This window comes from Streptococcus sanguinis (assembly GCF_019929145.1).
Lineage (GTDB): Bacteria > Bacillota > Bacilli > Lactobacillales > Streptococcaceae > Streptococcus > Streptococcus sanguinis_U.
In genome coordinates this window covers 576715-692057 of record NZ_JAHZOW010000001.1, presented here as the reverse complement: position 1 = coordinate 692057, position 115343 = coordinate 576715, and the positions used below count along the sequence as shown (strand labels likewise).

The following is a 115343-nucleotide window of genomic DNA, read 5'->3' as shown; positions in this document are numbered from 1 at the left end:
CGTTGGAAAGTCCAGCTTCATCAATACACTGCTTAATCGTAAGAATTTAGCGCGAACTTCAGGAAAACCTGGAAAAACTCAGCTGCTAAACTTTTTCAACATTGATGACAAGTTGCGTTTTGTTGATGTGCCAGGTTATGGCTATGCCCGTGTTTCCAAAAAAGAGCGTGAAAAATGGGGCCGGATGATTGAGGAGTATCTGACCAGTCGTGAAAATCTCAGAGCGGTTGTCAGCCTTGTTGATCTTCGTCATGATCCGAGCGCAGATGATGTGCAAATGTATGAATTTCTGAAATATTATGACATTCCAGTTATTCTAGTAGCGACCAAAGCTGATAAAATCCCTCGCGGAAAATGGAATAAGCACGAGTCAGCTATTAAGAAAAAACTGGACTTTGACAAAAATGATGATTTCATTCTTTTTTCCTCTGTCACCAAGGATGGCTTAGATGCCGCTTGGGATGCGATTTTGAGTAAGATTTAAACTTTAGTACTTGATCTTGAAAGTTAGATAATTGAAGTTTAAAATTATGATAAAAAAACAACTTACTTCTGAAAATATCGGAAGTAAGTTGTTTTTTTATCAACTATTTGACAATATAATCTATTATCTATGTTGCATAGAAAAAAGAAATCCTCTCAAGATTGAATGATAGATTTTATTTAAATTAATAATAAATATAAGTTTGTTGAGTTTTGATATTTCTAAATATCTTGCTTATAATTTTTTCGGATAAAAGGGAGATGGGTGCTATTTTTATAGAATGATACTATATTTTTTAGCAAAAAATATATAGTTGTGATAAAATAGTATAAAATACAACTTGGAGAATAGAAAATGAGCGGTACACTTTTGAGTAATAGTGAAATTTCAGCTACCCACAGTAGAGAAATTAAGGTTGTGGCAGCTGAGAAGGAAATCAAGACCAATAAAGATACAGTCAGTCGTTATAGTGGTAATTCTTTAGCTCATAATCACTTAGATAAAGAAGAACAGATGGTCAGCCAAATGTTGGAGTCTGTTAGTCAGTTTGCAGATTGTATTCAGGAAATAGGCATCAACTTTGATTTGATGGACTCAGATATTGCTTCTAAGATTGGATAAGTAAGGTAAAATAGGAGGAAATGCAATGGGTGTGAAAGTTGAAATTGGAACGATGAGTGTTCAGTCTACCTCAGCCAAGAGTGTTTTGGATGAACAGGTTAAGACTTGTCAGCTACTTATTGAACGCTTCAATCAATTTTGTGAAGACGATTCTTTAAAGGGTAAAGGCTATACTAGTGCCAAACAATATTCTCAGTCTGTCTATCTTCCTCTTTTGAATGGAATGCTTATTTATCTTGAAACACTTAGTCAAGCTATTTTTAGCTTGCATCCTAAGTATACTAGCGAGGTCGGTAATGAAAGTTTAGATCAAGATATTCTTGAAAAGCAGATTTCTGCCTATGAGATTATTAAACAGGTTCAGGAAGCTGTTCTTTCTCTTCCTGGTGCCAGTAAAATTATGTCAAGTCAAACCAGACAAAGTATTTCAGATAGCATTAATAATCTTTCTGATCAAATCTCAGTTATTCAGGAGAAATTAGATAAACTCTTAGCTTTTGATAGTAGCTCTAGTTCATTGTTTAATCAACTGTCAGATCTTAACCAAGCTATCAAAGAAGGTTTGGCTTCAATTCAGCTCAACAAGCAATTTCAAGGAGGTGTTTTTCTTCTTCCGACTAATATGAGTTGGAAGAAGAAATTAGAGGCTGATAGAAAAACATCTTCTTTAAAAACTCCTCAACAACACGATCATTATAAAGGGAAAAGTAATGGAATCTATGGTGGTAATCAAAGTTCTCCTTTAAAAACTTTTCAAAAAGGAAGCAAGGAAGAAAAAAAACAGCTAATTGCTATTATTCAAAAATATCATCCTGAACTTGATACTAACGATGAAATTGAGGATTTTCTTGCTAAACTGCAGGACGAAGGATGCGCTTATGTAGCAATGACTAATTCTATATTTAGTCGGTTTAAGGGTACTGAAGAAGAGTTTCAAAAAAAGTTTGGCTTTTCAATGTATATAGAGAAGGATGGTAAAAAAATTCCAAATTATGATGCAGCTATTGTTGATTTTTACGCTAGTAAGGATAATAAGGAAAGATTTTTATGGTTTGAATGGACTGATGATAGTAAAGATAAAAATACTGAAAAAGACTATGAAATGGAAAACCCTAATGGAGACTATAAAAATAGAGTTGGTTATGGTATGACTAATGAGGATGTTGAGAAAAGATTCGAAAGTTATATGGAAGAACATAATATTAAAGTGGACTTTATTTACGAGCAAGAAGTTGACTCGAATGCATTTTTTAAAGAAACTAAGCCGATAGCTCCAACTGTTGAGAATTATGATAAACTAAAAAAAGAAGGAGAAGTATACCTTTCAGCGAAAAGTGGATCTGTCTTTTATCCTGTAGATAATAAAGAAAATATTCAAGAGCTAGAAGGCGGCCATATAGTGACGATAACTGGAGTTACAAACGATGGTCGTTTTATTGTAAGTACATGGGGCGATCAATATACTATAGCTCCCGAAGATATCGAAGGTGGGTCAATTCAGGTAGTAAAGTATTATGAATAAAATTAAATTATTGTTTATTATTTCTTTTATATTAGCATTTATTTTAGGGGTGGTATTTATGTATATCCAAAATGATAATTATTCTCGACCGACAAATATTGACGTGTTTTATCGATTTATGCGAAAGACTGATATTAATCAGATTGATTTTGAAAAAGCTTATACTTTGGGTCTATCAGATAATAAGAAAGAAATTAATAAAGAGTATTTGAAGCAGCAAGACGCCTACCGTGAAATACTTTTCGATTATATCAACCGACAAATTGATTTTACTGAATTTGATAAGGAGATTTCAAATCTAGAAATTTCACAGTTTTTCCGCTTGGTTAAAAAGCCTTTAAAAGATATTAGTAATCGAGAGATGTACTATTCTAGTTTATCTCACTTAGACTCAAGTTATCTTTATATCCACAATGATATTCATATAGAAAGATTAAGTGAAGAAGAATTCCAAACTTTAGAAGATATAAAAAGTGGTAAAATTGTAGATGTAGTAGAGAAAGAAGAGTTTTTGAAAAAAACGCTTGTTAGAGTAATTTCATATTATGGGGAAGGAAAAGATAATTTTGCTGTCCAATATCGCGTACACGGAGGAGGGGCAATAAAATCTGATATACTTCATTCTTCCCTTCTTTTTTCTATTGAATATCGCAAACCTAAAAATGCAGGAACTTTAGATTATTATTCTGATGAGAATACTGCTAAGCGAGAATCTGAGCGTCAAAAATATGAAGACCTCGTTCCTAAATACGAACATATCTTTTCAGAAAAACTAGGCATTAAGGTTCAGATTGAGAATTCGCTCTATTCAAACATAAGACTCACATAATTATACTTTTTCTGTTTTTAATTGTTATCAATTTGTAATTTATCAGCACTATTATTCTGCTTTTTAGTATGTTACAATGGTATCATTAACATCTTATTCAGGAGAAGTGCTGTGAAAAAGAGAATTTCAAAAAAAGGTAAGAGAATCCTTTCAGCTTTATTCATCATGACGACGACGATTGCTGTTGGTTTCGTCTTGGCAAAGCATATTAATCCTGCTAGTGCCAATAATAGCGACCAGCAGCCTATGAATCAAACAGACTACTTCATCTCACAAATCGGTGAGCCAGCGCGTCAGTTGGGACAGGACAACGATCTTTATGCTTCTGTTATGATTGCACAGGCTATTTTGGAAAGTGGTTCAGGACAGTCTGGTCTGTCTGGTGAGCCTCATTATAACCTTTTCGGTATCAAAGGTCACTATGATGGCCAATCTGCTAATATGGAGACTTGGGAAGATGATGGAGCGGGAAATGCTTACACCATTAACGACAGTTTCCGTTCATATCCTAGCTATGTAGAGTCTCTGCAAGACTATGTTGCGGTTCTCAAACAGGGGCATTTTGCAGGCGCATGGAAGAGTAATGCGCCAACCTATCAGGAGGCAACAGCTGCCCTGACTGGTGTCTATGCGACAGATACTAGCTATAATACTAAATTGAATTATATTATTGAAAAATATGATTTGACTCGCTTTGATTCACCACTCTATGAGTCTGGTGCTGGCTATATCGTTTACAATCCTTATCGTCAGCAATACACTACTCAAGATATCTTGGATGTCGATACTGCCTGGGCAAATAGATTTTAACGAAAACTACAAAAAAGAGGGAGACCTCTTTTTTAGTATATAGGTTTTCTTTATGACCCAAATAAAAAATATATATGATTCCTTACTTTCCTTTATGATACAATAGGTAAATAGCAAAAAAATAAAGGAAGTATCATGGCTGAAAAAGATTCAAAACATGAACATTCTCAAAACCACAACTTTGAGAATGAAGGTGAATTTCAGCGTAAAATGACGAGCAGGCATCTCTTTATGCTGTCGCTTGGCGGTGTTATTGGGACAGGTCTTTTTATCAGTTCTGGTTATACGATTGCTCAGGCAGGACCTTTGGGGGCCGTCTTGTCTTATCTAATTGGTGCAGTGGTGGTTTATTTGGTTATGCTTTCTTTAGGAGAGCTTGCTGTTGCCATGCCAGTGACGGGTTCCTTCCATACTTATGCAACAAAGTTTATTAGTCCGGGAACAGGTTTTGCGGTTGCTTGGCTCTATTGGCTTTGTTGGACGGTGGCTTTAGGAACAGAATTCTTGGGTGCAGGTATGCTGATGCAACGATGGTTTCCTAGTGTTCCAGCTTGGTTTTTTGCGGCTTTTTTTGCAGCTGTAATTTTTGGGATGAACGCTCTTAGTGTTAGATTGTTTGCAGAAGCAGAATTCTACTTTTCAAGTATCAAGGTAATTACGATTATTGTCTTTATTATCTTGGGAATTGGTGCGATATTTGGTCTGATTCCTATGAGTCACCATCAAAACGCGCCTTTCTTCAGCAATTTGACAGCTCATGGAGCTTTTCCTAAAAGCTGGACAGCGCTTTTGTCTATTATGCTGGCAGTGAACTACGCCTTTTCAGGTACAGAACTCATTGGTATTGCAGCAGGAGAAACGGATAATCCGACAGAAGCGGTGCCTAAAGCTATTAAAACAACGATTGGTCGTTTGGTAATTTTCTTTGTTTTGACAATCATTGTTCTAGCTGCTCTGTTACCAGTCAAGGAAGCAGGAGTGACACAGGCTCCTTTCGTAACAGTATTTGATAAGATTGGTCTACCTTATGCAGCGGATATCATGAATTTTGTTATCTTAACAGCTATTCTATCAGCGGGAAATTCTGGGCTATATGCTTCCAGTCGTATGCTATGGTCTTTGGCAAATGAAGGAATGATTAGCCGAAAGGTTGTAAAAATTAATCGTCATGGCGTACCAATGAGAGCTCTCTTATTATCTATGTTAGGTGCTGCTTTATCACTTTTTGCAAGTTTTTACGCAGCAGACACAGTTTTCCTAGCTTTGGTTTCGATTGCTGGTTTTGCGGTGGTAGTTGTTTGGTTGTCTATTCCCATTGCTCAAATTCGTTTCCGCCAAGAATGGCTGAAAGAACACCAAGAAGAGGAACTAGCTTTCAAAACTCCCTTTAGTCCTTTCTTGCCTTACATTACGATAGTTCTTTTGGTTCTATCTGTCGTTGGGATTGCTTGGGATAAGTCCCAAAGAGCAGGACTTTATTTTGGTCTACCTTTTGTTGGTCTTTGCTATCTATATTATTTCCTTCGTCATCGTAGATTTTAGGAGTATTTCATGGGAAAATTTAAAGATTTGCTTGACAAGCAAGAAATTATTATTTTAGATGGAGCCTTAGGTACAGAGTTGGAAAGCCTGGGTTATGATGTATCTGGTAAGCTTTGGTCCGCTCAATACCTATTAGACCAGCCTCAGATTATTCAAGATATGCATGAAAGCTATGTAAGAGCTGGCAGTGACATCATTACTACATCCAGTTATCAGGCCAGTATTCCAGCATTTATAGAGGCAGGACTAACTTCTGAAAAGGGTTCTGATCTTTTAAAAGAGACAGTCTTCTTAGCACAAAAGGCAATCGAAAATGTCTGGACAGGATTATCTCCTGAAGAGCAGAAACAGAGACCTTGTCCTCTAGTTGCAGGCTCGGTAGGGCCTTATGCCGCCTATTTAGCTGATGGTTCGGAATATACGGGAAACTACCAGCTGAGTGAAGAAGAATATCGAGATTTTCACCGTCCGCGTATCCAAGCTTTACTAGAAGCTGGGAGTGACTTGCTGGCTATTGAAACGATTCCAAATGGAGCAGAAGCGGCAGCGCTCCTCCGACTTTTAGCTGAGGAATTTCCGCAGGCTGAGGCTTATTTGTCCTTTGTCGCTCAGTCGGAGAATGCCATATCAGATGGCACTAAGATTGAGGAATTAGGGAATTTGGCTCAAGAAAGCCCACAAGTCCTGGCAGTTGGTTTTAACTGTACAGCCCCGCATTTAATTGCTCTTTTATTAGATGCTCTTGGACAAGTGTGCAACAAACCTTTTCTGACCTATCCAAACTCTGGCGAAACTTATAATGGCTTGACCAAGACTTGGCATGACGATCCAGGGCATGAGCGGAGCTTGCTGGAAAATAGTAAACTTTGGCAAGAGCAAGGAGTGCAGCTTTTTGGTGGTTGCTGTCGAACACGGCCAGAAGATATTGCTCAGTTAGCAAAAGGATTTAAGGGTTGAAAATGGATTTTCAATCCTTTTTTAGAAAATTTAAAAAGGTTCTCGAAAACGCTATCAAAAGAAAGAACTTTGTGATATACTATACATAGTTTAAATTAATAGGAGAATTTTTTATGCCTGAATCGACATTTATCCCGAAAATTGAAGCAGCTTGCCGCAAGAAAGAAGCATTGTTTGATACAAGCAAGGCCAAGTACGCTGTTCGTTCCATCTTTGCTGGAGCTTTCCTAACCTTTAGTACTGGTGCTGGAGCTATTGCAGCAGATTTGACGAATAAGATCGTTCCAGGAACTGGGCGCTTTCTCTTTCCTTTCATCTTTGCTTGGGGATTGGCTTACATTGTCTTTCTAAATGCAGAATTGGTGACTTCCAACATGATGTTTCTGACTGCTGGTACCTTTTTGAAGAAGATTGACTGGAAAAAAGCCTTGATGATTTTGCTTTATTGTACCTTTTTCAATCTGATTGGCGCCTTGATTGCCGGCTGGCTCTTTGCTAACTCGGCTGCTTATGCAGGGCTTAGCAAAGATAGTTTCATTTCTGGTGTTGTGCAGATGAAGCTTGCTCGATCAAATGAGCTGATTCTTCTTGAGGGAGTCTTGGCAAATATCTTTGTTAATATTGCTATTCTTTCCTTCGTTTTGGTCAAGGATAGTACTGCAAAGCTCTTCTTAGTTATATCAGCCATTTATATGTTTGTATTCCTGACCAACGAACACTTGGCAGCCAACTTTGCTTCCTTCGCTATCGTGAAATTCAGCTCAGCAGCAGCGGAAGTACAAAATTTTGGTATTGGAAATATCCTGCGCCACTGGGGTGTAACCTTTATCGGTAATCTTATCGGTGGTGGTCTACTCATAGGTTTGCCATACGCTTGGTTTAATAAAAAGGAAGAAAATTACGTAGATTAAAATGCAGCCTTAGGGCTGTATTTTTTTGAAAAAATATTTGGATTTTACACTTCAAAGGTCTAATTAAAACAAAAATGTCAATTCCTTTCAGTTCTCTAATACTGGCTTTGACTAACTTTCTAGTCTCTTTTTTTATGTTCGTTGGCTATCAATCTCTAATATCTAAGCAAAAAAATTGACAGATATATCAAAGTTTGTTAAATTAATTTGGTATATTATGTCATCAAAAGGAGATGTTATGAATAAGATCACTATTCAGTCACCAGATGGAAGCAAAGTCAAAACCTTGTCACCATCTTACTCTATTACAACTTTTCTATTTAGTTTTTTTGTACCACTTTTTCGAAAAGACTGGAAATACTTTGGTATTATTTTAGGTTCTTTCTGCGCTTTGCTTGTTATTGCTGTGCTTTTCATTCCAGAAGATTTGTTAAAGCCAACTGGAATAGCCTTTAATTTCTTTTGGACTTTTTTCTATAATCGTTTTTGGATAAAAGATCGTGTTTTCAATGATGGATGGTTACCTGCCGATGAAGAAAGCAGAAGTCTGCTTAAGAAGACTTTTCCTAATATGCCATAAAACTACTGAAATAAATTTTTACTACGAAAAACAAAGTTACATACACAAGAGGGGGAATGCGATATAAAAGGCGATAAAGAATTGAGTTTAGGAGGAGCTGGGGGAAGTGGGGAAAGGATTAAGTTTTCGCCGCTAAAAGCTAGAATTTTGATGATGATTAGTCCAGTAATGAGTGCTATCTTCTTTGGTTTTTTTTCGTGCGGTTTTATTTATTATGCATTGGAGTTAGGTATTTCATTTTGGCTAGATTTGATTCGTGAAAATTTTATGTTGATCATTTTCTTTATTTGGTTCCATATGAGTTTAGTCGAATCTATCTATAGAATGATAAAAAATAATCTTCTGTTAAACAGCAATATTCAGGAATTGAGAGATTGTTACCCTGAGCTTGAGGAGGACTGGCAAAATCTTAATGATGCGGACTACTTTGACGAAGATTTGCAAGTTTTGGTTTATGGCAATCATCTCATTTGTTACAGGACATTTGATATTGCCTACCTACCAGAATGTTCTAAGATAGATGCATTTATGAAGGTGTATGTTTTTCGTGTTTCCAGTGGTCATGAGTTGAGACGAGTTCATTTTTCTGCATGGTATCTTGATGGCAGTGAATCTGAACTCCGTACAAATGAGTTGCGAAGTTTTGCCGGAATTAATCAGAAAGCTCGTAAAGATGCCTTATTTGATTATATAAGAGAGAACTTTGATTATATTGAACTCGAAACTTTCGACTTTCGACTAAGGGAAAGAAGTAGATATTAGTCAAGTAAGCGATTTGCAGAAAATAATGACTAAATTTAAAAAGATTGTATAAAAAGCTTGCAATCTTTTTTTTCTTTTGCTATAATTATCAATGGTTTGAAAAAACTGCCTAAGACAGTAGGGGAGCTCGACTCATAAAGATCCTACCGAGGACAAAACGTATCATGTAAAAAGAAGCGTATTGTACTTTCGTGTCTAGGTTTGGGCGCGTTTTTCTTTTGGAAAATTCCCAAGCAAAATAATTACGGAGGTGAAACACTAAATGAGTGAAGCTATTATTGCTAAAAAAGCGGAACTGGTTGACGCAGTTGCTGAGAAAATGAAAGCTGCTGCATCTATCGTCGTTGTTGACGCTCGTGGTTTGACTGTTGAGCAAGATACCGTTCTTCGTCGTGAGCTTCGTGGAAGCGAAGTTGAGTACAAAGTTATCAAAAACTCAATCTTGCGTCGTGCAGCTGAAAAAGCTGGACTTGAAGACTTGGCATCTGTTTTTGTTGGGCCATCTGCAGTTGCATTTTCTAACGAAGATGTTGTTGCTCCAGCGAAAATCTTGAACGACTTTGCTAAGAACGCTGATGCACTTGAAATCAAAGGTGGTGCAATTGAAGGCGCTGTCGCATCAAAAGAAGAGATTCTTGCACTTGCAACTCTTCCAAACCGCGAAGGACTTCTTTCTATGCTCCTTTCTGTACTTCAAGCGCCAGTTCGCAACGTTGCACTTGCTGTCAAAGCAGTTGCAGACAACAAAGAAGACGCAGCTTAATCTTAAGCTACGCAGCGTAGCCTAGCTACGAAAAAAATATTATAAATTTAAAAATTATTTGGAGGAAATAACAATGGCATTGAACATTGAAAACATTATTGCTGAAATTAAAGAAGCTTCAATCCTTGAATTGAACGACCTTGTAAAAGCTATCGAAGAAGAATTTGGTGTAACTGCAGCTGCTCCTGTAGCTGTAGCTGCTGCTGGTGCTGGTGAAGCTGCCGCTGCTAAAGATTCATTCGATATCGAATTGACTGCTGCTGGCGACAAGAAAGTCGGCGTTATCAAAGTTGTACGTGAAATCACTGGTCTTGGCCTGAAAGAAGCTAAAGAACTTGTTGATGGTGCACCAAACGTTATCAAAGAAGGTGTTGCTGCAGCAGAAGCTGAAGAACTTAAAGCTAAATTGGAAGAAGCTGGAGCTTCAGTTACTCTTAAATAATAGAGTTTCCAATCATAGAAATCAACCAAGTCGAAAGACTTGGTTTTTTGTATCCAAAAATCATTTTTATGTTAAAACGCTAACAAAAAATAGGATTGTATGATATAATTTAGACAGATTATTGCGATTTAGGAGATATTATGAATAAGATAAAAGTTATATGAGATTGTTGATTAGGAGATTTTTGTTAGGGGGATTCAGATGAATGGATGCAATGGCTTACTGTTGCTCATTCTCTGGTTAAAGGATAAAGGATTTGTTATTCTTTTTAGAATAATTTGAAAGGGATTTTAATGAAAAAGTTTTTGGGGGAGAAGCAAACTCGGTTTGCTTTTAGGAAATTAGCTGTCGGGCTTGTTTCGGCTGCTATTTCTAGTTTGTTTTTTGTGTCTATCGTTGGGGTTGACTCTGTTCAAGCGCAGGAAAAGTTGAATGTACACTATAAATACGTGACAGATACTGAAATAACTCCGCAAGAAAAGGAGTTGATTGTAAGTGGATTTCCTAAAATGCCTGAAGGCGATGGGGAGACCTACTATCTTGTCTACGGGTTGAACTCAAATACTGGAGCAAAAACCTTACCGAATACAGGCGACAACAATTCCAATACTATGATGACGGCTGGTCTGTTAACGACGATAGGATTGGTTGTTTTTGCTGTGTCAAAAAGAAAGGTTCAAAGCAAGTTCCTATTGACTGTTTTGGTGGGAGCTAGTGTCGGAGGAGGCTTGATACTATCTGTCGATGCGCTGGAAAATGGGATCTTGCTACAGTATAATGCTGAATATCAAGTGTCGGCTGGGGATAGTCTGCCGTCACCAAGTGAAATCTCGGGCTACACCTATGTTGGCTACATAAAAGATGAATCGATTCAGAAATTATTAGACAATAAGATTCTTGATTATCAGCAAAATGCTAATCTAGATAAAGAAGCTTTAAACCAAAATAAGAAGCTAGATTATTCTGTTTCTTTCGATAAGAATGGGCTGAAAAATCAAACTCTTGGAGTTAATACAATTGAGCCTCAAGATGAAGTCTTGTCTGGCCGAGTAGCTAAGCCGGAATTATTATACAAAGAAGATACCGTTGAAACTGAGATAGCATTTGGAGAACAAATACAAGAGAATCCGGATTTAGCTGAAGGTACTGTAAGAGTAAAACAAGAAGGCAAACCAGGCCGTAAAATTGAAGTCGTTCGAATTTTTACAGTAGATAATAAGGAAGTTTCAAGAGAGGTTCTTTCGACTAAAATAGAGGAAGCGATTCCTCAAATAGTGGAGAAAGGCGCTAAAAAGCTTGAAACGCCTAGCGAGAAACCAGTAGCTTCTAACTTGGTTCAACCTGAGCAAGTCGCACCATTACCAGAGTACACAGGCGTCCAATCCGGTGCAATCGTTGAGCCTGAGCAGGTCGCTTCCTTACCTGAGTATACGGGTACATTATCTGGAGCCATCGTTGAGCCTGAACAAATTGAACCGGAGATTGGAGGCATCCAATCCGGGGCAATAGTAGAACCTGCGCAAGTTACTCCATTACCTGAATACACTGGTGTTCAAGCAGGAGCAATAGTAGAACCCGAACAAGTGACACCATTACCAGAATACACAGGAACTCAATCCGGTGCAATAGTCGAATCTGAGCAAATGACGCCTTTACCTGAATACACAGGAACGCAATCCGGTGCAGTAGTAGCACCCGAGCAAGTTACGCCATTGCCTGAATATACAGGCATTCAAGCAGGAGCAATCGTTGAACCTGAACAAGTGGCTTCATTACCTGAATACACAGGAGTCCAAGCAGGAGCAATCGTTGAACCTGAACAAGTATCTTCATTACCTGAATACACAGGAACTCAAGCTGGTGCGGTAGTTGAGCCTGAGCAGGTAGAACCTCCGCAAGAATATACTGGAAACATCGATCCAGCAGCGTCAGAAGCGGAAAATCCTACTGAAAAAGTTCAAGAGCCGAAAGAGCCGAAGCAAGAACCAGAAAAGAATTTCGAGCTAAGAAATGTATCTGATGTAGAGCTGTATAGTCTAACTGATGGAAAATACAAGCAACAAGTTTCTCTGGATGCCATTCCAACCAATCAAGAGAATTATTTTGTGAAAGTGAAATCATCTAAATTTAAAGATGTCTTCTTGCCGATTTCTTCAATAGTCGATAGCACGAAAGATGGTCAGCCGGTTTATAAAATTACAGCAAGTGCTGAAAAATTAAAACAGGATATCAATAATAAGTACGAGGACAATTTTACTTTCTATCTAGCTAAAAAGGCTGAGAGAGAAGTCACAAACTTCACTTCCTTTAGTAACTTAGTTCAAGCTATAAATAATGATCTCGGTGGAACCTATTATTTAGGTGCTAGTTTGAATGCCAACGAGGTCGAACTAGAAAATGGAGCTAGCAGTTATATAAATGGCAGATTTACTGGTAAATTATTCGGCAGCAAAGACGGAAAAAATTATGCTATTTATAATTTAAAGAAGCCTTTATTTGATACTTTAAGCGCTGCTACTGTAGAAAATCTGGCTCTTAAAGATGTAAATATCTCAGGGAAAACTGATATTGGTGCCCTTGCAAATGAAGCGAATAATGCAACAAGGATTAACAATGTCCATGTAGAGGGTGTTCTGGCTGGCGAACGTGGCATTGGTGGCTTGGTGTGGAAGGCTGATAATTCTAAGATTACGAACAGTAGTTTCAAGGGAAGAATTGTCAACTCCTATGAAACGAGGGCGCCATACAATATCGGTGGATTAGTTGGTCAACTGACTGGCATCAACGCAGTAGTTGATAAGTCAAAAGCTACAATTACCATCTCATCCAATGCGGATAGTACAAACCAAACTGTCGGCGGCCTTGCAGGTCTTGTCGAGAAGAATGCGCTTATCAGCAATAGTTATGCCGAGGGCAACATTAATAATGTGAAACGCTTTGGAAGCGTTGCTGGTGTGGCTGGCTATTTGTGGGATAGAGACTCTAACGAAGAGAGACATGCTGGAAGATTGCATAACGTTCTTAGCGATGTCAACGTTATGAACGGGAATGCGATTAGTGGTTATCACTATCGAGGAATGAGAATAACTGACTCATATAGTAACAAAGATAACAGAGTCTACAAAGTGACTCTTGAAAAGGATGAGGTTGTCACAAAGGAATCGCTCGAAGAGAGAGGAACAATCCTCAATGCTTCTCAAATCGCAAGTAAGAAATCTGAAATTAACTCTCTTTCTGTACCGACAGTCGAAACCTTGCTAACTAGCACTAATAAAGAAAGTGATTTTTCTAAGGTTAAAGACTATCAAGCCAGTCGAGCTTTAGCATATAAGAATATCGAAAAATTACTGCCGTTTTATAATAAGGCAACCATTGTCAAATACGGTAATCTGGTAAAAGAAGATAGCGCTTTGTTTGAAAAAGAAATCTTATCTGCAGTCATGATGAAGGATAATGAAGTGATTACAGATATTGCTTCGCATAAAGAAACGGCTAATAAGCTCTTGATTCATTATAAAGATCATTCATCTGAAAAGCTAGATCTCACCTACCAATCTGAATTTAGTAAGTTAGCAGAATACCGTGTGGGCGATACAGGTCTCATCTATACGCCAAATCAACTCTTGCATAGTAATAGTTCGATCATCAATGAAGTTTTGCCTGATTTGAAAGCAGTCGATTATCAGTCAGAGTCTATCAGAAACACCCTAGGTATTTCTTCAGGCGTTTCACTGACGGAATTATACTTAGAAGAGCAGTTTGCAAAAACCAAGGAAAATCTAGCAAATACACTGGAAAAACTTTTGTCTGCAGATGCAGTCATTGCCAGCGAAAATCAAACGATTAATGGTTATGTCGTTGATAAAATCAAACGTAACAAGGAAGCCTTGCTTCTAGGTTTGACCTATTTAGAGCGCTGGTACAACTTTAACTATGGTGACGTGAATATCAAAGACTTAGTCATGTACCACATGGATTTCTTTGGTAAGGGCAACGTATCACCGCTAGACACGATCATTGAATTAGGTAAGTCTGGCTTTAACAATCTTCTGGCCAAGAACAACGTAGATGCTTATAGTATCAGCCTTGCAAACAATAATGCAACAAAAGATTTGTTCAGCACGCTTGCCAATTACCGAGAGGTATTTTTACCAAACAAAACAAATAATCAATGGTTTAAAGAGCAAACCAAGGCTTATATCGTTGAAGAAAAATCAGCTATTGATGAGGTGAGGGTCAAACAAGAGCAGGCTGGCAGCAAATACTCTATCGGGGTTTATGATCGAATTACCAGCGACACTTGGAAATACCGAAATATGGTCTTGCCATTGCTGACAATGCCTGAAAGATCAGTCTTTGTCATCTCGACTATATCCAGTCTTGGTTTTGGTGCCTATGACAGATATAGAAATAATGAGCACAGAGCAGGAGCAGAACTCAATAAGTTTGTTGAGGATAATGCTAAGGAAACCGCAAAACGTCAACGCGACCATTATGATTATTGGTATAGAATATTAGACGAGCAGGAGCGTGAAAAGCTCTATCGAAATATCTTGGTCTATGATGCCTATAAGTTTGGAGATGATACTACTGTTGGCAAGGCTACAGCGGAGGCACAATTTGACAGTTCAAATTCAGCTATGAAGTATTTCTTTGGGCCGGTTGGAAACAAGGTCGTACACAATAAGCACGGAGCTTATGCTACTGGGGACGGCGTTTACTACATGGGCTATCGGATGCTGGACAAGGACGGAGCAATTACCTATACCCATGAAATGACGCATGATTCTGATAATGAGATCTATTTAGGCGGATATGGAAGAAGAAGCGGACTTGGTCCAGAATTCTTTGCCAAGGGCTTGTTGCAAGCACCGGATCATCCAGATGATGCGACAATCACGGTCAACTCAATTCTCAAATATGACAAGAATGATGCGACTGAAAAATCTCGTTTGCAAGTCTTGGATCCAACTAAACGTTTCCAAAACGCGGATGATCTGAAAAACTATGTTCATAACATGTTTGATGTCATTTATATGTTGGAGTACCTAGAAGGGATGTCAATCGTGAACCGTCTGTCCGATGTGCAGAAAGTGAACGCGCTGAGAAAAGTTGAGAATAAATATGCCCGAGATGCTGATGGAAATGATGTTTACGCAACGAATGTGATAAAAAATATTACAATGGCGGATGCGCAAAAATTAAACTCATTCGACAGTCTCATTGAAAATGATATTCTTTCAGCGCGTGAGTACAAAAATGGTGATGTAGAAAGAAATGGCTACCATACGATTAAACTCTTCTCTCCGATTTATTCGGCTTTAAGCAGTGAAAAAGGAACGCCTGGTGATCTTATGGGACGGCGTATGGCTTATGAACTTCTGGCAGCCAAAGGCTTCAAAGATGGTATGGTCCCTTATATCTCTAATCAGTATGAAGATGATGCTAAGCAAAACGGGAAAATAATTAGTATCTATGGTAAAACCAGAGGTCTGGTAACAGATGACTTGGTTTTACGCAAGGTCTTCAACGGTCAATTTAATAGTTGGACTGAGTTTAAGAAGGCTATGTATGAAGAACGTAAAAACAAGTTCGACAGCCTGAACAAGGTCACATTTGATGATACAAGACAACCATGGACAAGTTATGCTACTAAGACTATAAGTACTGTAGAAGAGTTGCAAACCTTGATGGATGAAGCAGTTCTCAAAGATGCCAATGATAATTGGTATTCTTGGAGCGGCTATAAACCAGAATATAACAGTGCTGTCCACAAGCTTAAAAAAGCAGTCTTCAAAGCTTACCTCGATCAAACCAATGATTTCAGAAAATCAATCTTCGAAAACCAGAAGTGATTGGTTTGAGTATGTCAAATGGACTGCAAAGTTGCAAGTCTGACAAGTTGGGAGAAGAGATTTGATTTTTCTTAGAGTCCAGCTTTCTTACAGATAAAAAATGACGAACCTAGTGAAAACTAGGTTTGTTTTTCTATATAAGTCATGCAATTAAAACTGTAGGTAGTTTGCTTTCGGGTAATTTGCTGCTGACAGTCATTTATGAGGCTGGTAATAAGCAGAAAAAAGTCTGAGATGACCTTTACGCTCTTTCATATTTTTGATATAATATTTGTATTAAGGCGTGCATTTGCGCGCTCTTTTCTGTGTTTTAAAGGTACTGAGTACTTTAGAGTGAGTTATTTTTGAATAGATGGTGAAGGAGGAGTTATGTTATACATTTGGTCTTATTTGAAGAGATATCCTAAGTGGCTAGTCTTGGACTTTGTTGCGGCAATCTTTTTTGTGATTGTTAATCTGGGGTTGCCAACGGTGCTGGCTCGGATGATTGATGAGGGAATCAATCCTAAGCAGACAGACCGGCTCTTTTTCTGGGCTTGGGTGATGTTTGGCGTTATTATCTTAGGAGTTCTGGGACGAATCGTTCTGGCTTATGCGGCTGGGAAGGTAACGACGACCATGGTGCAGGACATGCGCAATGATCTCTATGCTAAGCTGCAAGAGTATTCTCATCATGAGTATGAGCAAATCGGTGTGTCTTCATTGGTCACGCGCTTGACTTCGGATGCTTTTGTGCTTATGCAGTTTGCAGAGCAAACCCTGAAAATGGGTGTCATTACTCCCATGATGATGCTGTCCAGTATTCTAATGATTTTTCTGACCAGCCCATCTCTAGCCTGGATTGTAGCTGTTTCAGTACCTTTCTTGGCTGTCGTGGTTATTTATGTGGCGGTTAAAACCAAGCCCTTGTCTGAAAAGCAGCAGAAGACCCTTGATAAAATTAATCAGTACGTGAGGGAAAATCTGACCGGTCTGCGTGTTATACGAGCTTTTGCAAGAGAGGAATTTCAAGAGAAGAGTTTTGCTGACGAAAATGAGGTCTATGCGCAAAACTCCAATAAGCTCTTTAAGCTGACTGGTCTGACAGAGCCACTCTTTGTGCAGATTATTATTGCGATGATTGTGGCCATTGTCTGGTTTGCCCTAGACCCTTTGCGGGACGGCAGTCTTGAAATCGGAAATCTCGTTGCCTTTATCGAATACAGCTTTCACGCCTTGCTGTCCTTCCTCTTCTTGGCTAATCTCTTTACTATGTATCCGCGGACTGCGGTATCGAGCCAGCGGCTTAAGGAAGTCATGGATATGCCCATCTCAATCAATCCTAACGAAGATGGTGTAACCGAGACAGAGACACAGGGTTATCTGGAGTTCGACAATGTAACCTTCGCTTATCCGGGTGAGACGGAGAGTCCTGTACTGCATAATATTTCCTTCAAGGCTAAGCCGGGTGAGACTATTGCCTTTATCGGTTCAACTGGTTCTGGTAAGTCTACACTGGTGCAGCTGATTCCGCGCTTTTACGACGTAACACTAGGTAAGATTTTAGTGGACGGTGTGGACGTCCGTGAATACAATCTGAAGGCACTGCGTCAGAAGATTGGCTTTATTCCGCAGAAGGCTCTGCTATTTACCGGAACCATCGCAGCGAACCTACGTTACGGAAAGGAAGAAGCTAGTCAGGAAGAGCTTAGTCAGGCGGCTGATGTTGCTCAAGCCAAGGACTTTATCGAGAGCCGGGAAGAGCGTTTTGAGACTCATCTGGCTGAGGGAGGCAGCAATCTATCCGGTGGACAGAAGCAGCGGCTCTCTATCGCCCGCGCGGTGGTCAAAAAGCCGGAAATTTATATCTTCGACGACTCTTTTTCTGCCCTGGATTATAAGACGGATGCGGTGCTGCGTCGTCGTCTCAAGGAAGTGACAGGTCAAGCAACGGTGCTGATTGTGGCCCAACGGGTGGGAACTATCATGGATGCTGACCAGATTATCGTCTTGGATCAGGGCGAAATCGTCGGACGCGGGAAGCATGAAGAGCTGATGGAAACTAATGATATCTATCGTGAAATTGCGGATTCGCAGCTGAAGAATCAAGCTTTGACAGAGGAATAGAAAGGAGACTGACATGAAAAACACATCAAGTTTTGCTCGTCTATGGAGCTACCTAAAAGTTTATAAATTTGCAGTCGCCTTTGCCATCTTCCTCAAAATCCTCAGCGTCGTTATGAGCGTCGTCGAGCCCTTTGTATTAGGCTTAGCCATTACAGAGTTGACAAATAATCTGCTGGATATGGCTAAAGGTGTGGCTGGCGCCCAGATTAATGTGTCCTATGTTGGCTGGGTCATGGTCTTGTATTTTGTGCGGGCGATTATTTATGAAATCGGTTCTTACTATTCTAATTACTTTATGACCAATGCAGTGCAGGCTACCATTCGTGACTTGCGCAATGAACTTAGCCATAAGATTAATCGCATCCCCGTTTCTTACTTTGACAAGCATCAATTTGGTGACTTGCTGGGGCGTTTTACCAGCGATGTCGAAGCTGTTTCAAATGCCTTGCAGCAGTCCTTTCTGCAGGTTATCAATGCAGTCTTCACTCTGATCTTGGTTATCGTCATGGTATTGGTGCTTAATCTGCAGTTGGGTATAATTGTGGTAATCTCGATTCCGATTACCTACCTTAGTGCCCGCTTTATCGTGAAGAAATCGCAACCTTACTTTAAACAGCAGGCAGATGTACTGGGGGCTATGAATGGCTTTGTTCAGGAAAATTTGACAGGCTTTAATATTTTGAAGCTCTATGTCAGAGAAGAAAGCTCGCAGGAGGATTTTCGACAAATTACGCAAAAACTGCAGAAAGTAGGTTTTAAAGCTAGCTTTATTTCTGGTTTGATGATGCCTGTTTTGAATGTTATTTCAGATCTGACCTACCTCTTGTTAGCTCTGCTGGGCGGTCTTCAGGTTATTGCAGGGCGCTTGACAGTCGGGAATATGCAGGCTTTTGTTCAATATGTCTGGCAGATTAACCAGCCTATTCAAAACCTGACTCAGCTGGCAGGTCAGCTTCAGAGTGCCAAGTCTTCTTTGGATCGAATTTTCCAAGTGCTGGACGAAGCGGACGAAGTCAATGATGAGACAGAAAAGCTGGATCAAGATCTGACAGGTCAGGTTAGCTTCAAGGATGTGGACTTCCAGTATGTAGCAGACAAGCCGCTCATTCGGAATTTCAATCTGGAGGTCAAACCTGGAGAAATGGTTGCCATTGTAGGTCCGACTGGTGCTGGTAAGACCACGCTGATTAATCTTCTTATGCGTTTCTACGATGTGACCAAAGGCGCGATTACAGTGGATGGGCATGATATACGACATCTGTCCCGTCAGGACTACCGTAAACAGTTCGGTATGGTGCTGCAGGATGCCTGGCTTTACGAAGGGACTATCAAGGAAAACCTTCGTTTTGGCAATCTGCAAGCCACTGATGAAGAAATTGTAGAGGCGGCCAAGGCAGCTAATGTGGACCATTTTATCCGGACCTTGCCAGGCGGCTACAACATGGAAATGAACCAAGAATCCAGCAATATCTCGCTGGGGCAGAAGCAGTTGCTTACGATTGCGAGGGCTCTTTTGGCCAATCCTAAGATTTTGATTTTGGATGAGGCGACCTCATCTGTCGATACACGACTGGAGCTCTTGATTCAGAAGGCTATGAAAACACTCATGCAGGGTCGGACCAGTTTTGTCATTGCTCACCGACTGTCGACCATTCAAGAAGCAGATAAGATTTTGGTACTCAAGGATGGTCAGATTATCGAGCAAGGCAATCACAAGAGTCTCTTGGCTGATAAAGGATTTTATTATGACCTCTATCAGAGCCAATTTTCTAAAAAAGCGGAAGAAGTTTGATAATGCTTGCTAATTTTTTTGACAACTGCTAGAATATTAAGCAAAGTGAGGTAGCGATGTCTTTAACTAGTCAAATTATTACAGCAGAATTTCCCGATTTGGATAAGGTAGAAGCTCTTAATCGAGAAGCCTTTCCTGAAGAAGAGAGGGTTCCTATTAATGAATTTCTCCGCTATACCAATGATGAACGGTCTCATTTCTTTGCCTTCTACAATGAGGAAGAATTTGTTGGTTTTGCTTTTGCAGTTTATAACGAAAAAATGTTCTATGTCAGCTTCTTTGCGATTATGCCGCACCTTCGCAGCCATGGCTATGGGGGAGAAATCATTCATAAACTGACAGAGTTTTATCAAAAAACTATGGTTCTAGAGGTGGAACGTGTCGATGAAGAATGTGACAATTTAGAGCAACGTCAAGCACGTATGGACTTCTATAAGCGTAATGGCTTTCGAACGACCAATGCCTTTCTGGAATATGAAGGGTTAAGCTTTGAAATCTTGTATTTGGGACATCATTTTGATGAGGAAGCTTATCGAGATATTTTCCATATGCTGCAAGAGAAGAACTTCTTTGAATTCGAAATTAAGTACAGAAGATTTAGCGATGTGTAAAGATTGCTAAATGTTTTATAGCCATTTTTAAAAGGTTGAGATAGGATGTCTCAACCTTTTTACTATGAAAAATCTCTTTTATTTTGTTTTGGATCTGGAAGGACAATATTGTATTTTTCTCGCATTCAGAAACAGTAGAGCATGTCTGTTTAAAGAAAGTAAACCATCAAAAAAGATAGAGATAGGTTGGTAAATTATACGATCTAAAACAAACTTATTTATATCACTTTAAAATAAGCCTTAAATCTGTGGATAAGTCAGGAATTTGCTAAAACCTATTGATATATGATTTGATTTAAATCATATTTTCTCTTTTGATTCGAATCAATATTATGAAAAAGTTAAAAATCTTGCGGAGGTGGCTATTTACGTATATAATGATAAAGCATGAAAAAATTTAAAGGAGATTCCCGTGATTAAAAAAGGTGCCTTGACAGGTTTGCTCTTATTTGGAATATTTTTTGGTGCTGGGAACTTGATTTTCCCACCTTCGCTTGGAACATTATCTGGTCAGCATTTTTGGCCGGCTATTGCAGGATTTGTCCTGTCAGGGGTTGGGCTTGCAGTTTTGACTTTGATTATTGGAACACTCAATCCTAAGGGCTATATCCACGAGATTTCTCAGAAGCTTGCGCCTTGGTTTGCTATTGTCTATCTTGTAGCCTTGTATCTGTCAATAGGGCCCTTCTTTGCTATCCCGCGGACAGCGACGGTAGCCTATGAAGTTGGTACCGCTCCTATGTTGTCTAAAAATATGACCGGTATCGGATTGATTGTTTTCACGACACTTTACTTTGCGGCTGCTTACCTGATTTCTTTGAATCCATCTAAGATTTTGGATCGGATTGGACGTATTCTGACGCCAGTCTTTGCAGTTTTGATCATCATCTTAGTCATTCTAGGAGCTTTGAAATACGGAACAACGACACCTCAGCAGGCTTCAGAAACTTATGTTGCGTCAGCTTTTGGGCAAGGGTTCTTGGAAGGTTATAATACTTTGGACGCCTTGGCTTCAGTGGCTTTCAGCGTCATTGCAGTAACAACTCTAAATCAGCTAGGCCTCAAGAATAAAAAGGAATATGTTTCAACCATCTGGGTTGTTGGTTTGATGGTAGCCTTGGGTTTTAGCGCCATGTATATCGGTTTGGCTTTTCTGGGTAATCATTTCCCAGTTCCAGCCGAGATTATTGCCAAAGGCAATTCTGGCGTTTATGTCCTTTCACAGGCGACACAGGTTATCTTTGGACCTACAGCACAGATTTTCCTTGCAGCTATGGTAACTGTGACTTGCTTTACGACAACAGCTGGACTTATTGTATCGACTGGGGAATTCTTCCATAAAACTTTTCCTAAGCTATCTTACAAAGTGTACGCAACAGTCTTTACTTTGATTGGTTTTGCGATTGCTAATCTTGGCCTCAATGCTATCATTCAATATTCCGGTCCGGTTCTGCAAATTCTCTATCCAATTACCATTGTTATCGTGCTGATTGTCATTGTCAATAAATTCTTGCCACTGTCCAAAGTCGGTATGCAATTGACTGTGGCAGCAGTGACTCTGATTTCCTTTGCTGGTGTTCTTGGGGAGCAATTCCATATTACAAAGGTAAGTGATATGGTAAATGCCCTTCCGTTTGCTCAGGCTTCTTTGCCTTGGTTAGTGCCAGCTCTAGTTGGAATCCTACTTTCTCTCTTTTTGCCCAACAAGCAGAAGAGTGAGCGTTTTGAGATGGAGAGCTAATAGATAACATCCGCCACAATGTGGTGGATGTTTTTGCCCAATCCAGAAATCTCAAGCAATATAACATCAAATTCAAGTTTTTTCAAATCTATCTCCCTATTTTTAGGGAGATTTTTATTTTATACTAGAGTCAGAAATTGATAGAGAGGTTTTTGAAATGGCAACAAGTTTTTTGTTCTTTATTTCTGTTTTTCTGGCGGGGATTCTATCTTTTTTCTCGCCCTGTATTTTACCACTTATGCCAGTCTATGTGGGGATTTTGCTGGATTCGGATCAGCCGAAAACGGTTCGGTTTATGGGAAAAGATATTTCCTGGTATGGTCTAGCTAAGACGCTCTGCTTTATAGCTGGCTTATCAACTGTATTCTTGGTTTTAGGCTACGGAGCTGGCGCTCTAGGTCAAGTCCTCTATGCCCCTTGGTTTCGCTACGTTCTGGGCGGGATTGTCATTCTACTGGGAATCCACCAGATGGGGATCATTAATATCCAGCAGCTGCAAAAGCAAAAGAGCATCCAACTTAAAAAGAATAGTAAAAGAAGTGATTTTCTTAACGCTTTTCTCTTGGGTATCACCTTTAGCTTTGGTTGGACGCCCTGTGTGGGACCTGTTCTGAGCTCTGTCTTAGCAATTGCAGCTTCTGGAGGTAACGGCGCTCTTCAGGGAGGCTTGCTTATGTTGGTTTATACACTTGGATTAGCGCTTCCATTTCTAGCAATGGCTTTAGCTTCCGGCTGGGTAGTACAGCGCTTTGCAAAACTCAAACCTTATATGGGAACGCTTAAGAAAATCGGCGGTGCACTCATCATTCTCATGGGAATTTTGCTAATGCTTGGAAATCTAAACGTTTTAGCATCATTATTTGGATAAAAATTATATAATTAAAGGAGACACATCATGAAAAAAATCACTACACTTACAATCGCTGCACTTAGTATCTTTGTCCTAGCTGCCTGCTCTAATCAAAAATCCGATTCTGATATGAAGAAAATGGATGACAGCAGCATGATGAAGAAGGATGATATGAAAAAAGACGACATGAAGAAAGAGGATATGAAAGACTCTAGCATGTCTGATGATAAAATGAAAAAGGATGATATGAAGGACTCTTCTATGATGTCCGACAGCAAGTCTGATATGAAAGATGATATGAAATCAAGCGATTCAAGCATGAAGGATGACATGAAAGATTCATCCGAAATGTCATCTGACAAATAAGAATTCCACCATAAGAAAGAAAGTCGTCAGTTTTGCCGGCTTTCTCCTTATTTTGAAAGGAAAGAAAACGATGAAGAAGTTATCGATATTGACTGTCAGTCTGCTTTGTGTCGGCTTTTTGGGAGCCTGTTCAAATCAGAAAATGAACTCGGAAGTTTCTAAAAGTGATAAAAGCAATATGCAAACAAAAGCGGATTCTGGGCAATCTACCAAGATGGCAAAAGACTTTAGCCTGCAAGGTGTGGACGGCAAGACCTACAAACTGTCTGATTTTAAAGGCAAGAAAGTATATTTAAAGTTTTGGGCTTCTTGGTGCTCTATCTGTCTATCCACACTTGGAGATACCAATGATTTGGCTAAGGAGCAGTCAGGAAAAGATTATGTTGTCCTGTCGGTGGTGTCTCCGACTTTTAATGGAGAAAAGTCTGCTGATGATTTCAAGGAATGGTACAAGTCTTTGGATTACAAAGACTTCCCGGTTCTCATGGATACTAAGGGAGAATTGCTGAAAGAATACGGGATTCGCTCTTATCCATCTGCACTTTTCGTAGGCAGCGACGGTTCTCTTGCCAAGACGCATATTGGCTACATGAGCAAGGAAGATATTGAGAAAACACTAAAAGAAATCAAGTAAAAAGGAGCAATAAACATGGAAGGAAAATGGAAGATTCTTCTGGTTCTGCTTGGCTTGTTTGTCTGCTTTGGACTGGTCTATGTGATTGCAGGGAATGGTAAGCAATCTTCTCCTGAGCAAATTAAGAAAGCCTCTATGAGCAAGACAGAAGCTGTATCCCAACAAAAGCAAGAAGATGTCAAGGAAGAAGATAAGCGGGAGATTTATCTGGCTGGCGGCTGTTTCTGGGGAGTGGAAGAGTACTTTTCTCGCGTGCCAGGTGTCATTGATGCTGAGTCCGGCTATGCAAATGGTAAGGGCGACACGACCAAGTATGAATTGGTCTCTCAAACTGGTCACGCAGAGACTGTTCACATTACTTACAATGCCAAGAAAATTTCGCTAAAAGAAATTCTGCTTCATTATTTCCGCATCATTGATCCAACTTCTAAAAATAAACAAGGTAATGATCAAGGTACCCAGTATCGGACAGGCGTCTACTATACGGACGAAGCTGATCTTGATACCATTAACCAAGTCTTTGATGAGGTTGCTAAGAAATATGATAAGCCTTTAGCTGTCGAAAAAGAACCTCTGAAAAACTTTATCAAAGCAGAAGATTACCATCAGGATTACCTAAAAAAGAATCCTAATGGATATTGCCATATCGATGTCAATCAAGCTGCTTACCCTGTTATTGAAGCTAGTCGCTATCCTAAGCCTAGCGATGAAGAGATTAAGGCTAAGCTTTCGCCAGAAGAATACGCAGTTACACAAAAGAATGACACAGAGCAGGCTTTTTCTAACCGCTATTGGGATAAGTTTGATGCTGGTATCTATGTGGATGTGGTGACAGGAGAGCCTCTCTTTTCATCAAAGGATAAGTTTGACTCAGGCTGCGGTTGGCCTAGTTTCACACGTCCTATCAGTCCAGATGTTGCGACTTACAAGGAAGACAAGAGTTTCAATATGACTCGAACGGAAGTTCGCAGTCGAGTTGGAAATTCCCATCTGGGCCATGTTTTCACTGACGGTCCTAAGGACAAGGGTGGCTTGCGCTATTGCATCAATAGTCTGTCAATCAAGTTCATTCCAAAAGCTGAAATGGAGGAGAAGGGCTACGGTTATCTTTTGGATTATGTTTAAGAGCATTTTGATTGAAAATTTGCTATAATAAATCCAGTATAAATAAGGAGTTGAATCTTGTGTATTCAATTATGATTGTAGAGGATGAGTATCTGGTAAGACAGGGGATTGCGTCCTTGGTAGACTATGAACAGTTTGGCATGCAAGTTATTGCCCAGGCTGAAAATGGAAGAGAAGCTTGGCAGAAATTTCAGGAAAATCCTGCTGACATCCTGCTAACCGATATCAATATGCCACAGATGAACGGCCTCGAACTGGCCAAGCTAGTCAGAGATCAGGTTCCTACTTGCCATATCGTTTTTCTGACTGGATATGATGATTTTGACTATGCTCGGACGGCCATTAAGCTAGGTGCAGATGACTATCTGCTAAAGCCATTTTCCAAGGATGATGTTGAGGAAATGTTGGCCAAGCTGCGGACCAAGCTCGATAAAGAACGTAAAAAAGCACAGATTCAAAACTTGGTCGATCAAGGGCAACGCTCTGAGTTGGAAGAGGCTATTCACGCGCGTCTAGCAGATTCAGAATTAAGTCTGAAAAGTTTGGCTTTCCAATTGGGGTTTAGTCCGTCCTATCTTAGCGTTCTTATCAAAAAAGAATTAGGTCAGCCCTTTCAGGATTATTTGATACAAGAGCGGATGAAAAAAGCCAAACTCTTACTCTTAACTACAGATTTGAAGATTTATGAAATAGCAGAGCAGGTAGGTTTTGAAGATATGAACTATTTTTCTCAGCGCTTCAAGCAGGTGGTCGGGCTGACACCTCGGCAGTTTAAAAAAGGAGAGGAGAAATGAAACGATATCCGCTTCTTATCCAGTTGATTGTCTATATTTTTCTGCTGGTTCTTTTCCTCTTGGGATTTGTTGGGAGTCTTTACTATCAGACTAGCTCGGGGACTATTCGGCAGCTGACAGAAAGTACAACACGTAATAGCATGGAGCAAAGCAGTCAGTTTATTGCTTCCTATTTGCAAAAATTAAAGCAAACCACCTCTACACTGAGTAAGGAAGAAACGATTCGTAAGTTTGCTCAGAATCAAGAAAGCAGCGAAACGTCAGTGCAAGCTTTGATGAAAACCATCATTGAGACTGATCCAGATTTGGTGTCGGCAGTATTGGTTACCAAGGATGGGCGCGTGGTCTCGACAGATTCTCAAATCAGTATGCAGACTTCCTCTGATATGATGAATGAAAAATGGTATCAGGAAGCTGTTCATACCAAAGCCATGCCTGTCTTGACCCCTGCTCGCAAGGAATCTCTATCATCAGAGAAGGAGAAGTGGGTTATTTCAGTCACTCAGGAAGTAGTGGATGAAGCAGGGCAGAATCTCGGTGTTTTACGTCTGGATATCGGCTATAAGAGTCTCAAAGCCTATCTGGATCGGCTTCAGCTAGGGAAGAAGGGTTTTAGCTTTATTGTCAACAGCCAGCATGAATTTGTCTATCATCCTAAGAAGAGTGTTTATTCCTCTAGTCAGGAAATGAAAGCTATGCAGCCCTATATCTCGGTCAAGGATGGTTATGCAGACCAGAAGCAGGCTTTTGTCTACCAGATTGATATCGCAGACAGCGACTGGACTTTAATTGGCGTCGCCTCATTAGAGCAATTACAGATGCTTCAGTCACAGATGCTTTATTCATTTGTGGGAATGGGCGTTTTAGCACTCCTGCTGTGCTTGACTGGTATTTGGTTTGTTCTGCGTTTGTGGATTAAGCCTCTTCAGAATCTGCAGGCTGTCATTCTGAAGATTGGGGCAGGTGACTCAAATCTGCGAGCGGAAGCTAAAGGTTCTCCAGAGTTGGTTGACTTGGCTCAGCAGTTCAATAAAATGCTGGACCAAATTGAGCAGCTGATGGAAGCTGTCAAGACTGAAGAACAAAATGTTCGTCGCTATGAGCTCCGAGCTCTCTCAGCTCAAATCAACCCCCATTTCCTTTATAATACCTTAGATACGATTGTCTGGATGGCTGAGTTTAATGACAGCAAGCGTGTTGTTGAGGTAACAAAGTCACTTGCTCAGTATTTCCGCTTGGCGCTCAATCAAGGACATGAACAGATTTCTCTCAAAGATGAGATTGACCACGTTCGTCAGTATCTTTTTATCCAGAAGCAGCGCTATGGCGACAAGCTCCAATATGAGATTGAAGAGGATGAATCTATAGCTGATTATAAATTGCCCAAGCTGGTACTTCAGCCTTTGGTTGAAAATGCCATCTACCACGGAATCAAGGAAATTGACCGACAAGGCATGATTCGGGTGACATCGGCAGCAGAAGATGGGCGGCTGATACTGTCTATCTCTGATAACGGCCGAGGCTTTGATGTCAACGCCTCTATGGATGCGACTCTCCTTCGATTAGGTGGGGTTGGTCTGAAAAATGTCGATCAACGCTTAAGATTGCAGTTCGGAGACGACTACCATATGGAAATCGATTCTGAACCAGATAAATTCACCAAGATTAGTTTTTATTTACCGCTAGTTACAGATGATTAAATTTATTAAGTTTTAAAATATTTAAGCCGGTAGAATTTTCTCCGGCTTTTTACTGTTTGAAAAAACTGTACTGGTTTTGCTTTTCATCAAGCGAAATTTTCTCTTTTCCTAGTCTCATGAATTTGCAAGAAAATTACCGTAGCGGATTTGTGAAAAATCTATAAGATTCATTTATAATGATAAATGAATGTATATTCTAGGTAAGGAGTTAGAGGAGAGTAAATGGAGTCGCCTTTATTTTTTGTTTCAGTTTTTTTAGCAGGTATTTTATCTTTCTTTTCCCCTTGTATTTTCCCATTATTGCCGGTTTATATTGGTATTTTGCTGGATGACAAGGAGGTCAAGACCCTGAAAGTATTCGGACGGGAGCTTGCTTGGCAAGGTATGGTTAGGACACTCTTTTTCATTGCAGGTATCTCAACAGTCTTCTTTTTGCTAGGCTTTGGAGCCGGATTTTTAGGAACGATTATTTACAGTCCGACCTTTCGTTATGTGATGGGTGGCCTCATCATTCTGCTGGGTCTGCATCAGATGGAGCTTATTAACATTCGCCAATTACAGATTCAAAAGAGTTTGACTTTCAAAAAGAACGGTCAGAAACATCATTTTTGGTCTGCTTTCTTACTAGGGATTACCTTTAGCTTTGGTTGGACTCCTTGCATTGGACCAATCCTCAGCTCAGTTTTAGCCTTAGCAGCTTCAGGTGGGAATGGTGCATTTCAGGGAGCAATTTTGACCTTGATTTACACCTTAGGAATGGCCCTACCTTTCCTAATCTTAGCTTTGGCGTCTAGCTTTGTTATGCAGTATTTTAATAAAATCAAGCCTTATATGGGCCTGATGAAGAAAATCGGCGGAGCCCTAATTATTCTGATGGGAATTCTGCTGATGCTAGGACAGCTCAACGCCCTGTCTGGACTTTTTGGATAAAAAGGAGAAAGAAATATGAAAAAAATCGTTACTTTATTAGCAACTGTTTCAGCAGTGGTCTTTTTGGCAGCCTGCTCGGAACAGGAAGAGAAGCCTATGACTATGCCCACAACCAGCAGTTCATCTAGTGAAACCACCCAGACAAGTACAATCGTCCAAGCAGCTGTCGGTCAAGAGGCACCTGACTTTACTCTGCAGTCTATGGATGGAAAAACAGTCAAACTTTCTGACTACAAAGGCAAGAAAGTTTATCTAAAATTCTGGGCTTCTTGGTGTGGACCTTGTAAGAAGAGTATGCCAGAATTGGTAGAATTGGCTGGTAAAACAGATCGTGATTTTGAAATCTTGACAGTTGTAGCACCAGGTCTCCAAGGAGAGAAGTCTGCTGAGGAATTCCCAAAATGGTTTCAAGAACAAGGTTATAAAGATGTACCGGTTCTATTTGACACTTCGGGAGAAATTTTCCAAGCCTATCAGATCCGCAGTATCCCGACTGAAATCCTCATTGACAGTCAAGGGAAAATCGGGAAAATCCAGTTTGGCGCTATCAGTAATGCTGATGCAGAAGCAGCTTTCAAGGAAATGAAATAAAGCGAAAAAAGAATGGACTTATCATCCATTCTTTTTAGTTTGAAAGGTAATTAAGCGCTAGCACCTGATGTCGCATCGGCTCCTCCGTCTCCATGACCTCCATCGCCTCCAGCATCAGAAGCACCAGAAGTAGCGTCTGCGTCTCCATGACCTCCGGCAGGAGCAAATTGTCCGCTGCCTCCAACCAAACGTTGACCAGTTTCTTTTAAGTACCAGTCAAGCCATGGTTGGAAATTAAAGACGATTTCATTGATTCCTGCGTATGATCCGTCAGGATAGTACATAGCTTGGTAGTTGTGGGTATTGATAACGCCTGCAGGTGAACCTGGGACGATTGTACGTACGTATTCTTGGTTTCCGTTGCGAAGTGTTCCGATAACCCACTCTACATTCTTCATCCGAGCTGGTGGAAGAGAGCCGTGAACAGTTGACATGCGGCTACCTGATTGAGGTGGCACACGTTTGGCAAACATGGTGTCTGGGTCTTGGTGGGCGTTGTTGTAGTAAAGGAATTGGTTGTTATCGTCAGCGTATGTCAATTCAAACGGCATAGCCTTCAAGAACATGTCAATCTGGTTAACTGTCAAGATACCATGGTCAAGTTTGACATAAGTATCGCCTGAAACAGCGCCAGTGATTTCAGCGACCTTTTCTACCCATTCTGGATCATCTGGATCAACTTCTGTAATTGTCGTAGCGATTGGTTTTCCGCAGTCTAAATCTTCAGGTTCAATTGGTTTTGGTTTTTTCAATTTTGAAACGACCTCTACATATTTGATAAAGTTATCTAAGCATGTTTCAAGGAAATTCACAGTTCCTTCGTTGGTGATATTGCCATCATTGTCAAAAGCTTCCTTGGCTTTGCCCAGCAAGAACTCGTTGCCTGGAAGGGTGTAAGCATTGACACCAGGAGCGTCTAGGATTTTACGCAGGTGAACTTGAGCACGAGAAGTTCCTTGATCGTAGTATGATGCACCGACAATCATGACAGGCTTGTTTTCGAAAGGATGAACCTCATAAGAGAGCCATTCTAAGACACTCTTCAAAGGAGCACTGATAGTATGATTGTGCTCAGGGGTTGCGATAATGACACCGTCTGCACGTGTGATTTTGTTATACAAATAACGCAATTGGAAGCTTTCATCCCATTTTTCATCTTGGTTAAACATTGGGACTTCATCGATTTCTAAGACTTCCAATTCAAATTTAATTTTGAATTGACGGCGGATGAATTCCAATAATTTTCGGTTGTATGACTGTTTGTAGTTTGATCCTACAATTCCAACAAATTTCATTCTTTCGGTCTCCTATCTTACAATTTTTCCCAGTTAAATTCTTCAGCATCTTTGCGAAGCAATTCTTGTGCGTTGCGCAATTTTTCAGTGATTTTGACAAAGATACGGAAGTCATCAAAGATAGCATCTAACTTTTTGACAACGTCAAGATCTACCAAGTCTCCGCTTTGGTCAAAAGCTTGAAGAGAATGCGAAAGCAAGAACTCATCTGGAAGAACAGTTGCCTTGATTTCTGGAGCGTTCAAAATTTGACGGAGCTGCAACTGGGCACGAGAGGAGCCAAGTGTACCATAAGAAGCACCAGTGATCATGACTGGCTTGTTCAGCAGTGGATAGATACCATAAGAAAGCCAAGCCAGAGCGTTCATGAGCACAGCTGGGATTGAATGGTCGTATTCAGGTGTGCCGATAAGTACTCCGTCTGCTGCATCGATTTTTTGGGCAATTTCTGATACCAACTCAGGCACGTTTCTGTCAGCAGGTTTATTAAACATTGGGATATCTTTAATCTCTACCAGCTCGATTTCAGCCTTATCAGCAAAGTGCTTAGACATATATTGAAGAAGTTGCCGGTTTGTAGAACGTTTAGAATTTGTTCCAACAATTGCAATAAGTTTTAACATAAAATTTCCTTTCTGAAATTAAGATACAGAGCCCTCATGTGTACATTTATTTTTCTTGAGGCAGGTAAAAACCAGAAGAAAGAGAGGGCGTTTTTAAATGGGCATTAGTTATAAAAGCTAGAGCGACAGAGTTACCGCATAGTGAGGTAGCAAATAATTAAGAAGCAGGAATTATCTGCTCTAAAAGTCCTGAGCTACAGAAGATCTGATCGTCTTGGGTGATAATCAATGCTTCGATCCCTGTCTGCTGTTCAATCTGGGACAGAATTGATGTCGGACTTTCACCAAATAGGCGAGTTGTCCAAATTTCGCCATCTACCGACTTGTCTGAAACAATGGTCAGACTAGCCAATTGATTTTCGATAGGATAACCTGTTTTGCGATCCAGAATGTGATGGTAGTTCTGCCCTTCAACTGTAAGGGTTCGCTCGTAGATTCCTGATGTGACCACTGACTGATTGGTGACCGCTAGTATAGCTGAGTGATTGCCGCGAGGCTGCTTGGGATTTTGGATACCAATTCGCCAGGCACGCTGGCTGACTGCATTATGCCCAATTGTCAGGACATTGCCACCAAGATTGATAAGAGCAGAGGTCACTCCCTGACTCAGCAAATAGTCTTTAATCTTATCAGCGATATAGCCTTTAGCCAAGGCACCTAAATCCAGCTTCATGCCTTTCTTAGTCAAAAAGACACTACAATCTTCTGGATTCAACTCAAGCAAGTTTGGGTCGGTCAGACTTAGAGCTTGCTGAATCTCCTCCCTACTTGGGAGACGGGCGTCTGAAAATCCTATCCGCCAGGTCTGGACGAGAGAGCCAATCGTGATATTTAAGTGGCTGCCTTCTGCTTGGCTGTGATATTTCCCCAGCTCAATCAGCTCAAAAAGCTCTGGATGAACTGAGATGCTTTCAATTCCTGCCAGATGATTGATACTCATAAGTTCAGAGTCTTCATCATTGGCACTGAAGCGATTTTTATAGAGATGAAGCAGTTGGACCGCCTCATCTAAGAGTATTTCCGCTCGCTCATGACAGAGAGATATGCAAATCGAACTCCCCATCAAATGAAGTGAGCAAGAAGCAAAGTCCACATTATCACAACCTTTCTAAAATTAACCTCTCTAACCTTATTATATCAAAAAGATACCGGTTTCACAATCTTAAAATTGTTATATTTTCAGAAAATTAACTTTTATAAAAAGCAGTATTTTCGAAGCGATTAGGCAGCAGTAGTACAGCTTTTTAGGCGGTATAAGAATTTTTGAAAATCTCGAGCAAACTTCTTGTAAACGCTCACAGGAGATGATATACTGTTCTAGTAAATTATAAATTAAGGTAGGACTATTCTTATGAGTAAAATCGTTGTAGTTGGTGCAAACCACGCAGGTACAGCGTGTATTAATACAATGTTGGACAATTATGGTGCAGAAAACGAAGTAGTTATTTTTGACCAAAACTCAAACATTTCATTCTTGGCATGCGGAATGGCCCTTTGGATTGGACAGCAAATCAGCAAGCCAGATGGACTTTTTTATGCAGATAAAGAAACTTTTGAAGCAAAAGGCGCAAAAGTTTATATGAATTCACCAGTTGAGTCAATTGATTATGATGCAAAAAAAGTTACAGCTATTGTAGACGGTAAAGAGCATGTAGAGTCTTATGACAAATTGATTTTGGCAACAGGTTCTCAGCCAATTCTGCCTCCGATTAAAGGTGCTGAGATGGATTCTAACAGTCGCGAATTTAAGTCAACCTTGGAAAATCTGCAGTTTGTTAAATTGTATCAAAATGCTGCAGATGTTATTGAAAAATTGCAAGACAAGAGCAAACATATCGAACGTGTGGCAGTAGTAGGTGCTGGCTACATTGGGGTTGAGTTGGCAGAAGCCTTCAAACGCCTTGGTAAAGAAGTGATTCTGATCGACGTTGTGGATACTTGCTTGGCGGGTTACTATGACCACGACTTGTCTGAAATGATGCGTCAAAATCTTGAAGATAATGGTGTTCAATTAGCCTTTGGTCAAACTGTTCAGGCTATTGAAGGTGAAAGCAAGGTAGAACGCATTGTAACAGATAAGGCTAGCTATGATGTAGATATGGTTGTTCTGGCGGTTGGTTTCCGACCAAACACTGGTCTTGGCGCTGGCAAGTTGGAAACATTCCGCAATGGTGCTTTCTTGGTGGATAAGAAACAAGAAACTAGCATCAAAGATGTTTATGCAATCGGTGACTGTGCGACTGTCTACGATAATTCTATCAACGATACAAACTACATCGCCTTGGCTTCTAATGCCCTACGCTCTGGTATCGTAGCAGCTCATAATGCTTGCGGTCATGAATTGGAGTCTAACGGTGTTCAAGGTTCTAACGGTATCGAAATCTTTGGTTTGAAGATGGTTTCAACTGGTCTGACAGAAGAAAAAGCTAAACGCTTTGGTTACAGCCCAGCTGTGGTTGAGTTTAAAGATACTCAAAAACCAACCTTCCTTGAAAAGGTTGAGCACCATGATGTTACAATTAAGATTGTCTATGATAAGGATACACGTGTAGTTCTTGGAGCTCAGATGGTTTCTAGAGAAGATATGTCTATGGGTATTCACATGTTCTCATTGGCTATTCAGGAAAAGGTTACAATTGATAAATTGGCCTTGCTGGACCTCTTCTTCTTGCCACACTTCAACAAACCGTACAACTACATTACTCAAGCAGCTTTGAAAGCAAAATAAGAAAATGAGTCTGGAATAAATTTCCAGACTTTTTTGTAGAGCCTGTAAGAAGAAAACTGAAAGAAGAAATTTATATTTCATCTGTTTATCAGTCCTGCTTTGTGCTAGAATATTGGTAAAGTAACTATTTAGAGGAGATTGGGAATGGCAAAAGATGCTAGCTCACGTGAGGACGACATCAAGAGAGAATTTAATTTCACAACTCATTCGATTATTTCCCAGGTTTTGCGAGGTGTCTTAGTTGGGATTTTTGCTGGACTGGTAGTCGGGATTTTCCGCTTTCTGATTGAAAAAATCTTTCATTTAGTGCAGGATGTCTACCAAAAGAGTCAGCAGTCTTTGCTTTGGTTACTGGCCTTGGTGTTCCTTTATGTTTTCATCGTCTTTCTCAACGCTCGCTGGGTAAAGTCGGAGAAAAATATCAAGGGGTCAGGGATTCCGCAGGTTGAAGCAGAGCTGAAAGGCCTGATGTCGCTTTCTTGGTGGAGTGTTCTCTGGAAGAAGTTTGTGTTGGGGATTTTAGCCATTGCTAGCGGTCTGATGTTGGGTCGAGAAGGGCCAAGTATTCAGCTAGGCGCTATGAGCGGCAAAGGCGTCTCTAAATTTCTGAATTTGAGTGCCGCTGAGGAGAGAGCGCTCATTGCCAGCGGTGCAGCAGCAGGCTTAGCAGCAGCTTTTAATGCACCAATCGCAGGTCTCCTATTCGTAGTAGAAGAAGTTTACCGTCATTTTTCACGCTTTTTCTGGGTTTCTACTCTGGCGGCCAGTCTAGTCGCTAACTTTGTCTCGCTCTCCATGTTTGGCTTAACACCAGTGCTGGACATGCCGGATAATATTCCAGTTATGAGACTGGAGCAGTATTGGATTTACCTAGTCATGGGGGTGCTGCTGGGCTTGTCAGGCTTTATTTATGAGAAAGTCATTTTGAATATTCAGCTTGTTTACCAGTTTTTTGGGCGAATGTTTAGGATTTCAGAAGCCTACTATCCTACTTTGGCCTTCGCCTTGATTCTTCCGATTGGTTATTTCCTACCTCACTTGCTGGGCGGGGGCAATCAGTTGATTTTATCTTTGACCGCTAGTCATTATACTGTGGGAACCTTGCTCTTGTTTTTTGTTCTGCGTTTTGTTTGGAGCATGCTGAGTTACGGAAGCGGGCTGCCAGGTGGTATTTTCCTGCCTATTCTAGCTCTGGGTTCACTTCTGGGCGGAGCAATGGGGGCGGTCTGTCTGCAGCTAGGTTTGATTTCTCAGGAGCAATTTCCGATTTTCATTATTCTGGGTATGAGTGGCTATTTTGGCGCCATTTCCAAGGCTCCTCTGACAGCTATGATTCTGGTCACAGAGATGGTCGGCGACATCCGTAATCTCATGCCGTTGGGACTGGTCACTCTGACTGCTTACATTATCATGGATTTGCTTAAAGGAGCGCCAGTCTATGAAGCCATGCTGGAAAAAATGTTACCAGACAGTATCGAGGACCAGGGAGATACAACTTTAATTGAAATCCCTGTTTCTGAAAAGATTGCTGGTCGGCAGGTGCATGAGCTAAACTTGCCTGATGGGGTCTTGATTACCATGAATGTCCACAAGGGCAAGACTCAAACGGTCAATGGTAGCACGCGCCTCTATCTGGGAGATACGATTTACTTGGTGCTGAAAAAGACGGAAATCGGGAAAGTTAAAGAAGAGCTGCTTTAATGGTCTTAATATAGAGTTTTTGATTAAATTGTCAGACAATTTCTTGAAATATAAGAGAAAAACTGGTATAATTTACAGGAAATAATCTCTATCTAGGAGAGAAAACAAAGGAGTCACCATGAAAAAACTTGGCATCGTCCTATTTTCAACGGCAATTTTACTGACTGGCTGTGCAGCCAACAACTCTTCAAACAAGACTGGCTCAAGCAGTCAAGCATCCAGCAGCCAAACGGCTGTCAATCAGAAAGAATTGGACAAGGCGACAGCGGATTACAAAACGTTTGTCCAAGGACAAATCGATCAGCTCCTGACAGATACGGAGAAGTTTCGTGACACCCTTAAAGAAGGCAAACTAGATGAGGCTAAAAAGCAATATCCACTTATCCGTATGGCCTATGAGCGCTCGGAGCCGATTGCTGAGAGCTTTGGTGAATCAGATGTTAAAATTGACTTCCGCTTAGTCGACTATGTGGACGAAAACAAGACCGAAGAAGGCTGGTCTGGTTTCCACCGCATCGAAAAAATCATGTGGGAACAAAATACGACCGAAGGAACTGAAAGCTATGCTGATCAGCTGGTCAATGATATCAAGGAGCTAAAAGCTAAAATCGCAACAGTTGAAGTGACTCCAGATATGATGCTGACAGGCGCTGTTGACTTGCTCAATGAAGTGGCGACCAGCAAGATTACAGGTGAGGAAGAAGTATTCTCTCATACAGATCTCTATGATTTCCGTGCGAATATTGAAGGAGCAGAAAAGATTTTTGAGCTCTTTAAGCCATTGATTAAGGATAAGGACGAGAAACTCGTCAAGACCTTGGAACTTGAGTTTAAAAACGTCAACGGTCTTTTAGACAAGCACATGACCGACTCGGAAAACTACAAACTCTATACAGAATTGACAAAAGAAGACACCAAGGAGCTAGCAGAAGCAGTTACCAAACTGGGTGAGCCTCTTTCACAAATGGGAGTCATTCTAAACGGGGAGTAATCATATGACAAACGACGAAAAATGGTTTAATAAAAAGATGGATCGTCGTGAATTTCTTAAAAAAGCAGGGATTGGAGGCGCTGGTCTTGCACTGGGTGTCTCTGGTGCATCTGCTTTTTTCGCTAATCAGGCGAAAAATGATAAGAAATTCGCTGACGGTGAGGAAGAAATCAGCTTTTACGGGGAGCATCAGGCGGGTATCACAACTCCGATGCAGAAGAATATCTACTTTGTTGTGTTGGATTTGCATACGACAGATAGGGAGACCATTATCCAGCTCTTCAAGGACTGGACAGCCTACAGTGAGAAGCTGGTAGATGGAGAATTGGTCAAAAAAGATAATTCCAATGCTCTTTTGCCGCCAACAGACACTGGAGAAACTGTCGGTCTCAACCCTTATCGACTGACTTTGACCTTTGGGGTCTCAGCCTCTTTTCTGAAAAAAATGGGCTTGTCAGACAAACGACCTAAGGCTTTTCGGGATTTGCCGCCTTTTCCAAAGGAGCAGCTCAAAGAAAAATATTCGGGTGGCGATATTGTCATTCAGGCCTGTGCAGATGATGAGCAGGTAGCCTTTCATGCGGTCCGAAACCTGGTCCGCAAGGGGAGAAATGCCATCACTATGAAGTGGAGTCAGTCAGGCTTTGCTGCTATCGGAGACCGGATGTCAACGCCTCGTAATCTCTTTGGATTTAAGGACGGTACAGCCAATGTAACCAAAGAAAAAGAGTTCGATAAGGTCGTTTGGTGCGATAGCAAGGATTGGATGCAGGGCGGCTCTTACATGGCTGTCCGCCGGATTCAGATGTTCCTTGAGACCTGGGACCGAACCAATCTGCAGGAGCAGGAAAACACTTTCGGCCGCTATAAGGAGAGTGGAGCGCCTTTTGGCAAGAAAGACGAGTTTGACGAGGTTGACTTGGACCTGCTGCCAGAGGATTCACATGTCCGCCTGGCCAAGGAGGTTGATAAGCCCATATACCGTCGGTCTTATTCTTACTCGGATGGGATTGATGAAACTACTGGTCAGTTCGACACAGGCTTACTCTTTCTTTCCTTCCAGAAAGATCCTGATAGCTTTGTCAAAGTTCTAACTAATCTAGGCGCTCAAGATAAGATGAATGAATATGTCACGCATATCGGCAGTGGTTTGTTTGCCTGCTTTGGTGGAGTGAAAAAAGGAGAATACCTTGGTCAAAAATTATTTGAATAAAAGCCTGGTGATTTTGGGGCTTTTGCTTGTCTTTTTAGCTAAGCCGGTTTTAGCGGATGATAGCTACAGCAGTTTATTCGTCAAAATCACTGATGCTAGCACTGCAGTCAAGCAGAAGGACCAGGAAAAAGCCAAGCAGCTAGTCGGAGAAATCAAGACTGACTTTGAAAAGGTGACTAATCATGACTCAGCAGCGGGACAAGAGGTAAGTAAGGCACTAGACTTATCGGGTCAGGTGACGGAGGAGAAGCTGACACAGATTTCTTCTGCCCTTTTGAAATTTGAGAAAGAGCAGAATCCAGTCGACTTAGAGGCTGAGAAAAAGAAGCTTCTCAGTAAGCTAGAGCCCAAATTTGAAAATCTACAAAAAGCTATTAGCGCTAAGGATTTAGAAGCGACAAGAGAAGCATACAAGAAGATGAATAGCACCTGGACCACCAATGAAAGCGTGGTGCGAGACAACAGCACAGCTCATTATGGCAAGGTAGAAACAGCTATTTCATTCCTGCGCAGCGCCATTGAGACGGAGCCTACTGACTTTGACATGATTCAGTCTTCTTTTGATGATTTGAAAATCGCCATTGATAATTTTGTCAAAGGCGAGAAAGTCCAAGAAGCTGCTGGTAATCTGACGCTGAAAGATGGGATTAAGTTGCTAGAGGAGGCCTTAAGTCTCTTCCAAAGCGGAGATGATAAAAGGGCTGCTGCCAAGATGAAAGAGTTCATCACCATTTGGCCAACGATTGAAGGAGATGTCAGTGTCAATAATCCTTCGCTTTATACCAAGGTTGAGAGTCAGACACCTGTTATTATGGTCAAGGGGAGCGAAGAGAAGTATCAAAAGCAGCTAGAATCCTTGATTAGTGAGCTGTCCCAGATTGACACGACAGCTTCCTATCATTTCTTTGATGCTATGCTGATTTTGCTGCGTGAGGGTGTAGAAGCGCTCTTGATCGTCATGGCTTTGATAACGACTCTGAAAGCCTCCAAGATGAAAAAAGGACTCAAATGGGTTTATGCCGGCGCAGCGAGTGGAGTTCTAGCCAGTGCTGTGATTGCAGCTTTATTGCAGTTTCTTTTCCCGGCAGTTGCTTCTGGATCCAATCGTGAAATTATTGAAGGTGCAGTGGGAATTTTCGCTGTCGCCATGATGATATTGGTTGGTATCTGGCTGCACAGCAAGGCATCTATCGAGAAATGGAATGACTTTATGGAAAGCCAAATGAAGGCTGTAACAGCCACAGGCAGTTTTCTTTCCATGTTTGCACTTAGCTTTCTGGCAGTTTTCCGTGAAGGGGCTGAGACTATCCTCTTTTATGCGGGAATTTTACCGCGCATCACTATGACTGATTTCCTTTTGGGAATCGGCTTGGCTGTTCTGGTCTTGGTTTTGCTGGCCTTTATCATGAGCAAGGCTTCAGGTCTTCTCAAGCCACACAGCATTTTCTTCTGGCTGACTTGGCTCATCTATGCTCTGGCCTTTAAAATGCTGGGTGTCAGCATCCATGCTCTTCAGCTAACCAATATTCTACCGACTCACTTAATCAATGGCTTTGTGACTGTAGACTGGATAGGGATTTATCCAAGCCTAGAAGTAGTAGTTAGTCAGGTATTCTTTATCCTGCTAGTCGTTTATGTTAGCTTTAAAAATCAGAAAAGCGAGCAGCAGCATGGATAAAAAGGAGCAGACTATTATTGAGCATTTGACAGAGTTCAGACGGCGTTTTCTAGCGGTATTAGCTTGCTTCTTCGTGGTTTTTCTGGTTGGCTTGCTCTTTTCAGCCGATATTTATCGATGGCTGACCAGTAATTTTGAGCAGAAGCTGCTGGTGCTGGGGCCGGATGATATCCTTTGGATTTATATCAGTCTGGCTAGTCTGGTCGCTTTTTCCCTGACCTTGCCATTTCTTGTTTATCAAGTCTGGGAGTTTGTCCGACCGGCTTTGCGAGCCAATGAAGCACGGGCTGTTTTCGCTTATATCCCAGCTACCTTTCTCTGTTTTGTTCTGGGGCTGGCTTTTGGCTTTTATTTTGTGACTCCGGCTATTTTGCAGGTCTTGCTGTCGCTGGGTGAGGGCCTCTTTGAGACACGACTGACAGCGCAGAATTATCTTAGTTTCGTCTTTCATACCACTATTCCGATTGCCTGCCTTTTTGAGTTGCCGGTTCTGGTGTTCTTTCTGACTTCAATTGGTTTGCTCAATCCGAAATTTTTGGTAAAATATAGACGATACGCTTACTTCATTTTGCTGGTTTTAGCAGTTGTCCTGACACCGGCTGACTTTATCAGCGACTTGTCTATGACAGTACCTTTGATTTTGCTCTATGAAGTCAGCATCCTGCTTAGCCGCATCATTTATCAAAGAAAATCAACGAGGAGAAATTAATGGGACTTTTAAAAGACATCGGAGTACCTGGGGTAATCATTATTGTTCTGGGAGCCCTGCTTATTTTCGGACCAAAACGCCTGCCTGAACTGGGGCAATCTATCGGTAAAATGTTTTCAGAATTCAAAAAAGCAGTCAATCATGCTGGAGAAGAAGACAAGACCGAGAATAAAAACGAAAAAGAGTAAAGGAAAAGCACGGATATCTGTGCTTTTTTGCTAGAGCCAAGATGGCTTATGAAATGGAGTACAAATGAAAACATTAGAAGAACGGATTCTCAGAGATGGACAAGTCTTAGGTGAAAATATCTTGAAAGTTGACTCTTTTCTGACCCATCAGGTTGATTTTTCTCTGATGAAAGAGATTGGCCAGGTCTTTGCGGAGGCGGTAAAGGATGCAGGAATTACCAAGGTAGTGACCATCGAGGCTTCTGGTATTGCTCCGGCTGTCTACGTAGCAGAGGCACTGGGTCTACCAATGATTTTCGCTAAGAAGGCCAAAAACATCACGATGACAGAAGGGATCTTGACGGCTGAAGTTTATTCTTTTACCAAGCAAGTGACTTCGACCGTTTCGATTGCTGGGAAATTTCTCAACTCTGATGATAAAGTGCTGATTATTGACGATTTTTTGGCGAATGGTCAGGCAGCCAAGGGATTGATCACCATTATTGAGCAAGCAGGAGCCCAGGTTGAGGCAGTTGGCATTGTCATTGAAAAATCGTTTCAGGGTGGCCGTCAACTTTTGGAAACTGCCGGTTATCGTGTCCTTTCTTTGGCGCGAATCGCAGGATTTGATAAAGGGCAGATTGTCTTCACCGAGGCAGATATATAATTTCCTTTTCCTTTTGACTATCTGTCTGGCTTATAGTATAGTAAAGATAGTTGATATTCTAAAATCTAAGCTCATTGATTTTACTTGGGTAGAAAAAGTTTTTGAGGGATTTCTATGCACCAAACTCATAATTTAAATCAGCGGATGCGGCTCTTTATTTCTATTTTTTTGCCAATTTTGATCTACCAACTGGCCAATTTTTCTGCTTCATTTGTTGATACGACCATGACTGGTCAGTATGACACCTTGCATCTGGCTGGTGTTTCTATGGCAACTAGTCTTTGGATTCCATTTTTCGACCTGTTGATAGGGATTGTGTCGGCCTTGGTACCCATAATCGGGCATCATTTAGGACAGGGAAAAAAAGAAAAGATTGCTTCTGATTTTTATCAGTTTATTTATCTTTCTTTAGGGCTATCTCTAATTTTATTTGCCTTGGTATTTGTGGGCGCTCCTCTGGTTTTGGCCCACCTTGGCTTAGAGCCCTTGGTAGAAGGAGTAGCTAAGAACTATCTCTGGTATCTGGCGCTTGGTATTATTCCTCTTTTACTCTTTAGCACCATTCGTTCTCTGTTTGATGCTCTGGGGTTGACCAAGCTTTCCATGTATCTCATGCTCTTACTTTTACCTTTGAATGGCACTTTTAATTATGCCCTAATTTACGGAGCATTTGGTTTTCCAGAAATGGGCGGAGCTGGAGCTGGAGCTGGACTTGGGACTTCTTTGGCTTATTGGGGTTTGCTCCTCATATCCTTGTTAGTAGCAGCCAAACATCCAAAAGTTCGAGCCTATGAGCTATGGAAGATTCGACCGCTAGACAAAAAAGGCTTAATCGAAGGCATTCGACTTGGACTGCCTATTGGCGGAACGTTTTTTGCTGAAGTCGTGATTTTCTCGGTTGTTGGCCTGGTCATGGCTAAGTTTTCGTCTCTAATCATTGCCAGCCATCAGGCGGCCATGAATTTTTCAAACTTAATGTATGCCTTTCCTATGAGTATTTCAACTTCAATGTCCATCATTGTTTCTTATGAAATTGGAGCCAATCGTCCTGACGATGTTAAGAAATTCTGTAAACTTGGGCGGCTGACGGCCTTGGGAATTGCTGGATTTACCTTCCTCTTTCTCTATATCTTACGTGACCGTGTGGCTGCTCTCTATGGTTCGGATACCGAGTTTATCCGTATGACATCTGTTTTTCTGACCTACAGCCTCTTTTTCCAATTAGCAGATACTTTTGCGGCTCCTTTGCAGGGCATTCTTCGGGGCTACAAGGATACTCAGGTGCCATTTTACTTAGGTTTGATTGCTTATTGGGGAGTTTCGCTGCCTCTGGGACTCTTCTTGGATCATTTTACCAGCTTGGGCCCTTATGGATATTGGATTGGCCTCATTGCCAGCTTGGTGACGAGCGGCATTCTCTTTCAGTGGCGGCTTAATCGTTTGGCTAAAAATATTACAAATTAAAGAGTATTGGTTTGTCCCTTTAGGATAAGTCAGTTCTCTTTTTTTCACAATCTTTTGTTAAAATTAGATTAAAACACGAAAAACGCTTACATTTTTTCTAGTATATTGATTGTGAAAATGATATAATAAACATAAGGTTATCAAGTTAAGTTTTTGTTAAAATAGGTTAATTTTTAAAATATTGTTTGCAGTTGACTTTGGTTTTCAGTAGAAAAGCGAGGAAACTATATGACCGAACACTATACCAATCTTTTGCAAGAAGTATTAAATGCTGCAAAGGAATTAGCTATTCAAAAACACAATTATCAAGTGGACATTCCGCATGTCTGGACAGTGCTGACCCAGCCTCAGGCTTTTGCTTTGGAATTCTATGCCGGTCTGGACCTTGATATTAATGAATTTATCAGTGTCATCAATCAGGAACTAGCCAAGATTCCTGTATTTTCACATACGGATACGAACCGCTACGGACGTCAGTATAGTCAACGCCTCAAGAATCTTTTGGATGATGCAGAGGCTGAAAGGGCGGAACTGAGGGACGAGGTGGTAACAGTAGAGCACCTGATTCTCAGTCTATTTCATCAGCAGCGAAATCCGATAACTGTCTTTTTGAAACAGGCAGGAATTGATAAGGAGCTAGTTGCGGCAAAGTTGAATAAGGTTCGCCAAGGCAAACGAGCAATCTCTCCAAGTCAGGAGAGTCGCTATCAAGCCCTGAGCAAATATGCGGCTAACTTTAATCAGTGGCTGGCTGACCAGACCGATAGACAGGTAATTGGTCGAAAAGACGAAATTGACGATATTATCCGTGTGCTGTGTAGGAAAGAGAAAAGCAATGCTATTCTCCTAGGTTTTCCAGGTGTTGGAAAATCCAAAGTGATAGAGGGGTTTGTTGGCAGATTGCTTGCTGATGATGTTCCAGAAAAATTGCAGGGCAAAAAAGTTTTTAAGTTAAATCTAGGCGGATTGATTGCTGGAACTAAATATAGAGGAGAGTTTGAAGAGCGCTTCAAGGCTGTTTTGGATGAGGTGCTGGCTGCTAAGGGGAAGATTATTCTTTACATTGAGGATATTCACCAAATCGTGACAGCAGGGCGGACGGAGGGCTCTCTTGATGCAGGCAATCTTTTAAAGCCACTCTTGGCTCAGGGACAGATTAATATCATTGGTACAACGACTTTTGCTGCTTATCGGGAAAGCTTCGAGCTAGATCAAGCTTTGGAGGGGCGTTTCCAGCGGATTCGCATTGAGGAGCCTGACCAAGATAAGGCATTGACAATTCTGCAAGGACTGCGGGAGAATTATCAGGACTTTCACGGAGTTAGGCTGACGGACGAAGCCTTGCAGGCAGCAATCAGTCTTTCAATTCGTTATCTGTCAGATCGTTATTTGCCCGATAAGGCACTGGACTTGATTGATGAGGCGTGTGCTGTTAAGAAAATCCACTTAGGCCAAGCGCAAACTGAGCAGCCAGATGTCAGTCGTGAGGATATAGCTAGTATCGTAGAGCGTATAACGGGAATCAAAGTGCAGGGAATCATGGACAATGAGCGCGAACACTTGCTAAAACTAGACAAGCTCCTGCGCCAGAGAATTGTAGGGCAAGACCAAGCTGTTCAAAAGGTTTCGGAGGCGATTTTGCGCTCGAGAGCAGGAATTCAAAATCCAAAGCGTCCTATTGGGTCCTTTCTCTTTCTGGGGCCGACTGGAGTCGGGAAGACTGCTCTGGCAAAATCCCTTGCTGAGCGGCTATTTGGTAATGAGCTGGAAATGGTTCGGCTGGATATGTCTGAGTACATGGAAAAACATGCCGTAGCTCGTTTAGTTGGTCCGCCACCAGGTTACGTAGGATTTGAAGAGGGAGGACAGCTGACAGAAGCTGTTCGTAGGAGGCTTTATTCGATTGTCTTGCTGGATGAGATTGAAAAAGCCCATCCGGATGTATTCAATACACTGCTGCAAGTCTTGGACGAAGGACGCTTGACAGACTCTAAAGGCCGTACTATTGACTTTAAAAATACTATTTTGATTATGACAAGCAATATTGGCTCTCAGCAGATTTTGGAAAGTCTCAAAAGTAAAAAGGGACTGACTGCTGAAACGCAAGATGAAGTTCTATCTTTGCTTCAACATAGCTTTAGACCAGAGTTTTTAAATCGTATTGACGAGACGATTATTTTCAACCCTCTAAGAGCAGAAGATATGATCAATATTGTAAAAATTATGGTTCGGCAACTTCAGGAAAGGTTGGAACTTCAGAAGATTCAGCTTCATCTGAGCGAAGAAGTCTATGCTTTTTTAGCCCAGAAAGGCTACCAACCAGAATTTGGTGCTCGCCCTATTCAAAGAAGCATTATGCGCTATCTAGAAACGCCTTTTGCTCGTTATTTGGTCGAAAATAAGGAAACAACTGAAATGACAGTCCATGTCAGTTTGAAAGATGGGCAACTGGATTTTAATTATTTGGTATAAGCTTCTTTCGAAAAGAAAGCGCTTACTATATAGACAAAGAAAAATGAAGAAAGGAGGTTTATCTTTTTCAGAGCAGACTGTATCTTAAGATTTCGAGATGAGTCTTAGGTATATGAATAAATAATGAGATACTTTTTGTATCTATAGCCGACAGCAATCATTTTGATTGTTGGAGCACTCTTTGCATTTTATGAAAGGAGGCCTGTTTTGTCTGTTTATGATGTTTTGATTATCGGTGCTGGACCAGGTGGTTATGTGGCGGCTGAAGAAGCAGCTCGTTTGGGCAAGAAAGTGGCTGTGGTAGAAAAGAATTCTATCGGCGGAACCTGCCTGAATGTAGGATGTATACCGTCTAAGGCCTATCTCCAGCATGGTCATTGGTTACTGACAATGGAGGAAGCCAGACGTTATGGGATTGAGAGCAATCTTGAAAGGATTGATTTTGAGAAATTGGTAGACCGAAAGAATCAGGTTGTTGCCAGTTTACAATCTGGAATTCATGCTAGCTTTAAGTCTTTAGGTATTGAGTATATAGAAGGCCAGGCCAAGTTTGTCAAAGACCAAACTTTCTCCGTCAATGGTAAAGAAATCAGTGGCAAAGATGTGATTTTGGCTACTGGCAGTTATCCTTTTGTGCCACCTATCAAGGGGTTAGAACAGATTGACTATCTAACGACGGATACGTTTTTTGACTTGAGGGAGCTTCCTGAGAAGTTGGTCATTATAGGAGGTGGCGTTATCGCAATTGAGCTAGCTTTCGCTATGGCTCCTCTGGGTGTTGCTGTTACTGTTATCGAGGTTGCGCCGGAAATTCTTTTGACCGAAGAAGCTGAAGCTCGGCATGTGATTCAAAAGAAACTAAAAAAAATGGGGGTGATGATTTATCAGGGAGCGCAGATAAAGGAAGTAACTGCTAATTCTGTCTTACTTGAGAACGAACAAGTTGCTTTTGACCATCTTTTGGTCGCTACTGGCCGCAAACCAAATCTAGAGCTAGCACAGGATATGGGTTTAGCCTTGACAGATCGTAATTTTGTCAAGGTAGATCAATACTACGAAACATCCAAAGAGCATGTTTATGCTATTGGTGATCTCTTAGAATCTTATATGCTTGCCCACGTTGCTAGTGCAGAAGGGATAAAGGCTGTAAGAGCTATCTGCCGGAGAGCTGAAGAAGCAGTTGATCCGCTGGGTGTTCCCCGTTCGCTCTACACCAGTCCTGAAGTAGCTTCTTTTGGCCTCAGCAAGGATGAGGCTGAGAAGGCGGGATACGATGTTCAGGTCCAACAGCTACCTTTCTCTTATAATGGGCGTGCTATTGCTATAGGTGAGACAGAGGGCTATGTCAAGCTAATCTCAGAAAAAAAATACCATCTTCTACTAGGTGCAGTCATCGTTGGTCCGAACGGTACAGATCTTCTGCAGAATTTGATTTTGCTGAGACAGGCTGAAGCAACGCTGGATCAAGTTCTTGAAACAGTTTTTGCCCATCCTACCACATCAGAACTAATACAAGAGGTCGCTAAAAGATTCGTTCAGGACGATTAATGAGGAGGTAAAAATATGTCAAATTATAAAGATTTACCACAACAATTGAGCAAAACAAGAAACCAAAGTGCTGTATCAGAGCTAGTAGATTTAAAAGTCTATGATGCTACTGAAGTTGAAGTAGAGCAGGTTTCCAAAGAAAAAGCCAAGACCATGTATAAAACCATGTGGGATATCCGTAATTTTGAGGAAAATACTCGGCGTTTCTTTGCGGCAGGACAGATTCCTGGTTTTGTTCACCTTTATGCTGGAGAGGAAGCGATTGCTACTGGCGTCTGTGCCAATCTGACAGACAAGGACTATATTACCAGTACTCACCGGGGACACGGTCACTGTGTTGCTAAGGGCGGAGATTTAAAGGGAATGATGGCAGAAATTTTTGGCAAGGAGACTGGACTTGGAAAAGGAAAAGGCGGATCTATGCACATCGCCGATTTGGACAAGGGAATTCTCGGTGCCAATGGTATGGTTGGTGGAGGCTTTGGTCTAGCTACCGGTGCTGCTATGCGAAACAAGTACTTGAAAACCGATAGTGTGGCTGTCTGCTTCTTCGGTGACGGCGCAGCCAATGAAGGGAATTTCCACGAATGTCTCAATATGGCGTCAATTTGGAAACTGCCAGTTATCTTTGTCAATGAAAACAACCTCTTTGCAGAATCGACACCGCAATGGTATTCTTCAGCGTCTGGCACCATTGCTGAGAGAGCGGCTGCTTATAATATGCCCGGCGTTCGTGTTAATGGCAAGGATTTATTTGCTGTCTACCAAGTAGCCAAGGAAGCTGTAGAGCGGGCTCGTAGAGGGGAAGGACCTACCTTGATTGAAGCTGTAACATATCGCGATCATGGTCACTTTGAAGGGGATGAGCAGAAGTATAAGGCTTTGGAAGGTGAAGAAAAAGACTGGGCTGATGTGGATGCTCTAGATGTCTTCCGTGACTACGCTATCGAGCATGGTCTCTTGACTGAAGAGGAACTTGATGCCATATTAGAGGAGTCTCGAAAGGATGTGGAAGAAGCTATTAAATTTGCTCAAGACAGTCCGATTCCTCGTTCCGAGTCTCTGCTGGAAGATGTATTTGCTGATTGATAGAAGGAGGTTGATCAAATGGCTAGACAACTGTTATTTATGAAAGCAATCAATGAAGCGCTGGATCAGGCAATGGCAAAAGATGATACCGTAATCCTTCTGGGAGAAGATATTGCTGGCGGTGTAACAGTCAAGCACTTGGAAGAAGAAAACGAAGATGCTTGGGGTGGCGTAATGGGTGTGACCAAGGGGCTCATGCCAAAATACGGCCGAGAGCGGGTGATTGATACTCCGATTTCTGAGCACGGATACGTGTCAGCTTCTGTTGGAATGGCTCTGACTGGCTTGCGGCCAGTACCGGAGCTGATGTTCAATGACTTTATCGGTTTCTGCTTTGACGCCATTCTGGGGCAAGGCTCGAAAATGCGCTATATGTTTGGCGGTAAGGCCAAGGTTCCGATGACAATGCGGACCATGCATGGAGCAGGAGCTTCAGCTGCAGCTCAGCACTCGGGCTCATATTACGGTCTCTTTGGTTCCATTCCTGGTATTAAGGTAGTTGTTCCAGCAACTCCCTATGATGCTAAAGGGTTACTGCTGGCTTCCATTGAAGACGACAATATCGTGATTTATTCAGAAGATAAGACTCTCTATGGTATCAAGGGAGAGGTGCCAGAAGAATATTATACAGTTCCAATTGGAAAGGCTGCTGTCCGCCGTGAAGGAACAGACCTCACTATCGTTACTATCGGTAAAATGCTTTATGTTGCTTATGAGGTAGCGGATCGCTTGGAAAAAGATGGTATTTCGGTCGAAGTAATTGACCTGAGAACAGTAGCTCCTTGGGATGAGGAGACTGTCTTTGAATCAGTCAAGAAAACTGGACGACTGATTATCATTGATGAATCCAACCCTCACAATAACACAGCGACGGATATAGCAGCTGTAGTGACTGATAAATGCTTTGATTATCTTGATGGTCCAGTAAAATGCGTCTGCGCGCCAAATGTGCCAGTGCCATTTGCTGTGAATCTGGAGCAGCTCTATATCCCTAATGCTGATAAGGTTCTGACTGTTGCTGCAGAATTGATTGACGATCTGAAGAGATAGAAGGGAGGCAAGTATGGCTACAGAAATTGTAATGCCTAAGCTAGGCTTAACAATGACCGAAGGTTTGATAAATAACTGGCTGGTCAAGGAAGGAGACACCGTAGCTGCTGGTCAGCCTGTCTTGGAAATCAGTTCTGAAAAATTGACCAGCGATGTAGAAGCACCAAGCGCAGGAGTGATTTTAAAAATTATCAGTCAGGCGGGCGATACTGTCCCGTGCAAGAAAGTAATTGCATGGATTGGCGAAGAAGGAGAATCTATTCCAGGTATGGAAGCAGAAGGAGCCTCTGCGAACCAGTCAGAAGGTGAGCAAGAGGCCGCTGATGCAGAACCTGAACTAGCAGAAAAAACTGCGACAGCAAGTTCCAACTCTGTCGGAAACAGTGAACATGGACGTATTTTCATCACTCCTCTTGCCCGCAAGATTGCTAAGGAAAAAGGATATGATATTTCCTTGATTTCAGGAACGGGAGGCAATGGCCGTATTACCCGACGGGATGTGGAAAACTATAAACCAGAGGCGCTTCCAAACCAAACACCTGAAAGTAGCTCAGCAGTCCTTCAGCATGCTGGTCAAGTTGACTATGGTGCAGGATTGACAGGTATGCGCAAGACTATTGCAGAGCGGATGATGACTAGTCTCCAGACATCTGCTCAGGTGACCTTGCATCGTAAGGTGGATATCAGTCGGCTGATGGCCTTTAGACAGGATATGAAGGATAAGGTCGCTTCTCCACTAGAAAATGGCGAAATCAGCATCACGACCCTGCTTACAAAGGCTGTTGCCAAGGCGTTGAAAGATCACCCTCAGCTCAATGCTTGGTATTTCAATGGTCAATATCAGGAAGTAGAAGATATTCACATCGGTATTGCGACGGCACTCAGTGATGGTTTGGTGGTGCCAGTCATTCGTCACGTGGATAAGCTAACGCTGGCTGACTTGGGCTTAGCTATCAAAACAGAGGCTAATCAAGCTCGTAAAGGCACTTTAGATCCAGCTCTTTACTCAGGTTCAACCTTCAGTATTACCAATCTCGGGGGAGCAGGAATTGAGTATTTCACTCCTATCCTAAATACACCAGAAGTAGGCATTTTAGGAGTTGGTGCCTTGCAAACGGCGCTGGCTCTTGACAGCCAAGGACAGGTCTACGAGCAAAAATTCTTGCCGCTCAGCTTGACTTTTGACCATCAAGTCGTAGATGGTCAGCCCGCAGCGGAGTTTCTAGCCAGTCTAGCGGACAAATTGGAGTCTCCTTACGACTTGGTTTTCTGATAAAAGAATGAATGGTGAATTTCATTCCTGAATGATAAAGAAAAAGGCCAGCTGTTTATATCATTCATTAACAGTTGGTCTTTATGTATTCTGTTATCCTCTTGCTTCAAATTTATAAAGGTTTGATAAGGAAATGACAGGATGATAGGGAGTAAGCTCTAAGGCTCTAAGTGGGTGGATAAAGCTGCAGTATAAGATAAAATGAATGACGATAGTGGGAGAAAAATATCAGTGAGGTAGAATATGAAGGTTGCCAAAACACTAGTCTTAGAATATCTAGAGCGAGAACTACTAAAGAATAATAAGCAAGGACTTGAAACGAAAGTAATTGCTGCTGCTTTAGGAATGCAACGCTCAAATGTGAGCACTATTTTGAATCAATTGGTAAAAGAGGGGATACTCGTTAAAGGAAATACACGGCCAGTTCAATACCAATTAAAAGAGGTATTTGTAGAAAATCCTTTGGATTTTCCAAGCATTATAGGTGAAAATGGCAGCCTGCGAACAGCCATCCAGTTAGCACAGGCAGCTATTTTATACCCCAATTATGCCCTTCCTGTACTTATTTTATCCGAGGTCGGTGCTGGTAGAACTCACTTCGTTAATAAAATGATGGAGTTTGCCATTCACAATCAAGCGATTAGTAAGCCTCAGTTGTTTGAAAAAATTAACTGCTTAGACTATATTGATGTTCTGGATGATTTGCTGAAGTTGTTATTTGGCTCAGAAGCGACGAAGTCTGTATTTGAGAAAGTGGCAGAAGGAATTTTATTTATAGATAACATACAAGTTCTATCTTCGGCGGATCAAAATAGATTGATTTCCTGGCTGAATCACAGAGAAGGAGAACAAAAGAGACGTCAGAAGAAAGGTTTGGTAATTATCGGAAGTAATGCTAAGCTATCTGAACATTTATCCAATAAACTTCCTGTTGTAATCCAGCTGCCTTCTTATCCGAATAGACCGATTAGTGAAAAGCTAGAGTTACTAAATTACTTTTTAGCTATCGAATCAAAGAATTCTGCGCATGATATTCAAGTACCGCGTGATGTCACTCATTCCTTCATCCTATCAGCGAATATTAGCAATATAAAAGAATTAGAATATGCAGTTCGAACTGCTTGTGCCAATGCTTTTGTAAGAAGTCTGAGGTCAGAGCTAAAAGATTTAACGCTCAGTAATGACGATTTGCCCATTCCTTATCAAGGAATTCGGCATTTAGGTAGTCATAATGTAGTTAAAATCGATGAATTGATTGGCAAACGTAAGGTGCTGATTTATGATAAGGAGTTGGGATTGCTGGATTTTCCAGAGCAAGAGTCGGATGATTTATATAACAAAATTAAATCAGAATATTCTCAGTTATCAGAAAGAGGCATTGAGCAGGATGATGTTTTTGAGGCAGTGAGAAACTATATTCAAAGCTATATTGAATACAAACCTTTTGTTAAGAAAGAAGATGAGTTGGAAAATCTTAATCAGCTTGAGACGATTGTTTCTGCTGAAGTAATCCAGTTGGTACAAGCCTTTGTTTTATCTGTTCAAAAAGAACTCAATATAGAGCTTAATTCGACGGCATATTACGGCATCAGCCTTCATGTCAATGCGATGCTTAAGCAGAAAGGGTCTTTAAATCGGCAGTTGGATAATGATGCTATTGTGAAAGTGATTCGGGATTATCCAATAGAGTATGCACAATGTTCTAAATTTGCTAGGCAGCTAGAAACAAGATTTCAACTAGCTGTTCCGATAGATGAAATCGTCATCCTCACTATGTTTATTATTGAATCCGAAAAGAAACAAGATAGTCTACGACCTATCTTGCTCTACGTTCTGCATGGTAAAGGAGTTGCCAAGTCCTTGGCTGAGTCAACCAAGATGCTGACTAAAAATAGCCAAGTGTATGGCTTTGATATTCTATTAGAAGAATCTCTAGAGGAAAGCTATCGTAAATTAAAAGAGCAAATTGAGGAGCTAGACCAAGGTTTAGGGCTCATTGTCCTCTATGATATGGGATCGATTAAAGAAATGCTGGATAAAATTCGAGAAGAAACTCTGATTAAAATCAGAGAATTTGAAATTCCCATTACTATGATTGGCATGGGGATTGCACGGCGTTGTTTGATAGAAAATGATATTGACAGTGTCTTTCACGCTTTTCATATGGAAATGAATCAGCTGTATAAAAATAGGGACCAGGAAAAAATCATCATTACACTCTGTTATACTAGCGAGGGCGGTTCTCTTCAGCTAAAGCACTATCTTGATCAGTATTCAAAGTTGGGTTACCGTGTCATTGCTTTGTCAGTTGCCAATAAGGAGATGTTGATTGAGGAAGTGATGGCTTTAAGAAAGACCTATCAAGTCCATGCTTTTGTTGGAACTTTCGACCCCCAAATTATGGGTATCCCTTTCATTTCCATTAAAGATGTTTTTGAGCAGCCCAAGGAGCACCTAGATAAGTTATTGATGTTTTTACCGACCTCTGTCAATAGCTACGATTATGAGAAAGTTTACCAATTTTTAGAAGAGCAATTTGTCTATACTTCCTTAGCTAAGATTAAAAAGATTCTTCCTGCTATTTTAGATGAATTTGATTTTTATTATCAGCTGACAGAGGAACAAACAATAGGTTTGTTTGTCCATATTGCGTGTCTGGTGGAGCGAACCCTTTCAGGAGAATGCCTGAAGAAGGGCAGTAAAGAAATTGCTGGTGTTATCGAAAAATTCCCTGATGACTATAAGCATGTTAGGAAAATCATCCGAACAGTGGAGCGAAGCTTTAAGATTCTTATAGATGACGCAGAGATTAGTGTTTTAATTCAGATGCTGCGCAAGTTATAAAATTGTATGTTAGAGTAGCAAACCAATAAAAAAGCACCTAACTCTCATTACCCTTTTTAGTCGGGATTTACACTTCCGATTTCTGTGGTAATGTTGTGATTTAGATGCTTTTTTACATGCGCTCGTGCACAAGATTATGCAGCCATTTTCCTGAGAAAACACGAGGGATTCCCCAGATTGGTTTGAGAATATCTTCGCCATTTATCACAAGAAAGATTAGCCAAATGGGAGCCTGCAAGCTAACCAGGACATAGCCAAGTGGAATGCTGAAGAGCCAGACAGGTAAAATATCTAGCAGGCAGGCATAGTTGGTATCGCCTCCGCTACGTAAAATCCCGACGATTAAAACAACACTAAAAGCTTTCGGGATAAACAACAGGGCATTTAATTGAATCATCAAGATGGTTAGCTGCTCTGTCTGATTGCTTAAGTTGTAGAGTTTCAGGGCTAAAGGCATGGCCCAGATGAGTAGGATGCTGACGATGAGCCCGATGAGAGGTAATAGAAGTAAGAAGCGCTTGGCATCTTGTAAGGCTTTTTCTACTTGATTCTCTCCAATGGTATTGCCTAGCATAACAGCTACGGCATTTCCCGCACCGCGTACAAAGACAAAGCCAATTTGGGCAATGGCGCTAGCAATCTGGGTAGAGGCCACCACTTCAGTACCTAATAATCCGATAATAGCCAAGCCAATTGATGTTCCAAGAGACCAGGCTCCTTCATTGAAGACGACTGGCAAGGTTTTTTTCAAAAATTGATAAACGAAGTCTTTGTGGAAAGCAAAGAGTTCAGCTATGCTAGCGGCTCCAGCCATCCTTGTTCGATAGACACCAAAGACTAACCAGCAAAGCTCTAGCAATCGAGCCATAAAGGTAGCAATAGCGGCACCAACCAGTCCAAGTTTAGGAAACCCAATCAATCCAAAAATAAGGACGGCATTGCCAATGATATTGGTCGCCATGGATAGGAGGCTAGCAAGAGTTGGTAAGAAAACTTCATTACTGCACCGACACATAGTAGCCAGAGAAGTTGTAATAGCTGTCATCAGGTAGGTCCAGGAGACGATAGATAAGTACTGGGCGCCCAACTGAATAGCTTCGGTATCATGAATATAAAAACCAATCAGTTGCTTGGGAAAAAGTAAAGCGACTAAAGTAAAGGAAGCGGAGATGAGCCCGCTCAGCATATAGACTAATCCCAAGGTTTTTCTCATATCAGCAATTCGCTGGGCTCCCCAGTATTGGGCCATGAAGACAGAAGCTCCGCTACCAATACCAAACTGTACAATAGTCAAGAGAAAGAAAATCTGGTTGGCAGCACCAGCAGCTGCGATTTGTTTTTCCCCTAGCTGTCCAATCATGACAACATCAGCTAGATTGACAGCGCTAGCCAGTAGAAATTGAAGAGAAAACGGTAGACTGAGACGTAAGAATTGTTTCAGAAATGTTTTCTTTTCACTCACTCTCCCACCTCCTTTCGTTTCAAATAGGATAAGCAATCAGTATGTCTAGTAACCTGATATCTAGAAAGTTTCTGCTTTTTTTGAATTGGATGATTCTGATTCCTCATAAATTTCGCTATTTCTATCTGATAGCTTGAAATAAGCCTCAAGTTTAGTGATAATAGGCAATTTGATCAACAAAAATTTGACAATCTTTGTCAGCTTCTGTTTGAACCTCTACATTCTTCAATTCCTTTTCAGGATAAGGGTTTTGAATAGGAAATGCAAAGAAAGTTTGTTGCTCTTTTTGATAAGGTTTGGTGCTAAGCGAGACTTCAAATAATTGCTCATCTACCTTATAGATGGGTTCGCCAGGTAGAGGGTTGGTATTGGTAGACCGATCCCATTCAACACTTGTTTTGCCAATGTTTTCTCCAAAGATAATTGGAACAGTGAACTCGGTTTGATCAGTATAGGTTAGTAGGATATTTCCGATTTGATAGGTTTCCATTTCGGGGAAGACACCGTCCACAAACCATTGGTATTCCACAAAATAGTCAGTAGCATAGCCAATTTCAATCCAGCTAGGATGCGCTAGTGTTTCAAGGCTGCGCGAGTGGTTTTGCAGGTCAGGATAGTGGTAATGGAAGAGATATGATAAGGTTTTATCACGGATAGTCGCATAGTCTTCATCACGATAGTCATGATTCCAAAACATCTCGTAAGCATAGGCCAAGCCGAAGAAAATGACATTTCTCTGCAGGATTACCTCATTTAAAGTGCTCCAGTTGGAGATGATAGCTCCCTTGCTCCCCTTCTTCAAATGCTCAGCCCAATGCGGAAAGAGGTAGCCTTCAAAATTACCATAACGGATGCTAAAGCCTTCTTCTAAAACTTCATCTTCCAGTTTTTCATCCAAACTCCAGAGCCAATGGAGAATTTCGACATCTTTGGGAATCTGGTGAATGGCCTGCCAGGTTGCCGGCATAATGCCAACTTTTGTGCCTGTATCTTTTTTGAACTGGGGAGTGTACATGATGATTTCTGCTCCACCAAAAGGCCCTGCATCAGGAACGATAGCGTTTTTTAGTAACTTGTCTCCCCAAATCATGGTTCGGATATTTTTCTGCTTGAGGTGGTCATAAATCTTGATAATGTCCTCTGCAAAGATATCAGCTCCAGCCTTCCCTTTGCAGCGCTCACACATGGCAATTGAATAGTATTCATCATGCCCGATATTGATGACTTCAGGTTCAAAGACCTCAATGATTTCATCCAGAACATCAAAGAGGAGTTCATAAGAGGCAGGATTTGATGGGCAGTAAGTGTCCGGATAAGGATCCTCAGGGATTTCTGCGATTTCAGGGTGGCCAAGCATCAAATAATCGCAGTGACCGAGGGATGGCACTTCAGGAATCACCTCAAAAAATCGTTCCTTACAGTAGAGGATTAGATCTTTCACATCATTTTGACTTAGAAACTCCCCATCACCATTCTCCATGTGAATGGCATTCTTGTACCAAGGGAAGGTATAGTCTTGGATTTCTTTGGTCTTGCCAGAGTATTCAGCCATATCAGCACAATATTTAATCCACTCTTGATTAATTTCAGGGTGTTTTTTATATTCCATAGCACCGCCGATTTCAATCATAATCGTATTGTACTTGAAAAAAGCAAGCATATCCACAAATTGCTTGAAGAAATCCATATTCTTACGAGACGGTAAAAAGACCTTGAGACCACGCTCGGAACAAACAGGTTCGTCGTAGGCCAAGCCATAAGGCAAGTAGCCATCCTGCAACATTTGAATAATTGAAATTGCCCCATAAAATAAGCCGCGTTGGGACAAGGCATAAACGAAAATGCCGTCTTGAGCAATCTTTACGATGTGCGCTTCAGGGTTGGATGGATAGGGAAGTGAAAAGGACTGCATGACCTCTTGTCCGACTTCTCGGGAAATCCCTTCTATGAAATGAATAGCAGGGAAAGCCAGCTGGCCATCATTTCTTGCTTTTGGATGAGCCAGTAAAGTGTCGGTTAAAATAGGCAGAGGGCTGAATATTTGAGTTTCTTTAGTGAAATAGCGACCGCTGTTTTCTTGTTTCCAATATTGAGGTGTGATGCCTTGTTTCATAATCTACTCCTTGAACTATCTGAATATCTGCAAGTCATAAATCTGGGCGCAAAAAGAAGGTATGAATCGGATTTGCCTGTTACTGAGTTTTCTCTTTTCTAGTCTTCTCGATTTCGCCTTGAATCTTATAAAGATTTTCCGAAAGACGACCAAAGTAGAGTAGCTCTCCCATCCACTTGATGAGCTTGCTTTTTGAATTTTTTGTCAATTTATTTTGTTCTTGTTCTAGTGTAACTTCTAGCCCTTTTGCGCAAGGCTTGGTCTTGTAGGAAGTAATCGTTTTTTCACTGTGGGACGAGATTTGAATGACGTAGGTTTCATGGCGATGATAGTCCAGAATCTCATAATCAGTCTTAGTATAGACATTGTCTGACAATTTTGAGTAACGAAGTCCTTTCTTTAACCTATCTATCTTTTTTGTTTGATTGTCAGCTTGATTGATTTGATTCAGAAACTCGCTTTCCAAGAAGTCATAAAATTCGTCTGAAGTGACTTGGAGTTCTCTAATAATCTTCATAAATTAAGTATATAATAAGCCCTTGTGGAAAGTAACCCCTTTAGGGAAATGAGACGGTTTTTAGCGCTTTTTTATACTCTTTAGCTTCGTGTTATACATTATCATAAAAAACGATTATTTTTTATACACTAATTTTACGATAGGTTCTAAAATATATTAAGGGAACTATTTAAAAATAGCGAGTGCCAGTGGTAAAGCACGCAAGAAACTATCGCTGTAAATTTTTAATAACAAATTGAGTATGAATGGCATTTGAAAATGGATACACTAAGATAGAAAACTGTATATCAAGAAAATGTAAACGTTTTTGACAGTGGAATAGAGCTATAGTAAACTGTGGGTAAGAAGTCAACTGGAAAGGAGGAGCTTGTATGGAAGAATGGAATAGTTCAGCGGAGATTATTGCCATGTCCTTAATTGCCAATTCTGGTGCAGCCCGATCCTTAGCTTTTGAAGCACTTAAAAAAGCAAAACTAGCAGAATTTGATGCAGCTAAGGAATTAATGGATGAGGCAAATAGTGTTATTTTAAAGGCCCATCATTCCCAAACAGATTTATTGCAGGAAGAAGCACAAGGAAACGGTCATCAGTTGAGTATACTGCTTGTTCATGCGCAAGACCATTTTATGACCAGTCTTTTGGCCATTGACCTTATCACTGAGATGATTGAGCTGTATTCCAATCGAGAAGGAGAAAGACAATGAAAATCTTATTAATATGTGCGGCTGGTATGTCCACGAGCATCCTGATGAAAAAAATGGAGCAATATGCAAATGACCAAGGTATTGACCTCGATATCAAAGCGGTCGGATTGATGGACTATCAAGATTATGCTCAGGATTATGATGTGATTTTATTAGGCCCTCAGGTCTCTTATAAACTTGATTCGGTCAAAGAGACAGTATCAAAACCTGTTGCCACCATTCCAGCCATGGATTATGCAATGGGAGATTGTAAGAATATCTTTCAATTAATTAAAGCAATATCTTAAGGAGGTTTTTCTAATGGAAAAATTCTTTAACAGTAAATTTATGACCAAACTTCAGGAAATTGGTTATAAACTGGCCAACAATGTGTTTATACAGTCTTTACAAGCTGGATTAGGATCTCTCTTGGGATTGATTACCGTGGGTTCCTTATTTCAAGTCTTGGCTGCAATTGGAAATGAAACAGCTTTAGGCTGGTTCAAAACTGGGGATGCAGTGTATAATACATTGACCTTGCCTTTCCGCTATTCGATGGATTTTATTTCTATCTGGGTTGCTATCTTCTTTGCTTATCATTATGCTAAGAATTTGAAATTGAAATCTCCTATTATGGCCGCGGTTGATACAGCAGTTACTTTCATGCTGGTAGCAGGAGCTTTTGTTGATACTGAAAAATTCTCCGGACTACAATTAGACTATCTTGGGTCACAAGGTATGTTCATCAGCTTCTTTATCGTCTTTGTAGTCGTACAGATTGAAAAATTCTGCTATGAAAAAGATATTAAAATTAAGATGCCAGATGTAGTGCCGCAATTTCTTCAAGATAGTTTTGGTTCTATTTTGCCAGTATTTTTCTCCATTACTCTCTTTCTCTTACTGAATGTTGGTATTGGTGCTTTGACAGCAGGAGCTTACAACGTTCCGTCTGGTTTTATGGCTCTCTTACGGGCACCGCTTGGCGCTGTATCATCTGTTCCAGGTATTGTCATGCTTTGTATGTTAGCGCTGGTTCTTTGGTGCTTCGGTATTCATGGTACCCTCATCATTATTCCAATCATTTCTCCACTTGGGATTCAAGCGGCAACGACCAATGCTGCTCTTCATGCGAACGGTCAGCCAATGCAATTCTTCCCAGTCTTACTCTACACTTCCATGGCTTTAGTTGGTGGTACAGGAAATACCTGGGCCCTGGTCCTGATGGGCTTGCGCTCAAAATCCAAACAAATTAGTGCCGTTTCTAAGATTTCGCTCATTCCTGGGTGGTTTGGTATCAATGAGCCGGTAACATTTGGTATGCCAATTATGTTCAACCCAATTCTTTGCATCCCTTATGTACTCAATGTGCCAATTATGATGATCTTGACTTATTTTGCTTACCAAACAGGCTTTATTATTCCTGCTTGGATAGTGGTTAGTGCACAGTTGCCAATGGGATTCAGCAACTACTTGACAACCCTTCGTTGGCAAAACTTCGTTTGGGACTATATCTTGATTTTACCAGCTATGTTAATCTACTATCCATTCTTCAAGAAATACGAAGAGCAATTGGTTAAGCAAGAAGCTGAAGCGGAAGCAATAGAAGCCAAAGGAGGTGCAGCAGCTTGATTGATGTAACAAAATTTTCCAGAGACTTTCTCTGGGGATCGGCTTCAGCTGCCTATCAAGTTGAAGGAGCTTGGGATGAAGATGGTAAGAGTCTGTCTATCTGGGACGTCTTTGTTCGCCAGCCTAATAGGACTTTTAAAAACACAACTGGCGACGTGGCAGTGGATCATTATCATCACTATAAAGAAGATGTTAAACTGATGGCAGAAATGGGGCTGAAAGCTTATCGTTTTTCTATTGCTTGGACCCGTATTTTGCCTGAGGGACGAGGAGAGGTCAATCAGAAAGGGATTGAATTTTATTCAAATCTGATTGATGAACTTCTCAAATATAATATTGAACCCATTATCACAATCTATCACTGGGATTTACCTCAAGTACTGCAAGATGAGTACGGCGGTTGGGAATCCAGAAAGATAATCGACGATTTCCTGTATTATGCAGAGGTTCTCTTCAAAAACTTTGGAGATAGAGTGAAATATTGGATTGGACTTAACGAGCAAAATGTCTTTGTTGGACTAGGCTATCGGGATGGTCATTTTCCACCAGGAATCAAAAATATTCAGTTAATGCATCAGGTAAATCACATTGTCAACTTGGCTAATGCAACGATTATCAAACGATTCCATGATTTGAAAATAAAAGGTCAAATCGGTCCAAGCTTTGCTTTTCCTGTCCTCTATGCTCTGGATAATAGGCCAGAAAATGTTCTAGCCATGGAGAAATCTTTGGATGTCAATGTTTGGTATTGGATGGATGCTTATTTATTGGGACGTTATCCAAAGACAGCTATAGCTTATTTGAAAAATCAATTCGGTATAGAATTAGATATCCGAGAAGGTGATTTAGATATTTTAAAAGCAGGCCGTCCAGATTTCGTAGGCGTCAACTATTACCAATCCCATACTTTTGCTGCTAATGTACCGAATGCTGAAGTTGGAGAACCGGACCAGTTTAAGCATGTGCCAAACGAACACTTAGAGCGTACTAGCTGGGAGTGGGAAATAGATCCAATTGGTTTGCGAATTGCTTTACGGCGGATTACCAGTAGATATGACATTCCGATTATGATAACTGAAAATGGACTAGGAGAGTATGATACCTTAACTGAAGATAGAAAGATTCATGACCCATATCGGATTGAATATCTTGATAAGCATATTACAGCAGTACAAGACGCCATAGAAGATGGTTGCCAAGTCATCGGCTATTGTACATGGTCTTTCACAGATTTACTTTCATGGCTCAACGGCTATGGCAAGCGTTATGGATTTGTTTATGTAGACCGTGATGAGGAAGAAGGAGGTAGTCTAGAGCGGATTCGAAAAGATAGTTTTTATTGGTATCAAAAATTAATTAAAGAATTTGAGAATATAAGAGATAACAGTAGGAATCATTCATAGAAAAAAGCCAGCAGTTTATATCTCCATAAACCGCTGGCTTGTCTTTTTTATTTTTCCCGCATTTGACCTTGTGGGAAGTAGGTTCCTTCTGGCATGTCGTTAATGATGACATGGACAGCAGACTGAGGTGCGCCAGTATTTCTGACAACAGCTTCAGTTACTTCCTTAGCAAGAGCTTTTTTCTGCTCCAGAGTACGACCTTCAAATAAATCAATTCTAACAAATGGCATATTTTCTGCCTCCTTTATTTCGTTATTATTATTTTATCACAAATGAGGTTTTAAAGAGTAGTGAATTATGGTAAAATAATGTGAAGTAAAAATGGAGATAGTGAATTAGCAAAGATTTAAATTATGGCTCAGTTATACTACAAATATGGCACGATGAATTCGGGCAAGACTATTGAAATTTTAAAAGTGGCCCACAATTATGAAGAACAAGGCAAGAGCGTGGTTATCATGACCTCGGCTGTTGACACCCGCGACGGCTTTGGTGTTGTTTCTAGTCGCATCGGCATGAAGCGGAATGCTATAGCTATTGAAGACCAGACGGATATTTTTGGCTATATCCAGCAGCTGCCTGAAAAGCCTTATTGCGTTTTGATCGATGAGGCTCAGTTCTTGAAACGCCATCATGTCTATGATTTGGCTAGAGTGGTGGATGAGCTGGATGTTCCCGTTATGGCTTTTGGTCTGAAAAATGATTTTCGCAATGAACTTTTTGAAGGCTCCAAGCACCTCTTGCTCTTGGCTGACAAGATTGAGGAGATTAAAACGATTTGCCAATACTGCTCTCGCAAGGCTACCATGGTTTTACGAACTGATAACGGAAAACCAGTTTATGATGGTGAGCAGATTAAAATTGGCGGCCACGAGACCTATATTTCAGTTTGCCGCAAGCACTATTTTAACCCCGATATTAAGTAATCCAATGATAGAAATAAAGGAGATGATGAAAAATCTATGAACATCTATGAACAGTTACAGGCAGTTGAAGATCGCTACGAAGAACTTGGTGAACTCTTAAGCGACCCGGATGTGGTCAGCGATACCAAGCGTTTTATGGAGCTTTCTAAGGAAGAAGCCAGCACCCGCTATACAGTGACAGCTTACCGTGAGTATAAAAAAGTCCTGCAAAACATCACAGACGCTGAAGAAATGATAAAAGACGCCTCTGGTGATGCTGACTTGGAAGAAATGGCTAAGCAAGAGCTTAAAGATGCCAAGGCTGAAAAAGAGGAATACGAGGAAAAACTAAAAATCCTCCTTTTACCGAAGGATCCAAACGATGATAAGAATATTATCCTTGAAATCCGCGGGGCTGCGGGAGGAGACGAAGCGCAGTTGTTTGCTGGTGACCTCTTGCAGATGTATCAAAAATATGCTGAAAGCCAAGGCTGGCGCTTCGAAGTCATGGAGGCTTCTTATAATGGTGTAGGCGGGATCAAGGAAGTAGTCGCTATGGTTTCGGGTCAGTCGGTCTACTCAAAGCTTAAGTATGAATCAGGTGCTCACCGCGTACAGCGGGTTCCTGTAACAGAAAGCCAAGGTCGCGTTCATACTTCCACAGCAACTGTCTTGGTTATGCCAGAAATCGAAGAAGTAGAATACGACATTGATCCTAAAGATCTGCGCGTTGACATCTACCATGCATCTGGTGCTGGCGGACAGAACGTCAATAAGGTTGCAACTGCTGTTCGTATCGTCCATCTGCCTACCAATATCAAGGTTGAAATGCAGGAAGAGCGTACTCAGCAGAAGAACCGGGATAAGGCTATGAAAATCATCCGAGCTCGTGTAGCAGACCACTTTGCTCAAATCGCTCAAGATGAGCAGGATGCAGAGCGCAAGTCCACAATTGGTACAGGTGATCGCTCAGAGCGGATTCGCACCTATAATTTTCCGCAAAATCGAGTGACAGATCACCGTATCGGCTTGACCTTGCAAAAGCTGGACACGATTTTAGCTGGCAAACTGGATGAAGTCGTTGACGCTCTGGTTCTCTATGACCAAACGCAAAAACTAGAAGAGCTGAATAAATAATGATGCTAGCTCAATATTTGGCGGAGCTAGAGCAGGAGCTAGTAGCAGCAGGAGAAGAAGCAGAAAGCCTGTCTTTCGTTTATCGGGCTCTCAAGGGGCTCTCCTTTACCGACTTTGTTCTCAAACTTCGCACAGAAGTCAGACAGGAAGACCATAAACAGCTAAAAGCAATTCAAGAGCAGCTGCTTGCCCATAAGCCGGCTCAGTATATCATTGGCAGCAGTGACTTTCACGGCCTGACTCTCAAGGTGGACGAGCGAGTTCTGATTCCAAGACCTGAGACGGAGGAGCTGGTGGAGCTGATTTTGTCAGAAAATCCTGAAAGTTCTCTGTCTGTCTTGGATATCGGAACGGGTAGCGGAGCCATTGCTTTGGCACTGGCAAACAGCCGTTTGGACTGGCAGATTACTGCTTCTGATCTCTCGGGCGATGCTCTTGCCTTGGCAGAAGAAAACGCTCAGTCCTGCGGACTTAACCTTACTTTTGTCCAATCTGATTGCTTGGATGCTATTAGTGGGAAATTTGACATTATCGTCTCTAACCCGCCCTATATTTCAGAAGCGGATAAGAATGAAGTTGGACTTAACGTTCTGACCTCAGAACCTCACATGGCCCTCTTTGCTGAGGAAGATGGCTATGCCGTCTATCGGAAAATAGCCGAGCAGGCAGGAGACTATCTGACAAAAAAAGGAAAAATCTATCTGGAAATTGGTCACAAGCAAGGAGACGGTGTCAGGGAGTTGCTGGAAAAAAACTTCCCTCAAAAACGAATCCGAGTCCTGAAAGATCAATTTGGCAAAGATAGAATGGTGGCGGTTGACAATGGATAAGATAGAAAAGACTCTGGCAGCAGGCGGAGCAGTTGTCCTGCCCACCGAAACTGTTTATGGCCTCTTTGCCCAGGCTTTGAATGAAGAGGCGGTTGAGCGAGTCTATGAATTAAAACGAAGACCCCGTGACAAGGCTCTTAATCTCAATGTGGCTAGCTTGGAAGAGATTTATGCTTTTTCTAAGAATCAGCCCAGTTATCTGAATCAACTCTATCAAACCTTTCTGCCTGGACCGCTGACTATTATCCTTCAAGCCAATGACCGAGTGCCAGCTTGGATAAACTCAGGTATGGAAACCGTGGGTTTTCGGATTCCTAAGCATCCAGTTACGCTGGACTTGATTCGGAAGTATGGTCCCTTGATTGGTCCATCCGCCAATCTTTCTGGAAAAGCCAGTGGAACTTCTTTCCAGCAGATTATGATGGATTTTCAAGAGGAGGTCTCGGGAGTAGAAGATGATGCTGCTTTGACAGGTCAGGATTCAACTATTCTAGACTTGTCTGGAGAAAAGGCACTTATTTTACGCCAAGGGGCAATCACGCGCGAGGATATTCTCGTCCAAGTAAATGATATAAATTTTTAACTTTAGGACCTAAGGTCCTATTTTCGCAAAAGAAGGGAGACACCTTATGATTTTTGACCAAGAAGACTACAAAGCATTTGACCCAGAGATTTGGGAAGCAGTTGCTAAAGAAGAAGAACGTCAGCAGCATAATATTGAGCTGATTGCTTCAGAAAATGTCGTTTCTAAAGCTGTCATGGCAGCTCAAGGTTCTATTTTGACCAATAAGTACGCTGAAGGCTACCCAGGTCGCCGTTACTATGGTGGGACAGATGTAGTGGATGTGATTGAGAGTCTTGCAATTGAGCGTGCCAAGGAAATTTTTGGTGCCAAGTTTGCTAATGTTCAGCCTCACTCAGGTAGCCAGGCTAATTGCGCTGCTTATATGGCTTTGATTGAGCCAGGCGATACAGTTATGGGCATGGATCTGTCTGCTGGCGGCCACTTGACTCATGGTGCATCAGTCAGCTTTTCTGGTCAAACCTATAATTTTGTATCCTATAGTGTTGATCCCGAAACAGAATTGTTGGACTTTGATGCCATCCTCCAGCAAGCCAAAGAGGTTCAGCCTAAGCTGATTGTGGCAGGTGCTTCAGCCTATTCTCATATCATCGACTTTTCAAAATTCCGTGAAATCGCTGACGCTGTAGGTGCCAAGCTTATGGTTGACATGGCTCACATCGCTGGTTTGGTTGCTGCAGGTCTCCATCCTAGCCCTGTGCCTTACGCGGATATCACAACCACGACGACCCACAAGACCTTGCGCGGGCCTCGCGGTGGCTTGATTTTGACAAACGATGAAGAATTAGCTAAGAAAATCAACTCAGCTATCTTCCCAGGCATTCAAGGCGGACCATTAGAGCACGTTATTGCAGCCAAAGCGGTTGCCTTTAAAGAAGTACTTGATCCAGCTTTCAAGCTTTATGCCCAGCAGATTTTGGATAATGCCCAAGCTATGGCTCATGTCTTTCGTCAACATGACAAGTTCCGTGTGATTTCTGACGGTACTGAAAATCATCTTTTCTTGGTGGATGTCACTAAGGTTGTAGAAAATGGGAAAGTAGCGCAAAATCTCTTGGATGAGGTTAATATTACCCTTAATAAAAACTCCATCCCTTACGAGACTTTGTCACCATTTAAGACTAGCGGAATTCGTATCGGTACAGCAGCTATTGCAGCTCGAGGCTTTGGTGTAACGGAAAGCATCAAGGTAGCCGAGCTCATTATCAAGGCTCTGGAAAACGCTGAAAACGAAGCGGTGCTGAATCAAGTGCGGGCGGAAGTTCGCAAATTGACGGACGCTTTTCCACTCTATGAGGGCTTGAACTAAGATGGATATTTACGTAAAAAAAGCGATTATTCATCAATTCAGCCCAGCTGATACCGAACTGCTGCTGGCGGATAAGTTTCTCAACATTACTCCCAAGATTGAAGAATACCTGCGCAAGAAGATTGAGCGGGTCTACTCTGACGATGCTAAAACAGGTGTTTTCGATCCCGAAAACGTCTTTTTAGCCCAGCTTTCAGACGACCTACTGGAAACATCAGTGACAGTTGCCAAGCTCTGGCAGGAGGAGTTTTCTGTCAGTGAAAACCAGAAAACCAACGATCTGATTTTTGTCCAGTTTGACAAAGAAGGTGTGGAGCACTTCGCTTTTCTGCGGATTGCTCTGCGGGAAACCCTAACCCACTTGGGTGGTGAGGTGGACAATCCTATCAAACTGACGCAGAACAATCTGCCTGGCTTTGGTACGGGTGCGGACGAGGCTTTGGTCATCAATCTCAAGTCTCGCAAGTACCATCTGATTGAAAAACGCATCAAGTATAACGGCGCCTTTCTCAATTATATGTCAGACAATCTCTTGCAGGTCAATCCGACAATCTCAGCTAAGAAATCAATCAAAGCACTTGAAAAGACTGCTCAAAAAGTTGCTGAAAGTTTTAACAAAGACGATTTTCAGTTCCAATCCAAGGTCAAATCCAGTATTTTCAAAAATCTGGAAGAAAATGACGAACTGTCGCCTGAGAAACTGGCCGATGATCTTTTTGACAGCAATCTGACTGCCCGACTTACCTTTATTGACCAAGTCAAGGAAGCCATTCCTGAGCCAGTCAAGTTTGATGAGATTGACAGCAGCCGCCAGAAGAAAAAGTTCGAAAATCAGAAACTCTCCCTTTCAAATGGAATTGAGCTCATCGTTCCTAATAATGTCTATCAGGACGCAGAGTCTGTAGAGTTTATCCAGAACGACAATGGGACCTATTCTATTTTGATTAAGAACATCGAGGATATCCAAAATAAATAATGTTTAAATTTCTAAGAAGACTGATTTTAGTCCTTTTCGTGCTCTTTGCCGGCTACAAGATTTATCAGGTTCATCATGATGTCAAGCAGGTCATGAAGTATCAGAGCTTAGTCAGAGAAGTGCTGGACGAGCAGGATACAGCGGCCAATGAAGAATTGGTACTGGCCATGATTTATACAGAGACCAAGGGAAAAGACACTGATGTCATGCAGTCCAGTGAAAGCGCGACTGGTCAGACCAATGCCATCACGGACAACAAAGAAAGTATTCGCCAGGGCGTCCAGACCTTATCTGATAACCTAGAGTTGGCCAGCGAGAAAAAGGTGGATGTTTGGACAGCAGTACAAGCCTATAATTTCGGTCAAGCTTATATCGACTATGTCGCTAAAAATGGTGGTGAAAATACGCTGGAGCTGGCTAAGAAATATTCAAAAGATGTAGTAGCGCCAAGCTTAGGAAATGTAACTGGCAAGACCTACGGCTACTATAATCTGATCTCTATTTTCCATGGTCCAGAGCTCTATATAAACGGCGGTAATTATTATTATTCCCGTCAGGTCAAGATGAACATGCACATCATGCGCCTCTTAAAATGGTTTTAGAAAGAAGTAGTTAAGCTTCTTTCTTTTTTTGATGGTAAAGTAATAATCCGGATATTTGTAACCACGATGGATACATGATATAATTTTGTACATCTATCATTAAAAGGAATGAAAAATGAATAAGAAACTTGCTTTTAAGCTCCTGATTCTGGTCTTGGTGACAATTGCCGGTCTAACAGCTTTTTACAACCATAAAGAAGCCACTAGCCTCAATACAAAACAATTTGTGCAGTCAACAACGCCGACCTTGTTTTTCCACGGTTTTGGATCCAGCTCTAATGCTGAAAATCATATGACAGAGGCAGCCAAAAAGACTGGAGTCACTCAGACAATTATCACAGCAAATGTCAGTAAAAACGGTCAAGTAAGCTTATTAGGCGAGATACCAAAAGGTGCTATCAATCCCATTATCAAGGTAAACTATGAAGATAACCGCAATGCCGACTACGCGCAAGACGGCAAATATGCAGCAGCTGTGATTCGCAAGCTACAAGAAACTTATGGTTTTAAGAAGATGAATCTGGTAGGCCATTCGATGGGAAATATGTCCATCCTCTTTTATATGCTGGAGAACGGTCAGGATGAAAAGCTGCCCGAGCTGCAAAAGCAGGTCAATATTGCCAACCATGTTAATGGTCTGCAAGGAAGGGACTTGCCTGAAGATTTGAGAATCCTAGACGACCAAACTGGCCAGCCTAGTGCTATGAGCCAGACTTATCAAAAACTACTGGGATTACGAGAAGTATATCCACAAGAGCAGGTAGATGTCCTTAATATCTACGGCGATTTCAAAAATGAATCCGACGGTTCTGTACTCAATATTTCTTCTCGCAGCCTTAAATATCTCCTGGTTGAGAATGCCAAATCTTACCAGGAAAAGAAAATCACAGGTCAGTTAGCTCAGCACAGCCAATTGCATGAGAATCCAGAAGTAGACGAATTACTGATTGACTTCCTTTGGAAAAAGTAGAAAAGAGCAGTTACTGGCACATAAATCCAGTGACTGTTTTTTCTTTGAACTTCTTTGAGAAATGTTGTAAAATGTATCTATTATCTCAAGCCCTCAATGGATGAGATAATAATAACTCCATCATTGCAGCAACTTACCTGAAGCACTCTGAATATCAAAAGGAGCGGGAATCACAAGCTCAAGAAACAGAAATTCGAAGCACTCAGAAAGAAGTTTGCTCTATAAAAAAGCTATAGAATTTGGGAAACTATAGCGGGAGGAAAAGAGGAAAAAAATATGAAATTCAAAAAAACTTTAATGACAGCAGGAGCCTTGCTGGCTACTCTGTTTACTGTATCGACCGCAACGGCCGATTCAAATGTTCAGAAAGTCATTGATGAGACTTACGTGCAGCCTGAGTATGTCCTGGGTTACTCCTTAGATGAGAGCCAAAAACAGCAGACCTTGCAAATGCTAGGCTACAATTCATCTAGTGACAGCAAGCCACTTAAGACCATGACGCCAGAAGTTTACTCTAAAATCATGGATGTTGCCAACGACCCTAGTCTGCAGCTTTATTCTTCTGTAAAAATCCAGAAGTTAGGCGGCAACAAGCCATTAGAGGTCAAAATTGTCACTCCGCAAAATATCACTAAGGTTACAGAAGATATGTATCGCAATGCAGCTGTTACTCTGGGTGTTCAGCACGCGCAGATTACCGTTGCGGCACCAATTCCAGTAACTGGCGAGAGCGCCTTGGCTGGGATTTACTACTCTCTGGAAGATAATGGCGCGACCATTCCTCAAGAAAATAAAAACCTAGCGCAGGAAGAACTTGCTGCCCTTTCTGGTATCAATGCTGAAAATACAGGTAAGGAAGGCTATGACGCAGATAAGCTCAATGTAGCTCTGGCTGATATCAAAGCGGCTATTGCCAATGCTAAGAAGAACAACAGCAATCTGACAGCAGATGATGTCCGTAAGATTGTTGAAGAAACCTTGAAAAACTACGGTCTGACTCAGTCAGTGACCAGTGACCAAATCAACCTCATCGTGAATTTCGCTGTTAATCTTTCAAACAGTGGAGTCATTACAGATTCTGACTTTACGAAGACGCTTAGTGACTTGAAAGACAGCATTGTTTCAAAGGCAGGGGATACTTTTAACAATATTAACCTCAACTTTGATGCAAACGGACTCCTTCAAGAAGGCGGTAATTTCTTTTCTAATATCTGGAATGCCATTGTCAACTTCTTTAAAGGATTGTTCGGCGGTTAATTTCAAGACTATATCAAACAAGGCTAGGACTAAAATGTCCTAGCCTTGTTTGTTTTTTATACGTTAAATCCTCCATCAGAAGTCTTCCGGTGGAGGATTTTTAAAATATGATTTACTTGTTACTCCCACTCTACAGTTGCAGGTGGTTTGCTAGTGATATCGTAGACGATGCGGTTGACGTGGTCTACCTCGTTGACGATGCGAACGGAGATTTTTTGCAGAACATCCCAAGGAATCTTGGCAAAGTCAGCTGTCATGCCATCAATAGAAGTGATAGCGCGAATCGCAATTGTGTAGTCGTAAGTCCGGCCGTCACCCATGACACCAACAGAACGGACTCCAGTATTAACAGTAAAGTATTGCCAGATGTCGCGGTCAAGACCAGCTTTGGCGATTTCTTCGCGGAGAATAGCATCAGATTCGCGAACTGTTTCCAATTTTTCCTCAGTGATTTCTCCCATAACGCGAATAGCAAGTCCTGGTCCTGGGAATGGCTGGCGCCAGACAATTTCATCAGGCATACCAAGCTCTGTACCCAAAGCACGAACTTCATCTTTATAAAGTGTGTTCAACGGCTCAATCAGCTCAAACTGCATGTCTTCCGGCAGTCCGCCAACATTATGGTGAGACTTGATAGTCTGAGCAGTGTCGGTACCAGATTCGATAACGTCTGTATAGAGCGTTCCTTGAGCCAAGAATTTTACATCTTTTAGTTTGCTGGCTTCGTCGTCAAAGACATAGACAAACTCGTTTCCGATGATTTTACGTTTTTGTTCTGGATCTGAGACACCAGCTAGTTTATCAAGGAAACGTTTAGCTGCGTCAGCCTTAATGATATTCAAGCCAAATTTACCGCCCAGCATATCCATGACCTGATCTGCTTCGCCTTTACGCAAAAGACCATGATCCACAAAAATACAGATTAGTTGATCGCCGATTGCTTTCTGTAAGAGAACACCGACAACAGAAGAGTCTACACCGCCAGAAAGTCCCAACAGCACCTTCTTGTCACCAACAGTTTGGCGGATTTTTTGAATTTCCATGTCAATGAAGTTATCCATGGACCAGTCGCCTTTGGCTCCACAAATAGTAAGTGCAAAGTTTCGCAGGATATCATAGCCAAATTCTGAATGACGAACCTCAGGGTGGAACTGAATGCCATAGATTTTCTTAGTTGGATTTTCAATGGCTGCAAAAGGACAGTCAGCAGAAGTACCAGTACGGACAAAGTCTGCAGGAATTTCTGTTACTGCATCTCCATGGCTCATAAGAACTAGCTGGCTTTCAGGTGTTCCGTTGAAAAGACTGGAGTTAGCAGTATGTGACAGAGTTGACTGACCATATTCACGATTTCCAGCATGACCAGCAGGGACAACCTTGCCGCCCAGCTTGTGAGTCAAAAGCTGCATACCATAGCAGATTCCTAAAATCGGGATTCCCAACTCAAAAATTTCCGGGTCAATATCAAAAGAGCCGTCTTCATATACAGAATTCGGACCGCCGGAAAGGATAATCCCGACAGGCTGGATAGCACGGACTTCGTCAGCAGTAATCTTGTGGCTCTTGAGCTCAGAAAAAACACCGATTTCACGAATGCGACGTGAAATCAGCTGGTTGTACTGGCTTCCGTAATCAAGCACGATGATCTTTTCGACATCTTGCAATTCAGTTCTAGTTGTCATCTGTTCCCTTTCTTAAAAGAAGTTATCTTTTCCCCTCATTTTATCACAAAAAAGGAATTTTTCCAAGGTAATAAGGAGTAAGAGTGATGAAAAAACGAATATGAGTCTTTATTTGACAAAACTGCTAGAATCGTTAGAAAAGCAAGCATTTGAGAGCTAATACTTATCATTTAGTTTGACATTTGAAGTATTTGGTACTAAAATAAAGGAAGGTATCAAATAAGAAAGAAGAGTCAACATGTTGCCCGCATATATCAAAATTCATGATCAGATTAAGAAAGACATTGACGATGCCGTTTGGGAGATTGGGGAGCGTCTACCCAGCGAGCGAGATTTAGCCGAAACCTTTAAGGTCAGCCGTATGACCCTGCGTCAAGCTATCACACTCTTGGTTGATGAGGGAGTGCTAGAGCGTCGAGTCGGTAGTGGTACCTTCGTTGCCAGTACACGTGTTCAGGAGAAAATGCGTGGCACGACCAGCTTCACGGAAATCATGAAGGCGCAAGGCAAAACGCCATCCAGTCAGCTCATTTCTTATCGACGTACCCTGCCGAGTGAGCAGGAAGTGGAGAAACTAGGTATCCACAAGACGGAAAATGTCATTCGGATGGAGCGGGTTCGCTACGCTGATGATTTGCCGGTGGTCTACGAAGTGGCTTCAATTCCAGAGAAGTTCATTAAGAATTTCAAAAAAGAAGAGGTGACCAGTCATTTCTTTCAGACCTTGCAGAAACATGGCTATAAGATTGGCAAGTCCCAGCAGACGATTTATGCTCGACTAGCTAAGGAAAAAATTGCAAATTACCTTGATATTCCCCGCGGTCATGCCATCTTAGGACTGACTCAGATTTCTTACTTTGATGATGGAACAGCTTTTGAATATGTAAAAAGCCAGTATGTCGGCGATCGTTTTGAATTTTATTTGGAAAACAATTAATTATTGCAAAACTCTTGGTTATCACCAAGGGTTTTTAACTTGTCTTTTACTCGGAAGAAAAAGCTGATTGTAGTTTTGCAATCTCATATTTCGAGTGTTTATTTCCCTTGTCAGACTAGAGTTTATCATGCTTTTCTGGTATAATGTTTCTTATGGAAATTGAAAAAACAAACCGAATGAATGCTCTCTTTGAGTTTTATGCGGCGCTTTTGACTGACAAGCAGATGAACTATATCGAGCTCTACTATGCAGACGACTACAGCCTGGCTGAGATTGCTGAGGAGTTTGGTGTTAGCCGTCAGGCTGTTTACGATAATATCAAGCGGACAGAGAAGATTCTGGAAGACTATGAGAAAAAGCTGCACATGTACTCGGACTACATTGTCAGAAGTCAGATATTTGACCAGATTACAGAGAAATACCCTGGCGACAGCTATCTGCAGGAGCAGATTGGGATTCTGTCTGGTATTGACAATAGGGAGTGACCATGGCTAAACAAGTTATCTACAAGGGAATGTCTTGCTGGTTGTTAGAGTCGGAAGAATCTTTTCCTGCCAGGGTACAAATCATCTCCCCTGACGATCTTTCTAAGGCAATGCAAGAAGGCTTCGGTTGCTGGGGCTACCCAAATGAGATTATGAAAGAAGTCTCTGCTGAAGAATACGCTTGTTTAACACGTTTTGGAAAATTTCCACTGAATTGATTGAAATAGAAACTAGGAGAAATAAAAAATGGCATTTGAAAGTTTAACAGAACGTTTGCAGAACGTCTTTAAAAATCTACGCAGAAAAGGGAAAATCTCAGAGAGCGATGTCCAGGAAGCAACCAAAGAGATTCGTCTGGCCCTTTTAGAAGCCGATGTTGCTCTGCCGGTTGTCAAAGACTTTATCAAGAAAGTCCGTGAGCGCGCTGTCGGTCATGAGGTTATCGACACCCTCAATCCAGCGCAACAAATCATCAAGATCGTTGACGAAGAACTGACAACTATCCTGGGTTCTGATACTGCTGAGATTATCAAATCACCAAAGATTCCGACTATTATCATGATGGTTGGTCTGCAAGGTGCTGGTAAGACCACCTTTGCCGGAAAGCTTGCTAATAAGCTCAAGAAAGAAGAAAATGCTCGCCCGCTCATGATTGCGGCAGATATTTACCGTCCAGCAGCTATTGAACAGTTGAAAACACTTGGACAGCAAATTGATGTACCTGTCTTTGCTCTGGGGACTGAAGTTCCAGCTGTTGAGATTGTCCGTCAAGGTTTGGAGCAAGCCAAGGCTAACCACAACGACTATGTCCTGATTGATACGGCTGGGCGCCTTCAGATTGATGAAAAACTCATGCAGGAGCTGTCAGATGTCAAAGCGCTGGCTAATCCGAATGAAATCCTCTTGGTTGTCGATGCCATGATTGGTCAGGAAGCGGCTAATGTCGCTCGTGAATTTAACAGTCAACTGGAAGTGACCGGGGTTATCCTGACTAAGATTGATGGTGATACCCGTGGCGGTGCAGCACTGTCTGTCCGTCAGATTACTGGTAAGCCTATTAAATTTACTGGTACCGGTGAAAAAATCACTGATATTGAAACCTTCCACCCAGACCGTATGTCCAGCCGGATTTTGGGCATGGGGGACATGCTGACTCTGATTGAAAAAGCCTCTCAAGAATACGATGAGAAAAAATCGCTTGAAATGGCTGAAAAGATGCGGGAAAACACCTTTGATTTCAACGACTTCATTGATCAGTTGGATCAGGTGCAAGGCATGGGACCTATGGAAGACTTGCTCAAGCTGATTCCAGGTATGGCCAATAATCCTGCCCTCAAGAATATCAAAGTGGACGAGAAAGAAATTGCCCGCAAGCGCGCTATCGTATCCTCTATGACACCGGCTGAGCGGGAAAATCCAGACTTGCTGAGTCCTAGCCGTCGCCGTCGGATTGCCAATGGTTCAGGTAACAGCTTCGTTGATGTCAATAAATTTATCAAAGACTTCAATCAAGCTAAGCAGATGATGCAGGGCGTTCTGTCAGGCGATATGAGCAAGATGATGAAGCAAATGGGGCTCAATCCAAACAATATGCCTAAGAACATGCCTAGTGGCGGAGGAATGCCCGACATGTCAGCTCTTGAAGGCATGATGGGCCAAGGCGGTATGCCAGATATGTCAGGCTTGGGAGGAGCAGGCATGCCGGATATGAGCCAAATGTTCGGCGGCGGACTCAAGGGCAAAGCTGGAGAGTTCCTGATGCGCCGCAGCATGAACAAAATGGCCAAGCAAATGAAAAAGAATAAGAAGAAGCGGAAGTAATAAGGGAGAACTTCATCAAACAAATCGCTTATAAATATATAATTAGGAAAAGTTTAAAGGGAGGATTATGGAAAGAAAAAATAGGAGTCAAACCAAGTCAAAAAATCTTATCTCAAGGTTTATATCTCAATTTGCTGAATTAGGAATAAATCAAATAAAAACTGCAATTGCAAATTTTATTTCTCTATTTATATTTGTTATAGTTTTAATTTTTGCTGTTATTTATATAGGGATTCCATCTTTGGGAAGTTTATTTAATTCATTATCTCCTTGGAATCAACAAAAACAAGAAATAAGTGCAAAAAATAATGTGAGAGATGCCTATTCTTCAATTATAGGGAGTAACGTAGGTGTTATCTCTCAAAATGGTTTTATTAGTTGGTTTAGTAGCAAAGAAGCGAAAGAAATTGATATTTCGATACCAAAGCTAATTAATTATTCTCCTCTGTTTGATGATGATTCAAATAGAAGTCAGTTAAAAACTGCTTTTGAATCATCGTTTAACAAAGATACAAGTTTCCAATCTGCTGGCACTTATAAAATATTCTATGACGGAGAATTAGTTGTTGGCTGGAAAGATGGGGAAAAGATTAGCGGTTTCAAAGATTTATCCAAGGTTCAAAAGAAAGAGATACTAGCCGATTTACAAAAGAAAATTTGGAATAAATCAAACGTAAAATTTAATGAATGGGAAAAAATTGGGGATCAAGATAATGTTGATTTTGATTTCAAACCTTCTTCCAACCGAGTTAAGATTATAGGAAAATTTCTGGATGAAGGTGGTTGGTTCTTTGGCGTTGGTAAGAAAAAATATAAATTATATGTTGAGTATGATTTGAAAGACGATGATACACCTGTTTTAGTAGATAAAAGTTTGAAAGTGGAGGAAGTAAAATGATATTAGTTAAGAAATTTTGCTTTCCTCTGATTGTTACTGCTTTATTTATTTCAATTTTTCTGGGTTATAATAAATATTCAGAAAGACAATTGTTGAAGCAAGACTTAAATCTAGATGGTATTTTTATTAATGTAAAAGGTGTAGAAATATCTACTGAAGAAACAAATTATTTTGAAAGTAAGCCTTATAAAAAAATTAAAATAGAAATTCCCTCACTATCTTCTCAACTTGATGATCAAACATCTAGTAATTCTAATAATAAAGGAACACCAAATCAAATTATTAATAGAGAAAAATTTGATAAAAATTTTGTAGATTGGTTGAAATCGATTTACGATGAAAAAATTGCAAAAAGATATACAAAAAAAATTGAAATTTGGTATAGAGATATCAAGGTTGTAGATAAAGAATATAAATGATAATCAACAAGCTACATAAATCCGTTATGTGGCTTGTTTTTGGAAAGATCAGATACAGATATGGAGACTAGAATGAGGCCTTTTTTGACTCAATTGATTCATCGACTTGCTAAAACCTTTCAAAAATTATTGAATAAGCTGCCTTCCCACCCTATTTCTCATCTACCTGCCAGCAAGGTCAAAATGAGTCCTATTATCATGATTCCTGGTAGTTCTGCCACGGAAAATCGCTTTAATCGAATGGTTAAAAAGCTAAACCGCAATCAGCATCCACATCATAGTCTAGTCCGTATTAAAATCTGGAATGACGGACACATGACTTACCGAGGGCATTTGAAGCGCAAGGACAGAAATCCTATTTTTGTGGTTGGTTTTCAGAATAATCGTGATGGATATGAAAACATCAAGCAGCAGGCGGCAATGTTTGACGCTGCCTTGACTGTTTTGCGAGAGAAGTACTCTTTTAACAGTTTTAAAGCGCTTGGGCATTCTAACGGTGGTCTAGTTTATACAGTATTCCTACAGCAATACCTGGCAAACCATTCTGGATTGGAGATGGAAAAGCTCCTGACTATTGGCAGCCCTTATAATCTAAACAAGAAAAATCTTAATCATCGAGTCCCGATGCTAGATGACTTTGTAGCCAACCAGGGAAAACTTCCTAAGAAGCTGCAGCATTTGTCAATTTTGGGAATTTTTTTCCGAGACGGTGACGGAATTGTCCATAAAAGCAGTGTAGAGGCTGGGAGCTTGATTTACAAAGGAAAAATAGCTTCACACAGAGAGGTTGTCATCGTAGGTAAGGATGCCCATCATTCCTCTCTTCCCCAAAATGAACAGGTAATTGATTTGATTAGGGATTTTTTGTTATAATAAAGATAAACTTAAACCGATAAATATTTACATAATTTAATTTTGGTAAAAAATTAGAAAGGCGATAAAACAATGAAAATGACAGACATTCTTCATAGGTATTATGGTGACTTTGATCTGATAAATGAAAAATGGAATGAAGACTATGAAAGCATTTTGATTAAGCCAAAGGATGATCAAGAATATAAAAGATGCCGTTTGGCAAAGAAGACACCTAAAAAAGAAGGCTACTTTACAGTCTTTTGGAAAAAAGACCAAGACAATAAGAACATTCCATATACTGATAAAGACTTAGGTGATGAATTGGTAATTGTCGTTATCGACGACCGTCATTGCGGTATATTTATCATTCCCAAAGAGAAGGCTATCAGTAAAAAAATTCTTTCTACAAAAGATTGTAAAGGAAAGATGGCTATGCGGTTTTATCCGTCCTGGTGCACAAATTTAAATAAAACAGCTCAGGCAACACAAAAATGGCAACTGGATTATTTTCAAAAAATTGAATTAGAAGAATAAGTTTTAGTGAAACAAGACAGAGTCTAATTCCTCAATACTGTCTTGTTTTTATTATCCGTTTTTGTAATAAGGTTGGACTATATATGCTCTCTTACATCTTTCCGAAAAACTATAATTTTCTTGAAAAATATATCTAGATATGCTATACTACTGTTATAGAAAAAACGGAGAAATGTGATGAGACGTGAACTGTTATTAGAAAGAATTGATAAACTCAAAGCCACTATGCCCTGGTACATTTTGGAATATTACCAGTCTAAGCTGGCGGTGCCTTATAGTTTTACAACCCTATACGAATATCTCAAAGAATATGATCGCTTTTTTAACTGGGTGCTAGAATCTGGTATAACGGATGCTTCCCATATTGCTGAGATTCCTCTTTCAGTCTTGGAAAATATGACCAAGAAAGACATGGAGACCTTCATTCTGTATCTGCGAGAGCGGCCGCTTCTCAATGCCAATACAACCCAAAACGGTGTTTCCCAGACAACTATCAACCGAACTCTTTCAGCTTTGTCCAGCCTCTACAAATATTTGACTGAGGAAGTTGAAAACGAGCAGGGCGAGCCCTACTTCTATAGAAATGTGATGAAAAAGGTTGCTACTAAGAAGAAAAAGGAAACTCTGGCTGCTCGTGCAGAGAATATTAAGCAGAAGCTCTTTTTAGGGGATGAGACGGAAGAATTCCTCCAGTATATTGATACGGAGTACCCTAAGAAGCTGTCTAATCGCGCTCTGTCTTCTTTTAACAAGAACAAAGAACGTGATTTAGCCATCATTGCCTTGCTGCTAGCCTCTGGTGTTCGTCTGTCTGAAGCTGTTAATCTAGACCTGAAAGACATCAATCTAAAGATGATGGTCATTGAAGTGACAAGAAAAGGCGGTAAAAGGGACTCTGTCAATGTTGCTGCTTTTGCCAAGCCTTATTTAGAAGAGTATCTAAACATTCGGAGCAAACGATACAAGGCCGAAAAGACTGATACAGCCTTCTTTTTGACTGAATACCGTGGCAGTCCTAATCGAATCGATGCTTCCAGTGTCGAAAAAATGGTGGCCAAGTATTCCGAGGACTTCAAGGTGCGAGTGACTCCTCACAAACTCCGCCACACGCTTGCTACACGTTTATACGATGCGACCAAATCTCAAGTTCTCGTCAGTCATCAGCTAGGGCATGCTAGCACTCAGGTAACAGACCTCTACACCCACATTGTCAATGATGAGCAAAAGAACGCTTTGGATAAATTATAATATTACATAATTTAAAATATGTGAATTTAATATTAACAATAACAACAAAAGAGCGAAAAATCTATTTTAGATGCTTCGCTCTTTCTTTTATAAAAACTCAATCCAATAATTACGATGGGGTTCAACAATCAGCGGTTTGCCCCAGAAGTGCTTGAGATGCTCCAGATTCGCTGCTGTGACTGGTCGATTTTTGGTGTTGTACTTTTCAGCACTTTCTCTAGTTAGGAAGCATTTGACCGCTTCGTAGGAGCCTTCTGCTGTCTCTCTATTTAGCCCTTCAAAGCTAACTTCATCGCCTGGCTGAGGATTATCCGTAAAGAGTTTTCCTATAAAGTAAACTGTCTTACTCTTCATCAGATCGTAAGCCTTGATATTTTCTATTCGATTATTAGCTGCTGCAAACATGATGCAAAAGCTGTCAACAAGATCCTTTAAGGGCAGCAGATCTTCCTTGGGAACGAAGATATCTACCATGTAGAGCCCACCAATGACTAGGTTTTGGAAAGAAGGTTGCTGAATAACATTATCCAACGCCATGCCAAGCGGTAATTTCACAGCTTGATAGCCTGATTTTTCAAATTCTTCTTTCTTTTTCTCATAATCTTCTGCAGATATGCTAACATAAAAATTGTCTGGATTAGGAGATGGTTTTTTCTTCAGAAAAGCTACAACTGTGCGGTCCAACTGCTCAAACAGACCAAGGCTTTCTACTGGGACTTTCTGCATCAAGGCACCCCTTTCTCTAATTCCCTATCATTTTATCATATCTGGTAGATAAAGCCTAGAGAAAACTAGCTGGTTAAGGAAACGTAAGAATGTTGTTGATTTGAAATATACTGTTTACATGAAAAACCAAACTCTTTGAGAGTTTAGCTTTTCTTTATATCAGATTTTAACCTACGATAGCTTCGGCAATATCTTCTCTGCTGATTCCAGCAAAGTAGCGGCTAATATCAATCGTTTCAAGAGCTTTCAGGACATCTTCGCGTTCGTATTTAACACCGCGAAGCACATCTTCTACTGCTGCTACATCCTCAATACCAAAGAAATCTCCATAGATTTTGATATCCTGAATCTTAGATTCAACAACATTGGCAAAGATTTCTACCTTACCGCTGGTAAACTTAGTGCCACGACGCACATTGTATTCAGGTGATTTACCGTAGTTCCAGTCCCAAGTTCCAAACTTGCTATCTCTGATTTGCTTGATTTCTTCCAGTTCTTTCTCGGAGAAGACATATTCTGTCATTTCTGGATATTCTTTCTTCATGTAGTCCAGAAGCAGGTCGCGGAATTCTTCAACAGTAATCTTTTCCGGCAATTCATTGATAATATTTGTCACGCGAGCACGGACGGATTTAACCCCTTTCGATTCGAACTTGTCTTTAGAAACCTTAAGCGCATCGGCCAAGACTGACAAGTCAACATCAAAGAGAAGGCAGCCATGGTGCATGATACGGCCGTTGATATAGGCCTGCGCATTGCCACAGAACTTCTTGCCATCAATCTCCAGGTCATTACGGCCGGTGAATTCAGCCTTTACCCCAAGCTCTGCCAGAGTGTTGATAACCGGCGTAGAAAAACTCTTGAAGTCAAAGGCACGATCTTCACTTTCTTTAGAGATAATGGTGTAGTTGAGGTTGTTCAGATCATGATAAACAGCTCCTCCACCACTGATACGACGCACAACTTCAATGCCATGCTCACGAACGTAGTCACGGTTGATTTCTTCGATGGTATTTTGGTGACGTCCCACGATGATAGAAGGTTTGTTAATCCAGAGCAGGAAAATCTCATCCTCATCTAAGAGGTGTTTGAAAGCATATTCTTCCAGAGCAATATTAAAAGCTGTATCATTTGAGTAATTAACAATGTATTTCATAAGCTACCTCTTTATACGATAGAGACTGGAACAATGATTTATGTCCAGTCTAATCTATCTTTTAAATTATTTTTTCTTAGGTGAGTGAACTGCTAATCCCAGTACATCTGCAAATGCTTCGTACATAACTTCTGAGAAGGTTGGATGACCGTGAATAGTCTTAAGCATTTCTTCTACAGTGATTTCCATTTCGATGATGGTGGATGCTTCGTTAATCAATTCTGCCGCCGCAGGACCGATGATATGAACACCGAGCACTTCACCATACTTCTTGTCGGCAATGACTTTCACGAAGCCTTGAGCTACATCTGAAGCAATGGCGCGACCGTTAGCAGCGAAGTTGAACTTACCAATCGCTACATCGTATTTCTCACGAGCTTGCTCTTCTGTCAAACCAACTGCTGCTACTTCTGGCAGGGTGTAGATAGCTGCAGGTGTCAGGTTGAGTTTAGCAACATGATGGTTACCTTTCAGAGCATTTTCAGCAGCAACTTCACCCATACGGAAGGCAGCATGAGCCAGCATCTTAGTACCATTGATATCACCTGGTGCGTAAATACCTGGAACAGAGGTTTCCATGTACTCATTGACTTTGATACGGCCGCGATCCAGTTCGAATTCAACCTCACCGATACCTTCTAGGTCTGGCACGCGTCCGATAGAAAGCAGGGCCTTATCTGCTAGAATATCTTCTTTTCCTTCAACCTTGATACGGAGTTTTCCGTTTTCTTCGATGATTTCTTCCAACTTAGTTTCAGTTAGAATTGTCATACCCTTGCGCTCCAAAATGAGGCGAAGGTTTTTAGAAACTTCCGCATCCATTGCAGGTACGATACGATCCATCATTTCAATGACCGTTACCTTGCTGCCGAAGGTCATGAAGGCTTGTCCAAGCTCAATACCGACAACACCACCGCCGATAATTACCAGATTTTCAGGCACTTCGTTCATTTCTAGTATATCATCACTGGTCATAACAAGAGATGATTCCATACCAGGAACATTGATCTTGCTGACTTTTGAACCACCAGCCAAAATAATCTTCTTCGTTTCTAGCAGCTCGCTGCTGTTTACAAGAACATTCTTGTCTTTAGTAATGGTACCAATTCCCTTATGAACATCTACGCCATAGCTGCGAAGAAGGCCAGCAACACCGCCAACGAGTGTATTGACAACCTTGTTTTTGGTTTCCAAAACCTTGTCCATGTCCACTGAGAAGCTTGGATTTTCGATGATGATACCGCGGTTAGCAGCGTGGCCAAGGCTTTCAATGATTTCAGCATTGTGCAGGTAAGTCTTAGTAGGGATACAGCCACGGTTCAGGCAGGTTCCGCCGAGCTCAGACTTCTCAACCAAGGCAATCTTGCCACCCAGCTGGGCTGCTTTGATAGCCGCTACATAACCTGCAGGTCCGCCACCGATAACAACGATATCGTAAGCATCATCACTCTTATCATCATCTGTACTTACTGCCGCTGTTGTAGGAGCTGGTGCTTCCGCAGGAGCAGAGCCGCCAGCGGTTGGGATGTTTTCTCCTTCTTCTCCCAAGTAACCGATGACTTCCGTTACTGGAACAGTTTCTCCGTCACCTTTGAGAATAGCAATCAGATAGCCATCTTCTTCGGCTTCTAATTCCATGCTGACCTTGTCAGTCATGATTTCCAGAAGGATTTCCCCTTCTTTGACAAATTCGCCGACTTTCTTATTCCATTGGACAATTTGCCCTTCGGTCATATCCACGCCGGCTTTTGGCATAATTACTTCTAAAGCCATTTTTCTTTCCTTTTCTAATTTAATTTTTCACTTGCTGAGTCTTTCGTTTCTTTACTTTTTAAACTAGCAAAGAAAATCTTATACCAACATTGAAATTGGGTCTTCAATCAAAGCCTTCAAGTCCTTCATAAACTTAGCTCCAGCCATTCCGTCAACTACACGGTGGTCAATGGTCAAGCCAAGACTCATAATTGGACGGATAACAATTTCGCCATTAACAACGACAGGTTTTTCTACTGTTGAGCTCACACCCAAGATAGCAGAGTTTGGCTGATTGATGATTGGCCCAAAGGACTGAACTCCAAACATACCCAAGTTACTGATTGTGAAGGTTGAGTTTTGCAACTCGCTTGGAGCTAACTTGCCTTCCAAAGTACGTCCGATTACATCTTTAAAGGCTACCACAAGCTCTGATAGGCTCATTTTTTCTGCATTGTAGACAACTGGTGTCATCAGGCCATTATCCATACCGACTGCCATTGAAAGGTTGACATAGTTGTGAGTGATAATGGTCTTGCCGTCCTCTGTCAAAGTTGAGTTGAGGTAAGGATGCTTCATCAGTGTCTTCACAACAGCCAGCGAAAGCAGGTCTGTGACAGTTACTTTTTTGCCAGTTGCTTCCATGATTGGTTCCAGCACTTTTTTACGCAAGGCCAGCATTTCTGTCATATCAACATCATAGTTAAGGGTGAATGTTGGCGCCGTCAGGTAAGATTCTACCATCCGCTGAGCAATGACCTTTCGCATCGGCGTCATTGGGATACGCTCAATCTCACCATAAGGAGTGACATTATCAGGCACTTCTTCCGCTTTTTCAATTTGAGCAGGAGATTTGATTGTATCGCTCTCAACATTCTCAGGCAAGAAAGCAAGAACATCTTTCTTCATAATCTTGCCACGATGGCCAGTTCCTTGAATCTCTTGCCAAGCAATATTGTGTTCTTGGGCAATTCGTTTTGCCAGTGGTGAAATGCGCACCACGTTTGTATCTTTATAAGTTTCCACGTCTTCTTTGTGGACACGACCGTTTGCGCCTGAGCCAGAAACATCATAGAGGTTGATTCCCAAATCATCCGCTAACTTTCTAGCTGCAGGAGTCGCTCTTAGCTTATCATCAGCCATGACCTCTCCAATTCTATTATAAGATATTAAGGACGCAGAGGACAATGAAAAGATAGGAGATTGACGCTGTGTTCGATGAACACAAGGCAATCTATCTTTTTTTCGCAGTCCTCCGTCCGAATTCAGTTCCAGTCATACTAAGGGTGTTAACAATCAAAGTGAAAATAGAAAACTTAACAAAGAAATTTTAGTTTCGAGAAAAGTTTATTTTTCACAAAGACTTTAGCCCGTGTTCAACTCTACAAGTAACTTGGATACGAAACGTATCTCAAGTTGTTACGGTTACCGCTATCGGCGACCAACCTAGTAGACTTACTAATTCGCTCATCGGATAAAACCGGTCCGAATAACGATTGTCTGTAATTAGTAAAATTTTAGCTACTTTGACTCTCTACACAAGATTAGATTACATAAAATAATTTATGTAATCTAATTCGTGAGAAAGCCTTTTCTTTATTATACCTTATTCTTTATGATATGTCTTCCGAATAGCGTCTTTGATGCTTTCAACGGTCGGAATCATCGCATTTTCCAAGTTTTGTGCATAAGGCATTGGCACATCTTCACCTGCACAGCGGCGGATTGGCGCATCTAGATAGTCAAATGCTTCAGACTCAGAAATAATCGCCGAAATTTCACCAATGAAACCGCTAGTTTTGTGGGCATCATTAACCAAAACAACCTTTCCAGTCTTCTTAACAGAATTGATGATAATATCCTTATCGAGCGGCACCAATGTACGTGGGTCAACCACTTCTACAGAGATACCTTCTTCTGCTAATTCTTCAGCTGCCTGCATGACACGGCGAAGCATTTTTCCGTAGGTAACAACTGTTACATCGGTACCTTCTTTTTTGATTTCACCAACACCAAGTGGGATTACATACTCAGGATCCAGTGGCACTTCGCCTTTTTGGTTAAATTCAGACTTGTATTCCAGGATAATGACCGGGTTGTTGTCTCGGATAGAAGCCTTGAGAAGCCCCTTCATATCAGCCGGAGTTCCTGGAGCAACTACCTTAAGCCCTGGAATGTGGGTAAACCAAGATTCCAAAGACTGAGAGTGCTGAGCCGCTGACCCAACTCCATTACCTGCCGCACAACGGACAGTCATTGGGACTTGTCCTTTTCCGCCAAACATATAGCGAGTTTTAGCAGCTTGGTTAACAATAGCATCCATGGCAATTACAGAGAAGTCCATAAAGGTCATGTCTACGATTGGACGCAGCCCTGTCATAGCTGCTCCAGCTGCTGCGCCAGAGATAGCTGCTTCCGAAATCGGACAGTCACGTACACGCTCTGGTCCAAACTCTTCCAGCATACCAACAGATGTTCCGAAATCTCCACCAAAGACTCCGACATCTTCTCCCATCAAGAGTACATTTTCATCGCGACGCATTTCCTCAGACATAGCGAGGATAATGGTGTCACGAAAAGACATAGTTTTAGTTTCCATTTTCTTTTTCTCCTCTCTTTAGTCTGCGTAAATATCTTCAAAGGCAGATTCAAGCGGCGGGAATGGACTTTCTTCTGCAAACTTTACAGACGCTTCTACTGCTTCTTTGACTCCAGCTTGGATAGCTTCCAGCTCTTCCTCGCTTGCAATCTTGTTTTCCAGCAAGTATTTACGAAGATTTTCGATTGGATCCTTCTTCTTCCATTCTTCTACTTCTTCACGAGTACGGTATTTACCTGGGTCAGAAGAAGAGTGTCCCAACCAACGATAAGTTACGCTCTCAATCAAGACAGGACCATTACCGCTTCGAACATGCTCTACAGCCTTTTGGAAACCTTCATAAACATCTAGGACATTATTGCCATCCTCAATGAACATACCTGGAATACCATAAGCTGCGCTGCGCTCGTGAATGTGCTCTACATTGGTCATTTTCTTGATATCAGCAGAAATGCCATAGCCGTTATTAATACAATAGAAAATAACTGGTAGATTCCAGATAGAAGCCATGTTGACTGCTTCGTGGAAGACGCCCTCATTGGTAGCACCATCACCAAAGAAGCAGACAACAATCTTACCTGTCTTCTGCATTTGCTGGGTCAGAGCTGCTCCGACAGCAATTCCCATGCCACCGCCGACAATACCATTGGCACCAAGGTTTCCGGCATCTAGGTCAGCAATGTGCATAGAACCGCCTTTTCCTTTACAGGTCCCAGTGTATTTTCCTAGGATTTCCGCCATCATTTCATTGAGGTTGATTCCTTTGGCGATAGCTTGACCATGTCCCCGGTGGTTAGAAGTCAGCAAATCATCCTCATTCAAGGCCAGCATAGCACCGACATTGGCTGCTTCCTCACCTACTGAGAAGTGAGTCATTCCAGGAACCTTTCCTTTTTTTACAAGTTGAGCAATTTTTAAGTCCATGCGACGGATTTCTTCCATCTTACGGAACATCTCTAACAAAAGATTTTTATCTAAAGTTGCCATTTTTTTGCCTTTCTAAGCATAATTCTTCTATTTAATTCTATCTAAAGCTGTAAGCACTGTCAAAACTTTTGCTCACTTATATTTCACAAAGAAAAACCAGTCAATCCATTGGATAAACTGGTTTTCGACATCAAAATAGAAATTTCACAAACTTTTTGTGCTAGAGTAGTTTTTACTATTTTGAAACTGTTATACGAAAATAATAGCAGAGCATGCTTCTGATTAATCTGCCTGTTTAGCAAAATCTGCAATCATCTGCTCCATTTGCTCACGGCTTGGTGTTGTCAGCATATAGAGGTAATCACCTTGCAGCTCTGCAAAAGCGGCTGGCATGTCTTTTTTAACCTTGAAATTATCTCTGTATTTCTCCAGCAAGTCAGCCTCAGGGTAAGCATAGTTCGTTGATGCACGGCGTGATGTTGCCAGACAATACAGCGGCTCCATGTGGGCAGCTGGGAAAGGCTCTCCTGCTACAATCGCTGCATAGCCTCTGTAAAGATCGATTGAGTGGGCGAAATTATAGACATCAATGGTAAAGCCACCTGCTGGACGGTTATTGTACTCAATGGCTACATAATCATCACCCTCGCGGAAGAACTCAATATGGAAAAAGCGTTCTTTCATGCCGAAAATTTTAACAATCGCTTCTCCATAAGCACGCAGTTTTGGATCCATATCCTTGAGAACGTAATAGGAATTGTCCATCTTATAGATCATCAAATCCAGTGGTGTATGGGCATAGTCAAAGGTGGTTGAAAAGACGATCTGACCGTCCTTATCTACCAAACCATCAAAGGTACAAATCTCGCCAGACTGGACAAACTTTTCAAAGAAATAAGCTGTCTGGTGATCCCATTCTTGCTTGAATCGTTCGACATCTTCTGCTGTTTCCAATTTAAAGGTTGCAGCTGCTCCTACTCCATTATCAGGCTTGGCAATCAAGGGTAGACCAAGTTTCTTGACAGCCAAATCAGCACCAGCTTCTGTGTTAACAATCTGACCTGGAACGACTGGAACACCTGCTTTTTTAAAGAGCTTCTTCATCTCTGATTTGAACTTGGTCTTTTTCAAGTCTTTTGGCTTCGCTCCAAAGACATTGAATTGCTCGCGCAACTCTGCGTCCAGTTCTAGCCAGTATTCATTATGTGACTCAATCCGATCAATAGGTCCATGCTTGTAGAAGAGAAAGGCAACTGCTCTTTTTACTTCGTCAAGATTTTCAAGATTTTCTACTCTGAAATATTCAGTCAATGAATCCTTTAAAGGCTGGTCTAGCTGGTCATAAGGCTCCTGACCGATTCCCAGAACAGTGATTCCTTTGTTAGCCAGTTCCACGGTAAACTGCTGAAAATTTTGCGGATAGTAGGGAGAAATAACAATATAATTCATAGGAAACCTCCTTTAAAGATTGAGTTCATTGAGGAAATATGGCATTTGCTTACGCCACCAAATCCAGTCATGGGAAACATCATGGCCCCATTCAGCAAACCAAGCTGGAATATTCTTATGCTCAAAAGCTTCTTTCAGCGTGTAGAAGGAAGGCAGACCGTCCTGCTCCCAATCGCCCAAGCCAGTACAAACGATAATATCAGCCTGTCGATAGCGGTCAATAAACCAGCCATCATTTTGATTCCAGATATAGTCAGCTGGAGAGTTTTGATAAATGACTTCGTCGTTCAAATTGTCACCAACAAAGAAACGCGCATCATAGACACCACTTAGGGCAACCACTTTATTGAAAACATCTGGATGCTGCAGGAAGAAATTAACAGCATGATAAGCGCCCATAGAGCAGCCTGTCGTCATCATAGGGTCAAACCAGCCTGTCTTATGCTTGACGAAAGGAATAGCTTCCTCGATGACATAACGCTCATAGGCACGATGCATTTCCGCTCGGTCGTGAGGATGCTTCCAGTCAGCCAGCCAACTCTCGCTATCAACGCTGCTGAGAGTGAAAAATTGGATCTTGCCGGCCTCGATAAAGCCAGCGCATGCCTCGATCATACCGAAGTCAGCATACTCATTGTGGCTGCCGCCTGATGATGCGAAGACTATAATTGGGAGCCCGGCATGACCATAGCGATTGACATACATTTCACGACCTAGATTGCCGCTCCAATGACTTAAAAATTCTACATGCATAGTTTCTACCTCTTTCTCACTGTTTGACTAGATTACCATTTCTCGCTGATAAAACGGAAACAGTCCGGCAAGTGCTCTGCCCAAGCGATTTCGTTGTGAATAGCTCCAGACTGGATCTTAATCTGAATATTTGCCAAATCGACCCCAGATACAAGTAACTGTCGGAAATAGCTGAGCGATGAATCAATATAGGCCTGCTTGATGTTGCCAGCCATCAATGTCTTATCTGTATCATCAGCCTCCTCCGTCCCAACATAAATGAAAACTCGCTGGTCAGTTTGAAGTGTCTTTCTCTCAATATAACGGTCAAAGGCTTCCTGATGCAACCAATTAGCTGATGAAAAGATGCCCAGACAGCCAATCTGATCTTGGTATTCAACGCCGATAAACTGGCTGATATTTCCCCCAAGAGAAGAGCCAATCATAGCCGTATGCAGCCGATCCGACTTGGTCCGATAATGCTGGTCAATGAAAGGCTTGACGACTTCCATGACAAACTCCGCATACTCCGTTCCCTTGCCGCCAAACTGAATACCAGGAATATTGGACTCTTGGGATTTCCAAGCTGAATACTCATTCATGCGCCGTTGGCCATCGTTATCAATAGCCACGACAATCATTTTTTCAATATCTGGATTACGCTTGATTGTCGGAATCACCTTCCACGAATGGCCGCTGAAAGACTCCTTGCTATAGAGAACGTTTTGGCCGTCATGAAAATAAACGACCGGATATGTCTTCTCTGTATCCTGGCTATAGTTCTTTGGAAGCAAGACGCGGACACGGCGCTTTTGCTTGGTATAAGGAACGACTAACTCATGTGTTTTCATTTCAAGGTAAAAATAGGATTTATTCATTTTCAGAAAACTTTCTATTTTCAAAATTTTTATTTATTATATCACAAAATAAGCAAAAAAGTTAGGAATTTCCTAACTTTTTGATGATTTTATTAGATAATGATAGAAAATAGATTATTTATCCAAATAAGGTTGTAAATCCTGAAGGGCGCGCTCAGCAATTTTCTCATAACGTTCTTTCTTGTCACGAATCCGAGGGCCGTCCAGTTCTTTGATAATGCCAAAATTGACATTCATAGGTTGGAAATGCTTGCTGTCAGCATGAGTAACATAATGTGGCAGGCTTCCGATAGCTGTTGTTTCTGGAAAAACAAGTGCTTCTTCTCCTTTGAAGAGTCGAGCGGCATTGATACCAGCAACTAGGCCAGAAGCTGCTGACTCGACATAGCCTTCAACTCCAGTCATTTGACCTGCAAAGAAAAGATTTGGCTGTTTTTTAGAACGGAAAGTCTGTTCAAGCAGATTTGGAGAGTCCATATAAGAGTTTCGGTGCATGACCCCATAGCGGACAAATTCTGCATTCTCCAGACCAGGAATCATCTGAAAAACTCGTTTTTGCTCGCCCCACTTGAGATGAGTTTGAAATCCGACAATATTGTAAAGACTACCAGCTGCATTATCTTGACGAAGCTGCACCACAGCGTATGGCGTCTTATATTCACCATCTCGAGGTCCTTGGTAGTCGTCTGGATATTCTAAACCAACCGGCTTCATCGGACCATAAAGCATGGTTTTAATGCCACGTTTGGCCATAACTTCAATAGGCATGCAGCCTTCAAAGTATTTTTCTTTTTCAAAGGAATTGAGCGGCGCTTCCTCAGCGTTGACCAAAGCATCATGGAAATCCATAAATTCTTGCTTGGTCATGGGAGCATTAAGGTAGGCTGCTTCCCCCTTATCATAGCGGGATTTGAGATAGACCTTGGTCATATCAATGGTATTGACATCAATGATTGGCGCTGCTGCGTCATAGAAATAAAAACCATCTCCTCCATTGAGCGCGTGAATTTTTTCTGCTAAAGCATCACTGGTCAAGGGTCCTGTCGCAATGACTGTGATGGCATCCTCTGGAATTTCTGTGATTTCTTCACGAATGACCTCAATCAATGGATGATTGGTTACTAGTTCCGTCACCAGCTGCGAAAAGCCTTCTCTATCAACAGCTAGAGCACCACCAGCGGGCACTCGAGTCGCTTCTGCTGACTTTAAGATAACCGAGTCCAACCGCCGCATTTCTTCCTTTAGCAGACCAACTGCATTGGTCAGCGCATCTCCTCGCAGAGAGTTCGAACAGACCAGTTCTGCAAAGTCTGCAGTCTTGTGTTGAGGCGTTGACTTAACACCCCGCATTTCATAGAGTTTGACTGGGATTCCACGCTTGGCAATCTGGTAAGCTGCTTCACTACCAGCCAGACCAGCACCGATAACATTGATATAGGATGATGACATGATACTCTCCCTTGGATATTTCTAGATTTTCACTCTGACCATTATAACAAAAAGATAGTAAAAAAGACAGACAGGAGGATTCCTGAATGTCCGTCATTTTGTCATTTTTTCCAAATAAGCAATCTTAGCAAAATCCTTATGATTGTTATTTTCATTTCGGTAAGAATCTTGGGAAGAAGCACGGTAGATAGCTAAAAATTGCTCTGCAGTTGGCAGTAGAAATTCAACTCCTTCAACTTCTTTTCGAGACAGCTCCGCTATTGGCACACCTGAAAATGGCTCCAAGGTTTCCATGACTCCAAATTCAATAGATAAGTCTTCTTTTTGAAATTCATGCTCGTGCAGATCGACTAAGCGATAGCCCAAGCGCTCCATCATGGGCTCAATCTTATCCATATCATAAATGCGCTCTTCATCTGGTGCTTCCCAGCCACGTTCATCACCATGAACATGAATATCAATATCCCGCGCCTGCCAGTCCTGACCAGTAACCTGCTCCAGCCCCAAGGAGCCCATCAGCAGTGGAACAATTCCCATCTTGTTCAGTTGAGACGCGATTTTTAGAAATTCTGCAAATTTATCTGTCATAAAACTGCACCTCTTCTTCAGAAAATGTTTTACATAATATAAATTATGTAAAGTTTTCTACTTCACTTTTTCTTCTTCGTAATCGCCATTGCTGCAGACCACTTGCTTGCCGCCACCGCGTACTTTCTTTTCAATCAGATAATGGTCACATTTTGGACAGTTACGTCCAACTGGCTTGTCCCAAGATGTGAAATCACAGTCTGGATAACGATCACAGCCATAGAAAATGCGATTTCGCTTAGTCTTACGCTCGATAACTTGACCTTTCTGGCACTGTGGACAGGTCACGCCGATCTCCTTGACAATAGCCTGAGTGTGACGACAGTCTGGGAAGTTACTGCAGGCGTAGAACTTGCCAAATCTACCCAACTTGATGACCATGGGACTGCCACAGACCTCACAATCAAAACCAGCCGGCTCATCCTTGATTTGGATTTTCTCCATTTCAGTCTCGGCTTTAGCGACTTCCTTTTCAAAAGGTCGATAAAACTCGTCAATAACTTTCTGCCACTGCTCTTTCCCAACTTCTACATCATCCAGTTTTGCTTCCATCTCTGCTGTAAATTTCACATTTACGATGCCTGGGAAGAATTCGACAATCAATGAATTGACAATCTCACCTAATTCCGTCGGCTCAAAGCGCTTGGAAACCAGCTTAACGTAATATCGTTTCTGAATGGTTTCAATGGTCGGTGCATAGGTAGACGGACGACCAACACCATTTTCTTCTAAAGTCTTGATGAGAGTCGCTTCAGAATAACGTGCAGGTGGCTGTGTAAAGTGCTGTTCTGGATTGGTATTAACACGTTTGACGGTATCACTCTTTTCCATGTCCGGCAGCATTTTATTCTTGTCAGAGTCGTTGTAAATAGCCAGATAGCCATCAAACTTGACCTGACTGCCATTGGCAGCAAATTGGACACCATTTTGCCCCAACTTGACATTCATAGTATCAAAGACTGCTGCTGTCATTTGGCTGGCTACAAAGCGGTTCCAAATCAGCGTATAGAGCTTAAGCTGATCCTTATCCAGATACTTTGCGATGCTTTCTGGAGTATTGAAAACGCTGGAAGGACGAATGGCTTCGTGAGCATCTTGAGCGCCAGAGGCGTTCTTGGCCTTGCTGCCATGTTTAGAATATTTAGCGCCAAATTTATCCGTGATAAAGCTTGCTGCTTCATTCTGCGCTACTGGACTGATACGAGTCGAGTCAGTACGCATATACGTAATCAGACCTTGTACGCCAGAACCGATATTAATCCCCTCATAGAGCTGCTGAGCAACCATCATGGTCTTACGTGTCCGGAAATTAATCTTATTAGCGGCATCCTGCTGCATAGAGGAAGTCGTGTAGGGCAGTGGAGCATTGCGTCGACGCTCTTTCTTTTCGACACTGTCGATAGTAAAGTCATCACCCTTGAGGTGAGACAGGACTTCTTTGACCTCGTCGTTGTTGGTCAGCTTCATCTTTTTACCGTTCATACCGTAAAAGCTGGCCTGAAACTGACGGCTTCCTTTCTTGAAGGTTCCGTCAATAGTCCAGTATTCTTCTGGTTTGAAGGCGTTGATTTCATTTTCCCGGTCGATAATCAGCTTGAGGGCGACAGACTGCACCCGACCAGCTGAAAGGCCTTTTTTGACTTTCTTCCAGAGAATCGGAGAAATGGAATAACCAACCAAGCGGTCCAAAACTCGACGAGCCTGCTGGGCATCGACCAGATCCATATCAATCTGGCGCGGCTCTTTAAAAGCATTCTTGACTGCATCTTTGGTGATTTCATTAAAGACAACGCGGTTTTTCTCTTTCTCATCCAGATTCAGAATGTGAGCCAGATGCCAAGAAATAGCTTCTCCTTCGCGGTCCGGGTCACTTGCCAGAAAGACTTGCTTAGCTTTCTTCGCTTCTTTTTTCAAGTCATTAATTAAGGGACCTTTACCACGAATATTGATATATTGCGGCTCATAGTTGTTCTCAAAATCAATGGACATAGTAGACTTTTTCAGGTCACGAATATGCCCAACACTGGCCAGAACCTTGTAGTTTCGTCCCAGATATTTTTCTATTGTTTTTGCCTTGGCAGGCGACTCTACGATGACAAGATTTTTCTTGGTCGTAGACTTTTTCTTTGTTTTTGTTACCAATTTAGACACCTTCTATAAGAAATAAATCTCATAGAGTTTAAACTATTTTTTGATAGATGTCAACTGCTAACTTTTCTTATAGGAAAACTTGTTTTAAAAATCAAACTCAGAAAGAATGTCAGAGCCTGATGTGATGCACTTTGCGCCCTCTTGAATCAAATGATGGCAACCGTCAGATTTTCCATCTAAAATTGACCCCGGAATAGCAAAGACATCTCGCCCTTCTTCCATGGCTCGCTCACAGGTAATCAGACTGCCTGAACGCATCTTAGCTTCTGCCACGATGACGCCTCGACAGAGACCAGCGATGATACGATTTCGCTCTGGAAAATGAAATTTCAAAGGCTGTTCACCTGGACCATACTCTGTCAGCAATAAATGATTTTTGCCAATGTAAGCTTGTAATTTTTTGTTAGCCTTGGGATAGAAGACATCTAATCCCGTCCCAATGACAGCAATGGTCTGACCTCCGTTTTGTAGAGCAGCCATGTGAGCTGCTGTATCAATCCCTCGAGCCAGCCCGCTGACGATAACCAATTCATTATTTAGCTCTTTGATAATCTTTTGTACTGAGGCATTTCCTTGCTTGCTGCTGTCTCTACTGCCAACGACCGCAGCTTTGGGCAATTCTAGTAGATTTAGATTTCCCTGATAAAATAACAAAGTCGGGGCATCGTAAATTTCACATAAATCCCAAGGATAAATATCATCCAAGATAGAAAAGGACGGAAAAAGTTCAAATTCTTCCTTCAAAGCTGGTAAATCAAGCCTCTTGTATTTCTCTATAAAGAGTGCAGGATTGCGGCACTCAGATACGACAGCCTTATCTCGCAGAGAAAGCTTGCCATCTTTACTCTCGGCGTATCTCAAAACATTTAAAACCTGATGATTAGTCAAACCAGCTTTTTTCATTTTATAAATCTCAAAATTATTCATTTTTTCACCTCACTTTCTTATTCGTAAAAAAGTTCAAAAAAAGAACTGCAATACAGTTCCTTCTTTACGATTCTATTAAATTTGATGTTGTCAATAGCTGGTTTCTATGCCTATCACCTTTAACACATCTTTTATTCTTTATGAACAGGGATTTCCTTAATAATCTTAGCAGGATTGCCAGCCAAGACTACATTGTCACCAAAAGACTTGGTCACAACCGCTCCTGCTCCGACTACCACATTATCTCCTAGTGTCACGCCTGGCAGAATCGTCACACCGCCGCCAGCCCAGAAATTATCACCAATAGTGATTGGTGCTCCGTACTCAATACCGGAATTTCTTTCCACTGGATCAAGCGGATGAAGAGGTGTCAGAAGCTGGCAATTTGGACCAAGCAAAGCATTATCTCCGATGCGAATCGGGCAAACGTCCAACATAGTCAGATTCCAGTTAGAATAAAAATTCTCCCCTAGATGAATATTGATTCCATAATCACAGACCAAGTCAGGCTTCATAGCAAGATTCTCCCCTGTGCTGCCAAACCATTCTTTGATAATAGCCGTGCGCTTGACACTGTCTTGTTCTTGGTTAAAACGATATTGAAATTCCTTTGACCTTGCTGCCAATTCTCTTAATTCACTGTCTTGTGGTCGGTAAATCTCTCCAGCAATCATTTTTTCGTATTCGCTTTGCATATCATCCTCCTTTTCATGCGTGACAAATGGATAGTCAGGTACAGTTGTTCATCCTCTGATGTTTGGTAATTTCTGGTTTGCTTTAAAAATTCAGCAATCTTCCTAGTTGTCTCATAAGCCAAGGGATACTTACATTTAAGTAAGTCAAACATCTCATTGTCCTCTAAATCACGGTGGCCTCTATCAGTCAGAACTCGCTCACAGAAAAATTTTAGATGGGTCATGAAGCGCTCTAGGTAGATATCTTCTTCATCTAAAGAAATTTCCAAACTGTACTTGACAATGGTCATGATTTCCTCCATCATCATAGTCAAATCACGCGCAGTTCCGTCGCCATTTTCCAGCTCTGCATTGACCAGGGTCAGCGCCATAAAAGCTGCTTCATCATCTGGAAGTTCCCTGCTGACATAAGCGCTCAAAAGCTGTTTGGCATACTGACCAACCTCAAACTCGATAGGAAAAAAGCGTTTAATATCCCACATGAGGAAATTTTTGAGATAAATATCATCTTCCAAGCGCAGCAAGACTCCGTGGATATGATCTGCCATCGCCAGAAAAGCAGTGTCTTTGAGCTTCTTCTGCAGTTTCTCCCTTGCGAAAGAAACAATCTTATCCGACATTTCCATGACCTCTGCTGGCAACTCCATCAGAAGCTGTCGTCTATTTTCTGACAAGACATACTTTTTATCAATCAGCTCATCTGGAATCTCCTGGCCAACTTTTCTACCAAAGGCCAGTCCTCGTCCCATGAGAATAACTTCTTCTTGGTTTTCTTCAGAAATCACCACATTATTGTTTAAGATTTTACTGATAAGCATGCCTCACCTCTTCGTGCCTATTCACACATGGATTTTACTGGTTCAAATGTCTTGCGATGAATAGGAGTTACGCCATTTCGTTCCAGTCCTTGCAAATGACTTTTGGTCCCATAACCAGCATTTTGCGCAAAATCATAGCCAGGAAATTCCTTGTCATAGTCTGCCATCAGCTTATCTCGAGTAACCTTAGCCACAATACTGGCTGCTGCGATAGATAGCGAATTAGCATCGCCTTTGATGATGGACTCTTGTAGGATATCAATATCTAACTTCATAGCATCAATCAGCAGATAATCTGGCTTGAGACAAAGCTTAGACAAAGCCTCTTTCATAACAAGCTTGGTCGCTTCGTATATATTGACTCGGTCAATAATCTCATTGTCTATCAGGCCAATACCGACCGCCAAAGCTTTATCTAGAACTGCCTGATAGATTTCTTGATGTTTTTTCTTGGGAATTTTTTTACTATCGTTGAGCCCTTTAATTTTACATCCTGGAGGTAAGATAACAGCTGCAGCGACAACTGGTCCAGCTAGAGGACCGCGGCCGACTTCATCAATTCCAGCTATTGCTTGGTAACCGGCTTTATAAAGCTCTTTTTCATACCGTAACATCTGCTCCAGACGCAGTTCCTCGTTTAACTCCGCCTGAATGGCTCTTTTACGCTTTTCAATCGCCTTTTGAACTCCGCTGCGCTGGTCATTAGCCGCTTCTGCCAGAAAAGGATCAGCCAAATCAGTCACTAACTCTAAACGTTGCTGGATTTCTTTAATCGTTGCCATCTAGTTCTCCAACCATGTCCAAGCAATATCGACCTAACTTGCCATCGCGGACATCTTTGACAAAAAGACTGTAAAAACGGTCATAGTCATCGCGGAAGCCAAGTTTTTGGGTCATATCCATAATCATGTCTGGCGCTTCTTGGCTTAGATCCAGCTGCTTGAAGCGTTCTGTCAGCTCCTCAGGATAATGCTCCTTAAAATAATTAAGGCCGAAAATCGTCACCTCATCCATAGGCAGCAGATTATCCTTAATAGCACCAGTCAGTGCAAGCTTGAGAGCAACCGTCTCATCTTCAAACTTAGGCCAGAGTATTCCTGGTGTATCTAAGATTTCCAAATCTTTATTTGACTTGAGCCATTGCTGACCCTTGGTCACACCTGGCTTATTCCCTACAACGGCAATTTTCTTACCAGCCAAGCGATTCATGAGGGTTGATTTACCAGCATTGGGAATGCCGATTATCATGGTACGCAGGGTTTCGATGCGAATTCCTCTTTCTTTCTGTCGCGTCAGTTTATCAGACATAAGTTTCTTAGCTGCATCCGTTACTTTTTTAACAGCAGATTGCTCTTTGGAATTAATAGATAAGGTCGGAATCCCTTGGCTTTCAAAATAGCTCTGCCATTCTTTAATACGAACAGGGTCAGCCAAATCAGCCTTGTTTAAAATCAAAAGCTTGGGTTTGTCACCCACAATCTTAGTCAGCATAGGATTTTGACTGGATAAAGGAAGCCTGGCATCAACCAATATCGTCACAAAATCAACAAACTTAATATTTTCCTGTACCTGTCTCCGTGCCTTAGACATATGACCCGGAAACCATTGAATCGTTGCCATAATTTATCCTTTCAACGAATATCATTGTTAAAATTTTATATCTTTAACTATTTTAACATATTTCTAGAATTTAAGCGGGTGAATGCTAAAGTGATACTCTCTACCGCAAGAGCAAAAAAAGCCCTAGCAGGCTTTCTAACTTTATCTTACTTGCTCAAAATGCAGATGCACAGCGATATGATCTCCATAGCCATTGCGCTCTAAATCGCGCTGCAAACGATAAGAAATATAATGCTCTGCAATAGTAATATAACCTGCACCCAAGAGGCGGCTTTCAACCATGGACTGAATCATGCTAATCGTCGCACGCTCAACCTTAGCTTCTTCCAAATCCAGAACCACTTTCTTTGTAACCTGCGCTAAATTCTGACGCAAATCATCTGTCAACACATAGACAGTCTGTGCTGCCTTTAAAACTGCTTGATAGATTTTATCTGGGTCAAATTCTACAACCTCACCGCTCCGTTTAATAACTTGCATAAAAAACTCCTTTTATATTATATATTTCTAATCTAATGTAAAACTCTAACATGACTGCTGCCAGTCCAGTTGTCTATAGTCTGCTCAAAAAGAATTCTGGAAGCTAGACTACACCTTAACATTATATAATTTTTTCCAATATTTTTCAAAGGAAGCTTCCTTTTTTCTTTAGCCTAAAAAGTCCATATAAAAAGGACTGCTCTGGGCAATCCTTTCTAGAAATATTTCTTTCAATTTTATCAATCAATAATCCGGTCTCAGGACGCCTTTAACCGTCTCTTTGGTTGCTTGGTAATCACCATCAACCACAACCTTGATAATGCGTTTAGCATCTTCTTCAGGCGCTGGCACAAGAGGTAAGCGGGTTGGGCCAGCTGCAAATCCTAAGTAATTAAGGACTGCCTTGACTGGAGCTGGACTTGGGTAAGAGAAAAGGGCATTGACTTTAGGGATGAATTTCCGTTGGATGGCTGCTGCTTTTTTGATGTCATTGTGCTCAATAGCATCCAGCATTTCAAACATTTCATCACCGTTTGTGTGAGAAGCAACTGAGATAACTCCATCAGCCCCTAAATTCATAGCATGAAAGGCATCGCCATCCTCACCAGTATAAATCAGAAACTCCTCTGGACGATGCTCAATCAGATAGGCCATATTCGCCAGACTGGTACATTCTTTAACGCCGATAATATTTGGATGTTCTGCCAACCTCAGCATAGTCTCAGGTGTCATCTCAACTACTACCCGTCCAGGTATATTGTAGATAATGATAGGCAGGTTTGAAGCATCCGCAATGGCTTTAAAGTGCTGATACATGCCTTCTTGAGAAGGTTTGTTATAATAGGGAACGATAGCAAGACCAGCTGCAAAACCACCAAATTCATCTACTTCTTTGACGAATTCGATAGAGTCGCGCGTTTCGTTGGTACCGACACCGGCAATCAAAGGAACACGCCCCTTGACAACCTTTTGAACTGCCGCAAATAGCTCCAACTCTTCATCGTGTGTCAGGGTTGGACTTTCAGCAGTCGTTCCAGCCAGCAAAATCCCATCCGTATGATGCGCCAAAAGGTGCTCAATCAAGTCTGGAATAGCTTCAAAATTGATGGAACCATCTTCATGAAAAGGAGTAATAAAAGCTGTGATGATTTTACAGTTTTTCAGATCCGCATACGCCATAAACTTACCTCTCTTTATACGAAAAGAGGGTTGAAAGAACGATTATTCAACCCTGTGCCGTCAAGTTTCCTTGGTCACTTTATTTTAATTCAAAAACAACTTCTGCTGTTGGACGAACTAAACCACGCTCATGCAGTGTCTCTGCGATTTGAACAGAATTCCAAGCCGCCCCCTTAAGAAGATTGTCTGAAACAACCCACATGTGGATTCCTTTTTCAGCATCAAGATCCTTACGAATTCGGCCAACAAAGGTTTCTTTCTTACCAACAGCATTGATTGCTTGCGGATAAACCTGATGAGCTACATCATCTTCCAGAATAGCACCAGGAAAGGCTGAAATTGCTGCCTTTACCTGGTCAATAGGTGCAACTTCCTTAGTCTCTATGTAGACAGACTCTGAGTGAGCAGACAAGATAGGAAGACGGACACATGTCGCAGAAACAGCAATAGAATTATCTTCCATGATTTTTTTCGTTTCCTTAGTCATCTTCATCTCTTCGTAAGTATAGTCGTTATCTGTAAAGACATCAATCTGAGGTAAGGCATTAAAGGCAATAGGATAATGCTTTTTATCACCGCCACACGGCAGGATATTGGCTTCCGCATCCTTAGGATTTACACCATCATTTAGAACAGAGCGTAATTGAGCTTGAGTTTCAAGAATGGCTCCCATACCTGCACCAGAAACAGCTTGATAAGTTGAAACGATGATACGTTCCAACCCCCATTGCTGACGAACAGGCTCTAAAGCCACCATCATCTGAATTGTCGAGCAGTTAGGACAAGCGATAATTCCCTTGTGCTGATCTAAAGCATGGGCGTTGACTTCTGGAACAACCAGAGGAACATCGGGATTTTGACGGAAATAAGAGGTGTTATCGACCACTACTGCTCCAGCTTTGACTGCGTAAGGAGCGAATTTTGCTGAAGTAGAACCGCCAGCTGAGAAGAGAGCAATATCTACACCTTCAAAAGCCGTCTCAGTCGTCTCTTCGATAGTAATATCTTGTCCCTTGAACTGGAGAACTTTACCAGCTGAACGAGCAGACGCCAGATAGCGTATTTTATCAATTGGAAGGCTAGATTCTTCCAGCATTTTAATCATTTGAGATCCAACGGCACCAGTGGCACCTACTACAGCAACTGTATATCCCATGCGATAACCTCTCTGAATTTTCAAAAAATTTTGTATTGTTAGTATTATACTATTTTTAGGAAAAAATGCAAATATTTCTGAAGAATAGAAGAATATAAGTGCGATCTTTTGATAAAACACACCAACTCAACTTCCTCCTGCGGACTCGTTTCATCAAGAGCAATAGCACTCACGACTTCGACCGTCTCAGTATCAATGTCTCTAAGCTCGGCTTCAACTAACCTTCTTTCCTCTCTAAGAGAAGTTTCAAGGTTTACAGATTTTGTTCTCACGAACAAAACTGCATCCATTGCTCTACGACTCAACTGCCTTCTGCGAAGTTGTTTCATCAAGAGTAATAGAAAAATCCCCAATCCGTAGACTGGGGATAAGGGCACTTTCGTGTGATCAGCAGGTTCACACAACTGATCAAGGTCCGCTCCTGCGTTATGACCTCCCATGCTTCAATTTGCAGAAAATCTGCATATCGACTCATCGCACGAAATATAGTTTACCTTATCTTTTTCCGTTTTGTCAAGGTATTTAATCTAAAATATAAACAAAAACTTGTCTATCTTTCCATTCTTGACCTTCTTTTTGGAATTGTTTCCGTACTCCTTCACGATAGAAATCAGCTTGCTCTAGTAATTTTTGCGAAGGGATATTCTGTAGATCAACATGTGCTTCTAAACGATGAAATCCTAGTTCGCGACTGACTTTCTTGAGTTCTTCTAACATAGCTCTGGCGTAACCCTGACGCCAAAATTGATTATGTATCGTATAGCCTATTTCCGCCCATTGGAAATCGTCTCTAGCTAGCACAAATAAATTAACCATACCTACATGTTTTCCGCTTTTTGCATCATAAATTCCCCAAATATACTGTTGGTCTTTCTCTCGAAAATCACGGTGCTTAGCCACCAAATCCGCAAACCAACTTTCTGTACAAATTGTCATATCTAAAAGTCCATCATCAAATGGTGATTGAGAAGACAGTCTATTGGAAAATCCTTCCAGCCAAACAGAGTAATCCTTCTCTTCTAGATATTTTAAATAAATCTGTTTCATAAATACTTACTTCCCTCTCGAATACTAAGGGCAACCATTTCTGCTCGATACCGTTCTATAAAATCTCTGACCCAGTCTGGATTGGTTTTGGAATAATCTCTCAGCGCCCAGCCGATGGCCTTGTTAATAAAGAATTCTGTTTGGCCTAGATTATTGACTAAAATGTTCTCTAGCAACTCTGTGTCTGTTTCCTCTTTTCGCAGCAGCTGATGATTGATAGCCAAGCGCCTCAGCCAGATATCCTCATCACAACTCCAAGCTAAAATAATCTCTTTGGTTTCTGGAAATCGAGCAATGATTGATCCAACCAAGCGGTCCAAAAAGTCAAAGGTATCCCACCAAGATTTTGTTTGGGCCAGCTTTTTCAAACGTGAAAAGTCAGATGGTGTCAATAGTTTCTTGCGAATCTCCAGATAATCTAGCGCAGTGTACTGCAGTTCTCGATAGGGATTATTCCAAGCTTCATTTATAAAATTCCAGTCAATGACGGAATCAGTATGCTGTTTGAAAAAAGCCTTTGCGAGTTTCCGCCTGGCCGGAGTCTTGACTCCTAGAAACTCAAATTTATTTTTCATATAGGCTTTCATAGCAACTGCATCATCAGGGTTAGCCACAGCTTTTAACTCTTTTACCAATTCCTCTACATCCATATCTTACTCCAGCAATTCACGGTCATAAATAGTGTAGTCGCAGCGGTAAATCACGAGGCGCTTGCCGTCAATCAGCAATTCAGAGGTTTTGGGAGCATCAGATTTATCAAGAGAAACACGGTCTCCAGCATAGGCAGCCAACGGAGTGCCGTTTTGAGAGCGAATCAGAACAACCTTTTTCTTTCCGGTAAAGTCGTTTTTAAAGGCTGAAATCATGCGATTTAAAACAGGGACAGAATGGCTATTCTCCTCAACATCTGCAGTCTTTTGATATTGAGCAAAGACATCTTTCAAGCCTTTTTCTTCTGCAATCAAGGAAGAGCCTACATGGTCAATCTCATACTTACCCAAGGTTATTTTGAGAACTGATGAATCTTCTTTAGAATTTCCTTCCTCATCAACTGAGTCAAACTCCTCGTTACGCGAGATGGATAGTGACTTGCCCGACATCTGGTCAATGAGTTGGGAATTCTCATCATAGGTGCGAACCGTCATCTCCAACCCCAACCATTCCTCCTTGGCATTTTTGAACCAATTTTCAACTGCCTGACAGCCGCTCAAAGTCAAAAGGGTAACGCTTAGAAGAGTTATTAATAAATGTTTCTTTTTCATCATTTTTACTCCATTTCTTTTAAAAGTTTGATGGGGCCAGCTTGCTTGTCTAAGGACTTTTGCAGCCAAACAATGTCATGCCAACGCTCGAATTTATAGCCCATTTTAGGGAAATACGCCACCTGCTGATAGCCTCTTTTTCGATGCAAAGCCAGGCTAGCTTCGTTAGGCAGAGAAATACAGGCTAGAAAATGCATATATCCCATCTGATCTAACAGGTCTTCAAGCTCATCATAAAGCTTGCTGCCGACTCCTTTTCCTCTAGCATCTTGCCTGACATAGACGGACAATTCTACCGCCCAATCATAGGCGGCACGCACATAATAGGTCAAAGCATAGGCGTAACCTAAAATTAAACCATCTTCTTCCGCTACCAGATAAGGATATTTTTCCAATATTTTCTCAATCCTAGTTGCAAAATCCTCAATGGTCGGTACTTCATATTCAAAAGTGATGGCTGTATTCTCTACAAAAGGCGCGTAAATATCAAGCAAGGTCGCAGCATCTGATGGTCTTGCAAATCTAATGTTCATGTTGTCTCCATATTCTATTCTCATTATTTTCACTATTATACCAAAAAAGGCTCGTAAAGAGCCTTTTAAACCAAGATCAAAATAGTCCAATCGCTGTGCCGTCTGCTGCCACATCCATATTGAGTGCTGCAGGACGTTTTGGCAATCCTGGCATGGTCATGACATCTCCTGTCAAAGCCACGATAAAACCTGCTCCAAGTTTTGGTACCAGTTCACGAATGGTAATTTCAAAGTTTTCTGGTGCACCAAGAGCTGCAGGATTGTCAGAGAAGCTATACTGTGTTTTGGCCATACAGATTGGCAGCTTGTCCCAGCCGTTTTTGACAATTTCGCGAATCTGAGTCTGCGCTTTTTTCTCAAAGTTCACTTTGGAACCTCGATAGATTTCTCTGACAATTTTCTCGATTTTTTCTTCAATAGATAAATCATTGTCATAGAGGCGAGTGTAATGAGCTGGTTCTTCATCAATGGTTTTGACTACAGCCTCAGCCAAAGATACACCACCTTCAGCGCCATCAGCCCAGACGCTAGCTAACTCAACGGGCACCTTAATTTCTGCACAAAGTTCCTTAAGCGTAGCAATTTCAGCCTCTGTATCTGAAACAAATTCATTGATGGCTACTACCGCTGGAATACCGAACTTGCGGATATTTTCAACGTGACGTTTGAGATTAGCAAATCCAGCTCTGACCGCCTCGACATTTTCTTCTGTAAGTTCATCCTTAGCCACACCGCCATTCATCTTGAGGGCTCGCAAGGTTGCGACAATTACGACTGAATCTGGAGAAGTTGGTAAGTTTGGAGTTTTAATATCTAAGAATTTTTCAGCTCCAAGGTCCGCACCAAACCCTGCTTCAGTCACCGTATAATCAGCCAAGCGCAGCGCAGTGCTAGTCGCTAAAACAGAGTTACAGCCATGAGCAATATTGGCAAACGGTCCACCATGAACAAAGGCTGGTGTACCATGAATAGTCTGAACCAGATTTGGTTTAATCGCATCTTTCAAGACTAAAGCTAAGGCACCTTCTACCTCAAGGTCACGAACATAGACTGGTGTGCGGTCATAGCGATAACCAATAACAATATTAGCTAGGCGCTTTTTCAAATCTTCAATATCCGTAGCTAGGCAAAGAATCGCCATAATTTCAGAAGCGACCGTGATATCAAAACCATCTTCGCGTGGAATACCGTTCACCGGACTTCCTAAGCCAACAGTCACATGTCGAAGAGCCCGGTCATTTAGGTCAACTACCCGCTTCCAGATAATGCGGCGTTGATCGATTCCCAGAGCATTTCCCTGATGAAGATGATTGTCAATGAGGGCAGACAGGGCGTTGTTAACTGTCGTAATTGCGTGCATGTCTCCAGTAAAATGCAAGTTGATATCTTCCATCGGTAAAACCTGCGCGTGACCGCCGCCAGCAGCTCCTCCTTTAATCCCCATCACCGGTCCCAAAGACGGTTCGCGGATGGCAATCATAGTTTTTTTGCCAATTTTGTTGAGCGCATCTGCTAGTCCAATGGTAATAGTTGACTTACCTTCTCCAGCAGGGGTCGGATTGATTGCCGTTACCAAAATCAGTTTGCCGACAGGATTTTTTTCAACCTCACGAATCTTATCAAAGCTGAGCTTGGCCTTATACTTACCATATAGTTCCAAGTCATCATAGTCGATACCAACTTTTTTCACCACATCAACAATAGGCTGCAATTCAACACTTTGAGCAATTTCAATATCTGTTTTCATCAAGAACTCCTCTATCAATTAATATAAAGATTATAACAAAAAAGAGCAAAATCTACACAATTAAACTCTAAATAGATTTTAATGTTCGGTTTTTAAATATCAGCTTGGCAATCAATGGCATGATGTTCCTCTAAGTTGATTTAGAAATAATCCATCTACTTATCACTACGAAAAACTTATTTTGTTTTTATTCTAGAAGTCTATCAAAGAAATTTCTGGATGATATTTGTGCAAAACTTGCTGGATATCACTGTAATTCTCATCTAATTTTGAAATGGAGATCTCAAACACTTCTCCTTTCTTAGTTTTAGGACAAATATAATGGGAAGTACTACTACCACCATCCTCATCAACGTCAACGACTTTCTTGTGAGAAATACTGTCAATTATTTCCCATTCCAAAAAATGAACGTTCCCATTGCTTAATCGAAAAACCATTTCTTCAGCTGTCCCCGCTAAAATAGGGTATTTACTATCTTTTTCTGCATTCATACTTCTTACAATTAGTGTGATAATAATCACAGACGCAATAATTGCAAAGAATATTAAAAAACCTTCAACGCTCCCTTTTTCTGCAGAAGCGCTCGAATAGCTATAGCTTGACGAAGACCCCAAGTCGTGTTCACTGTCATGACCTTGTATACTTGCTATTAAAAACAAAGGGAAAATTATCGACATTATAATTCCAACAACTGATGATATATAATATTTTTCACCAGCAAAAAATGCAAATTCATAATCATCTTTATTCATTATTTTTCTCCATATCTAAATTTTAGTTTCAATAAACACTGCAGTTCACTTTTGGATTAGTCACTTTTCCGCTGTGACACTCTGCAATTAGAATTATTTTACTAAATTTCTTTTTTCTTGTAAAATAGTGCTATGAACATATTGATTACTTCTGGCGGGACCAGCGAGAAAATCGACCGTGTCCGCTCTATTACCAATCATTCGACAGGCCGGCTTGGGAAAATCATAGCTGAAACTTTCCTAGACAAGGGCGATCAGGTGACTCTGGTGACGACTCCCAAGGCTGTTCGACCGGCAGCTCATCCCAATCTTACCATTGTCCAGATTGAAAATGTTGCAGAACTGCTTGAAAGCTTGAAGCCGCTCGTTCACACACATGATGTACTGATTCATGCAATGGCTGTTTCTGACTATACTCCCGTCTACATGACTGGTTTGGAAGATGTAGCGGCTAGCCCTGACATGACTGAATTTTTGAATAAGACTAACTCAGAAAGCAAAATTTCTTCTCAGGATGATGTTCAAGTCCTTTTTCTCAAAAAGACTCCAAAAGTCATCAGCCTGGTAAAAAAATGGAATCCAGCCATTCGCTTGATTGGATTCAAACTCTTGGTCAATGTTACTAAGGAAGAGTTACTCAAGACCGCACGAGACAGTCTCATAAAAAATCAAGCAGAAATTATCGTCGCCAATGATTTGACAGAGATTTCTAACCATGGGCACAGAGCCTATCTCGTCGGAAAAGATACTGTAACTCAAGCTCAATCCAAAGAAGAAATTGCTCAGCTCCTCTGCCTGCATATACACAATACATAAGGAGGATTAAGATGACTCAGATTACCTTAGCTGTCAGCGGAAGTATATCAGCCTATAAGGCTGCTGACATCACTAGCCGTCTAAAGAAAGAGAACTTTGAAGTAGCTGTCCTCATGACCAATGCTGCGACAGAATTTATCACACCGCTGACCCTGCAAGTCTTGTCACAAAGGCCAGTTGCAATTGATATTATGCAAGAACCTGACCCTAGCAAGGTCAATCACATTGATATCGCTAAAAAGTCTGACCTCTTTTTACTGGCTCCCGCTACAGCCAATACCATCGCTAAACTAGCCAACGGTTTAGCTGACAATATGGTGACAGCTACTGCACTGGCTCTGCAGCCTCATACGAAGAAAGTTTTAGCTCCAGCTATGAACACTAAGATGTTTGAAAATCCACTAACTCAGCACAATTTGGAGCGTCTGCAGCGTTTTGGATGGAAAATTATCCAACCACGCGAAGCTGTTCTAGCCTGTGGTGATCAGGGGACAGGTGCTCTAGCCGAAGTTGATACAATTATTGATACAGTAAAGGAACTTATTTATGAAAAAACAGTCTAAAATTGCTCAAATTGCTATTTTCTTTGCCATTATGTTGGTACTGCACCTGCTCAGCTCGGTTATTTTCAACTTACTTCCAGTACCGATTAAACCGACGATTATTCACATCCCAGTGATTATCGCCAGTATCCTCTATGGCCCTAAAGTCGGAGCTGTTCTAGGCGGGCTCATGGGATGTATCAGCGTTGTTACCAATACCTTGGTTTTATTACCAACCAGCTATCTCTTTAGCCCTTTTGTGCCAAACGGAAGCTTTTCTTCGCTTCTTGTTGCCATGGTGCCTCGAATTCTCATTGGTATCACTCCTTATTTCGTATACAAAGCAATGAAAAATAAGGTCGGCTTGATTGTAGCAGGTTCCGTCGGTTCTGCCACCAATACCATTTTTGTCTTGGGCGGTATCTTCTTTCTCTTTGCAAATGTATACCAAGGTGATATCAAAGCACTTCTGGCTGTGATTCTATCAGCAAATTCCATTGCCGAGTTAATCATTTCTGCGGTTTTGACAGCAACTATCATTCCTGCGCTTGAAAAAGCGCAAAAATGATGATGATTTAGTTTTCTGGACCAAGCAATGCTTTGGTCTTTTTTAATCCAGCATTTCCGCTATACCATTCTGAAATTCTTGAAACAATACCTTGAAAAGTATTTCATCGTTTTCTAGGTAACCTCTTTCAAAATTAATGAAAATGTGCTACAATGTAAGCGATTAAGAAAATTTAAGAGCAGGATTTTTTACTAAAATTTCCATCTCTTCATTTCAAAAATAAAGGAGACTCCACCTATGACTTATCAAGATAACTTCAAAAAATGGCTTGATTATGCTGAACTTCCTGACTATCTTCGTGAAGACTTGAATAGTATGGACGAAAAAACTAAGGAAGATGCCTTTTACACCAATCTTGAGTTTGGTACTGCTGGTATGCGTGGTCTGATTGGCGCTGGTACCAATCGTATTAATATTTATGTTGTCCGTCAGGCAACCGAAGGTTTGGCTCGCTTGATTGAAGAAAAAGGTGATGAGTTCAAAAAACGCGGTGTCGCGATTGCTTACGACTCCCGTCATTTCTCACCAGAATTTGCCTTTGAATCTGCTGCTGTTTTAGCAAAACACGGCATCAAGTCCTATGTCTTTGAAAGTCTGCGCCCAACTCCAGAACTTTCATTTGCGGTACGTCATTTAGGAACTTTTGCTGGTATCATGATTACGGCCAGCCACAACCCTGCTCCATTTAACGGCTACAAGGTATATGGTGAAGACGGCGGACAAATGCCTCCGCATGATGCAGATGCATTGACTGACTACATCCGTGCGATTGAAAATCCTTTTGCTATTGAGGTCGCTGATGTTGAAGCTGAAAAAGCTTCTGGCTTGATTGAAGTGATTGGCGATGCTATTGATGCTGAATACCTCAAGGAAGTTAAAGATGTCAATATCAACCAAAAACTGATTGATGAATACGGCAAAGACATGAAGATTGTCTATACTCCGTTGCACGGTACTGGTGAAATGCTGGCTCGTCGCGCTTTGGCTCAAGCTGGATTTGATTCTGTAGAAGTTGTTGAAGCTCAAGCTGTAGCTGATCCTGACTTCTCTACTGTTAAGTCTCCAAACCCTGAAAGCCAAGCAGCCTTTGCCTTGGCTGAAGAATTAGGACGTAAAGTTGGTGCAGATGTCTTGGTCGCAACTGACCCAGATGCTGACCGTGTCGGTGTAGAAGTTCTGCAAAAAGACGGCAGCTATCTCAATCTTTCAGGTAACCAAATCGGAGCCATCATGGCTAAGTACATCTTGGAAGCTCATAAGAGCGCTGGAACTCTGCCAGCTAACGCAGCTCTCTGCAAGTCTATCGTTTCCACTGACTTGGTGACTAAGATTGCTGAAAGCTATGGCGCAACCATGTTCAATGTCTTGACTGGTTTCAAATTTATCGCTGAAAAGATTCAAGAATTCGAAGAAAAGCACAACCACACCTACATGATGGGATTTGAAGAAAGCTTCGGCTATCTGATTAAGCCATTTGTACGTGATAAAGATGCTATCCAAGCTGTTTTGGTTGTGGCTGAGCTTGCTGCCTACTACCGTTCACGCGGCTTGACTCTGGCTGACGGTATTGAAGAAATCTACAAAGAGTATGGTTACTTTGCTGAAAAGACTATTTCTGTAACCCTGTCTGGTGTTGATGGAGCTGAGCAAATCAAGTCTATCATGGCTAAGTTCCGTGACAATGGTCCGAAAGATTTCAACGCTACTGCTATTTCTGTCACAGAAGACTTTAAGGCTCAGACTTCTACCGCTATAGATGGTACAGTTACAGCTCTGACAACTCCTCCAAGCGATGTGCTGAAATACACCTTGGCTGACGGTTCATGGATTGCCGTTCGCCCATCCGGAACAGAACCAAAAATCAAGTTCTACATTGCCGTTGTCGGTGACAGCAATGAAGACGCTCAAGCAAAAATTGCTGCTATTGAAGCAGAGATTAATGCTTTTATCAAGTAAAATAACACTATCAACCAATCAACCAGAGAATGAATTTCACATTCTCTGGTTTTTCGTTTCCAAATCAAGCATTTTTCTGTTTTTTATGGCATACTAGTTTTATCAAAAGAAATGAGGATTATTTATGGAACAATTTGCTCAAAATATTAAAGACCTTGAAGTCACAACTGTTGACCGCGCTCGTCAAGCGATTGCTGACAAAGAGACAGCAACTTTCTTCGTTGGTCGCAAAACTTGCCCTTACTGCCGTAAATTCGCTGCTACTCTTGCTGGCGTTGTCGCTGATACCAAGGCGCATATTTTCTTTATCAATAGCGAAGAAGCTAGCGAATTAGAGAAATTGCAAGCCTTCCGCTCTGAATACAGCATTCCGACGGTTCCTGGTTTTGTTCATGTTCAAGACGGCCAAGTCTCTGTTCGTTGTGATTCTTCTATGACTGCAGATGAGATTAAAGCTTTTGCCGGGATTTAAGCACGAATATCCATCTAAAGGCTAGTTTATTAGCCTCTCTCCTTACAGAGCGAGAAGGACTATAAGTTATTTTAAAAGCGAAAAAGACAAACTATATTGTTTGTCTTTTATTTTTCTTTAAAAGTATATATCGGAAAGCCGTGTTCTACTATTCTATCATCTAGTTTAAAATAATTTTTAAACCAATGTTTATATTTTTTAAATAAAGCTTCAATACAGATATACAGGATGATTATTAAAAAGATAAATAGAAAAGCGTGCCAATCTTGAAATTTCGAGGAACTCTCAATGAACATATCCCAGTATGCACATGAGAAGAGCAAAAGAACTACTAAAATTAAATTCACATATAAAATATAGCTCACAAAGAAAAGAAATTGATGTTTCTTTGATCTTTTACTGTAATAGACTTTATAGTTTTCGGTATGTCTTTCGAAGACAGGCAAGTGAAAGGAATAGCGTCCGCTCCCGAACTTAGCTAACTCAGGTAAGGCATGATAGCCACACCAATGGAAGCATTTATAGATGAACTCGCGAGTCAAAAAATAAATATTTAAACCTATAAAAATTAGAATAATGATGAAGTCAGTTCTCGCAGTTGGGGAAAATATCCACTGAAAATAAAGAAGGCAATGTAAGAAATTCAAAGCGCCTAATATAAAATAAATGACACCAGCAAGTCTGCTACGACGTCCAATAAAAGTTTTATCTGGAGGACTAGGGGTATGGGACATATTTTAATGATTTCCTATTCTTCGTAAATTTAATCAAGTTCAACAGACTATTTAACTTTAGTTTCCATCTTTTACGTTCCTAAAAGCCTCCCACATCTTCTGCTGGGGTTTGGCAAAGGGGTAATTGCCAAAATCTTCTGGATGAAGCCACAAGACCTCTCCATCAGCTGCGATCTGGCTATCCTTAACTCGGCCATAAGCCAGCTGGATATGCCACTTGCGATGACTGAAAACATGCTGTACTTTTGAAAAGGACTGCTGCTGCCAATCAACAATCAAATCATAATCCTGCTCAAAGCTTTCTTGAGGAGACAAGTCCAGACTTGGCTGATTTTCTGCCACTTCAAAAAGGGACATCTGATTTTCAGTTTGAAATTCCTCGATTTCAATCAAGGGAAAATGCCAAAAACCTGATAACAAGCCAGCAGCCTCATTCTTTTCAAGCAAGAACTGTCCCTGTTCGTTTTCGATAATCAAGCCCTGCAAATAGACCGGAACCGGCTTCTTTTTAGGGGCTTTGATTGGGTATTTATCCATTGTTCCATGCAAATAAGCTGCGCTGAACTCCTTTACAGGACTGTCTTCTGGATGAGGATTAACAGGAGCTTCGATATCTGACCCCAGATCCATCAGCGCTTGATTAAAATCTCCAGGTCTGCCTGGATCAATCAGAATCTCCATCATAGCCTGAAATACCTTCCGATTGCTAGGTTGGCCAATATCTAAATCAACTTCAAATAATCGACTCAGCACCCGCATGACATTGCCGTCTACCGCAGGCTCGGCTAGGCCAAAGGCAATACTAGCAATAGCACCAGCCGTATAAGGACCAATCCCTTTGAGACTAGCAATTCCTTCATAGCTATCAGGAAATTTTCCAGCGAAATCCGTCATTATCTGCTGGGCTGCTTTTTGCATATTTCGCACCCGCGAATAATAACCCAATCCTTCCCAAGCTTTGAGCAGTCTATCCTCTGGCGCCTGAGCTAAATCAGCTACAGTCGGAAACCAGTCAAGAAAGCGCTCATAGTAAGGAATCACCGTATCCACCCGAGTCTGCTGCAGCATAATCTCAGAAACCCAGATATGATAAGGATCATTTGTTCTGCGCCAAGGCAAGTCACGTTTGTTTTCATCATACCAAGTTAATAATTTCTCTCTAAAAGAGGCAATTTTATCTGCCTCCCACATCTCAATTCCGTATTCTTTCAAATCTAACATAAATCTAGTATAGCATAAGGCAAGAAAAATAGGAGAGCTTATGCCCTCCAATTGTTTCCTATCGTTTAATAATGACCAACAGCCTGACTGGCTGTAATCAAAGTCAGTTTGTATACGTCATCCGCATTACAGCCTCGAGAAAGGTCGTTAACTGGATGGTTAAGGCCCTGCAAGATAGGACCTACTGCTGAAAATCCGCCCAAACGCTCTGCCATTTTGTAGCTGATATTCCCAGCTTCGATACTTGGGAAGACAAAGACAGTCGCTTGACCGGCCACAGGGCTGCCAGGTGCTTTCAGCTCCGCTGTTGCAGGGACAAAAGCTGCATCAAACTGCAATTCACCATCAATAGCCAAGTCTGGACGCATTTCCTGAGCCAACTTAGTCGCTTCTACAACCTTATCAACCTTTTCTCCGAAACCAGAGCCTTTGGTCGAATAGCTGAGCATTGCAACTTTAGGATCAATACCAAAAATCTGCGCTGTTAGGGCTGAGTTAACAGCAATCTCCGCCAAAACATTGGCATCTGGATCGATATTGATGGCACAGTCACTGAAAATGTAGCGTTCGTCATCACGCACCATGAGGAAGGCTCCTGAAGTACGAGAAACCCAAGGCAGGGTCTTGATGATTTGGAGAGCCGGCCGAACAGTCGCTGCTGTGGAGTGAATCGCGCCAGACACCATCCCTTGAACCTTGCCAAGATAAACCAACATAACCCCAAAGTAGTTGACATCTTCCTTGAGCAACTGACGTGCTTCGTCTGCAGTGATTTTCCCTTTACGACGCTCGACGAATGCTTCTACCAGTTCTTCAAAGCAGGAACAGTTTGAAGGATCAATAACCTGATACCCTTCTTTTACTCCCTCAATTTCCAGATAAATACGTATTTTATCAGGATTTCCCAAAAGAACTGGTGTAATATCGGTTTCTTTCACCAAGCGTTTAGTTGCTTGCAAAATCCGTGGCTCCTCACCCTCTGGCAAGACAATCTTTACTTCCTTATCCTTCAAGGCTTCACGAATTGAATCAAAAATTTTCATGTTTCTTAAAACTCCTTTATCTCTTATTCTTTTAATTTCTCAATAACTTGTTTAAAATCTTCTGGCAAAGGACTGGCCCGCTCAACTTCCTGTCCGCTAAAAGGATTATAAAATTTCAAAGAATGACAATGCAAAGCTTGTCGCTCTATTCCGTGTTCCAAACTCCCTCCATAAAGGTCGTCACCCAAAAGCGGAAAGCCAATGTGTGAAAAATGAACGCGGATTTGATGAGTCCGCCCAGTATGCAGATGAATATCCACCAGATAGACATCTCCAAATCGCTCTATGACTTTGTAACTGGTATGGGCGTACTTACCATTCTCTGTCACGCGCCTCGTAATGATACTCTCAGGATTCCGCCCAATCGGAGCAATAATCTCGCCTTGCTCCTCTAAGTCACCAGTCCCCCGAACTAGAGCGTAATAGCGCTTTTCTATCAGCTTCTTCTGTAGCTGCTTATCCAATCTGGCATGAGCATAGCCATGCTTAGCAAAAAGCATGAGCCCACTTGTATCCTTATCCAGACGCGTCACGATATGCACCTGCTGGTTTTCATAGGCCTGACGAATATAGTAAGCCTTGACGAAATTAGCCATAGTGTTGGAATGATTAACACTGGGAATGCTAGCCACCTCTGCCGGCTTATCTAGAACCAAGAAATGCTCATCTTCATAGATGACAGACAAGTCCTTATCAACAGCCTTCAGGCTCTCAAATCCCTTTTCAGACGGGATGTCAATCGTCACTTTATCACCAATATCCAAGAGATAAATAGCATTCTGAGGTTGATGGTTGACAAGAATGTTTCCGCCGGAAAATTTTATCTTAGCCAAGAGGCCTTTGGAAATTTCGTGTCGCTTCAAAAAAGTCTTTACCTTGACATGCTCATCAGCAATAAACTCAAACCTCATTCCCGGCACTCTCCAATAAAGGAGTCTCTGACACGATTCCAAAAGCTGGTATGGCTTGGTGAAGCCACAAAATGTATCTTATGATTGTCAATCTGATACTCAATACGGACAATGTTTTTGAAAGAGAAAGTCTGATTATCAACCGCGATAGTATGATAGTCACTGCGGGTCGGTACTAACTCAATCTTATCCTTTTTGGGAACAATGACAGACGAACCCAATGTCCGATAAACCCGATTGTTGAGACTGGCAATTTCTGTCACTTGCAAGGCTTCAATCGTCGGATGTAATACTGCTCCGCCCAGAGATTTGTTATAGGCTGTGCTGCCCGTTGGAGTAGAAACGGAAATCCCATCTCCTCGGAAACGCTCGAAATGAACCCGATTGATAATGACATCAGCTACCATAGTCCGATCCGAACGCTTGATTGTTGCTTCGTTCAAAGCACGAATAGTGCGTGTGTCACCATTTTCAAAAGTGATTTTCACATTTAAAATTGGATAAGAAACCTGAGCACCAGTATCTAGTTTAAGATTTTCGACAAGTTTATCTAGTTCAAAATCACGGTAGTCTGTATAAAAGCCGAGATGGCCTGTATGCACACCGACAAAGCGGACCCGATCCAGCTGTTCTTCATACATATGAAAAGCCGACAGCAACATGCCGTCACCACCCACCGAAATCACGATGTCGGGACTCTTAGGAGTTAAAATAAAGCCATTCTGTTTAAGCTTCTGCTTCAAATCCTGATAGACTTGTTCACTCTGTCTTTTCCGATTGCGGATAATCGCTATTTTTTTATCTGTATTCTTCATCTGTATCATCACTATTTCCCACACCGTCATTTAACTTGCGGTGAAGAGGATCAAAGAGAGCCTGCGCCTCCTGGATAGCATCACGGATTTCTCCCATCTCCTCATCCAGCTGATAGGCAAGATTAGCTGTCGTTTCCAAGCGGCATTTGATTTCCTCGGGAAATTCTCCTTTATACTTGTAATTCAAAGAATGCTCAATCGTAGCCCAAAAATTCATCGAAAGGGTGCGAATCTGAATCTCAGCCAGAATAAGCCTATGACCATTAATTGTATCAACTGGATATTCTACAATCACATGGTAACTCCGATAGCCACTGGCTTTTTTGTTTTTGATGTAATCCCTTTCCTGGACAATACGCATATCAGTCCGATTTCGCAGGACTTCTAAAACTTCATCAACATCATCGACAAACTGGACCATGACCCGTAAGCCAGCGATATCCTGCATCTCCTGCTCGATATTTTCCTCTCGAATGCCTCGCAGAACCATCTTTTCTTTAATGCTCTCAATCGGCTTGACGCGTCCGGTCACAAACTCAATCGGAGAATGGCGTTGCTGCTTGCGGTATTGCTTTCGCACCCCACGCAACTTAATTTTCAGCTCTCCAACAGCTTGAATATAGGGGTCTAAAAACTCTTCCCATTCTATTGTCATACACTTACCTTGTCATATCATTATTTTTTGTATAAAATAAACACAACTGTTATTATAACATAAATCGCTTTCAAAAAAAAGAAAAGGATATGAAAATGAATCACTTAGAAATTGAATTCAAAACCATGCTGACCAAAGAAGAGCACGACCGTCTGCTCCAGTTTTTTTCTGATATTTCGCCTATTAGCCAAACCAACCACTACATCGATTCAGATCAGCAAAGTATCCGTCACGCCCACATGGCTTTTCGAGTACGAACTTTTAACCATTGCGAAGCAGAGCTGACGCTCAAGATTCCTCAAGAAGTCGGATCCTTGGAACTCAATCAGAACTTGACACCAGAAGAAACCGAAAATATTTTGCAGAACAATGAATTTCCTACGGGAGAGATTTTAGAGACGCTGCTTCAGAAAGAAATTCCCATCCAAGACTTGAAGATTCTGGGTTCTCTAGAGACTATCCGCTATGAAGAAGAAAATGAAATCGGTCTATTTGCTCTGGATGAGAGCCACTACTTGGGCAAAAAAGACTTCGAACTCGAAGTCGAAGTTGAAGATTTCGAAAAAGGAAAAGAAAATTTCTTGAACTTCCTAAAACAGCACAGCATCGACTACAAACCTGGTAAGAGCAAGATAGCAAGATTTTCTGAAAACTTGTAAATCAACGACCACAAAATAGCTGAAATAATCTAATTTTTTTGGTAAAATAAAAGGTAGCAATCTAAAGACTATTGAAATATAAATTTCATGGAGCATTAGATTATAGAAATGACACAAAAAGAGGACGGTCCAACTCATGTCAGATAAAAAAAATATGAAGCTTTTTTCCCTCAACTCCAATCATTCCATAGCTGAAAAAATCGCTGAGGCTGCTGGGGTTCCTTTGGGAAAACTTTCCTCCC

The 115343-nt window shown here is 41.4% G+C and carries 108 protein-coding genes and 1 other annotated feature (2 of these 109 only partly in view); of the genes, 69 read left to right on the top strand and 39 right to left on the bottom strand.

The genetic code is table 11. The features are described 5' to 3' along the window. From yihA to sdbB, 25 genes are all read left to right on the top strand, one after another. Window positions 1-484, top strand: the 3' portion of a protein-coding gene (yihA, locus tag K1I94_RS03415) for a ribosome biogenesis GTP-binding protein YihA/YsxC (RefSeq protein WP_002915299.1). Its footprint begins 104 nt before the window's first position; the window shows 484 of its 588 coding nt (coding positions 105-588); its start codon lies beyond the left edge, outside the window; it ends in the stop codon at window positions 482-484. A 354-nt stretch (window positions 485-838) separates the two neighbouring features. After that, window positions 839-1105 carry a TIGR04197 family type VII secretion effector gene (locus K1I94_RS03410; protein WP_223314408.1) on the top strand — a complete coding sequence of 89 codons (267 nt, stop codon included), beginning with the start codon at window positions 839-841 and terminating at the stop codon, window positions 1103-1105. A 25-nt stretch (window positions 1106-1130) separates the two neighbouring features. Continuing rightward, window positions 1131-2627 carry a T7SS effector LXG polymorphic toxin gene (locus K1I94_RS03405; protein WP_223314407.1) on the top strand — a complete coding sequence of 499 codons (1497 nt, stop codon included), beginning with the start codon at window positions 1131-1133 and terminating at the stop codon, window positions 2625-2627. Then, window positions 2620-3456 (top strand): hypothetical protein, encoded by an 837-nt coding sequence (locus tag K1I94_RS03400; protein WP_223314406.1) that lies wholly within the window; start codon window positions 2620-2622, stop codon window positions 3454-3456. The genes K1I94_RS03405 and K1I94_RS03400 overlap by 8 nt, the downstream gene beginning before the upstream one ends. Window positions 3457-3567: 111 nt before the next feature. After that, entirely contained in the window at window positions 3568-4266 is a 699-nt protein-coding gene (locus K1I94_RS03395) for a glucosaminidase domain-containing protein (protein WP_223314405.1), read from the top strand. A gap of 135 nt (window positions 4267-4401) precedes the next feature. Continuing rightward, complete coding sequence (locus tag K1I94_RS03390; RefSeq protein ID WP_223314404.1) at window positions 4402-5808, top strand: amino acid permease; 1407 nt, start codon at window positions 4402-4404, stop codon at window positions 5806-5808. 9 nt (window positions 5809-5817) lie between these two features. Continuing rightward, on the top strand, window positions 5818-6765 hold the full coding sequence (gene mmuM / locus K1I94_RS03385; protein WP_223314403.1) for a homocysteine S-methyltransferase: 948 nt from the start codon (window positions 5818-5820) through the stop codon (window positions 6763-6765). A gap of 113 nt (window positions 6766-6878) precedes the next feature. Beyond that, entirely contained in the window at window positions 6879-7676 is a 798-nt protein-coding gene (locus tag K1I94_RS03380) for a formate/nitrite transporter family protein (protein WP_111675857.1), read from the top strand. A gap of 238 nt (window positions 7677-7914) precedes the next feature. Then, the gene (locus K1I94_RS03375) at window positions 7915-8256 is read left to right on the top strand and encodes a hypothetical protein (protein WP_223314402.1); all 342 of its coding nucleotides are present in this window, start codon (window positions 7915-7917) and stop codon (window positions 8254-8256) included. A gap of 150 nt (window positions 8257-8406) precedes the next feature. Beyond that, window positions 8407-9018: a hypothetical protein gene (locus tag K1I94_RS03370; RefSeq protein WP_223314711.1), complete on the top strand. Its 612-nt coding sequence runs from the start codon at window positions 8407-8409 to the stop codon at window positions 9016-9018. A 90-nt stretch (window positions 9019-9108) separates the two neighbouring features. After that, window positions 9109-9244 (top strand) — a sequence feature (ribosomal protein L10 leader region). A 36-nt stretch (window positions 9245-9280) separates the two neighbouring features. After that, window positions 9281-9781 (top strand): 50S ribosomal protein L10, encoded by a 501-nt coding sequence (rplJ, locus tag K1I94_RS03365; RefSeq protein ID WP_002897628.1) that lies wholly within the window; start codon window positions 9281-9283, stop codon window positions 9779-9781. A 73-nt stretch (window positions 9782-9854) separates the two neighbouring features. Further along, on the top strand, window positions 9855-10223 hold the full coding sequence (gene rplL, locus K1I94_RS03360; RefSeq protein WP_002900419.1) for a 50S ribosomal protein L7/L12: 369 nt from the start codon (window positions 9855-9857) through the stop codon (window positions 10221-10223). Between the two features lie 293 nt (window positions 10224-10516). Further along, window positions 10517-16078, top strand: a complete 5562-nt coding sequence (locus K1I94_RS03355) for a ZmpA/ZmpB/ZmpC family metallo-endopeptidase (protein ID WP_223314401.1) — start codon at window positions 10517-10519, stop codon at window positions 16076-16078. Window positions 16079-16447: 369 nt separating this feature from the next. Then, complete coding sequence (locus K1I94_RS03350; protein WP_223314400.1) at window positions 16448-18184, top strand: ABC transporter ATP-binding protein; 1737 nt, start codon at window positions 16448-16450, stop codon at window positions 18182-18184. 13 nt (window positions 18185-18197) lie between these two features. Next, a complete protein-coding gene (locus tag K1I94_RS03345) occupies window positions 18198-19976 on the top strand; it encodes an ABC transporter ATP-binding protein (protein ID WP_223314399.1) in 1779 nt (592 codons plus the stop codon). A 56-nt stretch (window positions 19977-20032) separates the two neighbouring features. Further along, window positions 20033-20587 (top strand): GNAT family N-acetyltransferase, encoded by a 555-nt coding sequence (locus K1I94_RS03340; RefSeq protein WP_002895565.1) that lies wholly within the window; start codon window positions 20033-20035, stop codon window positions 20585-20587. 412 nt (window positions 20588-20999) lie between these two features. After that, the gene (brnQ, locus tag K1I94_RS03335) at window positions 21000-22328 is read left to right on the top strand and encodes a branched-chain amino acid transport system II carrier protein (protein ID WP_223314398.1); all 1329 of its coding nucleotides are present in this window, start codon (window positions 21000-21002) and stop codon (window positions 22326-22328) included. A gap of 157 nt (window positions 22329-22485) precedes the next feature. Continuing rightward, window positions 22486-23196 (top strand): thiol-disulfide oxidoreductase-associated membrane protein CcdA2, encoded by a 711-nt coding sequence (gene ccdA2 / locus K1I94_RS03330; RefSeq protein ID WP_002912377.1) that lies wholly within the window; start codon window positions 22486-22488, stop codon window positions 23194-23196. 27 nt (window positions 23197-23223) lie between these two features. Further along, window positions 23224-23544 carry a hypothetical protein gene (locus tag K1I94_RS03325; protein WP_002909792.1) on the top strand — a complete coding sequence of 107 codons (321 nt, stop codon included), beginning with the start codon at window positions 23224-23226 and terminating at the stop codon, window positions 23542-23544. A 70-nt stretch (window positions 23545-23614) separates the two neighbouring features. Then, window positions 23615-24178 carry a redoxin family protein gene (locus tag K1I94_RS03320; protein WP_223314397.1) on the top strand — a complete coding sequence of 188 codons (564 nt, stop codon included), beginning with the start codon at window positions 23615-23617 and terminating at the stop codon, window positions 24176-24178. Between the two features lie 15 nt (window positions 24179-24193). Next, window positions 24194-25303: a peptide-methionine (R)-S-oxide reductase MsrB gene (msrB, locus tag K1I94_RS03315; protein ID WP_223314396.1), complete on the top strand. Its 1110-nt coding sequence runs from the start codon at window positions 24194-24196 to the stop codon at window positions 25301-25303. 59 nt (window positions 25304-25362) lie between these two features. Continuing rightward, window positions 25363-26097: a response regulator transcription factor gene (locus K1I94_RS03310; RefSeq protein ID WP_223314395.1), complete on the top strand. Its 735-nt coding sequence runs from the start codon at window positions 25363-25365 to the stop codon at window positions 26095-26097. Further along, window positions 26094-27797 (top strand): cache domain-containing sensor histidine kinase, encoded by a 1704-nt coding sequence (locus K1I94_RS03305; RefSeq protein WP_223314394.1) that lies wholly within the window; start codon window positions 26094-26096, stop codon window positions 27795-27797. The genes K1I94_RS03310 and K1I94_RS03305 overlap by 4 nt, the downstream gene beginning before the upstream one ends. A gap of 222 nt (window positions 27798-28019) precedes the next feature. Continuing rightward, the gene (gene ccdA2 / locus K1I94_RS03300) at window positions 28020-28727 is read left to right on the top strand and encodes a thiol-disulfide oxidoreductase-associated membrane protein CcdA2 (protein WP_002895555.1); all 708 of its coding nucleotides are present in this window, start codon (window positions 28020-28022) and stop codon (window positions 28725-28727) included. Window positions 28728-28742: 15 nt separating this feature from the next. Further along, the gene (gene sdbB / locus K1I94_RS03295) at window positions 28743-29318 is read left to right on the top strand and encodes a thiol-disulfide oxidoreductase-associated lipoprotein SdbB (protein WP_223314393.1); all 576 of its coding nucleotides are present in this window, start codon (window positions 28743-28745) and stop codon (window positions 29316-29318) included. A 50-nt stretch (window positions 29319-29368) separates the two neighbouring features. Here the strand turns inward: sdbB and K1I94_RS03290 are convergent, their stop codons facing one another. From K1I94_RS03290 to K1I94_RS03280, 3 genes are all read right to left on the bottom strand, one after another. Then, window positions 29369-30613 carry an NAD(P)H-dependent oxidoreductase gene (locus tag K1I94_RS03290; protein ID WP_223314392.1) on the bottom strand — a complete coding sequence of 415 codons (1245 nt, stop codon included), beginning with the start codon at window positions 30611-30613 and terminating at the stop codon, window positions 29369-29371. 17 nt (window positions 30614-30630) lie between these two features. After that, window positions 30631-31236, bottom strand: a complete 606-nt coding sequence (locus tag K1I94_RS03285) for an NADPH-dependent FMN reductase (RefSeq protein ID WP_111675843.1) — start codon at window positions 31234-31236, stop codon at window positions 30631-30633. Between the two features lie 157 nt (window positions 31237-31393). After that, complete coding sequence (locus K1I94_RS03280) at window positions 31394-32329, bottom strand: FAD:protein FMN transferase (RefSeq protein WP_223314391.1); 936 nt, start codon at window positions 32327-32329, stop codon at window positions 31394-31396. A gap of 258 nt (window positions 32330-32587) precedes the next feature. On the opposite strand from K1I94_RS03280, the gene nox reads away from it, so the two are divergent. From nox to K1I94_RS03205, 15 genes are all read left to right on the top strand, one after another. Next, window positions 32588-33964: a H2O-forming NADH oxidase gene (nox, locus tag K1I94_RS03275; RefSeq protein WP_049547703.1), complete on the top strand. Its 1377-nt coding sequence runs from the start codon at window positions 32588-32590 to the stop codon at window positions 33962-33964. Between the two features lie 144 nt (window positions 33965-34108). After that, window positions 34109-35665 (top strand): ClC family H(+)/Cl(-) exchange transporter, encoded by a 1557-nt coding sequence (locus K1I94_RS03270; protein ID WP_223314390.1) that lies wholly within the window; start codon window positions 34109-34111, stop codon window positions 35663-35665. Window positions 35666-35783: 118 nt separating this feature from the next. Next, window positions 35784-36656, top strand: a complete 873-nt coding sequence (gene efeO, locus K1I94_RS03265) for an iron uptake system protein EfeO (RefSeq protein WP_223314389.1) — start codon at window positions 35784-35786, stop codon at window positions 36654-36656. 4 nt (window positions 36657-36660) lie between these two features. Further along, window positions 36661-37869: an iron uptake transporter deferrochelatase/peroxidase subunit gene (gene efeB, locus K1I94_RS03260; protein WP_223314388.1), complete on the top strand. Its 1209-nt coding sequence runs from the start codon at window positions 36661-36663 to the stop codon at window positions 37867-37869. Next, a complete protein-coding gene (locus K1I94_RS03255; protein WP_223314387.1) occupies window positions 37847-39547 on the top strand; it encodes an FTR1 family iron permease in 1701 nt (566 codons plus the stop codon). The genes efeB and K1I94_RS03255 overlap by 23 nt, the downstream gene beginning before the upstream one ends. Next, entirely contained in the window at window positions 39540-40256 is a 717-nt protein-coding gene (gene tatC, locus K1I94_RS03250) for a twin-arginine translocase subunit TatC (protein ID WP_223314386.1), read from the top strand. The genes K1I94_RS03255 and tatC overlap by 8 nt, the downstream gene beginning before the upstream one ends. Then, a complete protein-coding gene (locus K1I94_RS03245; protein ID WP_002897604.1) occupies window positions 40256-40444 on the top strand; it encodes a twin-arginine translocase TatA/TatE family subunit in 189 nt (62 codons plus the stop codon). Before tatC ends, K1I94_RS03245 begins: the two co-directional genes overlap by 1 nt. Window positions 40445-40508: 64 nt before the next feature. Next, window positions 40509-41090, top strand: a complete 582-nt coding sequence (locus K1I94_RS03240) for a xanthine phosphoribosyltransferase (protein WP_223314385.1) — start codon at window positions 40509-40511, stop codon at window positions 41088-41090. A 114-nt stretch (window positions 41091-41204) separates the two neighbouring features. Further along, window positions 41205-42554, top strand: a complete 1350-nt coding sequence (locus K1I94_RS03235; RefSeq protein ID WP_223314384.1) for an MATE family efflux transporter — start codon at window positions 41205-41207, stop codon at window positions 42552-42554. A gap of 228 nt (window positions 42555-42782) precedes the next feature. Further along, window positions 42783-45026, top strand: a complete 2244-nt coding sequence (locus K1I94_RS03230; protein WP_223314383.1) for an ATP-dependent Clp protease ATP-binding subunit — start codon at window positions 42783-42785, stop codon at window positions 45024-45026. 207 nt (window positions 45027-45233) lie between these two features. Continuing rightward, the gene (gene lpdA / locus K1I94_RS03225; RefSeq protein WP_223314382.1) at window positions 45234-46574 is read left to right on the top strand and encodes a dihydrolipoyl dehydrogenase; all 1341 of its coding nucleotides are present in this window, start codon (window positions 45234-45236) and stop codon (window positions 46572-46574) included. A gap of 15 nt (window positions 46575-46589) precedes the next feature. Further along, entirely contained in the window at window positions 46590-47663 is a 1074-nt protein-coding gene (locus tag K1I94_RS03220) for a thiamine pyrophosphate-dependent dehydrogenase E1 component subunit alpha (protein ID WP_002897599.1), read from the top strand. 18 nt (window positions 47664-47681) lie between these two features. Beyond that, the gene (locus K1I94_RS03215; protein ID WP_125341696.1) at window positions 47682-48713 is read left to right on the top strand and encodes an alpha-ketoacid dehydrogenase subunit beta; all 1032 of its coding nucleotides are present in this window, start codon (window positions 47682-47684) and stop codon (window positions 48711-48713) included. A 13-nt stretch (window positions 48714-48726) separates the two neighbouring features. Further along, window positions 48727-49986 (top strand): dihydrolipoamide acetyltransferase family protein, encoded by a 1260-nt coding sequence (locus K1I94_RS03210; RefSeq protein ID WP_223314381.1) that lies wholly within the window; start codon window positions 48727-48729, stop codon window positions 49984-49986. A gap of 243 nt (window positions 49987-50229) precedes the next feature. Then, on the top strand, window positions 50230-52830 hold the full coding sequence (locus K1I94_RS03205; RefSeq protein WP_223314380.1) for a PRD domain-containing protein: 2601 nt from the start codon (window positions 50230-50232) through the stop codon (window positions 52828-52830). 112 nt (window positions 52831-52942) lie between these two features. Here the strand turns inward: K1I94_RS03205 and K1I94_RS03200 are convergent, their stop codons facing one another. The 3 genes from K1I94_RS03200 to K1I94_RS03190 all read right to left on the bottom strand — a co-directional run bounded on the left by K1I94_RS03200 (window position 52943) and on the right by K1I94_RS03190 (window position 56922). Next, on the bottom strand, window positions 52943-54328 hold the full coding sequence (locus K1I94_RS03200; RefSeq protein WP_223314379.1) for an MATE family efflux transporter: 1386 nt from the start codon (window positions 54326-54328) through the stop codon (window positions 52943-52945). Window positions 54329-54443: 115 nt separating this feature from the next. Beyond that, window positions 54444-56405 (bottom strand): family 20 glycosylhydrolase, encoded by a 1962-nt coding sequence (locus tag K1I94_RS03195; RefSeq protein ID WP_223314378.1) that lies wholly within the window; start codon window positions 56403-56405, stop codon window positions 54444-54446. Between the two features lie 79 nt (window positions 56406-56484). Then, window positions 56485-56922, bottom strand: a complete 438-nt coding sequence (locus tag K1I94_RS03190) for a DUF3284 domain-containing protein (protein ID WP_223314377.1) — start codon at window positions 56920-56922, stop codon at window positions 56485-56487. 371 nt (window positions 56923-57293) lie between these two features. On the opposite strand from K1I94_RS03190, the gene K1I94_RS03185 reads away from it, so the two are divergent. From K1I94_RS03185 to K1I94_RS03170, 4 genes are read left to right on the top strand one after another with little or no spacing between them, the layout of a single operon-like run. After that, window positions 57294-57626 carry a PTS lactose/cellobiose transporter subunit IIA gene (locus tag K1I94_RS03185; protein ID WP_002895529.1) on the top strand — a complete coding sequence of 111 codons (333 nt, stop codon included), beginning with the start codon at window positions 57294-57296 and terminating at the stop codon, window positions 57624-57626. Next, the gene (locus K1I94_RS03180; protein ID WP_002909758.1) at window positions 57623-57913 is read left to right on the top strand and encodes a PTS sugar transporter subunit IIB; all 291 of its coding nucleotides are present in this window, start codon (window positions 57623-57625) and stop codon (window positions 57911-57913) included. Before K1I94_RS03185 ends, K1I94_RS03180 begins: the two co-directional genes overlap by 4 nt. Before the next feature lie 13 nt (window positions 57914-57926). Continuing rightward, on the top strand, window positions 57927-59234 hold the full coding sequence (locus K1I94_RS03175; protein WP_002924728.1) for a PTS sugar transporter subunit IIC: 1308 nt from the start codon (window positions 57927-57929) through the stop codon (window positions 59232-59234). Next, the gene (locus tag K1I94_RS03170) at window positions 59231-60637 is read left to right on the top strand and encodes a glycoside hydrolase family 1 protein (RefSeq protein ID WP_223314376.1); all 1407 of its coding nucleotides are present in this window, start codon (window positions 59231-59233) and stop codon (window positions 60635-60637) included. The genes K1I94_RS03175 and K1I94_RS03170 overlap by 4 nt, the downstream gene beginning before the upstream one ends. 47 nt (window positions 60638-60684) lie before the next feature. On the opposite strand, the gene K1I94_RS03165 is transcribed toward K1I94_RS03170, so the two are convergent. After that, window positions 60685-60885, bottom strand: a complete 201-nt coding sequence (locus K1I94_RS03165; RefSeq protein ID WP_223310287.1) for a 4-oxalocrotonate tautomerase — start codon at window positions 60883-60885, stop codon at window positions 60685-60687. Between the two features lie 105 nt (window positions 60886-60990). Here K1I94_RS03165 and K1I94_RS03160 point away from each other — a divergent pair, with 105 nt between their 5' ends. From K1I94_RS03160 to K1I94_RS03120, 9 genes are all read left to right on the top strand, one after another. Next, window positions 60991-61563 (top strand): thymidine kinase, encoded by a 573-nt coding sequence (locus K1I94_RS03160; protein ID WP_002897586.1) that lies wholly within the window; start codon window positions 60991-60993, stop codon window positions 61561-61563. Between the two features lie 36 nt (window positions 61564-61599). Continuing rightward, window positions 61600-62679, top strand: a complete 1080-nt coding sequence (gene prfA, locus K1I94_RS03155) for a peptide chain release factor 1 (RefSeq protein WP_223314375.1) — start codon at window positions 61600-61602, stop codon at window positions 62677-62679. Continuing rightward, on the top strand, window positions 62679-63509 hold the full coding sequence (prmC, locus tag K1I94_RS03150) for a peptide chain release factor N(5)-glutamine methyltransferase (protein WP_223314374.1): 831 nt from the start codon (window positions 62679-62681) through the stop codon (window positions 63507-63509). Before prfA ends, prmC begins: the two co-directional genes overlap by 1 nt. Beyond that, the gene (locus tag K1I94_RS03145) at window positions 63502-64092 is read left to right on the top strand and encodes an L-threonylcarbamoyladenylate synthase (RefSeq protein ID WP_223314373.1); all 591 of its coding nucleotides are present in this window, start codon (window positions 63502-63504) and stop codon (window positions 64090-64092) included. The genes prmC and K1I94_RS03145 overlap by 8 nt, the downstream gene beginning before the upstream one ends. 46 nt (window positions 64093-64138) lie before the next feature. After that, on the top strand, window positions 64139-65401 hold the full coding sequence (gene glyA / locus K1I94_RS03140) for a serine hydroxymethyltransferase (RefSeq protein ID WP_223314372.1): 1263 nt from the start codon (window positions 64139-64141) through the stop codon (window positions 65399-65401). Between the two features lies 1 nt (window position 65402). Further along, window positions 65403-66377, top strand: a complete 975-nt coding sequence (locus K1I94_RS03135; protein WP_002897580.1) for a nucleoid-associated protein — start codon at window positions 65403-65405, stop codon at window positions 66375-66377. Further along, window positions 66377-66979 (top strand): lysozyme family protein, encoded by a 603-nt coding sequence (locus tag K1I94_RS03130; protein WP_002897579.1) that lies wholly within the window; start codon window positions 66377-66379, stop codon window positions 66977-66979. The genes K1I94_RS03135 and K1I94_RS03130 overlap by 1 nt, the downstream gene beginning before the upstream one ends. A gap of 115 nt (window positions 66980-67094) precedes the next feature. Continuing rightward, window positions 67095-67949 carry an alpha/beta hydrolase gene (locus tag K1I94_RS03125; protein ID WP_223314371.1) on the top strand — a complete coding sequence of 285 codons (855 nt, stop codon included), beginning with the start codon at window positions 67095-67097 and terminating at the stop codon, window positions 67947-67949. 276 nt (window positions 67950-68225) lie between these two features. After that, window positions 68226-69206 (top strand): DUF1002 domain-containing protein, encoded by a 981-nt coding sequence (locus K1I94_RS03120; RefSeq protein WP_223314370.1) that lies wholly within the window; start codon window positions 68226-68228, stop codon window positions 69204-69206. A 119-nt stretch (window positions 69207-69325) separates the two neighbouring features. On the opposite strand, the gene guaA is transcribed toward K1I94_RS03120, so the two are convergent. Then, window positions 69326-70888: a glutamine-hydrolyzing GMP synthase gene (gene guaA / locus K1I94_RS03115; protein WP_223314369.1), complete on the bottom strand. Its 1563-nt coding sequence runs from the start codon at window positions 70886-70888 to the stop codon at window positions 69326-69328. A 238-nt stretch (window positions 70889-71126) separates the two neighbouring features. Here guaA and K1I94_RS03110 point away from each other — a divergent pair, with 238 nt between their 5' ends. From K1I94_RS03110 to xerS, 9 genes are all read left to right on the top strand, one after another. Further along, entirely contained in the window at window positions 71127-71825 is a 699-nt protein-coding gene (locus K1I94_RS03110; RefSeq protein WP_223314368.1) for a GntR family transcriptional regulator, read from the top strand. Between the two features lie 152 nt (window positions 71826-71977). Beyond that, complete coding sequence (locus tag K1I94_RS03105; protein ID WP_032906723.1) at window positions 71978-72310, top strand: putative DNA-binding protein; 333 nt, start codon at window positions 71978-71980, stop codon at window positions 72308-72310. Window positions 72311-72312: 2 nt separating this feature from the next. Continuing rightward, window positions 72313-72528, top strand: coding sequence for a 2-oxoglutarate:acceptor oxidoreductase (locus tag K1I94_RS03100; protein WP_223314367.1), 216 nt, complete (start codon window positions 72313-72315; stop codon window positions 72526-72528). Between the two features lie 28 nt (window positions 72529-72556). Further along, window positions 72557-74131 (top strand): signal recognition particle protein, encoded by a 1575-nt coding sequence (gene ffh / locus K1I94_RS03095; RefSeq protein WP_223314366.1) that lies wholly within the window; start codon window positions 72557-72559, stop codon window positions 74129-74131. Window positions 74132-74198: 67 nt separating this feature from the next. Next, window positions 74199-75029: a hypothetical protein gene (locus tag K1I94_RS03090; RefSeq protein WP_223314365.1), complete on the top strand. Its 831-nt coding sequence runs from the start codon at window positions 74199-74201 to the stop codon at window positions 75027-75029. Continuing rightward, window positions 75026-75448, top strand: coding sequence for a hypothetical protein (locus K1I94_RS03085; RefSeq protein WP_002934360.1), 423 nt, complete (start codon window positions 75026-75028; stop codon window positions 75446-75448). The genes K1I94_RS03090 and K1I94_RS03085 overlap by 4 nt, the downstream gene beginning before the upstream one ends. A gap of 72 nt (window positions 75449-75520) precedes the next feature. Further along, window positions 75521-76321, top strand: a complete 801-nt coding sequence (locus K1I94_RS03080) for an alpha/beta hydrolase (protein ID WP_223314364.1) — start codon at window positions 75521-75523, stop codon at window positions 76319-76321. 72 nt (window positions 76322-76393) lie between these two features. Then, a complete protein-coding gene (locus K1I94_RS03075; protein WP_223314363.1) occupies window positions 76394-76837 on the top strand; it encodes a MepB family protein in 444 nt (147 codons plus the stop codon). Between the two features lie 177 nt (window positions 76838-77014). Then, window positions 77015-78085, top strand: coding sequence for a tyrosine recombinase XerS (gene xerS, locus K1I94_RS03070; RefSeq protein ID WP_223314362.1), 1071 nt, complete (start codon window positions 77015-77017; stop codon window positions 78083-78085). Between the two features lie 87 nt (window positions 78086-78172). Here xerS and K1I94_RS03065 read toward each other — a convergent pair whose 3' ends face one another. From K1I94_RS03065 to K1I94_RS02940, 26 genes are all read right to left on the bottom strand, one after another. Continuing rightward, complete coding sequence (locus K1I94_RS03065; protein ID WP_223314361.1) at window positions 78173-78811, bottom strand: hypothetical protein; 639 nt, start codon at window positions 78809-78811, stop codon at window positions 78173-78175. A gap of 166 nt (window positions 78812-78977) precedes the next feature. After that, on the bottom strand, window positions 78978-79967 hold the full coding sequence (locus K1I94_RS03060) for a lipoate--protein ligase (protein ID WP_223314360.1): 990 nt from the start codon (window positions 79965-79967) through the stop codon (window positions 78978-78980). Window positions 79968-80033: 66 nt separating this feature from the next. Further along, on the bottom strand, window positions 80034-81740 hold the full coding sequence (gene lpdA, locus K1I94_RS03055) for a dihydrolipoyl dehydrogenase (RefSeq protein ID WP_223314359.1): 1707 nt from the start codon (window positions 81738-81740) through the stop codon (window positions 80034-80036). 78 nt (window positions 81741-81818) lie between these two features. Beyond that, window positions 81819-82862, bottom strand: coding sequence for a dihydrolipoamide acetyltransferase (locus K1I94_RS03050; RefSeq protein WP_002921207.1), 1044 nt, complete (start codon window positions 82860-82862; stop codon window positions 81819-81821). A 463-nt stretch (window positions 82863-83325) separates the two neighbouring features. Beyond that, window positions 83326-84318 carry an alpha-ketoacid dehydrogenase subunit beta gene (locus K1I94_RS03045; RefSeq protein ID WP_002900354.1) on the bottom strand — a complete coding sequence of 331 codons (993 nt, stop codon included), beginning with the start codon at window positions 84316-84318 and terminating at the stop codon, window positions 83326-83328. A gap of 18 nt (window positions 84319-84336) precedes the next feature. Then, entirely contained in the window at window positions 84337-85305 is a 969-nt protein-coding gene (locus tag K1I94_RS03040) for a thiamine pyrophosphate-dependent dehydrogenase E1 component subunit alpha (protein WP_223314358.1), read from the bottom strand. A gap of 222 nt (window positions 85306-85527) precedes the next feature. Continuing rightward, window positions 85528-86694, bottom strand: a complete 1167-nt coding sequence (locus tag K1I94_RS03035; protein ID WP_009660321.1) for an ATP-grasp domain-containing protein — start codon at window positions 86692-86694, stop codon at window positions 85528-85530. Window positions 86695-86706: 12 nt separating this feature from the next. Continuing rightward, complete coding sequence (locus tag K1I94_RS03030; RefSeq protein ID WP_223314357.1) at window positions 86707-87447, bottom strand: esterase family protein; 741 nt, start codon at window positions 87445-87447, stop codon at window positions 86707-86709. A 32-nt stretch (window positions 87448-87479) separates the two neighbouring features. Beyond that, on the bottom strand, window positions 87480-88304 hold the full coding sequence (locus tag K1I94_RS03025) for an alpha/beta hydrolase (RefSeq protein ID WP_223314356.1): 825 nt from the start codon (window positions 88302-88304) through the stop codon (window positions 87480-87482). 114 nt (window positions 88305-88418) lie between these two features. Next, complete coding sequence (gene trmFO / locus K1I94_RS03020) at window positions 88419-89753, bottom strand: methylenetetrahydrofolate--tRNA-(uracil(54)-C(5))-methyltransferase (FADH(2)-oxidizing) TrmFO (RefSeq protein WP_223314355.1); 1335 nt, start codon at window positions 89751-89753, stop codon at window positions 88419-88421. A gap of 93 nt (window positions 89754-89846) precedes the next feature. After that, window positions 89847-90341 (bottom strand): phosphoribosylanthranilate isomerase, encoded by a 495-nt coding sequence (locus tag K1I94_RS03015; RefSeq protein WP_223314354.1) that lies wholly within the window; start codon window positions 90339-90341, stop codon window positions 89847-89849. Between the two features lie 57 nt (window positions 90342-90398). Then, window positions 90399-92492 carry a type I DNA topoisomerase gene (topA, locus tag K1I94_RS03010; protein ID WP_223314353.1) on the bottom strand — a complete coding sequence of 698 codons (2094 nt, stop codon included), beginning with the start codon at window positions 92490-92492 and terminating at the stop codon, window positions 90399-90401. A gap of 84 nt (window positions 92493-92576) precedes the next feature. Then, window positions 92577-93419, bottom strand: coding sequence for a DNA-processing protein DprA (dprA, locus tag K1I94_RS03005; protein ID WP_125378458.1), 843 nt, complete (start codon window positions 93417-93419; stop codon window positions 92577-92579). A 131-nt stretch (window positions 93420-93550) separates the two neighbouring features. Next, window positions 93551-94114: a sugar O-acetyltransferase gene (locus K1I94_RS03000; RefSeq protein WP_002902928.1), complete on the bottom strand. Its 564-nt coding sequence runs from the start codon at window positions 94112-94114 to the stop codon at window positions 93551-93553. Next, window positions 94090-94932: a PRD domain-containing protein gene (locus K1I94_RS02995; RefSeq protein ID WP_223314352.1), complete on the bottom strand. Its 843-nt coding sequence runs from the start codon at window positions 94930-94932 to the stop codon at window positions 94090-94092. Before K1I94_RS02995 ends, K1I94_RS03000 begins: the two co-directional genes overlap by 25 nt. A 17-nt stretch (window positions 94933-94949) precedes the next feature. Further along, window positions 94950-95714 carry a ribonuclease HII gene (locus K1I94_RS02990; RefSeq protein ID WP_223314351.1) on the bottom strand — a complete coding sequence of 255 codons (765 nt, stop codon included), beginning with the start codon at window positions 95712-95714 and terminating at the stop codon, window positions 94950-94952. After that, the gene (gene ylqF, locus K1I94_RS02985) at window positions 95701-96552 is read right to left on the bottom strand and encodes a ribosome biogenesis GTPase YlqF (RefSeq protein WP_223314350.1); all 852 of its coding nucleotides are present in this window, start codon (window positions 96550-96552) and stop codon (window positions 95701-95703) included. The genes K1I94_RS02990 and ylqF overlap by 14 nt, the downstream gene beginning before the upstream one ends. Before the next feature lie 141 nt (window positions 96553-96693). After that, window positions 96694-97032, bottom strand: coding sequence for an ATP cone domain-containing protein (locus tag K1I94_RS02980; protein ID WP_002895476.1), 339 nt, complete (start codon window positions 97030-97032; stop codon window positions 96694-96696). Window positions 97033-97275: 243 nt separating this feature from the next. After that, entirely contained in the window at window positions 97276-98211 is a 936-nt protein-coding gene (dapA, locus tag K1I94_RS02975; protein WP_002902934.1) for a 4-hydroxy-tetrahydrodipicolinate synthase, read from the bottom strand. A gap of 79 nt (window positions 98212-98290) precedes the next feature. Further along, window positions 98291-99367: an aspartate-semialdehyde dehydrogenase gene (locus tag K1I94_RS02970; protein WP_223314349.1), complete on the bottom strand. Its 1077-nt coding sequence runs from the start codon at window positions 99365-99367 to the stop codon at window positions 98291-98293. A 522-nt stretch (window positions 99368-99889) separates the two neighbouring features. After that, the gene (locus K1I94_RS02965; protein ID WP_002915176.1) at window positions 99890-100414 is read right to left on the bottom strand and encodes a GNAT family N-acetyltransferase; all 525 of its coding nucleotides are present in this window, start codon (window positions 100412-100414) and stop codon (window positions 99890-99892) included. Further along, window positions 100411-101064, bottom strand: a complete 654-nt coding sequence (locus K1I94_RS02960; protein ID WP_223314348.1) for a DNA alkylation repair protein — start codon at window positions 101062-101064, stop codon at window positions 100411-100413. The genes K1I94_RS02965 and K1I94_RS02960 overlap by 4 nt, the downstream gene beginning before the upstream one ends. Before the next feature lie 3 nt (window positions 101065-101067). Continuing rightward, window positions 101068-101679, bottom strand: coding sequence for a DUF5052 family protein (locus K1I94_RS02955; RefSeq protein WP_223314347.1), 612 nt, complete (start codon window positions 101677-101679; stop codon window positions 101068-101070). A 2-nt stretch (window positions 101680-101681) separates the two neighbouring features. Beyond that, window positions 101682-102209 (bottom strand): GNAT family N-acetyltransferase, encoded by a 528-nt coding sequence (locus K1I94_RS02950; protein WP_223314346.1) that lies wholly within the window; start codon window positions 102207-102209, stop codon window positions 101682-101684. 76 nt (window positions 102210-102285) lie between these two features. Beyond that, window positions 102286-103956, bottom strand: coding sequence for a formate--tetrahydrofolate ligase (locus tag K1I94_RS02945; protein ID WP_223314345.1), 1671 nt, complete (start codon window positions 103954-103956; stop codon window positions 102286-102288). Window positions 103957-104148: 192 nt separating this feature from the next. Beyond that, complete coding sequence (locus tag K1I94_RS02940; protein ID WP_223314344.1) at window positions 104149-104709, bottom strand: hypothetical protein; 561 nt, start codon at window positions 104707-104709, stop codon at window positions 104149-104151. Window positions 104710-104841: 132 nt separating this feature from the next. On the opposite strand from K1I94_RS02940, the gene K1I94_RS02935 reads away from it, so the two are divergent. From K1I94_RS02935 to K1I94_RS02915, 5 genes are all read left to right on the top strand, one after another. Continuing rightward, on the top strand, window positions 104842-105525 hold the full coding sequence (locus tag K1I94_RS02935; RefSeq protein ID WP_223314343.1) for a phosphopantothenate--cysteine ligase: 684 nt from the start codon (window positions 104842-104844) through the stop codon (window positions 105523-105525). An 11-nt stretch (window positions 105526-105536) separates the two neighbouring features. After that, on the top strand, window positions 105537-106088 hold the full coding sequence (coaC, locus tag K1I94_RS02930; RefSeq protein ID WP_223314342.1) for a phosphopantothenoylcysteine decarboxylase: 552 nt from the start codon (window positions 105537-105539) through the stop codon (window positions 106086-106088). Beyond that, entirely contained in the window at window positions 106072-106635 is a 564-nt protein-coding gene (locus tag K1I94_RS02925) for an ECF transporter S component (RefSeq protein ID WP_002906531.1), read from the top strand. Before coaC ends, K1I94_RS02925 begins: the two co-directional genes overlap by 17 nt. 237 nt (window positions 106636-106872) lie before the next feature. Further along, window positions 106873-108591: a phospho-sugar mutase gene (locus K1I94_RS02920; protein WP_002906530.1), complete on the top strand. Its 1719-nt coding sequence runs from the start codon at window positions 106873-106875 to the stop codon at window positions 108589-108591. A 124-nt stretch (window positions 108592-108715) separates the two neighbouring features. After that, window positions 108716-109063 carry a thioredoxin domain-containing protein gene (locus K1I94_RS02915; protein WP_062005312.1) on the top strand — a complete coding sequence of 116 codons (348 nt, stop codon included), beginning with the start codon at window positions 108716-108718 and terminating at the stop codon, window positions 109061-109063. A 791-nt stretch (window positions 109064-109854) separates the two neighbouring features. On the opposite strand, the gene mutY is transcribed toward K1I94_RS02915, so the two are convergent. The 5 genes from mutY to K1I94_RS02890 form a co-directional block, all read right to left on the bottom strand. Beyond that, complete coding sequence (mutY, locus tag K1I94_RS02910; RefSeq protein ID WP_223314341.1) at window positions 109855-111018, bottom strand: A/G-specific adenine glycosylase; 1164 nt, start codon at window positions 111016-111018, stop codon at window positions 109855-109857. A 65-nt stretch (window positions 111019-111083) separates the two neighbouring features. Then, window positions 111084-112061 (bottom strand): phosphate acetyltransferase, encoded by a 978-nt coding sequence (gene pta, locus K1I94_RS02905; RefSeq protein ID WP_002900314.1) that lies wholly within the window; start codon window positions 112059-112061, stop codon window positions 111084-111086. A 23-nt stretch (window positions 112062-112084) separates the two neighbouring features. Next, window positions 112085-112972: an RluA family pseudouridine synthase gene (locus K1I94_RS02900; RefSeq protein ID WP_223314340.1), complete on the bottom strand. Its 888-nt coding sequence runs from the start codon at window positions 112970-112972 to the stop codon at window positions 112085-112087. Beyond that, window positions 112969-113787: an NAD kinase gene (locus K1I94_RS02895; protein WP_317627930.1), complete on the bottom strand. Its 819-nt coding sequence runs from the start codon at window positions 113785-113787 to the stop codon at window positions 112969-112971. The genes K1I94_RS02900 and K1I94_RS02895 overlap by 4 nt, the downstream gene beginning before the upstream one ends. After that, entirely contained in the window at window positions 113771-114442 is a 672-nt protein-coding gene (locus K1I94_RS02890) for a GTP pyrophosphokinase (protein ID WP_002924625.1), read from the bottom strand. Before K1I94_RS02890 ends, K1I94_RS02895 begins: the two co-directional genes overlap by 17 nt. Window positions 114443-114537: 95 nt before the next feature. Between K1I94_RS02890 and K1I94_RS02885 the strand changes: the two genes are divergently transcribed. Next, a complete protein-coding gene (locus K1I94_RS02885) occupies window positions 114538-115101 on the top strand; it encodes a CYTH domain-containing protein (protein ID WP_317627922.1) in 564 nt (187 codons plus the stop codon). A 136-nt stretch (window positions 115102-115237) separates the two neighbouring features. Then, a protein-coding gene (locus K1I94_RS02880) for a ribose-phosphate diphosphokinase (RefSeq protein WP_223314337.1) crosses the window boundary here: on the top strand, window positions 115238-115343 show its 5' end (the start). The gene runs 851 nt beyond the window's last position; 106 of the gene's 957 nt are visible here — the first part of the coding sequence; the start codon lies at window positions 115238-115240; its stop codon lies beyond the right edge, outside the window.

Coding starts and splice junctions, on each gene's coding strand:
- K1I94_RS02955 (WP_223314347.1), bottom strand. CDS start 101,679: ATGATGAAAAAGAAACATTTATTAATAACTCTTCTAAGCGTTACCCTT.
- K1I94_RS03320 (WP_223314397.1), top strand. CDS start 23,615: ATGAAGAAGTTATCGATATTGACTGTCAGTCTGCTTTGTGTCGGCTTT.
- K1I94_RS03180 (WP_002909758.1), top strand. CDS start 57,623: ATGAAAATCTTATTAATATGTGCGGCTGGTATGTCCACGAGCATCCTG.
- sdbB (WP_223314393.1), top strand. CDS start 28,743: ATGAAAAAAATCGTTACTTTATTAGCAACTGTTTCAGCAGTGGTCTTT.
- K1I94_RS02945 (WP_223314345.1), bottom strand. CDS start 103,956: ATGAAAACAGATATTGAAATTGCTCAAAGTGTTGAATTGCAGCCTATT.
- K1I94_RS03120 (WP_223314370.1), top strand. CDS start 68,226: ATGAAATTCAAAAAAACTTTAATGACAGCAGGAGCCTTGCTGGCTACT.
- K1I94_RS03390 (WP_223314404.1), top strand. CDS start 4,402: ATGGCTGAAAAAGATTCAAAACATGAACATTCTCAAAACCACAACTTT.
- trmFO (WP_223314355.1), bottom strand. CDS start 89,753: ATGTCATCATCCTATATCAATGTTATCGGTGCTGGTCTGGCTGGTAGT.
- K1I94_RS02885 (WP_317627922.1), top strand. CDS start 114,538: ATGAATCACTTAGAAATTGAATTCAAAACCATGCTGACCAAAGAAGAG.
- K1I94_RS02900 (WP_223314340.1), bottom strand. CDS start 112,972: ATGAGGTTTGAGTTTATTGCTGATGAGCATGTCAAGGTAAAGACTTTT.
- K1I94_RS03045 (WP_002900354.1), bottom strand. CDS start 84,318: ATGGAAACTAAAACTATGTCTTTTCGTGACACCATTATCCTCGCTATG.
- K1I94_RS03270 (WP_223314390.1), top strand. CDS start 34,109: ATGGCAAAAGATGCTAGCTCACGTGAGGACGACATCAAGAGAGAATTT.
- rplL (WP_002900419.1), top strand. CDS start 9,855: ATGGCATTGAACATTGAAAACATTATTGCTGAAATTAAAGAAGCTTCA.
- K1I94_RS03040 (WP_223314358.1), bottom strand. CDS start 85,305: ATGGCAACTTTAGATAAAAATCTTTTGTTAGAGATGTTCCGTAAGATG.
- efeO (WP_223314389.1), top strand. CDS start 35,784: ATGAAAAAACTTGGCATCGTCCTATTTTCAACGGCAATTTTACTGACT.
- K1I94_RS03340 (WP_002895565.1), top strand. CDS start 20,033: ATGTCTTTAACTAGTCAAATTATTACAGCAGAATTTCCCGATTTGGAT.
- K1I94_RS03135 (WP_002897580.1), top strand. CDS start 65,403: ATGGATATTTACGTAAAAAAAGCGATTATTCATCAATTCAGCCCAGCT.
- K1I94_RS03345 (WP_223314399.1), top strand. CDS start 18,198: ATGAAAAACACATCAAGTTTTGCTCGTCTATGGAGCTACCTAAAAGTT.
- mmuM (WP_223314403.1), top strand. CDS start 5,818: ATGGGAAAATTTAAAGATTTGCTTGACAAGCAAGAAATTATTATTTTA.
- mutY (WP_223314341.1), bottom strand. CDS start 111,018: ATGTTAGATTTGAAAGAATACGGAATTGAGATGTGGGAGGCAGATAAA.
- K1I94_RS02995 (WP_223314352.1), bottom strand. CDS start 94,932: ATGCTTATCAGTAAAATCTTAAACAATAATGTGGTGATTTCTGAAGAA.
- K1I94_RS03230 (WP_223314383.1), top strand. CDS start 42,783: ATGACCGAACACTATACCAATCTTTTGCAAGAAGTATTAAATGCTGCA.
- K1I94_RS03030 (WP_223314357.1), bottom strand. CDS start 87,447: ATGCATGTAGAATTTTTAAGTCATTGGAGCGGCAATCTAGGTCGTGAA.
- K1I94_RS02925 (WP_002906531.1), top strand. CDS start 106,072: ATGAAAAAACAGTCTAAAATTGCTCAAATTGCTATTTTCTTTGCCATT.
- K1I94_RS03325 (WP_002909792.1), top strand. CDS start 23,224: ATGAAAAAAATCACTACACTTACAATCGCTGCACTTAGTATCTTTGTC.
- guaA (WP_223314369.1), bottom strand. CDS start 70,888: ATGACAACTAGAACTGAATTGCAAGATGTCGAAAAGATCATCGTGCTT.
- prmC (WP_223314374.1), top strand. CDS start 62,679: ATGATGCTAGCTCAATATTTGGCGGAGCTAGAGCAGGAGCTAGTAGCA.
- K1I94_RS03285 (WP_111675843.1), bottom strand. CDS start 31,236: ATGTTAAAACTTATTGCAATTGTTGGAACAAATTCTAAACGTTCTACA.
- K1I94_RS03190 (WP_223314377.1), bottom strand. CDS start 56,922: ATGAAGATTATTAGAGAACTCCAAGTCACTTCAGACGAATTTTATGAC.
- K1I94_RS03290 (WP_223314392.1), bottom strand. CDS start 30,613: ATGAAATTTGTTGGAATTGTAGGATCAAACTACAAACAGTCATACAAC.
- K1I94_RS03210 (WP_223314381.1), top strand. CDS start 48,727: ATGGCTACAGAAATTGTAATGCCTAAGCTAGGCTTAACAATGACCGAA.
- K1I94_RS03405 (WP_223314407.1), top strand. CDS start 1,131: ATGGGTGTGAAAGTTGAAATTGGAACGATGAGTGTTCAGTCTACCTCA.
- K1I94_RS03305 (WP_223314394.1), top strand. CDS start 26,094: ATGAAACGATATCCGCTTCTTATCCAGTTGATTGTCTATATTTTTCTG.
- K1I94_RS03075 (WP_223314363.1), top strand. CDS start 76,394: ATGAAAATGACAGACATTCTTCATAGGTATTATGGTGACTTTGATCTG.
- K1I94_RS03215 (WP_125341696.1), top strand. CDS start 47,682: ATGGCTAGACAACTGTTATTTATGAAAGCAATCAATGAAGCGCTGGAT.
- nox (WP_049547703.1), top strand. CDS start 32,588: ATGAGTAAAATCGTTGTAGTTGGTGCAAACCACGCAGGTACAGCGTGT.
- K1I94_RS02960 (WP_223314348.1), bottom strand. CDS start 101,064: ATGGATGTAGAGGAATTGGTAAAAGAGTTAAAAGCTGTGGCTAACCCT.
- dprA (WP_125378458.1), bottom strand. CDS start 93,419: ATGAATAATTTTGAGATTTATAAAATGAAAAAAGCTGGTTTGACTAAT.
- K1I94_RS02895 (WP_317627930.1), bottom strand. CDS start 113,787: ATGAAGAATACAGATAAAAAAATAGCGATTATCCGCAATCGGAAAAGA.
- K1I94_RS03060 (WP_223314360.1), bottom strand. CDS start 79,967: ATGAAATACATTGTTAATTACTCAAATGATACAGCTTTTAATATTGCT.
- K1I94_RS03145 (WP_223314373.1), top strand. CDS start 63,502: ATGGATAAGATAGAAAAGACTCTGGCAGCAGGCGGAGCAGTTGTCCTG.
- K1I94_RS03160 (WP_002897586.1), top strand. CDS start 60,991: ATGGCTCAGTTATACTACAAATATGGCACGATGAATTCGGGCAAGACT.
- K1I94_RS03085 (WP_002934360.1), top strand. CDS start 75,026: ATGATATTAGTTAAGAAATTTTGCTTTCCTCTGATTGTTACTGCTTTA.
- K1I94_RS03175 (WP_002924728.1), top strand. CDS start 57,927: ATGGAAAAATTCTTTAACAGTAAATTTATGACCAAACTTCAGGAAATT.
- lpdA (WP_223314359.1), bottom strand. CDS start 81,740: ATGGCTTTAGAAGTAATTATGCCAAAAGCCGGCGTGGATATGACCGAA.
- glyA (WP_223314372.1), top strand. CDS start 64,139: ATGATTTTTGACCAAGAAGACTACAAAGCATTTGACCCAGAGATTTGG.
- K1I94_RS03100 (WP_223314367.1), top strand. CDS start 72,313: ATGGCTAAACAAGTTATCTACAAGGGAATGTCTTGCTGGTTGTTAGAG.
- K1I94_RS03110 (WP_223314368.1), top strand. CDS start 71,127: ATGTTGCCCGCATATATCAAAATTCATGATCAGATTAAGAAAGACATT.
- K1I94_RS02915 (WP_062005312.1), top strand. CDS start 108,716: ATGGAACAATTTGCTCAAAATATTAAAGACCTTGAAGTCACAACTGTT.
- K1I94_RS03375 (WP_223314402.1), top strand. CDS start 7,915: ATGAATAAGATCACTATTCAGTCACCAGATGGAAGCAAAGTCAAAACC.
- K1I94_RS02980 (WP_002895476.1), bottom strand. CDS start 97,032: ATGCAAGTTATTAAACGGAGCGGTGAGGTTGTAGAATTTGACCCAGAT.
- K1I94_RS02940 (WP_223314344.1), bottom strand. CDS start 104,709: ATGAATAAAGATGATTATGAATTTGCATTTTTTGCTGGTGAAAAATAT.
- rplJ (WP_002897628.1), top strand. CDS start 9,281: ATGAGTGAAGCTATTATTGCTAAAAAAGCGGAACTGGTTGACGCAGTT.
- K1I94_RS03185 (WP_002895529.1), top strand. CDS start 57,294: ATGGAAGAATGGAATAGTTCAGCGGAGATTATTGCCATGTCCTTAATT.
- K1I94_RS03410 (WP_223314408.1), top strand. CDS start 839: ATGAGCGGTACACTTTTGAGTAATAGTGAAATTTCAGCTACCCACAGT.
- K1I94_RS03000 (WP_002902928.1), bottom strand. CDS start 94,114: ATGCAAAGCGAATACGAAAAAATGATTGCTGGAGAGATTTACCGACCA.
- efeB (WP_223314388.1), top strand. CDS start 36,661: ATGACAAACGACGAAAAATGGTTTAATAAAAAGATGGATCGTCGTGAA.
- K1I94_RS03025 (WP_223314356.1), bottom strand. CDS start 88,304: ATGAATAAATCCTATTTTTACCTTGAAATGAAAACACATGAGTTAGTC.
- ccdA2 (WP_002895555.1), top strand. CDS start 28,020: ATGGAGTCGCCTTTATTTTTTGTTTCAGTTTTTTTAGCAGGTATTTTA.
- K1I94_RS02965 (WP_002915176.1), bottom strand. CDS start 100,414: ATGAAACAGATTTATTTAAAATATCTAGAAGAGAAGGATTACTCTGTT.
- coaC (WP_223314342.1), top strand. CDS start 105,537: ATGACTCAGATTACCTTAGCTGTCAGCGGAAGTATATCAGCCTATAAG.
- ffh (WP_223314366.1), top strand. CDS start 72,557: ATGGCATTTGAAAGTTTAACAGAACGTTTGCAGAACGTCTTTAAAAAT.
- msrB (WP_223314396.1), top strand. CDS start 24,194: ATGGAAGGAAAATGGAAGATTCTTCTGGTTCTGCTTGGCTTGTTTGTC.
- K1I94_RS03350 (WP_223314400.1), top strand. CDS start 16,448: ATGTTATACATTTGGTCTTATTTGAAGAGATATCCTAAGTGGCTAGTC.
- K1I94_RS03065 (WP_223314361.1), bottom strand. CDS start 78,811: ATGCAGAAAGTCCCAGTAGAAAGCCTTGGTCTGTTTGAGCAGTTGGAC.
- pta (WP_002900314.1), bottom strand. CDS start 112,061: ATGAAAATTTTTGATTCAATTCGTGAAGCCTTGAAGGATAAGGAAGTA.
- K1I94_RS03370 (WP_223314711.1), top strand. CDS start 8,407: ATGATGATTAGTCCAGTAATGAGTGCTATCTTCTTTGGTTTTTTTTCG.
- K1I94_RS02990 (WP_223314351.1), bottom strand. CDS start 95,714: ATGGCAACGATTAAAGAAATCCAGCAACGTTTAGAGTTAGTGACTGAT.
- K1I94_RS03400 (WP_223314406.1), top strand. CDS start 2,620: ATGAATAAAATTAAATTATTGTTTATTATTTCTTTTATATTAGCATTT.
- dapA (WP_002902934.1), bottom strand. CDS start 98,211: ATGGCGTATGCGGATCTGAAAAACTGTAAAATCATCACAGCTTTTATT.
- K1I94_RS03035 (WP_009660321.1), bottom strand. CDS start 86,694: ATGAATTATATTGTTATTTCTCCCTACTATCCGCAAAATTTTCAGCAG.
- K1I94_RS02920 (WP_002906530.1), top strand. CDS start 106,873: ATGACTTATCAAGATAACTTCAAAAAATGGCTTGATTATGCTGAACTT.
- K1I94_RS03235 (WP_223314384.1), top strand. CDS start 41,205: ATGCACCAAACTCATAATTTAAATCAGCGGATGCGGCTCTTTATTTCT.
- K1I94_RS02890 (WP_002924625.1), bottom strand. CDS start 114,442: ATGACAATAGAATGGGAAGAGTTTTTAGACCCCTATATTCAAGCTGTT.
- K1I94_RS03245 (WP_002897604.1), top strand. CDS start 40,256: ATGGGACTTTTAAAAGACATCGGAGTACCTGGGGTAATCATTATTGTT.
- ccdA2 (WP_002912377.1), top strand. CDS start 22,486: ATGGCAACAAGTTTTTTGTTCTTTATTTCTGTTTTTCTGGCGGGGATT.
- K1I94_RS03195 (WP_223314378.1), bottom strand. CDS start 56,405: ATGAAACAAGGCATCACACCTCAATATTGGAAACAAGAAAACAGCGGT.
- K1I94_RS03080 (WP_223314364.1), top strand. CDS start 75,521: ATGAGGCCTTTTTTGACTCAATTGATTCATCGACTTGCTAAAACCTTT.
- K1I94_RS03205 (WP_223314380.1), top strand. CDS start 50,230: ATGAAGGTTGCCAAAACACTAGTCTTAGAATATCTAGAGCGAGAACTA.
- K1I94_RS03220 (WP_002897599.1), top strand. CDS start 46,590: ATGTCAAATTATAAAGATTTACCACAACAATTGAGCAAAACAAGAAAC.
- K1I94_RS03090 (WP_223314365.1), top strand. CDS start 74,199: ATGGAAAGAAAAAATAGGAGTCAAACCAAGTCAAAAAATCTTATCTCA.
- K1I94_RS03125 (WP_223314371.1), top strand. CDS start 67,095: ATGAATAAGAAACTTGCTTTTAAGCTCCTGATTCTGGTCTTGGTGACA.
- ylqF (WP_223314350.1), bottom strand. CDS start 96,552: ATGGCAACGATTCAATGGTTTCCGGGTCATATGTCTAAGGCACGGAGA.
- K1I94_RS02950 (WP_223314346.1), bottom strand. CDS start 102,209: ATGAACATTAGATTTGCAAGACCATCAGATGCTGCGACCTTGCTTGAT.
- K1I94_RS03050 (WP_002921207.1), bottom strand. CDS start 82,862: ATGGCTGATGATAAGCTAAGAGCGACTCCTGCAGCTAGAAAGTTAGCG.
- prfA (WP_223314375.1), top strand. CDS start 61,600: ATGAACATCTATGAACAGTTACAGGCAGTTGAAGATCGCTACGAAGAA.
- tatC (WP_223314386.1), top strand. CDS start 39,540: ATGGATAAAAAGGAGCAGACTATTATTGAGCATTTGACAGAGTTCAGA.
- K1I94_RS03355 (WP_223314401.1), top strand. CDS start 10,517: ATGAAAAAGTTTTTGGGGGAGAAGCAAACTCGGTTTGCTTTTAGGAAA.
- K1I94_RS03130 (WP_002897579.1), top strand. CDS start 66,377: ATGTTTAAATTTCTAAGAAGACTGATTTTAGTCCTTTTCGTGCTCTTT.
- K1I94_RS03015 (WP_223314354.1), bottom strand. CDS start 90,341: ATGACAGATAAATTTGCAGAATTTCTAAAAATCGCGTCTCAACTGAAC.
- K1I94_RS03105 (WP_032906723.1), top strand. CDS start 71,978: ATGGAAATTGAAAAAACAAACCGAATGAATGCTCTCTTTGAGTTTTAT.
- K1I94_RS03240 (WP_223314385.1), top strand. CDS start 40,509: ATGAAAACATTAGAAGAACGGATTCTCAGAGATGGACAAGTCTTAGGT.
- K1I94_RS03380 (WP_111675857.1), top strand. CDS start 6,879: ATGCCTGAATCGACATTTATCCCGAAAATTGAAGCAGCTTGCCGCAAG.
- K1I94_RS02935 (WP_223314343.1), top strand. CDS start 104,842: ATGAACATATTGATTACTTCTGGCGGGACCAGCGAGAAAATCGACCGT.
- xerS (WP_223314362.1), top strand. CDS start 77,015: ATGAGACGTGAACTGTTATTAGAAAGAATTGATAAACTCAAAGCCACT.
- K1I94_RS02970 (WP_223314349.1), bottom strand. CDS start 99,367: ATGGGATATACAGTTGCTGTAGTAGGTGCCACTGGTGCCGTTGGATCT.